This window comes from Saccharopolyspora sp. NPDC000359, from assembly GCF_040300525.1.
Taxonomy (GTDB): Bacteria; Actinomycetota; Actinomycetes; order Mycobacteriales; family Pseudonocardiaceae; genus Saccharopolyspora.
On sequence record NZ_JBEPDU010000008.1, the window covers coordinates 1 to 115,343 of the forward strand.

The window sequence follows — 115,343 nt, forward strand, 5'->3', positions numbered from 1 at the left end:
GTGGTGGGGGGGGGGGGGGGGCCCCCCCCCCCCCCCCGCCACGGTGCTCACTTGGCCTGCTCGAGCTGCTGGTTGACGGTGTCCAGCAGTTCGGTCCAGGACTTCTCGAACTTCTCCACGCCTTCGCGCTCCAGCACGGCGAAGACGTCGTCGAGGTCGATGCCCGCCTTGGCGAGGTCGTCGAAGACCTGCTGGGAGGCGGCCGCGGTACCGCTGACGGTGTCACCGCGCACGTCGGCGTGGTCGGCGGTGGCCTTCAGCGTCGCCTCGGGCATGGTGTTGACCGTGTTCGGGGCGACCAGCTCGTCGACGTAGCGGGTGTCGGAGTAGGCCGGGTCCTTCACGCCGGTGGAGGCCCACAGCGGGCGCTGGGCCTTCGCACCAGCGGCCTCCAGGGCCTTCCACCGCTCGGTGGCGAAGACCTCCTGGTAGGCGGCGTAGGCCAGCCGGGCGTTGGCGATGGCGGCCTTGCCGCGCAGCGCCTCACCACCGGCGACCTTCTCCAGCCGCTTGTCGATCTCGGTGTCCACGCGGGACACGAAGAACGACGCGACCGAGGAGATCCCAGCCAGGTCGTGGCCGTTGGCCTTGGCCTGCTCCAGACCGGACAGGAAGGCCTCCATCACCTCGCGGTAGCGCTGCACCGAGAAGATCAGCGTGACGTTGACGCTGATGCCCTCGGCCAGCACGCGGGTGATCGCGGGCAGGCCCTCCACGGTGGCCGGGATCTTGACCATCAGGTTCGGCCGGTCCACGGCCTTCCACAGGTCCACGGCCTCGGCCACGGTGCGGTCGGTGTCGTGGGCCAGCCGCGGGTCGACCTCCAGCGAGACCCGGCCGTCCACGCCGCCGGTCTGCTCGAAGACGTTGCGGAAGACGTCCGCCGCGTCGCGCACGTCGGCGGTGGTCAGCTCGCGGACGGTGTCGTCCACGCCGGCACCGCGGGCGGCCAGCTCGCGCACCTTCTCGTTGTAGTCCGCGGCGTTGGACAGCGCGTTGGCGAAGATCGTCGGGTTGCTGGTCACCCCGACGACCGCCTGCTCGCTGATCAGCTCGGCCAGGTTGCCCGAGGAGATCCGCTGGCGGGACAGGTCGTCCAGCCAGATCGAGACCCCGGCCTCACTGAGCGCCTTGAGGTTGGCGTTCGTGGTCATGGAATTCCTCCGCTCACGCCTGGTTGTTCAGGCTGCGCCGGGCCGCCGACACAACGGCGTCGACGGTGATGCCGAACTCGTCGTACAGGGTCTTGTAGTCCGCCGAGGCGCCGAAGTGCTCGATGGACACCGACTCACCGGCGTCCTTGACGAACCGGTACCACGGCATCGCGATGCCGGCCTCGACCGAGACGCGGGCCTTGACCGAGCTGGGCAGCACCTGCTCCCGGTAGGCCTCGTCCTGGGCGTCGAACCACTCCACGCACGGCATCGAGACCACCCGGGTGGCAACGCCGTCGGCCTCCAGGACCTTCCTGGCCTCGACGGCCAGCTGCACCTCGGAGCCGGTGGCGATGAGCACCACCTGGGGCTCGCCGCTGCCCGCCTCGGCCAGCACGTAGCCGCCCTTGGCGACGCCCTCGGAGCTCACGCCCTCCAGCGTCGGCACGCCCTGGCGGGTCAGCGCCAGGCCGGCCGGGCCGCTCGGGTCCTCGAGGATCCGCTTCCACGCCGCCGCGGTCTCGTTGGCGTCGGCCGGGCGGACGAGCGAGAAGCCCGGGATCGCGCGCAGCGCGGCCACGTGCTCGATCGGCTGGTGGGTCGGGCCGTCCTCGCCGAGGCCGATGGAGTCGTGCGTCCACACGAAGATGGATGGGACCTTCATCAGCGCGGCCAGCCGGACCGCCGGGCGCATGTAGTCGCTGAACACCAGGAAGGTGCCGCCGTAGGGCCGGGTGCCGCCGTGCAGCGCGATGCCGTTGAGGATCGCGCCCATCGCGTGCTCGCGGATGCCGAAGTGCAGCGTGCGGCCGTAGGGGTTGGCCTTCCAGGAGCTGGTGGAGATCGACTCCGGGCCGAACGAGTCGACGCCCTTCATCGTGGTGTTGTTGCTCTCCGCCAGGTCGGCCGAACCGCCCCACAGCTCGGGCAGCACGTCGGCCAGCGCGTTGAGCACCTCACCGGAGGCCTTGCGGGTGGCGATGGACTTGCCGTCGGCCTCCCAGGTCGGCAGCTTCTCCTGCCAGCCAGCCGGCAGCTCGCGGGCGCTGAGCCGGTCCAGCAGCGCCTTGCGCTCCGGGTTGGCCGCCGCCCACTTGTCGAAGGCGACCTGCCACTCGGCGTGCGCGGCCTTGCCGCGGGCCGCGACCTCGCGGGCGTGCGCCAGCACCTCGTCGTCGACCTGGAAGGACTGCTCCGGGTCCAGGCCCAGCGCCTGCTTGACCCCGGCGACCTCGTCGGCACCGAGCGCGGCGCCGTGCGCCTTGCCGGTGTTCATCTTGGTCGGGGCCGGGTAGCCGATCACCGTGCGCAGCACGACCAGGGTCGGGCGGGAGGTCTCGGCCTTGGCGGTCTCGATGGCCTCCAGCAGGCCCTTGACATCCTCGCCGCCGTGCACGGTGAGGACCTGCCAGCCGTAGGACTCGTAGCGCTTCGCGGTGTCCTCGGACAGCGCGATGCGGGTGTCGTCCTCGATGGAGATCTCGTTCGCGTCGTAGATCACCGTGAGGTTGCCCAGCTGCTGGGTGCCGGCCAGCGACGACGCCTCGGAGGTGACGCCCTCCTCGATGTCGCCGTCGGAGGCGATCACGTAGATGTGGTGGTCGAACGGGCTCTCCCCGGCGGCGGACTCCGGGTCGAACAGGCCGCGCTCGCGGCGGGCGGCCATCGCCATGCCGACCGCGGTGGACAGCCCCTGGCCCAGCGGGCCGGTGGTGGTCTCGACCCCGGCGGTGTGCCCGTACTCCGGGTGACCCGGGGTCTTCGAACCCCACTTGCGCAGCTGCTTGAGGTCCTCCAGCTCCAGGCCGTAGCCGGACAGGAACAGCTGCACGTACAGCGTCAGGCTCGAGTGGCCGGCGGAGAGCACGAACCGGTCGCGACCGATCCACTCCGGGTCACTCGGGTCGTGCCGCATGACGCGCTGGAACAGCGCGTAGGCCGCCGGGGCCAGGCTCATCGCGGTGCCGGGGTGGCCGCTGCCGCAGTTCTCCACCGCATCGGCGGCCAGCACGCGGGCGGTGTCCACCGCGCGCTGGTCCAGCTCGCTCCAGTCTTCGGGCAGTCGCTTGGTGGTCAAGCGGGCAAGGTCGTCGGTGACGGACACGGACGCAGCTCCAAGTTTTTCCTTCGGCGGTTTCCCGGTGACGGGTGAATGCGGTCGCTGGACCGATTCGAACCGCGGTTATCCCTCGTCCGACGGGCAGCCTAGTCGTGTCCGATCGGGCACGCGCCGACCCGTCTGAATTGCTGCACCACCTCCTGCGGGGGCGGTGGTGCGGCGGCGCCCGACACTGCGCCTGGGGGCGGATTTCGCGCGGAAGAGCGACCGGGTACCCAGCTGATCGGGACCAGTTCCCAGAGTACCTGTAACGCTGCGTGACCAGGGTCACTTGAGATGTCGTGACCACCCGCGCGAGGCGCGGTTCAGTAGCGCGCCTACTATTCGGTCGTGAGCACCGCAGTCGACGTCTCCCGCACGCGGCACGCTCGTCGGCCCGGTGAGCTGCTGAAGGCCTACCTCGGGCTGATCAAGCCGCGGGTCATCGAGCTGTTGCTGGTGACCACCATCCCGGCGATGCTGCTGGCCGAGCGGGGCATCCCGTCGCCGTGGCTGGTGATCGCCACGCTGATCGGCGGCACCATGGCCGCGGGCAGCGCGAACGCGCTGAACTGCGTGGCGGACGCCGACATCGACCAGGTGATGAAGCGCACCAGGGCGCGCCCGCTGGTGCGGCACACGGTGTCCAACCGGCACGCGCTGGTCTTCGGCATCCTGCTGGGCGTCGGCTCCTTCGCCACGCTCTGGGCGACGGCCAACCTGCTGGCCGCGGTGCTGGCGGTCAGCACGATCCTCTTCTACGTCTTCGTCTACACGCTGCTGCTCAAGCGCCGCACGGCGCAGAACATCGTCTGGGGCGGCGCGGCGGGCTGCATGCCGGTGGTGATCGGCTGGGCCGGGGTGACCGGGCGGGTCGACTGGCCCGCGCTGGTGATGTTCGGCGTGATCTTCTTCTGGACGCCGCCGCACACGTGGACGCTGGCGATGAAGTACAAGGACGACTACGAGCGCGCCGGGGTGCCGATGCTGCCGGTCGTCGCCGAGCCGACCTACGTCTCGCGCCAGATCGTGGCCTACACCTGGCTGATGGTGATCTGGACGCTGCTGCTGGTCCCGGCCACCGGCTGGCTTTACGCGGCCTTCGCGGCGCTGGCGGGGGCGTGGTTCCTGCTGCTGGCGCACCGGCTGCACGCGGCGACCAAGCGCGGCGAGAAGACCAAGCCGATGAAGCTGTTCCACCTGTCCAACACGTACCTGATGATCGTGTTCGTGGCGCTGGCGGTGGACTCGGCGCTGGGCCTGCCGGTGCTCGGCTGGCCCTGGTAGACCTGCCCCGGTCGCACGGACCGGGGCAGGCGCGCGGTCACGGCAGCAGCAGGAGCTTGCCGGTGGTGCGGCGACCCTCCAGGTCCTCGTGGGCGCGGCGGGCCTCCGCCAGCGGGTAGGTGCCGCCGACGCGGATGTCGAGCACCCCGGTGGCGATCCAGTCGAACAGCTCACCGGCCCGCCACTCCAGCTCGTCGCGGGTCAGGATGTGGTGCGCCAGGCTGGGGCGGGTCAGGAACACCGAACCGGCCGAGTTCAGCCGCTGCGGGTCCACCGGGGGCACCGGGCCGCTGGCCGCGCCGAACAGCGCGAGCATGCCGCGCGGGCGCAGGCTGGCCAGGCTGGCGTCGAAGGTGGTCTTGCCGACTCCGTCGTAGACCACGTCCACGCCGCGGTTGTCGGTGAGGTCGGCGACCGTCGAGGCCACGTCCTCCTCGGTGTAGCGGATGACCTCGTCGGCCCCGGCCGCGCGGGCCAGCTCCTCCTTCTCCGCGGTGGACACGGTGCCGATGACGTTGCCGCCGCAGTGCTTGATCAGCTGCGTCAGCAGCAGGCCCATGCCACCAGCCGCGGCGTGCACCAGCGCGGTCTCGCCGGTCTGCACCGGGTGGGTGGAGGTGACCAGGTAGTGCGCGGTCAGGCCCTGCAGCATCGCCGCGGCCGCGGTGCGGGCGTCCACCCCCGCCGGGACCCGGACCGCCTTGTCGGCGGGCACCAGCGCCCGCTCAGCGTAGCTGCCCGGGGTCATCGCCCAGGCGACCCGGTCGCCCACCGCGAACCCGGTCACGTCCTCGCCCACCGCGACCACCTCGCCCGCGCCCTCGGAACCGGGGGTGAACGGCACCTGCACCGAGTAGGCGCCGCTGCGCTGGTAGGTGTCGATGAAGTTCACGCCGATCGCCGCGACCTCGACCAGCAGGTGGCCGGGCTGCGGTTCCGGAGCCTCGACCTCGGTGGGCTGCAGGACCTCGGGTCCGCCGTGCTCCGCTACCCGGATGGCTCGCATGCTGACTCCTTCGCTGTCGTCCTCATCTGCTGCAACTGGTCCGCTCCGCTGGATCTTCCCCTGATCTAAGATTCCGGACATGACGGCTACCGAAGAGACCACCGCACCCGCGCCCAAGGCGATCGCGACGGCCGAGGCCTTCGTCGCCGCGCACGGCAAGTCCGCCCGGGCGGTCGTGGAGAACCTCGGCCAGGTCGGCGCCCGCGTCGTCCTGATCGGGGCGGACGGCCGCTTCGGCGACGTCGTGGTGCCCGATGTCGCCACCGGCAACGCGCTGGTCGAGGCCGTCGAGGGGCTGTCCGCCCACGAGTGGGACGGGGAGACCGTCGCCGCGGTGAAGATCGGCGCCGAGCACCGCCGGAAGATGGCTGGTCCGCGCGCCCGCTGAGCCCCTCGCGCCGCGACACGCCGGTAGGAGGTTGGTCGCAGGCTTCGCTGTGGTTTACCTTTTCAGCGAGGACTGAACTCGATCACCTGGAGTCGTCGTGCCCGAATACGTGCAGCGCACCGATCGACCGGCCATGTCGGAGTGGATCGAGCAGATGGCGGCGCACTTCGAGGCCAGCGAGGGCATGCCGCTGATCGCCGGGCGGATCCTGGCGTTCCTGCTCGTCTGCGACCCGCCGGAGCGCACCGCCGCGGAGCTGTCCCTCGCGTTGGCCGCCAGCACCGGCTCGATCAGCACCAACGTGCGGCTGCTGATGCGGCTCGGCGTGGTCTCCAAGACGACCCGGCAGGGCCGCGAAGCGGCGCTGTACCGGGTGGAGGAGGACCGCTGGCCGGAGCTGGTGCGCCACCGGATGCAGCGGGTCACCGGCCTGGAGGAGCTGACCGCGGCCGGGCTGCGCATGTTCAGCGGCCAGGGCGAGCGCGCCCGGCGGCTGCGCACGGTGCACGAGTTCTACCAGTGGCTGGCTGGCGAGATGCCCGAGCTCTGGCGCCGCTGGGAGCGCGAGGGCAAGCCGAAGCTCCGCTTCTGACCCGGTCAGACCGCGGCGGGCTCGGCGGCCTTGACCTCGCTCGGCTCGGGCAGCGCGCCGCGGTGGCGGGACTCGCCCCACAGCAGGGCGGTGACGATGATCACCAGCGTCGCCGCGGCCATGTGCAGCACGACCATCGCCTCCGGGACGCCGAGGTAGTACTGGACCGACCCGATCGCGCCCTGGACCAGCACCATCGCGCAGGCCGAGCCGTAGGCCCGCAGCAGCGCCTTGGTGGGGCGGGCGCTGCGCAGCCACACGCCGAAGATCGCGAGCAGCAGCACGTAGGCCATCACCAGCGTGCCGTGCACCTGGACCAGGGTGTGCACCGGCAGGTTGAGCCGCGGCGTGTCCGGGTCGCCGGCGTGCGGGCCCGCCGCGGTCACCAGGGTGCCCGCGACCAGCACGGCGGCGGTCACCACGACCAGCGCGACCAGCAGCCTGCGCATCGGGGTCGGCACCACGCCGACCGGCTCGCGGTCGCCCTCCTTGGTGGCCTTGTAGAGGACCGTGGCCAGCCAGATCAGCACCGCCGAGGCCATGAAGTGCACGGAGACGCTCCACCAGGCCAGGTTCACGCGCACCGTCACGCCGCCGATGATCGCCTGCGCGAGCACGCCCACCGGCATGATCAGCGCCAACCGGACCAGCCGCTTGCGCCGCGGGCGGCAGCGCAGCGCGGCCACGAAGCAGGCCAGCGCGACGAAGCCGATCACCCCGGTCAGCAGCCGGTTGCCGAACTCGATCACCTGGTGCAGGGTGGCGACCTCGGGGTGCTCGACCGGCACCATGCTGCCGGGAAAGCACTCCGGCCAGGTCGGGCAGCCGAGCCCGGACCCGGTCACGCGAACGGTCACGCCGGTCACGGAGATCAGCGCCTGCATCACCAGCACCGCCAGGGCCAGCACGCGCACGACGCGCGGGGTCGGGCGGGAGATCCACGTTGGAAGCGGCACGAATCGATGGTAGCCGCGGCCTGGAACCCGCCCGTCCGCAGGCCTGGGTCAGCTGCGCCCGAACAGATCCCGTGGCACCGCACCGGCCTTCAGCAGCGCGCGGGTCAGCCCGCGGCCCGTGTCGATGAGCGCTTCCACCTTGGCGTCGCCCAGGGCGCGCCACGGGGCCATCGACATCATGTCGGTCTCGGCCTCGATCTCCTCGCGCAGCGCGAGGCCGGCCTGGCTGACTCCGCCGTCATCGCCGACGAGGCCGCGCTCGCGCAGCTCCTGCTCGGTCGCGGCCCACTGGTCCTCGCTCCACTCGCGCAGCTCCCGTGCCGCGGTCGGGGTGAAACCGTCGCCGGTCGAACTGTGCAGCACCAGCGCCTGCAAGCCGTCGAGCTCGGCGCGCTGCAGCGCCGCGATGTGCGCGTCACCGCGGAACTCGCGCAGCAGGGTGATGGCGTGCCAGAGCTGGAGGTGCGGTTCGGCCGGCCAGTCCAGGTCGGCGTGCGCGGCGTAGAGCGGCTTGCCCTCCGGGTGGCACGCCTGGCTGGCTTCGCGGGCCAGCTCGGCCGCTTCGGCGATCGCCGGGGAGTCGACCTCGCCGAGCATCCGGCGCAGCGCCGCGTCGGCGGCGCGGAGGCGGGCGTCGAGCACCGCGCTGGGGGAGGCGATCGACCAGGCTCGCGGGATGTGCTTGGCGATCGACTCGGGGTTGAAGTTGTAGAAGGTCGCCGCCACCACACCGGCCCCGACCGGTCCCATCGCCGCTGCTCGGCCCGCGTAGTAGGACATCCGGCCCCGCTCCAGGCCGAGCTCGGCGAAGCCGTCGTCGGCCTCCGGGGCGAAGTAGATCATCGAGTGGATGACTTCCAGGGCGTTCTTGGCCCGGCGGGCGATCTTCGTCATGGTCCACACCCTAGAGCCGAGCCGCGCCCGCCGTCACCGGTCAGGTCAGGCGCGTGGTGCGCACCGCCACCGCCCCGCACACCGCGCCCCAGGCGAGCAGCACGACGACCGGCTGCAGGCCCGGCAGCGCGCCGTTGACCAGCACGGCGTCCAGAGCTGCGGAAAGCGCGCCGGACGGCAGGAACCCGGCCACCGCACCCAACGGCCCGGGCAGGTCGGCCGCGGGCAGCGCCAGACCACCGGCCAGCAGCAGCACGAACCAGATCGCGTTGGCCAGCGCCAGCACGATCTCGGCCCGCAGCGCGCCGCCGACCAGCACCCCGGCCGCGCCGAAGGCCAGCGTGCCCAGGACCAGGATCGGGATGGCGGGCAGCAGCCCGAAGGTCACCGGTGACCACCCCAGCAGCACTGCGGCCACCCCCAGCACGACCGCCTGCAACGCCACCACCAGCAGCGTCGCCAGCACCCGCCCGGAGATGAGGGTCCAGCGCGGCAGTGCCGTCGCGGACAGGCGCTTGAGCACCCCGTAGCGGCGGTCGAAGCCCAGCGCGATGGCCTGCCCGGTGAACGCCGTGGACATCACCGCCAGCGCCATGATGCGCGGCATCACCGAATTCACCCGCGGCTCCGGCAGGTCGCCGATGTGCAGCGTGCTCAGGCCGATCAGCAGCGCCAGCGGGATGATCAGCGTGAGCAGCGCCTGCTCGCCGTGCCGGACGATCAGCAGCGCCTCGATCCGGGTCTGCGCCAGCAGCATCCGCAGCGGACGGCCCCGGCCCGGGGCGGGGCTGAAGGTCCCGGCCGGGAACTGGTTGCCGAGCTCGGGGGCGGCGTTGGCCTCGGTGTTCACGATCGCAGCTCCCGTCCGGTCAACTCCAGGAAGACGTCCTCCAGGCTGCGGCGGCTCACCCGCAGCTCCTGCGCCAGCACCCCGTGCTGCGCGCACCACGCGGTCACCGTGGACACCACCTGCGGGTCGACCACCCCGCGCACCACGTAGTCACCGGGCCGCAGCTCGCTGGCCTGGCAGTCCTCCGGCAGCGCGGCCAGCAGCAGGTTCAGGTCCAGCCCGGTCTGGGAGCGGAACCGCAGCTCCTGCTTGCCGTCCTCGGGCTCGGTCAGCTCCGCGGCGGTGCCGTCGGCGACCGCGCGACCGTGGTCCACGATCACCACCCGGTCGGCCAGCGCCTCGGCCTCGTCCATCAGGTGCGTGGTGAGCAGCACGCTCACCCCGTCGCGGCGCAGCGCGCCCACCAGGTCCCACACCAGCCGCCGCGCCTGCGGGTCCATGCCCGCGGTGGGCTCGTCGAGGAACACCAGCTCCGGGCGCCCGACCAGCGCGCACGCCAGCGACAGCCGCTGCTGTTGACCACCGGAGAGCCGCTTGTAGGGGGTGCGGCGGGCGTTGGCGAGCCCGAGCACCTCCAGCAGCCAGGCCGGGTCCAGCGGATCGGCCGCGCAGGCAGCCACCAGGTCCAGCATCTCGTCGGCCCGCACCCCGGGATAAGCGCCGCCGCCCTGCGGCATCACGCCGATCCGCGGCCGAAGCGCCTCGGACTGGGTCTGCGGGTCCAGGCCGAGCACGCGGACTTCACCGGAGTCGGGGCGCTGGAAACCCTCGCAGATCTCCACCGTCGTCGTCTTGCCCGCGCCGTTCGGCCCGAGCAGCGCCAGGACGCTGCCGCGCGGCAGGGACAGGTCGAGGCCAGCCACGGCGACGGTGTCGCCGAAGCGCTTCTTCAGCCCGCGCAGCTGGACGGCCGGACCATCGGCGTTGCTCACGAAATCCAAGCCTATTGCGTGACCGGCCGAACACCGCCGCGGGTCGGCAGCAGCCTAGGCACCTTGCCACGCACCAGCCACAGCGTGATCGCGAAGGCGATCACCGCGGCGACCACGGCCAGCGGGATCTGGTAGGCGCGCAGCGGGAAGCCCGCCCCGGTCGGCGGCACGAACAGCGAGACCGCGGCGCAGATCACCGCCGCGGTGACCCGGAACCGGTTGTTGTTGGTCGCCAGCGCCAGCGGCACCACCGACCACAGCAGGTACCAGGGCCACAGCACCGGGACGGCCAGCGCCAGCGTCAGGTAGGTGATGCCCAGCCCGGCCAGCGGCTCGACGCGGCCGCGGAAGGACAACCACAGCATCCGCAGGCACACCACCGCGACCAGCAGGTAGCCGATGATCTTGGTGATCACCAGCATCGCGTCGGTCTGGTTACCCAGCCCCAGCAGGGTGCTCAGGCCGCCACCGGTCATGCCGAACGCGGTCAGCGGCGCCATGAACGTCTTGACCCGGTTGGGCACGTCGAAGGTGTCGACCCAGCCCAGCCCCCAACCGCTGACGAGCGTGATCACCGTCATGGTGGCCAGGAACACCGCGGTCAGCAGCGCCGCCACCTGGCACAGGTCCCGGAACCGGCCGCCCCGGCGCAGCGCCAGGTAGATGCCGAAGAAGCCCAGCGCGATCCAGCCCGGCGGTTTGATCGCCCCGGCCACGCTCAGCAGCACGCCGGCGGCGATCATGCCCGGCACCGTCTGGTACCGCAGGCCCAGCTCGATCGCGGCCAGCATGATGCCGACCATCAGGGCCTCGTTGTGCATGCCGCTGACCACGTGGAACAGCACGATCGGGTTGGCCGCGCCGAGCCACAGCGCGGCGGACGGGTGCACGCCGCAGCGTCGCGCCAGCCGCGGGATCGCCCAGATCGCCAGCGCCAGGCCGCACAGCATCACCGCGCGCCACACCAGCACCCCGAACACCACGTCATCGCCGACGATCCGGGAGATCAGCTGCCCGAACATCAGGAACAGCGGGCCGTAGGGGGACGGGGTGTCGCGCCAGATGTTGGGCACGTTCGCGGTGAACGGGTGGTCCACGCCCAGCGCGGCGGCCGAGCCCAGCACGTACGGGTTGAAGCCGCGCGCGGCCACCTCGCTCTGCGCCAGGTAGCTGTACATGTCGGTGCTGAACAGCGGCGGTGCCAGCGCCAGCGGCAGCGCCCACATGGCCAGCGTGCGGGCCAGCTGGGTGACCGACAGCATCCGGCCGCGGCCCGGCCAGCACAACCGGCCCAGCCACAGCCAGGCGATCACGATCATCAGGATGCCCAGCCAGCAGCAGGCCATCGCCACCGTCGGCACCCGGACCGGCAGCCCGATCAGCCGCGCGCCGGACAGCGGGTTGTCCACCGGGGCCGCCCCGGCGCCGATCGAGCCGACCGCGAGCACCAGCGAGCCGGTGGTGCCGAACCGGCGGACCACGTCCAGCTGTCGCCGCTCCGCGCGGTCGAGGGGCTCCGCCGCCTCTTCGGTCACTGGTCGCTTGCTCGTCGCTTCGCCTGCCGCCACGACGACGAAGCGTAATCGCGTGAGTCAGCTCACGGGTCGGCCCCGCGTCCTGGTGTCCTGTGCCGAAATAGGTAACATTCGTGTTGTGAAAAACGTCGGGACGTCAACCGCTGCGGCGGCCGAGCCGGGCCAGGCCGCCCAGCCCGGCACGCACGGCGATGGGCGCACCCGGCACACGGTTGCGCGGTTGCTGCTGGAACAGGGACCAATCACCGCAGCGGCGGTGGCCGAGGAACTCGGGCTGAGCCCCACCGCGGTGCGCCGGCACCTCGACGTGCTGGTCGCCGAAGGCGAGGCCTACACCCGGGAGTCCTCCCCGCGGAGCCGTCGTGGTCGTGGCCGACCCGCCAAGCTCTTCCTGCTCACCGAGGTGGGACGGGCCCGGTTCGGACACGCCTACGACGACCTGGCGGTGGCGGCGCTGCGGTTCATCGCCGAGCACGATGGCGAGCAGGCGGTGCGCGAGTTCGCCGAGCGACGGATGGCCGCCCTGGTGGCCAACCACCGCGAGGCGCTGGCCGCCGCGGACAGCCCGTCCAAGCGCGCGGAGGCTCTTGCCGACGCGCTCACCAGGGAGGGCTACGCTGCCTCGACGCGCAGCGTCGGAAGTGGCGAGCAGCTCTGTCAGCACCACTGCCCGGTGGCGCACGTCGCTGCGGACTTCCCGCAGCTGTGCGAGGCCGAGACGGCGGCTTTCGCCGAAGTCCTCGGCATCCACGTGCAGCGGTTGGCCACCATCGCGAACGGCGATTCGGTCTGCACCACGCACGTGCCGACCACGCGGTTCGCGGATCCCGACCCGAACACCGCCCCGATTCCTGATGGAGGGGAGCCCGTATGACTGCCGCTGCGGAGCAGCGCACACCCACCACGGCTGACCAGCAGTTGAGCCAGGACGAGATCCTGGCCAGCGTCGGTAGCTACGAGTACGGCTGGGCCGACCCGGACGTCGCGGGTGCCAGCGCCCGCCGTGGCCTGGACGAGGGCGTCGTCCGCGACATCTCGGCCAAGAAGGACGAGCCGGAGTGGATGCTCGAGGCCCGGCTGAAGGCGCTGCGGTTGTTCGACCGCAAGCCGATGCCCAACTGGGGTGCCGACCTGTCCGGCATCGACTTCGACAACATCAAGTACTTCGTCCGCTCCACCGAGCAGCAGGCCCAGACCTGGGAGGACCTGCCGGAGGACATCAAGAACACCTACGACAAGCTGGGCATCCCGGAAGCGGAGAAGCAGCGGCTCGTCGCGGGTGTGGCCGCCCAGTACGAGTCCGAGGTCGTCTACCACAAGATCCGCGAGGACCTCGAGGCCCAGGGCGTCATCTTCCTGGACACCGACACCGGCCTCAAGGAACACCCGGAGCTGTTCAAGGAGTACTTCGGCTCGGTCATCCCGGCCGGTGACAACAAGTTCTCCGCGTTGAACACCGCGGTGTGGTCGGGCGGCTCCTTCATCTACGTGCCGCCGGGCGTGCACGTGGACATCCCGCTGCAGGCCTACTTCCGGATCAACACCGAGAACATGGGCCAGTTCGAGCGGACCCTGATCGTCGTCGACGAGGGCGCCTACGTGCACTACGTCGAGGGCTGCACCGCGCCGATCTACTCCAGTGACTCGCTGCACTCGGCCGTCGTGGAGATCGTCGTGAAGAAGGGCGGCCGCTGCCGCTACACGACGATCCAGAACTGGTCGACCAACGTGTACAACCTGGTCACCAAGCGCGCCAAGGCCGAAGAGGGCGCAACCATGGAGTGGGTCGACGGCAACCTCGGCTCCAAGGTGACCATGAAGTACCCGTCGGTGTTCCTGATGGGCGAGCACGCCAAGGGCGAGGTGCTCTCGGTGGCGTTCGCCGGTGAGGGCCAGCACCAGGACGCGGGCGCGAAGATGGAGCACCTGGCGCCGCACACCTCCTCGACGATCGTCTCCAAGTCGATCGCCCGCGGTGGTGGTCGCACCTCCTACCGGGGTCTGGTGAAGGTCGCCAAGCGCGCCCACCACTCCTCGTCGAACGTCAAGTGTGACGCGCTGCTGGTCGACACCATCAGCCGCTCCGACACCTACCCGTACGTGGACGTCCGAGTCGACGACGTGTCGATGGGCCACGAGGCGACGGTGTCCAAGGTCAGCGACGACCAGCTGTTCTACCTGATGCAGCGCGGTCTGACCGAGGACGAGGCGATGGCGATGATCGTGCGCGGCTTCGTCGAGCCGATCGCCCGCGAGCTGCCGATGGAATACGCACTGGAACTGAACCGACTGATCGAGCTGCAGATGGAAGGGGCCGTCGGCTGAGATGACGAGCACCACCAAGACCGACGCCCAGCACGGCCTCGGCGAGCACTCGCACGGCGGGGGCGTCGTCGTCCCCCAGTCGTCGCGGGGCTCGCGCTTCACCTCCTACGACGTCGAGGCCTTCGAGGTCCCCGGCGGCCGCGAGGAGGACTGGCGGTTCACCCCGTTGAAGCGGCTCAAGGGCCTGCACGACGGCACCGCGACCGCCACCGGCAACATCACCGTCGAGGTCACCGGTGACGGGGCGACCGTGGAGACCGTGGGCCGCGACGACGCGCGGATCGGCAACGGCGGCGTCCCGGCCGACCGGGTCGCCGCGCAGGCGTGGAGCTCGTTCACCGAGGCCACCGTCATCACCGTCCCCAAGGACACCAAGCCGGAGGGCCCGATCACCGTCACGGTGCACGGGCCCGGCGAGGGCCAGGTGGCCTTCGGGCACCTGCAGGTGCGCGCCGAGCAGTTCGCCGAAGCCGTGGTCGTCGTCGACTACCGCGGCTCCGGCACGCTGGGCGAGAACATCGAGTTCGTCGTCGGCGACGGTGCGCAGCTGCGCGTCGTGTCGGTGCACGACTGGGCCGATGACGCCACCCAGGTCAGCTCGGAGCACGCCGCGCTGGGTCGCGACTCGGTGTTCCGGCACCTGGCCGTGACCCTCGGCGGTGACCTGGTCCGGGTCAACACCACCGTCAACTACGGCGACAAGGGCGGGGACGCCGAGCTGCTCGGCCTGTACTTCGCCGACTCCGGCCAGCACCTGGAGCACCGGATGCTGGTCGACCACGCGGTGCCCAACTGCCGCAGCAACGTGCTCTACAAGGGCGCGCTGCAGGGCGACTCGGCCCACTCGGTGTGGATCGGCGACGTGCTGATCCGGGCCGCGGCCGAGGGCACCGACACCTACGAGCTCAACCGCAACCTGGTGCTGACCGAGGGTGCGCGGGCCGACTCGGTGCCGAACCTGGAGATCGAGACCGGCGAGATCGAGGGTGCTGGGCACGCCAGCGCCACCGGCCGCTTCGACGACGAGCAGCTGTTCTACCTGCAGGCCCGGGGCATCCCGCAGGACCAGGCCCGCCGCCTGGTGGTGCGCGGGTTCTTCGGCGAGCTGCTGCAGAAGATCACCGTGCCCGAGGTCCGGGAGCGGCTGGAAGCCGCCATCGAGGCCGAACTCGCCGTCGTCGGCGCCTGACCCGCAAGCCCGAAACAGGAGAACGAAGAAGAATGGCCACCCTGGAGATCAAGGACCTGCACGGCTCGGTCCTCACCGAGGAAGGCGCGAAGCCGATCCTCAACGGCGTCAACCTGACCATCCGCTCGGGCGAGATCCACGCGATCATGGGCCCGAACGGCTCGGGCAAGTCGACGCTGGCCTACGCCATCGCCGGTCACCCGAAGTACCAGATCGACTCCGGCACGGTGCTGCTGGACGGCGAGGACGTGCTGGAGATGAGCGTCGACGAGCGGGCCCGCGCGGGCCTGTTCCTCGCCATGCAGTACCCGGTCGAGGTGCCGGGCGTGTCGATGTCGAACTTCCTGCGCACCGCCGCGACCTCGGTCCGCGGCGAGGCGCCGCAGATCCGCAAGTGGGTCAAGGAAGTCAAGCAGGCCATGTCGGACCTGGACATCGACCCGTCGTTCGCCGAACGCAGCGTCAACGAGGGCTTCTCCGGCGGTGAGAAGAAGCGGCACGAGATCCTGCAGCTGGACCTGCTGGACCCGAAGTTCGCGATCCTGGACGAGACCGACTCCGGCCTGGACGTCGACGCCCTGCGGGTGGTTTCCGAGGGCGTCAACCGCTACCACGGTAAGGGCGGCAAGGGCGTCCTGCTGATCACGCACTACACCCGGATCCTGAAGCACATCACCCCGGACTACGTGCACGTCTTCGCCGACGGCAAGGTCGTGGAGTCCGGTGGTGCCGAGCTGGCCGACGAGCTGGAGGCCAGCGGTTACGTGCGCTTCACCGGCAAGAAGGAGGCGGCAGCCCAGTCATGACCGTTCAGCCTCCTCGCACCGAGGGTGCGAGCACGCCGTTGGACGTGGCGGCGATCCGCGCGGACTTCCCGATCCTGGGACGTACCATCCGCGACGGGCGACGCCTGGTTTACCTCGACTCCGGGGCGACCTCGCAACGGCCGCGCCAGGTGCTCGACGCGGAGCGCTCCTTCCTGGAGCACTCCAATGCGGCGGTGCACCGCGGTGCGCACCAGCTCGCCGAGGAGGCCACGGACGCGTACGAGAGCGCCCGAGAACGGATCGCCCACTTCGTGGGTGTGGACGTCGACGAGGTGGTGTTCGCCAAGAACGCCACCGAGGGCGTCAACCTGGTCGCTTACGCGATGAGCAACGCCGCGACGGCCGGGGCGGAGGCCGAACGCTTCCGCCTCGGCCCGGGCGACGAGGTCGTGGTGACCGAGATGGAGCACCACGCCAATTTGGTGCCGTGGCAGCAGGTGTGCGAGCGGACCGGTGCCACGCTGCGCTGGTTCGGGGTGACCGACGAGGGGCGCCTGGACCTGTCCGACGTGGACGGGGTGATCACCGAGCGGACCAAGGTGGTGGCCTTCACCCACCAGTCCAACGTGCTGGGCACGGTGAACCCGACGGAGCGGATCGTCGAGCGGGCCCACCAGGTCGGCGCGCTGGTGGTGCTGGACGCCTGCCAGTCGGTGCCGCACAAGCCGGTGGACTTCAAGGCCCTCGGCGTGGACTTCGCGGTGTTCTCCGGGCACAAGATGCTCGGCCCGTCCGGCATCGGGGTGCTCTACGGCCGCCGCGAGCTGCTGGCGGCGATGCCGCCGTTCATCACCGGCGGTTCGATGATCGAGCTGGTGCACATGGAGCGCTCCACGTTCGCGGCGCCACCGCAGCGGTTCGAGGCGGGTGTGCCGATGACCTCCCAGGCGATCGGCCTGGGCGCGGCGGTGGACTACCTGACCGCGATCGGCATGGACCGCGTCGAGGAGCACGAGCGGCAGCTCACCGAGCTGGTGCTGCGCGAGCTGTCGGCTGTCGACGGCGTGCGCATCATCGGACCCACCAGCACCGAGGACCGCGGCGGCACGGTGTCGTTCACGATCGACGGCGTGCACCCGCACGATGCTGGCCAGGTGCTGGACGACCGCGGGGTGGAGGTCCGGGTCGGGCACCACTGCGCTTGGCCGCTGCACCGCAGGATGGGAATTCCGGCGACCGTCCGGGCGTCCTTCTACTTGTACAACGAACTGGACGAGGTCAAGGCGTTGGTGGATGCGGTGCGCGAGGCGCAGCGCTTCTTCGGGGTGGCTTGACCGGACCTGCCGGGGAACTCTTCATGCAGCTGGAGCAGATGTACCAGGAGATCATCCTGGACCACTACCGCAACCCGCACCGCCACGGGCTGCGGGAACCCTTCGACGCCGAGTCGTTCCAGGTGAACCCCACCTGCGGCGACGAGGTGACCCTCCGGGTGCGGTTGACCGGTGCCGGTGAGGACGCGATCGTGGACGACGTGTCCTACGCGGGGCAGGGCTGTTCGATCAGCCAGGCCTCCGTGTCGGTGCTGACCGACCTGGTGGTCGGCAAGCCGCTGAAGGAGGCGATGACCACCGAGGCGGCGTTCAGCGAGCTGATGCACGGGCGCGGCAAGGTGGAGCCGGACGAGGACGTGCTGGAGGACGGCATCGCCTTCGCGGGCGTGGCGAAGTACCCGATGCGCGTGAAGTGCGCGCTGCTGGGTTGGATGGCTTTCAAGGACGCGGTGTCCCGCGTAGTTGTCGAGGAGGCTTCATGAGCGAGCAAGCCCCGGTGCAGCAGGAAACCGACGTGGAGCGGACCGCTGAGGCGCTGCCCGAGCAGGCCGCGCCGTCCGCCGAGGTTGCCGCGCTGGAGGACGTCGAGGAGGCGATGCGCGACGTCGTCGACCCCGAGCTGGGCATCAACGTCGTCGACCTCGGCTTGGTCTACGACATCCGGGTTGAGCAGGACAACACCGCCACCGTCGACATGACGTTGACGTCGGCGGCGTGCCCGCTGACCGATGTCATCGAGGACCAGGCGCGGGCTGCGCTGACCGGTGGGCCCGGTGGTGGCCTGGTGAAGGACTTCCGCATCAACTGGGTGTGGATGCCGCCGTGGGGGCCGGAGAAGATCACCGAGGAAGGCCGTGAGCAGCTGCGTGCTCTCGGGTTCACCGTGTGACCTCCTGACGGTCTTGCGGTTTCTCGGATCAGGGGTGCTGGGCTTCGTTGCCCAGCACCCCTGATCCTTCTGCTCGGCTTGGATTTCGTTTTCCGCTGTGCAGTTGTCAAGGTGCTCTTGGTGCTTCGCCGTGGTTGGGGCTTGTAGCGGTTCCGCCGCCGGTGGGCCATCAGTCCCGTTCTGGCTTCATGTCACGGGGATGGCCCGGTGTGGGATCGGAGCACTTTTCGGCTTTCGGGTCGCGTTCGTGCGTGGTTGCGGCTGATCTCGGGTTGGTTGTGGGTGGGTCGGCGCATCGGTCACTCCTGCTGTTAGGTGTTGTGGTGGTCTGTTGTTGCGGTGACGCGCTCGGGGTTGAGCCGGGTTGTTGGCCTGGGTGTTGGTCGCCTGGCGGCGTGTTGTGGGTGTGAGATTTTTTTGGGCGTGCGGGGGTGGCGCCCGGCTGGTGGGAGTGGGCGTCATCGGGTGCCCTCCGAGGTTCTTGGAGTGGGGATGAGTTTCCGGAGGGTGTCCCGGTAGGCGGCGGGTAGGGCTTTGCCGCCGGGCTTCGGCCTCCTTGTCATGTCCACACTGGATGGTGGGGTGAACATCGGTCGGCCGCCTCGCATGGTGATCGACCAGTGCCGGTCGTGGATCCTGCGGTGGTGGTGCGGGCAGAGCATCACCATGTTGTTGATCTCGGTGGGGCCGCCGTCGATCCAGTGCTTGATGTGGTGAGCTTGCGGAGTACCCGGCGGGCGGTCGCAGTCCGGGAACGCGCAGGCCCCGTCGCGCTGCAGCAGGGCGGCGCGGATGTGGGTTGGTGCGGTTCGCTGAGTGGTTCCCACGTCGAGGGGGAGGCTGTCGCCACCGAGGACCATGGGCAGGACCTCGCAGTCGCAGGCGATGCGGCGGACGTTCTCGGCGGTGATGGACTGCTCGGTCGCCGTCAGGGTGCCGGGCGTGGTGCTTGCTCGTTGCTTGAGGTCGTCGAAGTCGATGGTGACGGTCAGGTGGGGGCGCTGGCCGCCGGTGCGCGGCATCTGGTCGGAGTCGAGGACCAGGTCGACCATCGCCGCGAAGCCGTCGGCGTTGCGCTGCCCGACTGTGCGCGCGTCCTTCTCGCCGTCGCTCTCGGGGTGCGGCGCGGCCAGGGGGCGAAGGGCTGCCACGAACTTCGCCCCGGTTTCGCGGTCCAGGCGTGCCTTGATGACCAGCATGCCGTCGCGGGCAGTCGCGTAGTGCAGTTCCCGCGCCTCGTGCTGGGCGTGCTCGTCGCGCAACGCCCCCTCCCGGTCGAGGGTGTACTTGATCCGTTCGGCCAGCTTCGCCAAGTCACGCGGGCACATTCGGCGTGCGTTCTCGGCGAGGAGCGCCTCGACCTCGGTTGCGCGGTGTCGCGCCGACTCGGGCAGGGTGCGGACGCAACGCGCGATGATCGTCGCGTGCTCGATCCCCACGCGTCCCTCGGACAAGGTCTGGGCGGCGAAGGGGAGGGCTGTCGACGGCTCGCCCCGCTCATCCGGGCTGGGCGTCACGTCGGAAGCGACCTGCACGCGCGCCTTGGCTTCGCGGGAGTCAATGCGCAGCAGGTCCTGCAGCCAGGTCTGGGTGGACCGCGCGCTCTGCGCGGCGAACACCCGGCGGCGGTCAGCTTCGGCGATGAGCTTCAGCTGCGCCATCCTCGCCTGCCGGATGGCTCGTTCGATCTCCGCGATCCGGTACGTCAGCTCGGCATCGGTGTAGGAGGCCGGGGACGGTTCGGCCCACGACGAGCCGACCGCAGCACCAGGCACGGGCACGTCCGTGGGCGCGGTCGTGGTCGCGACTGTGCCGGCGCTCTGGCCGGGAGTCGCAACGGGGTTCGCATTCAGCGGGCTCATGACTCGAGTATCCCAAGCATCGAACAGGATTTCGAGCACGTTGCTGTCGCTGAATCTGGTGATCATCGAGATGTGCTCCGCAGCAACACGAATCACGAGGTGGAAGCCCAAAAACGCTGTTCCGCAACGAAAGCTGTCCGACGAGCGATGAACCCGGAGGCGACGGTGAGGCGGGGAAGAACAACAGTCAGCGCAACCCAAGCCAGCCTCAGCCGCACCGAAGAGCCCCGCGTCCGCATCAAGCCGAAACCATCCCACGCCAGGCCATCCCCGTGGCATGGGGTCAAAACGGAGCGCATCCCGTAGGGCTCCCCAAGTCGCGGGGATGGCCCCGCCAACGGCGGAACCGCTACGAGCCCCAGCCTCGGGAACAACGGCCTTGCAGTCCAAGACAGCCAACTGCTAGCCTCCAACCGCGCCCCGGATGGGCCTAGCGCATGGAGGTAAGGGCTTCTCAAGCCACCATCGAGTTGCGACACGATCGAACGTGCCTCGCACCTGGTTTCGTCTGATTGAATCTGCCGCCTGATGGCGCCTGCGATCAAACGTGCCTGCCTCCGCGCACCCGGCCAGCGTGGCCTTTCCGCGTGTCCGCACCTCGGTGTTGAACCCCTCCGATCGAAGCGAAGATCTGGAAGGACTGCATGACCGAGCACAAGACGGACGCATCACAGGATTTCGACGTGCACGCCTTCAACAGGGAGGTGGTAGCGGAGTTCCGCGAGCACGGAGGAAAGCTCTCCGGCTGGATGGCGGGCTGGTCGGTGTGCGTGCTGACGACGACGGGTGCCCGCACGGGCGAACGCCGGGAAACCCCGCTGGGCTACTTCGAGATCGACGGCCAACCACTGGTGGTCGCCTCGGTGATGGGCGGCCCGAAGAACCCGTCCTGGTACTACAACATCCAGAAGAACCCCCACGTCACGGTGGAAACCGGCACGGAGTCGTACGAAGCCACGGCAGTCGTCGAAACCGGCGAACGACGGGACGAGCTGTTCGCCGCGGTAGCGGCGCAGAACGAGGGAATGCGCGACTATCAGGAGAAGACGACGAGGGTGATCCCCGTGGTGACCCTCCACCGCATCACCGAGGAGTCCACTCAGGACGAGGACCGGGTCCGCGGCCTGGGTGACTTCCTGGTGGAGGCCCACAACTGGCTGCGCGAGGAGCTAGCCGACCTCCACCGCCAACTGGACGAGATCATCGCCGACACCGGCAGTTCCGCTGAACTCCAACGCGCGAAGCCGAACCTGGCCCAGCAGCTGCGCGAGCACTGCGCGGAGTTCTGCGCCGCGATCAAGCAACACCACACCGGCGAGGACCGGGGCGCCTTCCCGATGCTTGCCCAGCAGCACCCAGAACTAGCCCCAACGCTCGAGGAGCTCGGCAGGGAACACGAGGTCGTGGCCCACCTACAGGAGGAGATCCGCCGCCTCGTGGACGCATACGAACCGGGTGCAACGGACCCCGAGCTCCTGAAGAACCGCCTCGAAACCCTGACCCGAGAGCTAGAAGTCCACTTCACCCACGAAGAGGAAACGATCGTAGAAGCCCTCAACGCCCTGGGCCCAGCCCCGAACATCCCGTGACCGAGGACGGAGGCGGTGCCGAGGTCAGCACCGCCTCCGCTGCCGTCACCCCGCTGCGCAGGGGGAGGGTGGGGTTGCTCCTGGGGTTGTTGCCCAGTCGGTGGGGGTGGTGGAGAGGGTGTGGTGGATGGTGCCGCTCGTTCGGAGGTCCTCCAGGGAAAGCCACACCTGGTTCTTCGGGGTGTGGGCGACTCGGACTTCGTCCACGTACTGGAGTTCCGCGCCGTTGGCGGCCGGGGCCTTGATGGTCAGCGGGGTTGCTCCGGGGAGGTGCACCACTGCTTCGGGGAACCGCGGGGCGTTCAGGATGAACTGGCCGGTTCCCGGCACCGCGGGGTACAGGCCCAGGGCGCTGAAGACGTACCAGGCCGACATCGTGCCCAGGTCGTCGTTGCCGGTCACGCCGTCGGGGGCGTTGGTGAACAGGGTTTGCTGGGCGCGGACCACCGCTGATGTCTTCGCCGGTTGGCCGATCAGCGAGTACATCCACGGGGCGTGCAGGTCTGGTTCGTTGTTCGGGTTGTAGCGGAACTGGCCGTAGTAGTCGTACGGGTCGATCACCCAGTCCTCGCGGGCCGTGCGGGCTGGGTCCTGGATGAGCTCGTCGTGGGCGAAGAACGTGTCCAGGCGCTCCTCGGCCTGCTCCGCTCCGCCGACCGCGTCCAGCAGGCCGGGGACGTCCTGCTGGGTCAGCCACTGGTACTGCCAGGCTGTTCCCTCGTGGAAGCCCTTGTCCGAGATCGGTTCGTAGGGGTCGAACCAGGTTCCGTCGGCGTTCCTGGGGCGGGGGAAACCGGTGAAGCCGCGTTCCGCGTCGTGCACCGCCGGGTCCCAGACGGTGCGCCAGTTCCGGCCGCGCTCGGCCAGACGCGCCGCGTCCTCGGTGCGGCCCAGGGCTCGGGCCAGCATGGACAGCGAGCAGTCGGCCAGCGCGTACTCCATGGTGGCCGAGCCGCCGTGCGCCGGGTCGACGTCCTGGCCCTTCTTCGGGAAGTCCGGGTCGTACTGCACGAATCCTTGCGAGAGGTAGGAGTGGTTGCCCGCGCGGCCCCCGAACTGCGAGTCAGCCGGTGGGACCTCGGTGGCGTTGCGCCGCAGCGCCTCGTAGGCCTGCTGCTCGCGGCCCTCCAGCGCGCCGAAGCGCCACAGGTCCACCAGGAACGGGGTGACCGGGTCGCCGGCCATGGTGTTGGTCTCGAAGTTCGCGTACGCCCAGCGCGGTAGCCAGCCGCCCTGCTCGTCGATCGCCAGGACGCTGCGCGCGATGTCCCGCGCGCGGTCCGGGACCAGCAGGGCCAGCAGCTGGTTCTGCGTCCGGTAGGTGTCCCACAGCGAGAAGAACTGGTAGTACGTCCAGTCGTCGGCGCGGTGGACCGCGTCGTCGAAGCCGCGGTACCGGCCGTCGGCGTCGGTGGCGGTCGACGGTTGCAGCAGGACGTGGTACAGCGAGGTGTAGAAGACCGCTGCGTCGTCGGGTGTTGCGCCGCGCACCCGGATCCGGTCGAGTTCGCGGCGCCAGTGGTCCTGGGTCTGGTCGCGGACCTGCTCGAAGTCGCGGGAACCTCCGGCCGCCAGGTTCGCGTCCGCGCCCGCGGCGTCCACGTAGGAGATCGAGGTGGTCGCGGTGACCTGGTCGTCGGCGAAGGTCAGCCACGCGCCGCGCAGGCCTTCGCCGCCGGAGACCGAGCGGCGGTCGAACTGGCCGCCGTCGGGCTGCCAGGTGCCGAAGGACTCGACCGGCTTGTCGAAGCGGGTGGTGAACCAGAGCGTGTAATCCCGGCCGCCGCAGAAGCCCTTGCTGCGCACCCACCCCCGGACCGTCTGCTCGTCCACCACCTCGAGCCCGCTGGCCTTGACCGGGTTGCGCTCGTTGGCCTGGCCGACGTTGAGGAAGACGTGCGCCGGGCCGGTGTCGAAGGTGTAGCGCTCGACGCCGACCCGCGTGTCGGCGGTGGCCTCCACGTCGATGCCGCCGTAGTCGGTCAGGCGGGTCCGGTAGTAGCCCGCTTCGCCGACCTCCCCGTCGTGGGTGTAGGTGGCTGCGTACTGGTCCTGGTCGAACGTGGCTGGCGCGGTGATGTCGAAGTCGTGGCCCGGTCCAGCGCCGATGCTGCCGGTGGTGGGCAGGGTTGAGACCAGCCCGCCCTGCTCCCAGCAGCCCGCGCCGGAGAGGAAGAAGTGGCCGAAGCCCTTGATCCGGGTGTCGTCGTAGCGCCATCCCGCGTAGTGCGTGCCGATCGGGCTGACCTGGGTCATGCCGAACGGCGCGGAGGCGCCGGGGAACGTGTTGCCCTCGTCCTTGGTGCCGATGAAGGTGTTCACCGCCCGCACCGGGTCGGTGGGTTGCGCGGTGGCGGGTAGCTGGGTGGCGATCAGCGCGGTCAACAGCAGTACTGCGGTGGTGGTGAGCTGACGGCGATGTGCTGGCACAAGCCCTCCCACGGCCTTGACAACGTTGTCAGAACGACCTGTTGATTCCCGGCTCGTTCGGCGTAGCGGTGCAGGTAGCGGAACCTCGGGGCCCCTGAACTGCGGGTGCTCCTCCGGCGGTGCGAGTTGCGGGGGTGGGTCGAGCGCTACGCGCTTGCGGCAGCTCCATGCCGTGGCTGCGAACTGCGGCTGCGGGGATCGGCCACCAGCCTAGGGTGGTCGCGGTGGGCCGCGGCAATCGTCCGCGCGAGTGATCCTCCCAGTGGGAGGCTCATGACCTGGGCGGATGTTCCTGGTGGCGCTGCTTGCCGCGCAGCACCTCGATGCGGTCCGAACCAGGGCGCGACATCACCCAGCTCGACCCGGCCAGCGACTTGGCGTGCTTCTTCAGCGGCGCCAGCCGGCTGGAGACCTCGTCGTAGCCCTCCACCGTGCTCGGGGTGCACACCAGGGTCGCCAGCGACAGGCTCACCGCCACGCCGCCCGCCGAGCGCTCCGGGTCGAGCACCAACTCGGCCAGCGCCACCAGGTCGTCCAGGTCGGCCACCAGCAGGAAGTCGTCCCCGCCGACGTGCCCGACCTGCACCGAGCTCAGCGCGGTGGCCGCATCGGTCAGGCTCCGGCCGATCGCGCGGATCAGGTCGTCGCCGGCGGAGAAGCCCGCCGTGTCGTTGACCGTCTTGAAGCCGTCGATGTCCAGCCAGCTCACCGCGAAGACCTCGTCGGCGGCGATGCGTCGGGTGACGTCGCGGGCGATCGCGTCGCTGCCCGGCAGCCGGGTCAACGGGTTCAAGGCCGCGGCCTCCTCCACCTTCAGCTCCGCCATGCCGCGGATCAGGTCACCGGCGCGCACCGCGCCCAGGCACCGGCCCGACTCGTCGACCACGATCGCGTCGTCGTACATCCGGTACTGGTCGGAGCGGGTCACCAGGCTCAGCGCTTCCATCGCGGTGGTCGCGGTGGTCACCACCCGCGGCTCGTCGGCCAGCCGCGACGCGGGCCGCTTGGCGTGCAGGGCGTGCCCGTACGGGCCGGTCACCGCGAGCAGGAACCGGTTGCGGTCGATGGTCCACTGCGGGCGGTTCTCCTCGTCGACCAGCACCACGCCGCTGATCTCCGGGCGGTCGGCCAGCACCCCGCGCACCTTGTCCGCGGTGACGTCGGTGGGCAGGATCGTCGCCGGGGACAGGAACTCGGTGACCCGGGGGTCGCTGGCCAGCGAGGTGATCGGCGGACCGTGCGGATCGGTCACCTCCGCCGCCACGCCGGGCACGCTGCTGGCCGTCGGGGGTCGCCGCGCCGCGGGGGCCAGCAGGTTGCCCTGCACCAGGCGGACCCCGTTCCGGCGCAGCGTGGTCAGCTGGCGCTCGTTCTCCACGCCCTCGGCGACCAGCTGGCTGTCAGTGGCCTCGCACAGGTGCCGCACCGACTCGATCAACGCCACCCGCGCCGGGCTCTCGGGCAGCTGCTGGACGACCGCGCGGTCCAGCTTGACCGCGGCCGGGCCGATGTCGGCGATCAGCGCCAGCGGCACGTCGCCCTCGCCGACGCCGTCCAGCGCGATCTGGAACCCGTCGGCGCGCAGCTTGTCCACCCCGGCCAGCAGGTCGTCGGTGTTCAGCCGGGCGAACGGCGGCCCGATCTCCAACGTCACCTCCTGCTCGCGGCGGCCGATCTGGCGCAGCCGCTCGCGCACCAGGTCGAGCCGCTGCAGGTCGTGGGTGACGGTGCCGCCGAAGATGTTGATGTGCAGCGGCAGCAGGGACTCGTGCTCGGCGGCAGCGCTCAGCGCCGCGGTGGCCAGCGCCACGTCCAGCTCGGTCAGCCGCCGCTGCCGAGCGGCTTCGCGGAACAGCTCCTGGACGTGCGTCCCGGTCGGACGGGCCAGCGCCTCGACGGCGACGATGGCCCCGGTCTTGATGTTGATCAACGGCTGGAACGCGAAGCGCACCTCGTCAACCAGCGCCAGCACGGAGTCGATGTGGCCCGCGCTCATGCTGCTCCATCGACGGTGTTCACGACCTGTTCACCGACATCTCAGTTCCTCCTCCTCGGTGGAGGACCGCCTCTCCCCGCCGACCAACTTAGCGTGCTTGACCAGCGCCTAACACAGGTTGGCGGTGGCGGGTGGCGGTTGACACAACTATTCGCAGCGCGCCAGCCACGGTGCGTGCCCGGTCAGCGGGCGATGCCCGGTTTCAGCTGCCGCCGAGCCCGTGCCGGGCCAGCGGGCGGCCGAGGGACAAACCGCCCAGCACCATCCGGCGGCGCAGGCGCCACGGCGCGATCGCGAACAGCGCGGACATCGCCGCCGCGGTGCCGGTCGGATCGCACTCGGCGGACAGGAACGCCGTGCGGTGGTCCGGGTCGAGCTGGAAGAACAGCTCGAAGAACTCCGGCACCTCCTCGGGCGGCATGGACAGCAGCCCCCGCAGCGCCCGGTGCCGCAGCACGTGCGCGGACACCGCGCGCGGCGGCCACAGGATCGACCACCCGGCGCGCGCTGCGACCGTTGGTCCGGACGGCAGCGCTGCGCTGAGCGCTGCCGCGAGCCACGGCGCGCGTTGCAGCGACGCGGCGACGCTGAACCCGCTCGCCGGGTGCACGAAGCCAGCCGCCGCGCCGAACGGGATCACCCGGCCCGGCCGGGGGAGCGGGTCGTCCACCGGGAACCGCACCCGCTCCTCGAACAGCCGCTCCGACTCGGGGACCCCGGCCGCGGCCAGCCGCCCCGCGAGCCGCCTGCGCAGCAGGGCCAGGGGGAGCGCCGGGCGCCGGGCCAGCGAGGTCTCCTCCAGCAGCACCCGGTCGGGGCCGACGTGCACCGCGTAGAGGAAGGTGGGCCAGCCGCCGCGCGTCTGCGGGGCCGGGCGCCAGTCCATGAACACCCCCGAGCCGGGACCGCAGAACGGTTCGGCCGCGGCGGCGCTGACCACCCAGCCGACCGCGCTCTGGTGGGCGGAGGTGTGCGCGGGGCGGCCACCGGAGAGCGTCCGCGCCGCGCCGGTCGCGTCGACCACGACCGCTGCGGCGATCCGCCTGCCGTCCTTGAGCAGCACCGTCGACCCGGTGGGCCCGTGCTCGGCGGCCTGGGCGCGTCCGGTGACCTCCACGACGTCGTGCCGCCAGAGGTGCTTCCACAGCGCGGCGTTGTTCAGCACGGCGTACGGCCGGGTCCACTCGTGCGGGTGAGTGCCGTGCAGGGTCATCCGGTCCACGACCGAGGCCAGCGCGGTGCCGGGGACGGCCGCGGGCAGCTCGTCGCGCCAGGCCCCGTAGGTGTGCGGCCAGACCCGGCGCGGTGCCGGGTCGACCAGCACGACCTCCAGCCCGGTGTCGCTGCAGGCCGCTGCCACGGCCCGTCCCGCCGGGCCGCCGCCGACCACCACGACATCTGCCACGGACAAATCAGATCACGTCCCGGGGTGGTCGCGCCGCCAGGGCCGCTGCTCGGGATCATCGACTAACGTGTGGCCATGCAGGACACGCAGCTTCGGACCGATCGGCGGAGTGGTCGTCGCGGCCCCCGCCGGGCCCCCGGTGACCTGGCCGCCAGCCCGTTCCGGGCGGATCGGGACCGGGTGTCCAGCTCGGCGTTCTTCGCCCGGCTGGGCGGGGTCACCCAGGTCGTCAGCCCCAGCGGTTCCGGGCTGCTGCTGCACAACCGGTTGACGCACAGCCTGAAGGTCGCCCAGGTCGCGCGGGCCATCGCCGAGCGGCTGGTGGCCGATCCCGGTGACCTGGCCAAGCTGGACCGGCTGGGCGGCTGCGACCTGGATGTGGTGGAGGCCGCCGGGCTCGGCCACGACCTCGGCCACCCGCCGTTCGGGCACCTCGGCGAGGGCGTGCTGGACCGGCTCGCCCGGCAGCGGTTCGCGCTGCCCGACGGCTTCGAGGGCAACGCCCAGAGCTACCGCGTGGTGACCCGCATCGACGTGCGCGGCGCTGGCTGCGAGGGGCTGGACCTGACCGCGGCGGTGCGCGCGGCGCTGCTGAAGTACCCGTGGACGCGGCTGGCCCAGCCGCAGCCGCACCCGCGCCACCTGCCGGTGCCGCCGCGTGGCGCTTCGGAACCGGAGGACGCGCCGGGCACCGGGTCGGCCAAGTTCTCCTGCTACAGCACCGAGCTGGACGACATGGTCGACGCCCGCGCCCCGTTCGCGGGGCGGCTGGCGGACTGGCAGCAGACCGTCGAGGCGTCGATCATGGACACCGCCGACGACATCGCCTACGCGATCCACGACCTGGAGGACTTCCACCGGGTCGGGATCCTGCAGCACACCAGCGTCTCGCACGAGCTGACCGAGTGGTTGGGGCACGCGGTGGAGTTCGCCGGGCGCTCCGATGTCGAGCTGGCCGGTGACGGCATGCGGCCGGGCTGCTCGCTGGAGCGGCTGCGCCGCCGCCTGCACGCCAAGGACGCCTGGATCGCTGACGACGAGGCGTTCGTCAGCGCCGTCAAGAAGGTGGTCGCGAACCTGGTCACCAAGCTGCTGGAGGTGCCCTTCGACCGCTCGCAGCAGGCCGAGCAGGCGGTCGCGGCGTTCTCCGGGGAGTGGACGCAGCGGCTGGTGGAGGGGATCCAGGTCGTCGAGCAGCCGCCGACCCGCTCCGGGCACGTGGCGCTGGCGGTGGAGCAGTGGCACGAGGTGCAGGTGCTGAAGTTCGTGCACCGCCGGTTCGTGCTGCAGCGCCCCGACCTCGCGCTGCACCAGCGCGGCCAGGACCGGTTGCTGAGCAAGCTGGTGGAGGCGCTGGACAACTGGCTGATCGACCGCAGCGAGGCGGCCCGGCTGCCGCACCGGCTGCGTGACCTGTTCGACCGCGCCCGCGCCGAGTTCGCGCTGCTGCACCGCGACGCCCCGGAGTTGCTGGTGCAGCCGGGGGAGCCCGCCGAGATCGACGCCGCGCACCTGGAGCGGATGGCGCGCGGCCGGGCGGTGATCGACTTCGTCGCCTCGCTCACCGACGACCAGGCCGCCGCGCTGCTGGAGGCCCTCTCCGGTCGCACGACGCAGTTGTGGAACGACACGTTCGTGCTGTGATCCGGTCGCCGGGTGCCACGACGGGTGTGACCGACGGAATGTGATCCGCGATCAATTCGGTGGACATCGCCCGTTACACTGGTTCCGTGGTCACCAAGCGCCTCGTGGTCCGCGTTCCCCGCGCCACTCCATCGCTGATCCGCCCGGTCGTCGCTTAGCCGCCTGGGCCGTCCAGCCTCCGCGCCCACCCCAGGTCGGTGGGCGTGCTCGTGGATTCGCTCGACCACTACTTCCCGGAGTTCCCCTTGATTTCTGCCACCGGCCTGGAGCTGCGCGCCGGTTCCCGCATCCTGCTCTCCGAAGCCACGCTGCGCGTCCAGCCCGGCGACCGGATCGGCCTGGTCGGCCGCAACGGCGCCGGCAAGACGACCACCCTGCGGGTGCTGGCCGGGGAGGGCCAGCCCTACGCAGGTGACGTGGTCCGCCGCGGCGAGCTCGGTTACCTGCCGCAGGACCCGCGCGAAGGCGACCTCACCGTGTCGGCCAAGGACCGGGTGCTGTCCGCGCGCGGCCTCGACCAGCTGGTCCACGACATGGAGAAGACCCAGACGGCGATGGCCGAGCTGGCCGACGAGCGAGAGCGGGACAAGGCGATCGCCCGCTACGGCCGGTTGGAGGAGCGCTTCGCCGCGCGCGGCGGGTACGCCGCCGAGAGCGAGGCCGGGCGCATCTGCAGCAACCTCGGCCTGCCCGACCGGGTGCTGGAGCAGCCGTTGAGCACCCTCTCCGGTGGTCAGCGGCGCCGCGTCGAGCTGGCGCGAATCCTGTTCGCCGCCTCCGAGGCCGGTCCAGGTGGTCGCTCGGCCAGCACGCTGCTGCTCGACGAGCCGACCAACCACCTCGACGCCGACTCGATCAACTGGCTGCGCGACTTCCTCAAGAACCACGACGGTGGGCTCGTGGTGATCAGCCACGACGTCGACCTGCTGGCCGCGGTGGTCAACAAGGTGTGGTTCCTGGACGCGATCCGCGGCGAGGCCGACGTGTACAACATGGACTGGGCCCGCTACCAGGACGCCCGCGCGGCGGATGAGAAGCGCCGCCGCCGCGAGCGCGCCAACGCGGAGAAGAAGGCCACCGCGCTGATGGCGCAGGCGGACAAGATGCGGGCCAAGGCCACCAAGGCGGTCGCCGCGCAGAACATGGCCCGCCGCGCGGAGAAGCTGCTGGCCGAAGCCGAGACCGAGCAGGCGCAGGAGAAGGTCGCCCGGATCCGCTTCCCGGAGCCCGCCGCGTGCGGGCGGACTCCGCTGACCGCCGACGGGCTGTCCAAGTCCTACGGGTCGCTGGAGATCTTCAGCGGCGTCGACCTCGCCGTGGACCGCGGCTCGCGGGTCGTCGTGCTGGGCCTCAACGGTGCTGGCAAGACGACGCTGCTGCGCCTGCTGGGCGGCATCGAGCAGGCCGACTCGGGCAAGATCGTCCCAGGTCACGGGCTGCGCATCGGCTACTTCGCGCAGGAGCACGAGACGTTGGACCACGACGCCTCGGTCTGGGAGAACATCCGCAGCGCCGCCCCGGACGCCCCGGAGCAGCAGCTGCGCACCCTGCTGGGCGCGTTCCTGTTCCAGGGCGAGCAGCTGCAGCAGCCGGCCGGCACCCTCTCCGGCGGTGAGAAGACGCGGTTGGCGCTGGCCGGGCTGGTCTCCAGCGCCGCCAACGTGCTGCTGCTGGACGAGCCCACCAACAACCTCGACCCGGCCAGCCGCGAGCAGGTGCTCGACGCGCTGCGCAGCTTCACCGGCGCGGTCGTGCTGGTCACGCACGACCCGGGCGCGGTGCAGGCGCTGGAACCGGAACGGGTCATCCTGCTGCCCGACGGCACCGAGGACCACTGGTCGGAGGACTACCTGGATCTCGTCCAGCTGGCTTAGCAACCGCCGTGCGGCCAGGCTGCACTACTACGGATGGATTAGTGCATTCCGGTGATCGCCGGGCGCTCATCACGGCCGTTGGCCGATCTTTTTTCCATGATCGCCTGGCGTTCCTGCCTTTCCTGTTCGATCATTGCGCTGACAGGGGTCGCGAGGCCCGACCTGCTCAGAGGGAAGGCGGGGACACCGTGGCTGAGCTGAAGAAAGGTGCGCGCATCACAGGGAGTGCGCGGGACAAGCTTGCCAGTGACCTACGGAAGAAGTACGAGAAGGGGGCTAGCATCCGCGCGCTCGCGGAGGCGACCGGCCGGTCGTACGGCTTCGTGCACCGGGTGCTGAGCGAATCAGGTGTGCAGCTGCGCGGTCGTGGGGGCGCGACGCGTTCCAAGAAGAAGTGAGCTCGGCGGCCATCGGCCGCAGAGCCTGTTGAGGGGCGCCCGGAGCCGCGGGTGACCTTCGCCGACAGGCTCGCAGCGAGGAGGTCCGCTTGGCGGAGTCGATGGTGGACGCCGACCTGCTGGATCGTGGCGGTGTGGGGCTCACGATCCGCGGTCGGCGGGCCACGATCACGCTGGACCGCCCGGACAAGCTCAACGCGCAGACGCCGCACACCTGGCAGGCGCTCCGGGAGATCGGTCGATGCCTGGGCGCGGAGGTCCAGGTCGTGGTGCTGCGCGGCGCCGGCCGGGCGTTCTCGGCCGGGCTGGACCGGCGGCTGTTCACCGCCGCCGAAGTGGAGGGGGCACCGGGCCTGGTGTCGCTGGCCCAGCGCCCCACGGAACAGGCCGACGCCGAGATCGCCGGCTTCCAACAGGGGTTCAGCTGGTTGCGCGAACCCGACAGGGTCACCATCGCGTCAGTGCGGGGGCACGCGGTAGGTGCCGGATTCCAGCTGGCGTTGGCGTGCGACCTCAGAGTGGTCGCCGCCGACGCCAGCTTCCGCATGGCCGAGGTCGGGCTGGGTCTGGTGCCCGACCTCGGGGGCACGTTGCCGCTGGTCAAGGCCGTGGGCTATGCCCGGGCGGTGGAGATCTGCCTGACCGGTCGCGAGGTCCGCGCGGACGAGGCGCTGCGGCTCGGGCTGGTCAACTCGGTCGTCGAACTGGATCGGCTCGACGCCGCCACCGACGAACTGGCCGAAGCCGTCGCGCAACCACCGCCCGGTGCGGCCCGCGAAGCGCTGGCCCTGCTGGCGCAGGCCGACGAAGCGGTCGACCCGGAGCAGCAGCTGGCCGCTGAACGCGCCGCGCAGTTGCGCTGCATCGCCGAACTGGTCGCGCGGCCAGACCAGGAGTGACGGCGGTTCCACGCGGAAGGCCCTGGGGCGCGGGATGCGCCCACTTCCGCGCGGAACCGCCACTGCACCCGCGCCTAGAGCAGGCCGGGGACCCGTTCGCCGTAGTGGGCGAGGTTCGCCGCGTTCGCCTCGTCCCCGCCGACGGTGTTGGAGCTGCGCCAGACCGGCAGGTCGATGCCCTCGGCGGCGGCCAGGTCGAACAGCTCGACCAGCAGCATGTTCCACAGGAACGCGTTGGCCAGGGAGGACAGCGGGGCGGTCACCGGCGCGGCGGCCGGGTAGCTGGCGTCGCCGCCGGGCACCAGCGTGTCCAGCACGACCTCGGCCTCCTCGGCCAGCGTGGTCCCGGCGCGCTTGGGGGCTTCGGCGCTGGCCAGCGGCGAGGTGATCGCGATGACCGAGGAGCCCGCCGCGCGGGCGGTGCGGGCCAGCTCCACCGGGTAGGGGTTCACCCCGGAGTTGGAGAACACCACCAGGGCGTCCACCCCGCCGCGGAAGCCCGCGCCGGTGAGGATCTCCTCGGCCAGGCCGGTGCGGCGCTCGGTGCGGGTGCTGGGCACCGCGCCGTGCAGCGGTAGCAGGTCGCGGTGGTAGAGCGGCCGGACCGCGGCCAACCCGCCCGCCCGGTAGAAGGTCTCCATCACCCCGGCCAGCGAGTGCCCCGCGCCCGCGGTGCACACCAGTCCGTCCGCGCGGATCGCGGTGAGCAACCGCTCGGCGGCGGTGCGCAGGTGCTCGGCGTTGTGCGCGCCGATCTTGCGCAGGTGTTCCAGCGTGTGCTCGGCGTGGCCGGGCGCGGTTTCCGACATTCGACGGCTCCTGAGGGGCGAGCGGCAAGGGACCTAAGGTCTATACCAATCTGGTGACGCGCCGGTCAAGGACCGCTTCCACCACTGGTGTGGTGCCCGGGTAGGCTGTTGATCAGCGACCAAGATCGAGGGGATGCATGCCGCAGCGAGGGAACCGCAGGGAACTGCTCGCCGATGCCGCCATCGAGGTGCTGGCGCGCGAGGGAGGTCGTGGGCTCACCCACCGCGCGATCGATCGCGAGGCCGGGGTTCCCGAGGGCACCACGAAGAACTACTTCCCGACGCGCAGCGCGTTGTTTCTGGCCGTCGCGCGGTACCTGGCCGCCCGGCACACCGAGGCGCTGGACGCGCTGTGCGCCGAAATTCCCGCCGACGTCAGCTCCGAGGACATCACCGCGCTGTACGCGGCGATGCTGCGCCGGATGGCCACCAGCGCGCGGTCGCAGTTCCTGGCGCTGTTCGAACTGCACCTGGAAGCCGTGCGCAACCCCGACGTCCGCGACGCGCTCAGCGCGATCACCGAGGCCAACGTCGACACCGCGGTGCAGCTGCACAGCGCGGTCGGGCGGCGGATCAGCCGCCGCGGAGCCGGGTTGCTGGACGCCGGGATGCTCGGCGTGGCGCTGTCGATGCTGAGCCTGCCCGAGGACCTGGTCTCCGAGCTCGGGCTGGACGACGCCGACGGGTTGGCGCGGGCGTTATTGGCCCTCGGCTCGCCGCACGGCGGGCCCGCGATCGGGGTGCTGCGGGACGCGGCCGGTTGACCCGGTGGCGCTTCGGGGCCGTGCACTGACGCACGGTAGCCTGCTGGGGAACGAGATCTGGGCAGGGGCGTCCTGGGGGTCGCCCACGATCGAAGTGGATGCAGGGAACGCATGTCGAATCCAGCACAAGTCGAGCCCGGCCCGCTCGAACCACCCGCGGTGGTGTTCGCCCGCCTCGCCGACGTCCCGGTCGACGCCCTGGACAAGCTGATCGAGGCCACCCACGAGGTCTACGACGACCTGAACAAGGTGCTCGGCCACCCCTACTGGGGCGACCTGGTCTACCACCAGGGCGCGGCGATGAAGGCGTTGAAGGAAGCGCGGATCTGCTTGGAGGGGCTGCGCGCGGAAGCCGTCGGCGCGCGCAACACCGAGCTGGGGGTCACCGTCACCACCGCCGTCGTCCGCGGCGAGCGCTTCTACGCGCAGACCGAGGACGACAAGGCCGAACTGGTGGACAAGGTGCTGCGCCCGCCGCAGCCGGGGGCCTGCCACCTCTACGTCTGGGACCGGCCGCACCGGGACCCCGAGGCGCCCGGGCCCTACCTGCAGGTCCGGATCGTCACCGACCCCGAGGCGGAGGTCGGCGTCCTGAACTTCACCGAGGAGTCCGAGGACGGCGAGATGACGTCCTGGCACACCCTCAACCCGGAGCCCTCGCCGGAGGCCCCGGCGCTGCCCTTCGACGCGGGCAGCACGCTGAAGTTCCCGCGCAACGCCGTGCTGCCGTTTCGGGAACTCCGCGCAGCGCTCGACGAATTCACCCGAACTGGGCAGCGGCCGGAGGCCGTGCAGTGGCAGGCGGCGCGCTGGGGCGACCTCTGAGTCAGCCGTAGATGCCCTGGACGGCCCGCCCGGCGATGGTCGTGACGATCTTGAACGCCTTCATCGCCTCGGTCATGTCCGGCGCGTCGAAGCCGACCCGGCGCACGTCCACCTGCTCCACGGTCGGGATCACCGCTGCCGCGGCGGCCAGGTGCGCGGCGTCGAACTCCACCTCGATGCGGTGCGGGCGTGCCTCGCCGCCGGTGCGCCCGGCCAGGCGCAGGCCCTCGGTCGCCGCGCTGCGGATGTCGGCCGCGGTGCGGGCCGGTGGGCGGCAGATGGCCGCGTAGCGGCTGACGCACTCCTTGACCACGACGGTGCGCGCCGACGGCGCGTAGTCGGCGGCTTCCGCGCAGGCCTGGTCGTCCCCGGTGACCAGCAGGACGGGCACCCCGTGCTCGGCGGCCAGCGCCGCGTTCAGCCCGCCCTCCCCGGCCGGGCGGCCGTCCAGCCACACGCCGGTGATGGAGTTCTCCAGGTAGGTGTGCGACAGCACGCCCTCAGCGCCCGCGCGCGCGTGGTAGCCGAGGAACACCACGCCGTCCACATCGGACTCGATGCCCTGCATCATGGACAGCGGCTTGTGCCGCCCGGTCAGCAGCACCGCCCGCTCGTCGAGGTCCTCCAGCAGCAGGTTGCGCTGCGCGGAGTGCGCCTCGTTGACCAGCACGCCGGTCGCCCCGGCGGCGCACAGGCCCTCGACGCAGGCGTTGACATCACCGGTGAACAACTTCCGGAAGCGCTGCCACTGCTCGGTCCCGGGCACCACGTCGTCGGTCCAGGTGACGCCGGTGACGCCTTCCATGTCAGCTGAGATCAAGATCCGCACGCAGGCCAATCTAGGCGCGTTGTCCAGGCTTTCGGGGTTCGCCGCGCCGATCGGGTAACGGTTCGGTTCCACTGCGTGATGCTCGGCGGCGACAACTCGTGGTGAACCATTGACGAACAGGCTTCAGAGGTGGTTCCTTTCTCTCACTCGCTGCGAAGGAGGGGGTTGCAAGTGGGCAGACGTCTCGTCGCGCTCTGGGCCGCGCTGCTGGTCGGGCTGCTGGCGCCGGTGCCCGCGTCGGCGCAGGAGGACGGCAACCGCGAGCGGCCGCAGGGTGCCACGCTGCGCATCGGGCTGCAGCAGCAGATCGACTCGCTGAACCCGTTCCTGGGCTACACGCTGGCCGCCACCGACATCTTCCGGTCCATCTACCCGACGCTGACCACCTACCGCGCCGAGGACTTCGCGGTGGAACCGGAGCTGGCCGAGCGGTGGGAGACCTCGCCGGACAAGCTCACCTGGACCTTCCACATCCGGCCCGGCGTCACCTGGTCCGACGGGCAGCCGGTGACCGCCCGGGACGCGGCCTACACCTTCAACCGGATGATGACCGACCCGGCGGCCAGCACCGCCAACGGCAACTTCGTGGAGAACTTCGACAGCGTCACCGCACCGGATGACAGCACGCTGGTCATTCGCACCAAGTCACCGCAGGCGACGATGCTGGCCATCGACGCGCCGATCGTGCCCGAGCACGTGTGGTCGAAGGTCCCCGACGTCGCCAGCGCCACCAACGACGAGATGCCGGTGGTGGGCAGCGGGCCGTTCGTGCTCACCGACTACCGCCCGGAGCAGGACGTCACGCTGACCGCCAACCCGGACTTCTGGCGCGGCCCGCCGAAGATCGCGCAGCTGCAGTTCGTCCAGTTCAAGAACAGCGACGCCGCGGTGCAGGCGCTGCGCAAGGGCGACGTCGACGTGGTGCAGAAGCTCACCCCCGCGCAGTTCGACGCGCTGGCCGGGGAGCCCGACATCCAGCAGGTCGAGGGCCAGGGCCGGCGCTTCTTCGAGATGATCCTCAACCCGGGCGCGACCAACAGCGAGGACGAGCCGATCGGCACCGGGCACCCGGCGCTGAAGGACGTGCGGGTGCGGCAGGCCATCGACCACGCGATCGACCGGCAGGCGCTGGTGGACCGCGTGATGGGCGGCTACGCGCAGGTCGGCGGCGGCTACCTGCCGCCCATCTTCAGCGACTACCACTGGAACCCGCCGCAGCCCCGCGCCTTCGACCTGGCCGCGGCCAACCGGCTGCTCGACGAGGCCGGGTACCCGCGCGGCGCGGACGGCACCCGGCACACCCCGCAGGGCGAACCGCTCACCTTCGACTTCGTGCTGCACGGCAACCGCTCGGAGGACATCCAGGTCGGTGAGTTCGTCAAGCGGTGGCTGGCCGACGTGGGCATCACCGTGGAGCTGCAGCCGGTGTCGGACAACCAGCTCAACGACCGCACCACCGCCGGTGACTTCGACATGGTGATCAGCGGCTGGTCGGCCAACCCCGACCCGGACTACGTGCTGCGGCTGCAAACCTGCGGCGCGCGCCCGGACCCCAGCGGGGGCGGCAACAACGACACGTTCCTGTGCGACCAGCAGTACGACGACCTCTACGCCCGGCAGCTCGGCGAGTTCGACAAGGCCAAGCGGGTCGAGCTGGTCAACCAGGCGCAGGCGCGGTTCTACGAGCAGGCCACCGGGCTGATCCTCTTCTACCAGGAGTCCCTGGAGGCCTACCGCACCGACCGCTACGCGGGGTTCACCCTGCAGCCCGCGGACAACGGGGTCATCGTGGCGCAGCAGGGCTACTGGGGCTACTACGGCGCCGAGCCCACCGATGCGGCGGTCAGCGGGTCCTCCGGCACCGACTACAGCACCGTGGCGTGGGTGCTCGGCGGGGCCGTGGTGCTGATCGGCGTCGTGGTGGCGCTGGTGGTCGTCCGCCGGCGGGCGACCGCTGACACGAGGGAGTGAACCGTGTCCGATCTGCTCGCCACCGTCCCGGACCAGGCGCCGTCCCGCGGCAGCCGCCGCCGGTTCGCCCGCTTCCTCGGCGGCAAGGTCGGCGGTGGGCTGGTCAGCCTGTTCCTGGTGGCGGTGCTGGGGTTCTTCCTGTTCCGGGTGATCCCGGGCGACCCGGTGCGCACCATGACCCGCGGGGCGCCGGTCAGCGAGCAGCAGATCCAGGTGCTGCGCGAGCGGTTCGGCCTGGACCAGCCGCTGTGGAAGCAGTTCCTGGACTTCCTCGGCAACCTGCTGCGCGGTGACCTCGGTACCTCCTACACCTACAGCCGCCCGGTCGGGGACCTGATCCTCGAGCGGATCGGGCCGACCGTGCTGCTGGTGGGCACCGCGACCGCGCTGGCCGTGGTGCTGGGGCTGTGGATGGGCTCCCGCGCGGCGTGGCGGCACGGCAGCGCGTTCGACAAGACCTCCACCTCGGTGGCGCTGACGCTGTGGTCGGTGCCGACGTTCTGGCTCGGGCTGATCGTGCTGATGGCCTTCGGCGTCGGGGTCGGTCCGATCCCGGGGCTGTTCCCGGTCGGCGGGATCTCCTCCCCGGACACCCCGCCGGAGTTCCTGCCGCAGCTGCTCGACGTGGCCCACCACCTGGTGCTGCCCGCGCTGACCATGGTCGCGGTGATCTACGCCGAGTACCTGATGGTGATGCGGTCCTCGCTGCTGGAGGAGATGGGCGAGGACTACCTGACCACCGCCCGGGCCAAGGGGCTGCGCGAGGACCTGGTGCGCCGCCGCCACGCGGTGCCCAACGCGATGCTGCCGACCGTCACGCTGATCTTCCTGCGGTTGGGCCTGGTGGTCGGCGGGGCGATCACGGTGGAGACGGTGTTCTCCTGGCCCGGGCTGGGGCTGCTGACCTTCGAGGCGCTGCGGGTGCCGGACCTGCCGCTGCTGCAGGGGATCTTCATCGTGCTGGCGGGGAGTGTGGTGGTGATGAACGTGCTGGCCGAGCTGCTCTACCGGGTGCTGGACCCCCGGGTGCGGGAATCATGACGGCCACCGCGGGACAGATCGTCCGGGCCCGCCGCCGGGCGCGGCTGGGTGAGGCGTGGCGCGTGTTCCGGGCCGACCGGACCGGGCTGGTCGGCCTGGTGGCGCTGGGCGTCGTCGTGGTGCTGGCCGTGCTGGCGCCGCTGCTGACCGACGCCAGCGGGCTGGACGTCACGCGGGCGACCGGTGAGCCGCTGCAGGCGCCCAGCGGTGATTACTGGCTCGGCACCGACGAATCCGGCCGTTCCGTGCTGTTGCTGACCTGGTGGGGCGCGCGGGTGTCGCTGGTCGTCGGGTTGGCCGCGGCGCTGCTGTCGGTGCTCATCGGTGCCCTGGTCGGGGTGCTCGCGGCGCACTTCGGCGGCTGGACCTCGCGGGTCCTGCTGCGGTTCACCGACTTCTTCCTGGTGCTGCCCGCCATGGTGCTGGCCATCGCGCTGTCCACGGTGCTCGAGCGCGGGCTGTGGACCATCGTGCTGGCGATCGGGGTGACCTCCTGGCCGCCCACCGCGCGCATGGTGCGGGCGCAGACGCTGACCATCGAGACCCGGCCCTACATCGAGCGGGCGCGGGCGTTGGGCGCCGGACACGGGCACATCATCGGCAAGCACGTGCTGCCCGCCGTGGTGCCGCTGGTGTTCGCCAACACCACGCTGGCGGTGGCCAGCTCGATCATCACCGAGTCCACGCTGTCGTTCCTGGGGCTCGGCGACCCGAGCCTGGTGTCGTGGGGCTCGATGCTGAAGTCGGCGATGGACACCGGCGCGGTCACCGGCGGCGCCTGGTGGTACCTGCTGCCGCCGGGCCTGGGGATCGTGGTGGTGGTGCTCGCCTTCACACTGTGCGGGCGGGCGTTGGAGACGGTGTTCAACCCGAGGCTTCGGGGGCAGCGGTGAGTCCGATCCTGGAACTGCGCGACGTGTCGGTGACCTACCGGGGCGGTGGGGGAGCCGCGGTGCGGGGCGTGAGCCTGAGCCTCGACGAAGGCGAAACCCTCGGGCTGGCCGGGGAATCCGGCTGCGGGAAGACGACCCTGGCGATGTCGGTGCTGCGGCTGCTGCCGAAGTCGGCGCGCATCGAGGGGCAGGTCCTGCTCGACGGCGAGGACGTCCGCGAGATGACCTTCGGGCAGCTGCGCGCAGTGCGCTGGGCGAGCGCGTCGGTGGTGTTCCAGGGCGCGATGCACGCGCTGAACCCGGTGCGCACGATCGGCGAGCAGATCGCCGAGCCGATGCGGCTGCACGGCCGCGGCGGCGAGGACCTGTCCGCGCGGGTCGCGGAACTGCTGGCGCAGGTGGAACTCCCCGCCGACCGAGCCAACGCCTACCCGCACGAGCTCTCCGGCGGGCAGAAGCAGCGCGTCATGATCGCGATGGCGCTGGCGTGCGAACCGCGGCTGGTGATCGCCGACGAGCCCACCACCGCGCTGGACGTCGTGGTGCAGGCGCAGGTCCTGGAGCTGATGCGCCGGTTGGTCGCGGAGCGCGGCATCGCGCTGGTGATGATCAGCCACGACCTGTCCGTGCTGTCGGCCAGCTGCGCGCAGCTGGCGGTGATGTACCAGGGGCGCGTGGTGGAGCAGGGCCCGTCCCGGCAGGTGATGACCCGGCCGCAGCACGAGCACAGCAGGGCGCTGGCCGATGCGTTCCCCACCGTCGGAGACCCGGAGTTCCGGCTCACCGAGAGCGCCTCGCGGGGACCCGCGCTGCTGGCCGCGGAAGACGTCGCGGTCGACTTCTCCGGGCGTTCCGGGCAGGTCGTGCACGCGGTGCGCGGGGTGGACCTGGCGGTGGAGGAGCAGGAGATCGTCGCGCTGGTCGGGCAGTCCGGCTCCGGCAAGACGACGCTGGCGCGCACCCTGCTGGGCCTGCAGCAGCCGACCAGAGGAGCGGTCCGCTACGACGGGGTGCCGCTGCCGACCAGCGCCGCCGGGTTGCGCGAGTACCGGCGGCAGGTGCAGCTGGTCCTGCAGGACCCGACCGGGGCGCTCAACCCGCGGCACACCGTGTACGAGGCGGTGGCCGAAGGCCTGCGCATCCACGGCATCACCGACGACGAACGCGGTCGGGTGGCGGCGGCGCTGGAAGCCGCGGAGCTGCGGCCCGCGGAGGAGTTCTTCGGCCGCCTGCCGCAGGAGCTCTCGGGCGGTCAGCGGCAGCGCGTGGTGATCGCGGGCGCGTTGGTGCTGGAGCCGAAGGTGCTGGTCGCCGACGAGCCGGTGGCGTCGCTGGACGCGACCGTGCGCGGCGAGATCCTGTCGCTGCTGCTGCGCCTGCGGGTGGAGCGGGGCCTGTCGACGCTGGTGATCACCCACGACCTGGGCCTGGCGTGGAACATCGCGGACCGGGTGGCGGTGATGTACCGCGGCGAGCTGGTGGAGGTGGGGCCGGTGGAGCAGGTCCTGCTGGACCCCCAGCACGACTACACCAGGACCCTGCTGGCCGCGGTCCCCTCCGTCGAGCGCCGGGTGGCGTAGGGGGTCACTCCAGGCTGTCGACGACGGCGGGGCGGCCCGGGCGGTCCGCGCGGACTACGCAGTCGGCGAGGTGGTGCGGGCAGACCTCTTCGGCGTAGCGGTGGAAGGCCGGGAGCGTCCAGCGGTCCGGTTCCGGGGTGCGGCGGTGCAGGGCCGCTCCGGGGAGCCAGAGGTGGACGGTGAAGTCGAACGGCAAGCCCGCGCCGAGCAGCAGCGGACCGTCCACGATGGCCACCGCGCGCTCCGGCAGCTGCACGCGCGGCAGCCGGGGTGAGCGGTCGGCCTCGGCGTCCCAGAGCGCGGGGAGGACCTGGCCGCCGCCGCTGTCGGCCAGCGGGTCGAGGACTTCGCGGGTCAGACCGCGCAGGTCGTACCAGCTCTCGTAGTACGAATCAGGGTCGTGGTGGCCGTGTTCCAGGCGCAGCGACGCCGGGCGCAGGTAGTCGGCCATGCGGACCCGGACGACCTCGCGGCCGCGGGCGCGCAGCGGTTCCACCAGGGTGTCGGCGAAGTCGCCGGTGTCGGCGGCCGGGGCGCCGTCCACCGCGATCCGCGCCCAGCGGCCGGGGAGCGCCTCGATGCGGTCGACCAGCTCCACCGCCAGCAGCTCGGGTGTGACGGGTCGGACTCGCATGTGCCCCCTCCCGGATCGCCTACGACGCTACCAACTACGTCGTGGGGGCCAGGAATTCCCGCAGGTGCGCCAGGACCTGCTCCGGGCGCTCCTCGGGCAGGAAGTGCCCGCAGTCGGCGATCTCTGCGCAGGAGACGTCCTCGGCGTACTCGCGCCAGATGTCGCGCATCGGCAGCTTCGCGGGCAGGCCCGCGGAACCCCACAGCGCGAGCACCGGCATGGTCAGCTTGCGGCCCGCCGCGGCGTCGGCGTCGTCGTGCTCGCTGTCGAGCGGGAACGATGCGCGGTAGTCGTCGAAACCGGCGCGCAGCGCCCCCGGTGCGGAGAACGCGCGGACGTACTCGTCAATCGCCGCGGGCTCCAGGCCGTGCCGGTTGACCGTCCAGCGCTCGAAGAAGTACCCGAGGTAGCCCGCGACATCCCTGCCCGCCAGGAGTTCCGGCAGGTCCGGCTGCAGGTGGAACAGCCAGTGCCAGTAGGCCGTGCCCGCCTCGGCGTCCATCCGCCGCCACATCTCGCGGGTCGGCACGATGTCCAGCACCGCCAGCCGCTCGACCTGGTCCGGGCGGTCCAGGCCCCAGCGGTGCGCCACCCGCGCGCCGCGGTCGTGGCCGACCACGCTGACCGACTCGAAGCCCAGCGAGGCCACCAGCTCGGCGACGTCGGAGGCCATCGTGCGCTTGTCGTAGCCCTCGCGTGGCTTGTCGGTCCGGCCGTAGCCGCGCAGGTCCGGGGCGAGCACGGTGTGCGTGCGGGCCAGCTCCGGGATGAGCTCGCGCCAGCAGTGGCTGGTCTGCGGCCAGCCGTGCAGCAGCACCAACCCGGGCCCGCTGCCCGCTCTCGTGTAGTGCATGCGCAGGCCGTTGACCTGGGCGACTTCCTGGGTCGGCATCGACCTCTCCGTTCTAACTGCCTAAGGGGGTTAGGCACTATGATGCTAGGGCGGGAGCAGCGGGAAGGGCAAGGATGGGCGACTGGGTGCGCGACGGCGGTCGGCTCTGCCTCGACCTCGTCAACACGCTGCGCGACCGCTACCGCGGCGGCCGCGAGCTGCTGGTGTCCCCGGACCTGCTGGCCGACTGGCTGCGCGAGGTCGGGCTCCTCGCCAGCAGCCAGCCCGCGGAAGCGCACGTGGCGAGCGCGGTGCAGCTGCGGGAGGCGGTCGACCGGGCGGTGCGGGCCCGCGCGGAGGGGTCGGTCATCACCGAGCACGATGTGGAGCTGATCAACGAAGTGGCCCGTGGGGAGAACCGCGAGGCGGTGCAGCTGCGCGTGGGCCGGGGCGGGTCCGTCGCGGCGGTGCGCCCGGAACCGCGCGACCTGGTGCGGGCGGCGCTGGCGGCGGTGGCCGTCGACGCGATCGAGCTGCTGGCCACCGAGCCGTTCCCGCGCGTGGCGATCTGCGCGTTCGACCGCTGCGGGCTCCGCTTCCTGGACACCTCACCGGCCCGCAACCGGCAGTGGTGCTCCATGACCCGCTGCGGCAACCGGGCCAAGGCCCGCCAGCACTACGCCCGGCGCAAAGCTGGGGCTTGAGGGCCGGTCCCACGTGATTTCCATGGGAATCAGTCCGAGTTCCCTTGGAACCGCGGGTCAGAGCAGGGCCGGTTGCAGGATGGACAGGCGTTGGGCGTCGGTGTCCAGCTCAGCGGCGACGCCGAGCGGGATGGTGCGCTGCGCGGTGCAGTGGCCGAAGCCGAGCTCCCACAGGACCGGCACGCCCAGTCCACCCAGCAGGTCCGACATCACCGCCCGGACCTCCTCCAGTGGGCCGCACTCGGTCCACGAGCCCAGCGCGATGCCCACGGCGTGGTCGAACCAGCCCGCGCGCAGCAGCTGCGTGACGAACCGGTCCAGCTGGTAGGGGGATTCGGTGATGTCCTCCAGCAGCGCGATGCCGCGCTCCGGCGGGGTGGGCGCGTCGGGAGCGCCCAGCGACGCCGCGACGAGGCTGAGGTTGCCGCCGTAGGTGGTGCCGCGGGCCCGCCCGCGCACGAGGGCGTCCGCGGTGGAGCGGGTCAGGATGGTGACCGACTCGGGTTGGAACAGGGTGCGGCGCAGGTGCTCCCGCGCCGCCGGGTCCGCTGCGAACGCCTCCGTGGCGACCATCGGCCCGAACACCGTGACCAGGCCGAGCTGGGTGGCGAACGCGTCGTGCAGGGCGGTGATGTCGCTGGAACCGGTGAACACCTTCGGCCTGGCTCCGGCCATCTCCGTCCAGTCCAGGTGGTCCAGGACGCGCATGCTGCCGTACCCGCCGCGGGCGCAGAGCACCGCGGTCACCTCCGGGTCGCACCACGCCTCCTGCAGGTCGGCGGCCCGGTCGGCGTCGGTGCCCGCCAGGTAGTCCAGCCGCGGGTGGCGGTCGCGCACGTGCTTGCCGACGCGCACCTGCAGGCCCCAGGCGCGCAGGTGGGCCAGCCCGGCGTCGAGCAGGTCCTCGGGCACCGGCCCGGCCGGGGCGACCACGGCCACCGTGTCACCGCTGCGCAGCCTCGGCGGGCGGCGTAGTTCGCGCATGCTCATGGCGTGCTCCATCCCGCGATCTTGACCACTGCCGCGAGAGTATCGGGACCGGGCCCGCACCGCCGCAGTTCGCCAACGGCGAACATCGGTGAAACTGGTGGTCGGCGCGCAGGTCCGGCGGGTAGACCGGCACGTGGGGCGGCGTTGATGAACAAAACCGGGGCCAGCCGCGCACCGCGTGCGCGCGGTGGCCTAATGTCGGAGGGGTCATGGCTCGTGTCATCCACGTCTTCCGTCAACCTGACCGATTCGTCGCCGGAACGGTCGGGGAACCCGGTGAGCGCACTTTCTACCTGCAGGCGTCCGAGGACGTCCGCACGGTAAGCGTGCAGCTCGAGAAGCAGCAGGTGTCGGTGCTGGCCGAACGCATCGGCGCGCTGCTGGAGGAGGTGCAGCGGCGCTTCCACGCCGACCTGCCCAACCAGGTCCCGGACGAGCTCGTCGACACCGAACCGCTGCAGGTGCCCGTCGACGAGGAGTTCCGAGTCGGGACCATGGGGCTGGGCTGGGACGCCGAGACCGAGGCGGTGGTGGTCGAGCTGCTCGCCGTCACCGACGAGGAGCTCGACGAGTCGGTGGTGCTCGACGACACCGAGGAGGGCCCCGACGCGCTGCGGGTCTTCCTCAGCCCCGCGCACGCGCGGGCGTTCGCCGAGCGCGCCGAGCGCGTCATCAACGCCGGTCGCAAGCCGTGCCCGCTGTGCGCCGAACCGCTCGACCCCAGTGGCCACATCTGCCCGCGCCAGAACGGCTACCGCCGTTCGGAAGAGGACTGACGAGCGGTGCGCGCCGGTGGTCCGGCGGTCCACGAACTGCTCCAGCACGGTCAGCTGGACGTGCAGGGGCGGCTGGTGGAGGCGTCGAACGCGACGCTGTTCTGCGGGATCGAGATCGACGGCGTGGCCGCCGAGTGCGTCTACAAGCCGGTGCGCGGGGAACGGCCGCTGTGGGACTTCCCGGATGGGACGCTGGCCGGTCGCGAGGTCGGTTCCTACCTGGTCGCCGAGGCCACCGGCTGGGATCTGGTCCCGCCCACGGTGCTGCGCGACGGTCCGTTCGGGCCGGGCATGGTGCAGCTGTGGGTGGACGTCGAGGAGGACTCCGAGCTGGTCGACATCGTCGCCCCGGGCGAGGTGCCGGACGGCTGGTTGCCGGTGCTGCGCGCCCAGGACCACCGCGGTGATCCTGTCGTGCTGGCGCACGCCGACCACGAGCAACTGCGGCGGTTGGCCGTGCTCGACGTCGTGATCAACAACGCCGACCGGAAGGGTGGACACATCCTGCACGCCCCGGATGGCCGGGTGCTGGGGGTGGACCACGGCGTCAGCCTGAACACCGACGACAAGCTGCGCACCGTGCTGTGGGGCTGGATCGGCCAGCCGCTGCCGGAGGACGCCGTCGACCGGCTCTCCGAGCTGCGCGCCCTGCTGGAGGGTGACCTGGCGGTGCGGTTGGCCGAGCACATCACGGCGAAGGAGGTCCAGGCGATCAGCGCCCGGATCGAGCGCCTGCTGGGGTCCGGGGTGTTCCCGGCCCCCTCCGGCGAGTGGCCCGCGATCCCCTGGCCCGCCTTCTGACCCCTCGCACCGTCGTCGGCCCCGACCCGCGGCGCCGTGCTCCGGTGGATCACAGTTTCAATTGAAACTGTGGTCGAACGGCGTGTCGGGACCCCGACACGCCGACGTGCGTCGGGCTCTGGTCCGATTTCCATGGAAAGCAGACCTCCGAATTCCCATGGAAATCGCGCGTCCACCAGCGGTCGGGTGTGCCGGGCGCCTCTCGCGGTTCCCAGCGGAGCTGTGATCTCCGGAAGCTGCGGGTGCGGTGCTCGGGGCGCGCAGGGCAATCTGGGGTGGTGCGAAACCAGTACCAGCCGGTGACCATCCAGTCCTCCTACGCCGATCGCCTGCACGCCCCACTGCCCAACTTCCGGGACGTGATGCGGTTGATGTGGACCGGCGGGTTCCGGGGGCGGGTCGAGGACGCCGACCGGATCCCGGTGCTGCGCAGCGGCTTGACCCCGGTGACCGCGCAGGACACCGCGCTGAGCTGGGTCGGGCACGCGACGTACGTGCTCCGGATGGGCGGTGCCACGGTGCTCACCGACCCGGTGTGGTCGGCGCGGATCCCCGGCGTGCCGCGGCGGTTGACCCCGCCCGGCGTGGCGTTCAGCGAGCTGCCACCGATCGACGCCGTGGTGATCAGCCACAACCACTACGACCACCTGGACGCCCCGACGGTCCAGCGGCTGCCGCGCTCGACGCCGGTGCTGGTGCCCGCCGGCCTGGGCGGCTGGTTTCGGCGCCGCGGCTTCACCGAGGTCGTCGAGCTTGACTGGTGGCAGTCCGCGGAGGTGGCCGGGTTGACCTTCGACTTCGCCCCGGCCCGGCACTGGAGCCGCCGCGGGCCCCGCGACACCTGCCGGAGCCTGTGGGGCAGCTGGGTGATCACCGGGCCGCGGCACCGCGTCTACCACGCCGGGGACACCGGTTACGGCCCGCACTTCGCCGAGATCGCGCAGCGGTACCCGGGCATCGACGTGGCGATGGTGCCGATCGGCGCGTACGACCCGCGCTGGTTCATGAAGCCGGTGCACATGAACCCGGAGGAGGCCGTCCAGGCGGTCGAGGACCTGGGTGCGGCGCACGCCGCGACGATGCACTGGGGCACCTTCGTGCTGACCCGCGAGCCGGTGGTGGAGCCGCTGACCCGGGTCCGCAAGGCCTGGCGCGAAGCGGGCCGCGACCCGGAGCAGCTCTGGGACCTCGCGGTCGGCGAATCCCGCACCCTGACCACCTGAAGCCCACGAGACACCGACACGCCGTCAACCCGCAGTTTCAATTGAAACTGCGATTCCCCGTGGCTGAGAACCGCAGTTTCAATTGAAACTGCGAACTGGTGGTGCCGCAGCCGCGAGGCCACACCCAAACGTCGATGGGGTGTCGCATGCGCCGCAGGCGCATATCCCACCCTGGCAACCGGAACCGCCGCTGAGGTTCCGCTACCGGCACCGCTACGCAGGATGAGGATGGAACCACCAACACGGAAACGTCAGTCCACGAGGGCTTGGTAGACGAGCTGGTGGAGCTGGGAGCGGATCGGGTGGGTGCTGGAGGGCATCAGCTGGGTCAGGAACAGGACCGTCAGGTCCTCGGCCGGGTCGACCCAGAACACCGTGCTGGCCAGGCCGCCCCAGGCGAACTCGCCCGTCGAGCCGGGCACCTTGCCCGCCACGGGATCCTCCAGCACCGAGAAGCCCAGGCCGAAGCCCTTGCCCGCGTTGGCCACCTCGGAGAACGCGCCGAGCGCGAAGTTCTCCAGGTCGGTCCCGCCAGGCAGGTGGTTGCGGGTCATGTAGTCGACCGTCCTGCTGCCCAGCAGCCGGACGCCGTCCAGCTCGCCGCGGCGCAGCAGCATCTGGGTGAACCGGTGGTAGTCGTGCGCCGAGGAGAACAGCCCCCCGCCGCCGGAGAGCGCCTTGGGCAGCTCGAACGCCGCTGCGAAGGCCTCGTCGTGGCGGGGGTGGCGCCGGGCCCGGCCCTGCGGGTCGGCCACGTACAGGGTGGCCAGCCGGTCGGCGTCGGCGCGGTCCACCGCGAACCCGGTGTCGGTCATGCCCAGCGGTTCGAAGATGCGGCTGCGGAAGAACTCGTCGAGGGTCTGCCCGGAGGCCACCTCGACGATCCGGCCGAGCACGTCGGTGGCCACCGAGTAGTTCCAGGCGGTGCCGGGGTCGAACAGCAGCGGCAGCGACGCCCACTCGTCGCAGCAGGCGGCCAGGTCCAGGTCCGCGGCCATGCCGTGCTCGAAACCGGCGCGCCGGTAGAGCTCGTCCACCGGGTGCAGGTAGTGGAACGCGTAGGTGAGTCCCGAGGTGTGGGTCAGCAGGTGCCAGATCCGCATCTCCTCGCCCGCCGGGCGGGTCTGCGGGGCGCGGGCGGTGCCGCCGGTGTAGACCCGCAGGTCGGCGAAGGACGGGATGAAGTCGCTGACCGGGTCGGTGAGCTCGAAGGCGCCTTCCTCGTGCAGCATCATGATCGCCGTCGAGGTGATCGGCTTGGTCATCGAGTAGATCCGGAACAGCGTGTCCGGCCGCACCGGGGCGCTGCTCTCGACGTCGCGCATGCCGTGGGTGGCCAGGTGCGCGATCTTGCCGCCGCGGGCGACCAGGGCCAGCCAACCGGGCAGCTTGCCCGCCTCGACGTACTGGGCGAAGTGCCGGTCGATGCGCCGCAGCCGGGCCGCGTCGAAGCCGACTTCGCCGGGGTCCACCTTGATCTCCACCGGGATCCCTCCTCGCGCTCATCGGGTACGTCGTGTTTCTACACGTGGCGGGTACCAGCCAGCTGCGTGGGATGCGAAAACCTTTCTGCTATTCCGGCGTGCGTCGGTCCAGCCGGGTAGCGTCAGGAGGGTGACGAACCCGACCCCACCTCCTGGCCTGCCCCGCACCGCAGGGGAGCTGCGGGCCAGCGGCCACGCCCCGCGCAGCGTGAAGGCAGAGCTGCGCGCGAACCTGCTGACCGCGCTGCGCTCCGGCCGCGTGCTGTGGCCCGGCATCGTCGGCTTCGACCAGACCGTGCTGCCGCAGCTGGAGCGCGCCCTGATCGCCGGGCACGACCTGGTGCTGCTCGGCGAGCGCGGCCAGGGCAAGACCCGGCTGCTGCGCGGTCTGGTCGAACTCCTGGACGAGTGGACCCCGGTCATCGACGGCTCGGAGCTCGGCGAGCACCCGCTGCAACCGATCACCCCGGCCTCCCGGCGGCGGGCCGCCGAGCTCGGCGACGAGCTGCCGGTGGCCTGGCGGCACCGCAGCGAGCGCTACGCGGAGAAGCTGGCCACCCCGGACACCTCGGTCGGCGATCTGGTCGGCGACGTCGACCCGGTCAAGGTCGCCGAGGGCCGGTCGCTGGGCGACCCGGAGACCATCCACTTCGGACTCGTGCCCCGCGCGCACCGCGGCATCGTGACCATCAACGAGCTGCCGGACCTGGCCGAGCGGATCCAGGTCGCGCTGCTGAACGTGATGGAGGAACGCGACATCCAGATCCGCGGCTACAGCCTGCGGCTGCCGCTGGACGTGCTGGTGGTCGCCACCGCCAACCCCGAGGACTACACCAACCGTGGCCGGATCATCACCCCGCTGAAGGACCGCTTCGGCGCCGAGATCCGCACCCACTACCCGCTGGACGTCGACGACGAGGTGGCCCTGGTGCGCCAGGAGGCGGACCTGCCCGCCGAGGTCGGCGACCACCTGCTGGAGGTGCTGGCCCGGTTCGTCGGCCACCTGCGCGAATCCCCCGCGGTGGACCAGCGCTCCGGGGTGTCGGCGCGGTTCGCCATCGCCGCCGCCGAGACCGTCTCGGCCGCCGCACTGCACCGCGCCGCGGTGACCGGCGAGCACCCGGCGGTGGCGCGGCCGGTAGACCTGGCCGCGGTGCCCCCGGTGCTGCGCGGCAAGATCGAGTTCGAGGCCGGTGAGGAGGGGCGCGAGGACGAGCTGCTCGGCTACCTGCTGCGCCGCTCGGTGGCCGACACCGCGCGCACCCTGTTCGCCGGGCTGGACCTGCAGTCGCTGGCCCAGGCCGTGGCCGACGGCCACCCGGTGGCCACCGGGGAGCGGGTGTCCGGGCAGGACGTGCTGACCGCGCTGCCGGAGCTGCCGGTGCTGCACCAGGTCGCCGAGCGGCTCGAGGTGCGGGCCGGTGATCCGCCCGGGCGCATCGCCAGCGCGGTGGAGCTGGCGCTGGAGTCGCTGTTCCTGGCCAAGAAGCTGGGCAAGGACGCCGAGGACGACAGGTCGGTGTACAGCTGATGTCCCGGCGGTTCCGGTACGACGCGTGGCACGGCGGGACCGACCCGCTGGAGCCACCGGTGGACCTGCGCGCCGCATTGGACCAGCTCGGTCGCGACGTCATGGAGGGCGCTTCGCCGCGCTCGGCGCTGGAGGAGCTGCTGCGCACCGGAACCCGCGATGTCGCGGGCCTGGACGAGCTCAGCCGCCGGTTGTGGCAGCGGCGCAGCGAGCTGCAGCGGCGCCACCGCCTGGACGGCACGATCAGCGAGGTGCGGCGGCTGCTGGAGCGGGCGCTGGAGCAGGAGCGGCTCGCGCTCGCCGCCGACACCAGCGAGGACGCGCGGTTCCGCGAGCTGCAGCTGGGCGCGCTGCCACCGGACGTGGCCGGGCAGGTCAACGAGCTGGCCACCTACGACTGGCGCTCCCCGGAGGCGCGGGAGGCCTTCGAGGAGATCCAGCAGGTGCTGGGTTCGGAGGTCCTCGAGCAGCGCTTCCAGGGCATGAAGCAGGCGATGCAGCAGGTCGGGCCCGAGGACGTCGAGCGGGTGCGGGAGATGCTCGACGACCTGTCGGCGCTGCTGGCCGCGCACGCCCGCGGCGATGCCGACGTGCCGGAGAAGTTCGATCAGTTCATGGCGCGGCACGGCGAGTTCTTCCCGGAGGACCCGCGCACCGTCGACGAGCTGATCGACGCGCTCGCGGCGCGGTCTGCTGCTGCGCAGCGCCTGCTGAACTCGATGAGCGCGCAGCAGCGCGACGAGCTGCTGGCGCTGTCCCAGCAGGCCTTCGGCGACCCGCGCATCGCGCAGGCGTTGCAGCGCCTGGACCAGCAGTTGGAGCAGTTGCGGCCAGGCGAGGACTGGGCCGGGCGGGCGCGGTTCCGCGGCGACCAGCCGATGGGGCTGGCGGAGGCGACCGCGGCGATGGCCGAGCTCGGCGAGATGGACCGGTTGGCCGAGCAGCTGGGGCAGTCCTACCCCGGGGCGAGCCTGGCCGACATCGACCTGGAGGCACTGGAGCGGCAGCTGGGCCCGCAGGCCGTCGTCGACGCGCAGCGGTTGTCGGAGATCGAACGGCAGCTGCGCCGCCAGGGCATGCTGCAACGCGCGCCCGATGGGAGCCTGCGGCTGAGCCCGCGCGCGATGCGGCGACTCGGCGAGACCGCGCTGCGCTCGGTGATCTCGCAGTTGCGCTCGCGGCGTGGGGAGCGCGACACCGACCGCGCCGGGGCGGCGGGGGAGCTCACCGGCACCACGCGGCCGTGGAGCTACGGCGACTCCGAGCCGTGGGACGCCTCCCGGACGGTGCGCAACGCGATGCTGCGCCGCGCGGCTGGCGGTGCCGACTCGCCGCTGCTGGACATCTCGGACCTGGAGGTCGCCGAGACCGAGCAGCGCTCGCGGGCGGCCGTGGTGCTGTGCGTGGACACGTCGTGGTCGATGGTGCAGGACGGGCGCTGGGTGCCGATGAAGCGCACCGCCCTGGCGTTGCACCACCTGGTGGCCACCCGGTTCCGCTCCGATGCGCTGCAGCTGGTCACCTTCGGCCGCTACGCCTCCACTGTGGACATCGGTGGGCTCGCCGCGCTGGAGGGGGTGTGGGAGCAGGGCACCAACCTGCACCACGCGCTGCTGCTGGCCGGTCGTCACCTGCGCCGCCACCCGGACGCCAAGCCGGTGGTGCTGGTGGTCACCGACGGTGAGCCGACCGCCCACCTGGAACCCGACGGCGAAGCCGTCTTCCAGTACCCGCCTGATCCGCGAACACCCGCCGTCACGCTGTCCGAAGTGGACGCCCTGGCCCGGCTGGGCACCACGCTGAGCGTCTTCATGCTGGGCGAGGACCCGAGGCTGGAGGCGTTCGTCGACCTGCTGGCCCGCCGCGGTGGCGGCCGAGTACTGGCCCCCTCCGCCGACGGTCTGGGCGCCGCAGTCGTCGGCGACTACCTCCGCACCAAGCGTCGCCGCTGAACCGGGTCACCCGGTCGCGGCGGTTTCCTCCTCCGTGGGGGCCCGCCGAGCGCGCTTGTGCGGCAGGGCCTTGTTGTGGACCCCGGAGAGCAGCTCGTGGACGCCGTAGTGCTTGGGGTGGCGGTAGAGGGCCGCCCAGAAGATCACCATCAGCGCGACGACCGCCGCGACCACCAGGAAGCCGAGTAGCAGGACCTTCGGCAGCGAGATGACTGCCTTGACCAGCCGCTCCGGTTCGTTGAGCAGCGCCTCGACACCGCTGGACAGGGCCGCTCCCGGCAGGCTCACGGCCGCCAGCGCGCCCATCATCATCAGCAGCATGACGGGCATCAGCGCGAGCCCGAGCGCCACCGCCCGGACCAGCAGTCGCCACGGGGCGGGCCGCCCCTCGTCCGGGCCAACCAGGTTCAGCAGCAGCAGCTTCTTGCCGGGTGTGCCACCGAAGGCAGAGGGCAGCAGGACGAAGTACACCACCAGCGTCAGCAGCAGCGCGAGGAACAGGCTGTTGCCGACGAACAGCGCGGACACCAGCCCGCAGACCAGCGTCGCGAACGGCAGGACGCACAGGTCCACCAGCAGCGCCACCAGCCGCCGCCCCAGCGGCACCGGTCGCTTCGCCAACGCCTCGTCGTCGATGGAGTCCAACGTGGGCAGCACGCGGGTCACCGGCCCGGCGAGCCACCAGCCCAGCATCGCACCGCAGGTGTTGGTGATCAGGTCGTCCACATCGGCCAGTCGGTACGGGCACTCGTACAGGCCCCAGACGCCGGTGTACTGGGTGAGTTCGAAGAACAGCGAGACGCCCAGGCCGATCGCGGCGGTGGTGGGGAAGTTGCGGTTGAAGTGGTAGCGCAGGTACATGCCCAGCGGCACGAGCAGCGCCACGTTCAGCGCCATCTGCCACACCGCGGGGTTGTGCAGGACGAGGGTGCCGAAGCTGACCTCGCCGCCCGCTTCCTTCCAGATGTCGCCGAAGGTGTTGCCGGGTGTCAGCGCCGGGTGCGCCATCTGCGGGTACTTCGCGCACACGTCGACCGCTCGCGAGGGCAGCGGGATCAGCGTCATGAAGAACGCGGTCAACGAGTAGAACAGGAAGCTGTAGAACGACAACGTTCGCCAGCTCGACATGACGCCGTGCCTGCGGTAGGTGACCACGGCGGCGGGGAGGAACAGCACCAGCGCGAGCAACGGGAAGATGAGCGCTGCTGTCTTGATGGGCAGCAGGTGAACGCTTGACACGGCGCCCCACTATACGTATGCCCTTTCGAGCACCCACTGCGTCCCATCGGCCCCGCTCACGCTGCTGCGGTCCCCTGTCGTGCGGTTTTACAGTTTCAACTGAAACTGTAAATACCCGGCGTGTCGTGGCGCCGACACGCCGACGACATGCCTTGGTCGGGTGACCCCCGACGCGATTTCATTGGGAACAAGGCGTCTGATCCCCCTTGGAATCGCGTCACCCCGAGGTCGGATGTCACCACGGAGGTCGACGTGCCGCGGCGGTGCGTCGGGGTGGGGTCCGGTCGGTCTAGTGGGGTGTTCGGCGGGGTGTTGTCAGGGGGTCCAGGTTGGTTGGGTAGTGGGTTCTTCCTTCGGTGAAAGCCCTTTCGAAGGCGTTGCGGGACAGGTGTTCTCGGGCTCTGGTGGTGGTTCGGTCGACGTCGTCGCGTTCCGCTTCGGGGAGTGGGGTGCCTGCCGAGGCTCGTGCCGCTGCGGCCGCGCCGAGCAGGCGGGCCGCTCGTCCCGGGTCCGAGGCGACCTCTGCGCTGGCCAGGCCTTCGAGGGTGAGGGCTGTTGCTCGTGGGTCGTTGATGCGGCGCGCGATCCGGTGCGCTGCCAGGTGGTGTTCACGGGCCCCCGCGAGGTCACCGCGCCGTTCGGCGAGGTAGCCGAGTTCCACCAGGATCAGCGTGTTGCCCGGCTCGAACTCCACCATGCGGTGCCACTCCAGGACGCGGTGCAGGTGGCGTTCCGCGTCGGCGAAGCGGCCTTCGCGGCGGGCGCCGAGCGCCAGGCCGGTCTCGGCGTACATCTCGGCGGGGGTGAAGCCGCGTTCGGCGGCCAGCCGCCTCGCGCGTTCGTGCAGTTCTCGCGCTCGTGGGTAGTCGTGCTCGAGCAGCGCCACCCGGCCGAGCCAAGCCGTCTGGTACGCCACTTCGGCCCACAGGCCGATGCCCTCGGCGCCGAGCAGGGCTTCGGTGTGGTGGCGCTTGGCGTCGGCGTAGTCGCCGGTGATCCCGGCGATGGTGCCCAGCGCGTAGGACGCCTGGGCCAGCCCCCAGCGGTCACCGGTGGTGCGGAAGAGCTCCGCGCTCCGCTGCGCGGCGTTCAATGCCGCGGCGAGGTCGCCGCGGGTCATCAGGTGCATCGACCGGTCGCTCAGCGCGGCCGCCAGTCCCCACTGGTCGTCCAGTTCGGCGAACTCCGCGACCACCTCGTCGATCGAGGGTTCGGACGCGGTCAGGTTCGCGATCGTGTACTGCGCGTGGGCGAGGAACCAGCGGGCTCGGGCACGCCGCCCGCGGTCGGGGACGTCCCGCCACGCCTCGACGCGGTCCACCTGCTCGCCGGTCAGCAGCGCGATCGCCGCGTACCACGCGGCGGCCTCCGCGCGGGCTGGGCCGGATCCGGTCAGCGCCGCCGCGAGCGACTGCCGGGCTTCGCTGAGCCTGCCTCGCAGGAACCAGTACCAGCACAGCGCGGTCACCAGCCGCAACGCCACGTCGGGGGCCGCGTCGTCGAGCACAGCGCGCAGGTTGGCCGCTTCGGCGTCCAGAAGTTCGAGCCAGCGCCGCTGGTCAGGGCCGCGCAGCCGGGTTTCGGCGTGCTCGGCGAAGGCGGTGTAGTAGTCGTTGCGCCGCTGGCGCAGGGCGTCGTGCTCCTCGGCTTCGCGCAGCCGTTGCAGGCAGTAGGCGGCGACGCTGTCCAGCAGCCGGTAGCGGCGTTCGCCGGTCCTGGTCTCCGCCGCGACCACCAGGGACCGGTCCACCAGCCGCGCCAGCAGGTCCAGCACCTCGGTCGGGCGGACCCCGTCACCGGAGCACACCGCTTCAGCTGCGGCGAGGGTGCAGCCGTCGCGGTGGATCGCCAAGCGGCGCAACACGATGCGCTCCGCGGTCGGCAGCAGCTGCCAGCTCCAGTCGATGACCGCCTGCAGGGTCCGCTGCCGTTCCGGCGCGTCGCGGTGGCCGGAGGTCAGCAGCGCGAACCGGTCGTCCAACCTGGACTCCAGCGTCGCCGCGCCGAGGACGCGGATGCGGGTGGCGGCCAGCTCCAGCGCCAGCGGGATGCCGTCGAGCCGACGGCAGATCGCCGCCACCGAGGCCGAGTTGCCAGCGGTGACCTCGAAACGCGGGGAAGTGGCGGCGGCGCGCGCGGTGAACAACCGCACCGCAGCTGAGGCGCGCACGGCGTCGAGCTCGGCGCCCTCGTCGGGCACAGCCAGGGGTGGCACCGGCAGCAGCACCTCACCAGCGATGCCCAGCGCCTCTCGGCTGGTGGCGAGGACCCGCAGCCCCGGCACCGCCCGCAGCAGCCGCGCGACCATCGTCGCAGCGGAGGTGACCACGTGCTCGCAGTTGTCGAGCACCAGCAGGACCTCCTTGGTGCGCAACGAGTCCACGAGCGGGTCGGTGGCCGAGGGGCCCGCCTCCTGCACGCCCAGCGCGGCGAGCACGGCGTGCTCCAGCGAGCAGGTGGAATCCTCCCCTGCCTGGATACCGGCCAGCTCGACCAGTCGCACGCCGTCCCGGAACACCGCGCCGCGCGCGGATTCGATCGCCAGCCGCGTCTTGCCCACACCGCCCGGTCCGGTCAACGTGACCAGTCGCGACGAACCCAGCAGCGCCAGCACCTCGGCGCTCTCCCCGTCCCGACCAACCAGGTCGGTCACCGGCACCGGCAGGTTGTGCGGGGCGGGGGCCGGGGGAGCCAGCGAGGTGTCCTGGTTCAGGACCGCCTGCTGGAGCTCGACCACCTCCGGGCTCGGGTCGATGCCCAGCTCGTCGGCCAGCCGCTCGCGCAGGTCCGCCAGACCGGCCAACGCCTCGCCCTGCCGCCCGGCGCGGTACAACGCCCGCACGTGCAATGCCCGCAGCCGCTCGCGCAGCGGGTTGGCCGCCACCAGCTCGCCGAGCTCGCCGACCAGCGCAGCGTGTTCGCCCAGCTCAAGCCGGGTCTCGGCGAACTCCTCCAGCGCGGCGAGGTGTTCCTCCGCCAACCGCTGCCGGGCGGCCTGGACGAACGGCTCGTCGGCGAAGTCGGCGAACGCGGGCCCCCGCCACAGCGCCAGGGCATCGGCGAGCAGTGCCCGCCGCGCACCGGGTCTCGCGGTCGCGCGGGCCTGCGCGACGAGACGGCGGAAGCGGTGCGCGTCGACGGCCTCCGGGGCGATGGCCAGCGCGTACCCGGCCGGGCCGTAGGTCACCAGCTCCCGGCCGATGGCCCGGCGCAGCTGGGAGACCTTGGTCTGGAGTGTGTTGGTCGGGTTGCCCGGTGGTTCGGCGCCCCACAGGGAGTCGACCAGGCGGTCGGCCGACACGGGGCCGTCGTGCGCCAGCAGCGCCGCGAGCAGTGCGCGGACCTTCGCCTCGGGGACCGCGACCGGTTCGCCCTCGGCGGTCCACACCCCCAGCGGGCCGAGAACTCCGAAACGCACGGTTCCACCCTAGTCCGCGTGCCCGACACCCCCAGCCGATCGTGCGTGGACCGTGCGCGGGCCCCAGCAGGGTGGCTACCAGCGGAAAGGAGAAGCGATGAACGAGAAGGCCGTGAGCGTCCTGGGGCTCGGTGACATGGGAACCGCGCTGGCGGACGCCTTGCTCGCGGCGGGCCACCGGGTGACGGTCTGGAACCGCACCGCGGCCAAGGCCGAGCCGCTGGTGGTCAAGGGGGCGACCCGCGCGGACACCGCCGCCGACGCGGTCCTGGCCAGCCAGCTGGTGGTGGTCTGCCTGCTCGACTACGACTCGGTCAGCCAGGTGCTCGCCCCGCGCACCGATGTGCTGGCGGGGCGCACGTTGGTCAACCTGACCAACGGCACGCCCGGCCAGGCCCGCGAGATGGCCACCTGGGCCGCCGACCACGGGGCCGACTACCTCGACGGCGGCATCATGGCGGTCCCGCCGACGATCGCCACCCCGGCGGCGTTCGTGCTCTACAGCGGCCCGAGCGGCGCCTTCGACACCGCGCGGCCAGTGCTGGACGCCTTCGGCGGGAGCCACTACCTCGGAGAGGACCCGGGGCTCGCGCCGCTGCACGACATCGCCCTGCTCTGCGGCATGTACGGGATGTTCGGCGGTGCGCTGCACGCCTTCGCGCTGGTGCGCTCGGCGGGCAGGTCCGCGGCCGAGTTCGCCCCGATGGTCCGCCGGTACGTCGAGACGATGGGCGTCCACGCGGAGGCGATGGCCGCGCGCATCGACGCCGGTGACTACGCCAACGACGTGACCTCGAACCTCGCCATGCAGGCCGCCGCGTACGGCAACTTCCTCGTCGCAGCCGAGGAAGCGGGGGTCAGCACCGAGCTGATCACGCCGGTCCACTCGCTGTTGCAGCGCCGGGTCGCCGACGGACACGGCCACGAGGACACCGCGAGCCTCGTCGAACTGCTCCGGAACTGACTTTGCAGTCCTATGTGGACCGACGAGGGAACTGAGGGGAACAACGTGGAACAACCAGTCACCCTGATCGGCCTGGGGCCGATGGGGCAGGCCATGGTCAACTCGCTGCTCGAGGCCGGGCACCCGGTCACGGTGTGGAACCGGACCGCCAGCCGCGCCGACGGCGTCGTCGCGCGCGGTGCTGTTCGCGCGGCCAGCCCGGCCGAGGCGGTGCGGGCGAGCGAGCTGGTCCTGCTCAGCCTGACCGACTACCAGGCGATGTACGACGTCCTCGGACCTGTCGAGGACCTGCGCGGCAAGGTGCTCGTCAACCTCAGCTCGGACAGCCCGGCGAGGACCAGGGAGGCGGCGGAGTGGGCCGAGCGGCGCGGTGCCCGATTCCTCACCGGCGGGATCATGGTGCCCGCGCCGGTGGTCGGCACCGAGGCGTCCTACGCCTACTACAGCGGTCCGCGGGACGTCTTCGACGCGCACGAGAAGACGCTGGGGGTGATCGGCGCACCGCACCACATGGGTGCCGATCCCGGCTTGGCGCAGCTGTTCTACCAGGCCAACCTGGATGTCTTCCTGACCGCGCTGTCGGCCTTCCTGCACGGGGCGGCGCTGCTCGGCTCGGCCGGGGTGCCCGCGCCGGACTTCGCGCCGTGGGCAGCGCAGGTGCTCCAGCTCGCGATCCAGTTGCTGCCGGAATCCGCTGCGCGGGTCGACACCGATGATCACCCCGGGGACCTGAGCACGGCGAGGATGATGGGTGCGACCGCCGACCACGTCCTGGCCGCCAGCGAAGAGGCGGGCATCGACCTGGACCTGCCGCGCGCGGTCAAGGCGAACTACGACCGGGCCATCGCCACGGGCTGCGGCGGCGACAACTGGACCCGGCTGATCGACGGCATCCGCAACCCCCGGTAGTGCCCCGCGGCCGGACCTCGCGGCGGGCTGCCGAGTCCGGCGTGCCCCGGACGGGTGCGGGGTCGTCCTCCGCGATGTCAACGGAGGTCGGACATCTGATCTCCGTTGACATCGCGTTGACCGGGGTGGCCTCCCACCTGGGTGGGGACGCACCGGCCCGTCGCTGCTTGGCGGAGGTCACGGCCCGCAGCAGGGCACACCGCCCCGAGGAAGTGACGTCACTGCCCGGCGAAGGAGTTGACCACCGCCGGGTTGGCGTCGATCCACTTCTTGGCCGCCTGCTGCTCCTGGCCCTTCTGGGCGCTGTTGATCTCGTTCTCCAGCGAGGCCAGCTGCTCGTCGGTCAGCCGGAACTTCTTGACCATCTCGGTGACCTCGGGAAAGTCCTGGCTGAACCCGGCGCGGCCGATGGCGTGCAGCTGCTCAGCCTGGCCCATCGCGCCCCTCGGGTCCTGCAGGTCCTTCATCGGGTAGCGGGCGTACGCCCAGTGCGGGTGCCACAGCGTCACCACGATCGGCTTCTGGTCGTCGGTCGCCTTCTGCAGCGCGGCCAGCATCGCTGTGGTCGAGGAGGTCTGCAGGGTGTACTCGCCCTCCAGACCGTACGCCGGCAGCATCTCCTTGGTGGTGCGGCTCAGCCCGGCGCCCGGGTCGATGCCGGTGATCACCCCGCCGAACATGCCCGCCCGGCCCCGGAGGTCCTCGATCGAGTTGATGTCGGTGAGGTACTCCGGCACCGCGATGTTCAGCGTGCCCTGGTCGTACCAGACACCGAGGTCCTCCAGCTGCGGCCCGTACTGCGCCCAGTAGTCGGCGTGGGTCGCCGGCAGCCAGCCGTCCAGGAACAGGTCCGGGTTGCCCTGGGCGAGCCCGGCGTAGATCGGCCCGACCTCCAGCTCCGTGGCGTTGACCTGGTATCCCCGGCGCTCCAGCAACTCCTTGAAGAGGTAGGTGACGGCGATGTCCTCGTCCCAGGCGATGTAGCCGATGTTGATCGCCTTCGCCTCCTGGCCGGTCTGGGCTTCCCGGCCCCCGCACCCGGCGGCGACCAGGACCAGCGCGGCCAGCGCGGCGAGCAGCGCGACGAGTCTGCGTGGTCTCCTGCTGGTCAACATTCCTGCCTGCCTTCCCGCGGCGAGGTGCTGAACCGGGGTTCAGCCGGTCCTGGCCGCTTTGCGCTCCGCCCGCGCCACCGGCGAGCGGTCCGAGAGCACCCCGGTGATCCGGTCCAGGTAGACCGCGAGGATCACCACGGACAGCCCGGCTTCGAAGCCCTGGCCGAGCTGCACCCGGGTGACCGCCTCGTAGATGGCGGTGCCCAGCCCGGCCGCGCCGACCATGCCCGCGATGACCACCATCGACAGCGCCAGCATGATCACCTGGTTGATGCCGGCCATGATCGACGGCATGGCCAGCGGGAGCTGGATGCCGGTGAGGATCTTGCGGGTCGGCGCGCCGAACGCCTCGCCCGCCTCGACGACCTCGGCGTCCACCTGCCGGATGCCCAGCTCGGTGAGCCGGACCCCCGGCGGCAGCGCGAAGATCACGGTGGCCACCACGCCCGGCACCGTGCCGATGTTGAAGAACACGATGACCGGCACCAGGTAGACGAACGCCGGCATGGTCTGCATCAGGTCCAGCACCGGCCGCACCACCCCGCTGACCTTGCGGTTGCGGGCCGCCAGGATGCCCACCGGGATGCCGATCGCCACCGCGAGCACGCTGGCCACCAGCACCAGGGCCAGCGTCTCCATCGCGGCGTCGAATTCGCGCATGCTGGCGACCAGGCCGAAGCCGACCAGGCTGAACAGCGCGAACCGCCAGCTGCGCAACCACAGCGCCAGCGCGCTGAACAGCAGCACCATGACCAGGTCGGGCAGCCAGTTCAGCGCGTAGGTCAGCCCGGCCACCGCCGAGCGCAGCACCATGTCGATGAAGTCGAACACCGGGCCAATGTTGTTGTTCAGCCAGGTGACGACCGCCGAGAACCAGTCGCCGACCGGGATGCGCGGCAGGTCGGCTTGGGCGGCGAGCAGCAGGGCATCAGGCATCGGAGGCCTCCTCGACCGCGGTGGGCACCTGCGCCTCGCGGCTCAACGCGGCGAAGACGGCGGCCGGGGCGACCGCGCCGAGCAGCCGCTGCTGCTCGTCGAGCACCGGCACCGGGTGGTCTCCCAGCTGGGCGAACAGCTCGCGCAGCGGTGTGCCGCCGGGCACCGGGGCCACCCCGGGCGGTGCCTCGACCCGCGGGTCGGCCAGCGCCGACGCGGTGAGCACCCGGGTGCGGTCGACGTCCTGGACGAACTCGGCCACGTAGTCGTCGGCTGGCTCGCGCAGGATCTGCTCGGCGGTGCCGATCTGCACGATCCGCCCGGCCCGCATCATCGCGATCCGGTCGCCCAGGCGCATCGCCTCGTTGAGGTCGTGGGTGATGAAGATGATCGTCTTGGCCAGCTTGGCCTGCAGGTTGAGCAGCTGGTCCTGCATCTCGCGCTTGATCAGCGGGTCCAGCGCGCTGAACGCCTCGTCCATCAGCAGGACGTCGGTCTGCGCGGCCAGCGCGCGCGCCAGGCCGACCCGCTGCCGCATCCCGCCGGAGAGCTGCTGCGGGTAGCGGTCGCCCCAGCCGGTCAGCCCGACCAGCTCCAGCGCCTCGGTGGCCTTCTCGGTGATCTCGGCGGCGGGGCGGCCCTGGACCTGCAGCCCGTAGCCGGCGTTGTCCAGCACGGTCCGGTGCGGGAACAGCGCGAAGTGCTGGAACACCATGCTCATCTTCTGCTGGCGCATCGCGCGCAGCGCCTTGCCGGACATGGTGGTGATGTCCTCGCCGTCGACGAGCACCCGGCCCGAGGTGGGGGTGAGCAGGCCGTTGATCATCCGAATCAGGGTCGACTTGCCGGAGCCGGACAGGCCCATCACGACGAAGGTCTCGCCCTCGGCCACCTCGAACGAGGCGTCGACCACCGCGGCGGTGCCGCCCGCGGCCCGGATCTCCCCCGGGTCGGCCCCGGCCTCCAAGCGGCGGACCAGCTCCGCTGGCCGCGGCCCGAACACCTTGTGGAGCCGTTCCACCCGTATCGATGTCACGATCGCCTCCGCCCGCTCCGCGACCCGGGCGTGCGGTGCCCGGGTTCGCGCCCCACCCTCTCGGCGCGGTTCGCTGGTCCGGCGCCCGGGCAATGGCGCGCGTCCGGTCCTGGGTCGATCTCCACTTCGAACGCGTTGGCCTTTCCATGGGGCCGCTGACCAGCTGAGACATCACATTGTTCAGCGAGTTCCGCAATTTTCCAGGGTTCAATGATCCCACTTCGGGTGCGGAGTTGAGAAGTGCCGGGAAATGGCTCAGAAACCGATCTCCGGCGCGGGAATCCGAAGGGGCGGCGGCCGGGCGCGCGGCCGGTGCTCCCACGATGTGACACGGGCTATCACCCGGACGGCGGCGTCCACCCGCGGCGGACGTTTAAGGTCGGGTGCATGCAACCCTGGTCATCGGTTCCCGTGCCTCACGTGCCGGGCACGCCACGTCCGCTGCACCTGTTCGACACCGCGGCCGGTGCGGTCAAGCCCACCGAACCCGGTCCCACCGCGCGGATGTACGTGTGCGGCATCACGCCGTACGACGCCACCCACCTCGGTCACGCCGCCACCTACCTGGCGTTCGACCTGGTCCACCGGGTGTGGCTGGACAACGGTCACCAGGTGCACTACGTGCAGAACGTCACCGACATCGACGACCCGCTGCTGGAGCGCGCCGAGCGCGACAGCGAGGACTGGGTGGTGCTCGCGATGCGCGAGACCGCGTTGTTCCGTGAGGACATGGAGGCCCTGCGGGTGGTGCCGCCGCAGGACTTCATCGGCGCGGTCGAGTCCATCCCGGAGATCGTCGAGGCGGTCGGCAAGCTGCTGGCCTCCGGCGCGGCCTACCGGGTCGACGACGAGCACCCGGACATCTACTTCCGCCACCGGGCCAGCGGGCACTTCGGCTACGAGTCCAACTACGACGACGAGACCATGCGCGCGTTCTTCGCCGAGCGCGGCGGCGACCCGGACCGGAAGGGCAAGGAGCACCCGCTGGACGCGCTGCTGTGGCGGGCCGCGCGCGACGGCGAGCCGTCCTGGGAGTCCGAGCTGGGGTCGGGGCGGCCGGGCTGGCACCTGGAGTGCTCGGTCATCGCGCTGAACCGGCTGGGCCTGGGCTTCGACGTGCAGGGTGGCGGCTCGGACCTGATCTTCCCGCACCACGAGTTCAGCGCCGCGCACGCCGAGTCGCTGACCGGCGAGTTCCCGTTCGCCCAGCACTACGTGCACGCCGGGATGATCGGGCTGGACGGCGAGAAGATGTCCAAGTCCAAGGGCAACCTGGTGTTCGTCTCCCGGTTGCGCGGCGACCGGGTGGACCCGATGGCCATCCGGTTGGCGCTGCTGGACGGCCACTACCGCACCGACCGGTCCTGGACGGCTGACGCGCTGACCGCGGGCACCGCCCGGTTGGCGCGCTGGCGCCAGGCCGTCGCGCTGGAGTCCGCCCCGGCGGCGGAGTCGGCGGTCGCCCAGCTGCGCGAGCGGTTGTCCGACGACCTCGACACCCAGCAGGCGCTGCGGGCCGTCGACGCCTGGGTGGAGGAGGCGCTGACCACCGGCGGTTCCGACCGCGAGGCGCCGCAGCTGGTCCGGACCGCCGTCGACGCCCTGCTCGGCGTCGAGCTCTGAAACGCGGTGGAGGGGCGCCGGTCCGGCTGGGGACCGGCGCCCCTCTGGCATGCTCCGGGAGCGCGGTCGCGACAGCCGACCGCGGGGAGGGGTTGAGATGCGGGAGGTCCTGGTCGTCGGGGCGGGGCAGGCCGGGTTGCAGCTGGCCCTGGGCCTGCAGGCCCGCCAGTACGAGGTGACCCTGGTGTCCGGGCGGACGCCGGAGCAGATCCGCGGCGGGCGGGTGATGTCCACGCAGGCCATGTTCGGCACCGCGCTGGCCAACGAGCGCGCGCACGGCCTGAACTTCTGGGACGACGAGGCGCCGCCCATCACCGGCCTGCGCAAGACCGTCGAGAAGCCGGGCGAGGGGCGGCTGCTGGACTGGCGGGGCGAGTTCGCCCGGCCCGCGCAGTCGGTGGACCAGCGGGTGAAGATGGCGCGCTGGCTGGAGCTGTTCGCCGAGCGCGGCGGCGCGGTCGAGCCCCGGACCACCACCGCCACCGAGCTGGACGCGATGGCCCCGGGCTACGACCTGGTGGTGGTCGCGACGGGGGCCGGTGAGCTGGGCCGAATCTTCGAGCGCGATCGGCAGCGCTCGCCGTTCACCGAGCCGCAGCGCGCGCTGGCCGTCGCCTACGTGCGCGGTGCCGCGCCGGATCCGGACGTGCCCGACACTGGTCTGCTCCGGGCGAACTCGGTGCCCGGCGTCGGCGACATCTACGTCATCCCCGGTTGGACCTCCGGTGGTGCGTGCGACGTCCTGCTGTTCGAGGGCATCCCGGGCGGTCCGCTGGACTGCTGGTCGGACCGCCCCGGCGCGGACCAGCAGTGGTCGCGGATGCTGGAGCTGATGCGCGAGCACCTGCCTTCGGAGCACGCCCGGTTCACCAGCGCGGAGCTGACCGACGAGCGCGCCACGCTGTCCGGTGGCGTGACCCCGGTGGTGCGCAAGCCGGTCGCCGCGCTCCCCTCCGGCGCGGTGGTGCTGGGCATGGGGGACGCGGTGGTGGCCAACGACCCGATCACCGGTCAGGGCGCCAACGTCGCCAACCGCTGCGCGGAGTCCTACCTGGACAGCATCGTGGCGCGTGGCGAGCAGCCGTTCGACCGGGCCTGGATGCAGCAGGCCTTCGACCGGTTCTGGCAGCACGCGCAGCACGTGGTGACGTGGACCAACACGTCCCTGCGCCCGGCGCAGCCGCACGTGCAGCGGATCATGGCCGCAGCGGCGGAGCACGCGGAGATCCGCGACCGCTTCGCCAACGGCTTCGACGACCCGGCCGACTTCCAGACCTGGTTCCTGGACCCGGACGGCGCCGAGGAGTACCTGCGCAGCTTCGCGTGAGCGGACGGTTGGGCCGAGCGGATTGTACTATTTCACCCAAATGGGTTAAGAAGGGATGCGTTGATCACCCAGAAGTAGGAGGCTCACGTGTCCCGGTCCCGTCGATTCAGCGCGGCGGCGCTGGCGGCGGCGGTCATGGTGCTCACCGCGCCAGCCGCTGCGGCCACCCCCGCCGCGCCACCGCCGACCCGCCCGATGCCGGACAAGAGCATCGGCTTCTACGTCGGCAAGAACCGCACGGAGAACGGTGCCACGCTGCTCGGCGGGTTCGGGCACGAGCCGTCCAGCCACTGGTTGGAGATCGTGCCGCGCCAGCAGCACGAGCCGGGCTCGACGATCACCGTCGGCGCCACCGAGGAGGCCGACCTGCCCGGTCGGCTCACCCAGATCCCGCAGGTGCCGGAGACCGCGAAGTACATCACCTCCAACTACTCGGAGTTCGCCGGGTTCCCGGCGCCGCTGACCAACGGCGGGCTCAACGAGTTCCAGGTGGCGGCGCGCGACGTGTGGTCGGACTCGCGGCCCGAGCTGGTCGAGATGACCCCGCCCGGCCAGACCGGCCCCAACTACAGCGACCTCTCGCGCATCGCGATGGAGCGGGCGCACAGCGCGCGCGAGGCGGTGGAGATCCTCGGCGCGCTCATCGACGAGCACGGCTACACGACCTACGGCGGCAACTCCCACCTGTTCGCCGACGCCGACGAGGGCTGGGTGTTCATCGAGTTCGCCGGCGGCAAGGGGCTCTGGGCCGCCGAGCGGCTCGGCCCGGACGACGTGCGGGTGTCCTACCCCGGCTACATCGGCGACTTCCCGCCGGACTACCAGGACAACCCGGACTACGCGGGTTCGCCGAACCTGGTGGACTTCGCCGTCGAGCAGGGCTGGTGGGACCCGGCCAGCGGCAAGCCGTTCAATCTCCAGCAGGTCTACGGCACGCCGTTCCCCGGCCACCCCGGCCGGTCCACGCCGGACGACGAAGCGCCGTGGCGGCACCCGCCGACGCTGGAGGAGGAGCTGCGGCAGCTGGGGAAGGTGTCGCTGGTGGACATGCAGCGCATGGTCCGCGACCCCCGCTGGTCCGACGACCGCTCCGGCTACGGGCAGGTCGCCGAGCTGAAGTCCGACCTGCCGCACCCGGAGCTGGCGACGCTGTGGGTGGCGAACACGGCCGCGGTCACCGCGCCCTACATCCCGTTCCACATCGGCGCCGAGACCGTGCCGCCGGAGTACAGCCAGCACCGCTACCTGACCTCCGGCGCGGCGGCGAACTACCTGAGCCCGGAGTACGCGGCGCAGGAGGCGACGCGCTCGGCGACGTACCTGTCGAAGCGGCTGATGTACTACACCTGCGACCGGCCCGAGGTGTTCCTCACCGACGTCACCAAGGCGCTGGAGGGCTTCGAAGCCCGCATCATGGGCGAGATCGACGACACCGAGGCGCAGGCGGCCGAGGCCTACGCGGCCGGTGACGTCCAGCAGGCCCGAGCACTGCTGACCGACTGGAGCAACGGCTGGGCGATGGAGGGCGTCGACCTCACCGAGTACCTGGTGGAGGACGTCGAAGCGCGCACCAAGGAGCAGTTCGGCATCCGCCGCCCCGCGGTCGAACCCGAGCCCGGCGTGACGGCGAAGGCGGAGAGCCTGGACATGTCGCTGCCGGAGGGCGCGATCTCGGCCCGCGACCGGGTGCACTGCGACCTCGGCAACGGCTGGGCCGACGGGACCACGGTGGACCGCAAGGGCCAGTTGGGCGATCCGAGCGCGGTCCCGGACTACCACGCAGCGGCCCGCACCGACGCGACCTCCCCCTGGCTGCCGGTGACCCTCGCGGCCCTCGGCGGTCTGGTGATCGGCGCCGGAGCGGTCTTCCTGGTCCGCCGCCGCACCAGCTGATCCTGGAGCTGGAGGGCGCCTTCCGCCGTCGGAAGGCGCCCTTCGTGCTTTCAGGAGGTGTAGGCGTCGTGGGACTTGGCGAACTCGTTGTCGTGGTAGACGTCCCAGTTGATGGACCAGGCCATCAGGCCGCGCAGGTTCGGGTAGGTGCCGTGCGGCTGGTAGGGGCCGCAGTTCGTGCCGGCGCGCAGGCAGTCGAGGGCCTTGTGGACCTCCGGGACCGGGGTGAAGCCGTTGCCCGCCGGGTTGGCCGCGGGCAGGCCGATCGCGACCTGCTCCGGGGCCAGCGGGGCGAAGGCGTTGTCCGGGTTGCCCGCCAGCGGGAAACCGGTCAGCAGCATGTCGATCATCGCGACGTGGAAGTCCGCGGTGCCCATCGTGTGGTACTGGTCGTCCAGGCCCATCACCGGCCCGGAGTTGTAGTTCTGCACGTGCAGCAGGTCCAGGTCCGCGCGCAGCGCGTCGATCACCGGCAGGTACGCGCCCGCGCGCGGGTCGGCGCCGGTGCCACCGCCGTAGTGCTGGTAGCCGACCTGCACGAAGAAAGTCTCCGGCGCCATGGTCAGCACGAAGTCCGCGCCGTAGCGGTCGTTGAGGGCGCGCAGGGCGTCGATCAGGTTGACCACCACGGGGGTCTTCGGGTTCTTCAAGTCGGTGTCACCGGGGGCGAGCTCCAACGAGTGGCCCTCGAAGTCGACGTCGAGGCCGTCCAGGCCCCAGCGGTCGATGATCTCCGAGGCCGACGCCACGAACGCGTCGCGCGCCGCGGCCGTCTCCAGCCGGACCTGGCCGTTGGCGCCGCCGACCGACAGCAACACCTTCTTGCCCTCGGCCTGCTTGGCGCGGATCCCGGCGAGGAACTCCTCGTCGCTCTCCACGTCCGGGCACTCGGCGGCCTGGCAGCGGGTGAACTCCAGCTGGCCGGAGGTGGGTGAGGTCGGTTCGGCGAAGGCCAGGTCGATGACGTCCCACTCGGCGGGCACGTCGGCCATCCGCACGTACCCGGAACCGTTGGCGAAGCTGCTGTGCAGGTACCCGACCAGGGCGTGCTCGGGGATGGCGGAAGCCCCGGGTGCTGCGGCGCTCCCGGAGGTGGCGGGGTTGGGGCTGGCGGGGGTCCCTGCGGTGGCCTGCGCCGTGGCGGCGGGCGCGGCGACGAGGACGAACCCGGCCAAGGCGGCGAGGGCGGTGCGGATCCGTGTCATGGGTGCTCCGTTCCGGAGAGGAGTGAGCCGGAGCACAAAAAATGGACTAGACCACTGACCCGGGTCAAGGTCCAGACCATTTATCGCCACCGCGCCCCCACCCTCCGCCCGTGCATCACCGCGCCCCCGCCCGCCGCTGCCCCGTGCGTCACCGTGCCCCCACCGGCCGCCGCTCCGTGCGTCACCGCCTGTCGCCGCACGCGACCCCACCCGTCGGAGCCCACGCGTCGAGCACGCGATCTCGGTGGGGTTCAGACGTCTGAGATCCCCACCGAGATCGCACCACCCCAGGGTCGGGCGGACCCCGGTCCCGAGGCGGCGTCGGCTCGCAGTTTCAATTGAAACTGCGATTCGGGCCCCTGGCGGACCGCAGTTTCAATTGAAACTGCGCTTCACCAGGGGCCCGAGGACTTAGTCGTGGGTGAGGTCCGGGGGTCAGCCCGGGCCGGGGCCGAGGGGGCCCTTGCCGCCGGGGCCTCGGCGGCGCAGGTAGCGCTCGAACTCCGCGGCGATGGCGTCGCCGCTGGTCTCGGTCAGCTTGACCTCGGCGTCCCCGCGCTCCTCCAGCGCTCGGACGTAGTTGCGGACGTCCTCGTCCTCCTCGGCCATCTCGCTGACCGTCTGCTCCCACTCCTCGGCCTGCTCGGGCAGGTTGCCCAGCGGCACCTCCACGTCCAGGGCCTCCTCCACCCGGTGCAGCAGCGCCAGCGTCGCCTTCGGCGACGGCGGCTGCGACACGTAGTGCGGCACCGCCGCCCAGAACGAGATCGCCGGGATCCCGGCCTGCACGCAGGCGTCCTGGAACACCCCGACGATGCCCGTCGGCCCCTCGTAGCGGGAGCGCTCCAGGCCGTACCGGGCCGCCGACTCCGCGTCGTAGGCGGCGCCGCTGACCGGGACCGGCCGGGTGTGCGGTGCGTCGGCCAGCAGCGCGCCGAGGGTGACCACGGTGCGCGCGCCGATCTGCTCGATCTGCTCGACGAGCTCGGTGGAGAACGCCCGCCACCGCATGTTCGGTTCGATGCCGTGCACCAGCACCACGTCGTGCGCGCAGCCCGGCGGGCGGCAGACCGACAACCGCGTGGTCGGCCACGAGACCTGCCGGGTGATGCCGTCGACCAGCTTGACCGTGGGGCGGGTGACCTGGAAGTCGTAGTACGGGTCCGGGTCGATCTCGCTCAGCGGTTCGGCGTCCCAGATGAGCTGCAGGTGCTCGATCGCGGAACTGGCTGCGTCCCCGGCGTCGTTCCACCCCTCGAAACCGGCGATGACGATCGGATCGGTCAACTCGGGCGGTTCGGCGCGCGATTGTTGGTTGGTGTGTGCGTCGCGATCGGTCACTGACCCAGCCTACGACGCCACGCCGACGCGAGCGCCGGACATACCGGGGCCGGTGATCAACGCCCCTGGATCGTGATCAGCGGTCGGTTTGACGCCCGCCGCGCCGGGCCAGACCCTTGACCGCAGAGCCCGCCCGGTGAGCCCGTCCGCGCGCGGCCGAACCCGGCGCAGCGGGCGCCGGGAGGGTCGAGCGGCGACGGGCGGGCGTTGGAGCGCCTGCGGAGCGGATGCCCAGTGGACAAGACCCGGCCGTCGCCGAACGGGGAGCGGGGGATCTCCCCGCGGTCCCGACTGCGGTTGTCCATCGGACGGCGGCCCCGCGACTTCGCGCAGCTCGGCTTGGTCGGCGGCCTGCTGGCGCTCAGTGTGCTGCTCGTGCTGGTGCCGGTGAACCCGGTGGAGCTGGCCCTCCACGACCAGCTGGGCCGGATCCCGGCGGTGTCCAACCCGGTGTGGGTGGTGCTGCGCTGGTGCGGCACGTGGGCGGGCATCGTCGCGGCGACCGCGGTGGCGGCCTACGCGGGCTGGATCCGGGTGGCGCTGCTGTGCGCGGCGTCCGGCGCGGTGACCTGGGCATTGGCGCTGTTCATGCACCAGGCGCTCGGGTTGCGCCAGGTGGCGCCGACCGGCGCGTTCCCGTTCCCGGCCGAGGAAGTGGCCGTCGTGACGGTGCTGGCCGTGATCATCGCGCCTTACCTGGGCGGGTACGCCCGCTACGCCGGATGGGCGCTGGCGGTGCTCGTCGGCGTCGCCGTTGTGCACCTGGGTGGGCACCTGCCGCTGGGAGCGGTGGGCGGGGCGCTGCTGGGGTGGGGTGTCGGGACGCTGTTCCACGTGGTGTGGGGCGCGCCGGGGCGGCGGGTCTCCGACCTGGTCGTCTGGGACGAGCTGGAGCAGGCCGGGCTGGCGCCGCGGTCGATCCTCGCGCTGCGGCACCGGTTCATGGAGCCGCGCGAGTTCGCGGTCCGGACGGCGGACGGGGCGACGCTGCGGGTCAAGGTGGTGCGGCGGATGAGCCGTCGGGCCGGTGCCTGGTACAAGGTCAAGCGGCTGCTCGCGCTGCTGGACGTCCAGGACGAGCCGCGGCTGTCGACACCGCACCACGAGGTCGAGCACGAGGCGTACGTGACGTTGCTGGCCGAGCGCGCGGGGGTGCGCACCCCGCCGGTCGTCCTGGCCTGCGACGTCGAGCACGCGCCCGCGCTGCTGGTGGTGCGCCAGGTGGCCGGGCGCAGGCTCTCGCAGCTGCGCGCGGTGGAGGTCGACGACGAGCTGCTGGACGAGATCTGGGCGCAGCTGTCCGCGCTGGCCCGGGCCCGCATCGCCCACCACGACCTGCGGGCGAAGAACTTCCTGGTCGACGCGCAGAACCAGCCCTGGCTGCTGAGCTTCACCTTCAGCCACCCAGGCGCCAGTCCGGCGCGCTGCGCGCGGGACCTGGCCGAGGCGCTGGTGTCGATCGCGTCGGTGGTGGGCGCGGAGCGGGCGGTGAGCTCGGCGATCCGCGCCTTGCCCACCGATCAGCTGGAGGGGGCGCTGCGCAATCTGCTGCCGATGGCGCTGCCCAGGCGCATCCACGCGCAGGCGCCGCGCGGGCGCTTCCTGATCGCAGAGGTGCGGGAGGCCCTGGCCGACGGGCTCGGCCAGCCGATCCCGGGGTTCCGGTCGCCGGTCCGCCCGATCACCGTGATCGGGCTGCTGCTCATCGGTGCCGCCGTCTACCTGCTGCTGCCGGAGCTGTCCAGCATGGACGAGGTGCTGCTGGCCGCGCGCCACGCGAACTGGGGCTGGCTGGCGGTGGCGGTGCTGACCGGGTTCCTGGCGGTGGTGCTGTCGTCGATCTCGGTGCAGGGCTCCAGCTCCATCCCGCTGCCGTTCTGGCGCACCCTGGCGGTGCAGGTGGCCGCCGCGTTCACCGGCCGCACCACGCCCGGTGGGGCGGGCTTCTTCGGGATCAACATCGTCTACCTGGAGCGGTTGGGCCTGCGCCGACCGCTCGCGGTCGGGGTGACGCTGCTGAACCAGGCCGGGACCGGGGCGGTGGCGTTCGTGGTGGCCGTGGTCGGGGTCTTCGCGGTCGGCCTGTCCGGCACGTTCACCCACCTGTCGATCCCGACCGGGTGGCCGGTGCTGGTGGGCGTGGTCGCGGTGCTGGTGGTGGCCGCCGCGGTGCTGGCCTCGCCGTTCGGGCGACGGCGGGTCCTGGCGCCCGCGCTGGAGGTCGGCCGCGAGCTGCTGGACGCGCTGCGCCACCCGGTCCGGGCGGTGCAGCTGTTCGGCGGGGCGCTGGGCTACCTGGTGGTGTCGGGCCTGGGGCTGGCCGCCTCGCTGGCCGCGCTGTACCCGGACTTCTCCTGGACAGCCGTGACGGTCGTGTTCATCATCGGCAACACCCTCGGTCACCTGGTGCCCTCGCCCGGTGGGCTGGGCGCGGTGGAGACCGTCCTGCTGGCAGGCCTGGGGGCGATGGGAGTCCCCGCGACGGCAGCGGTCACCGCGGTCCTGCTCTCCCGCCTGCTCACCTACTGGCTACCGGTGCTACCCGGCATCGCGATGTTCCGCTACCTCCAGCACAAGGGCGTCATCTGAGTGAGGAGGTGCGCCGGGACGGGACCATCCAGGCGAACCCATCCGGAAGTCCGCACCACGCTGGGCATCGCGAACGTCTCCTTCGGACTGAACGCGGCCGCCCGGCAGGCGCTCAACTCGAGTGCCGTGAGGCCGGGCTGGCCACCGCGATCGTGCACGCCTCGAAGGTCCTGCCGCTGCACCGCATCCCGGACCAGCCGCGGCAGGTGGCGCTGGACCTGGTGCACGACCGCCGGAGCGCCGACTGCGACCCGTTGCAGTGGTTGACGGGGTTGTTCGAGGGGGAGACCGCGAAGTCCAGCCGGGCCTCGCGCGCCGAGGATGCTTGCCAAGCTGCAGCGGTTGGAGCGGCGCATCGTCGACGGCAGCGCAACGGCGTGGACCGAAGTGCTCCAACACCTGACGAGACCTGCGCGGCGGTGCGGGTTCCGGAGTGGGCTCGTCGGCGCCCCGCGGCCTGTCGCGCCCGGTGGGACGAGGGATCGGACACTTTTCATGGGGTCGGTGGGGGTGGTGGTGCTGTACTGGGTGGTGACCACGCCCCGCACCTGCCTGGAGGAGATCTCCGCGTGACCCGCGACGCCGGTCCGAACTCGCCCGCCGCCGTCCTGTTCGACATGGACGGGACGCTCGTCGACTCCGAGAAGCTGTGGACGATCGCGCTGGACGACTACGCGGCGCATCGCGGGGGCGCGCTGACCGACGCCACCCGGGAAGCCATGGTCGGTTCGAACATGACCCGCAGCATGCGGATGCTGCTGACCGACGTCGGGATCCCGGCCACCGAGGTCGAGGTCGGCGCGGCCGCCAGCTGGGTCGCCGAGCGGATGGCGGAGCTGTTCGCCGACGGCCTGCCGTGGCGCCCGGGCGCGCCGGAGGCGCTGCGCCAGGCCCGCGCGCTCGGCGTGCCGGTCGCGCTGGTGACCTCCACGATCCGCTCGCTCACCGAGATGGCGCTGGGCACGCTGGGCCGCGACACCTTCGACCTCACCGTGTGCGGCGATGAGGTCGACGGGCGCAACAAGCCCGACCCCGAGCCGTACCTGAAGGCCGCGCGGTTGCTGGGCGTGGACCCGGCCGCCTGCGTCGCCATCGAGGACTCGCCGACCGGCGTGGCCAGCGCGGAAGCCGCCGGGTGCCTGGTGATCGCCATCCCGTGCGAGGTGCCGCTGCCGCCCGGCCCGCACCGGGTGCTGCACGACTCGCTGACCGACGTCGACTTCGACGCGCTCGGCGAGTTGTTCACCCGAGCCGCGTGATGATCGACGTCCCGATCGTGCTGGTCGGGTTCGGCCCGGTCGGCCAGGAGTACGCCGCGCTCGTCCACCAGCACCGCGCGCAGTGGCGCGACCAACACGGCGTCGACCTGCGCGTCGTCGCGGTCCGCGGTCGCAGCACGCAGGTGGAGGTCGACGGTGCGGTGCCGCCGCGCGACCGGTGGTCGGCGGCCGAACCGCTCGCGGACCTGCTCGCCCGCACCGGCGCGCGCGTGCTCGCGCAGGCCGTTCCCTCCGACGACAGCGACCAGCCCGGCCTGGACGCGCTGCAGGCGCTCGAGCACGGTGCCCACGTCGTCACCGCCACCAAGTCGCACCTGCTCACGCACTGGAGCCGACTCGACGAGGCGGCTCGCCGCGCCGGGCGTTCGGTGCGGATCTCCGGGGCGACCGGCGCGGCGATGCCCGCCGGGGACATGGCGCGCTCGGTGCTGCGCGGCTTCGACGTGGAGGCCCTGCACGGCTGCCTCAACGGCACCGCGACCTTCGTGCTCGACCAGCTCGCCGAGGGCCATCCGCTTGAGGTCGCGGTCGCCGAGGCGCAGCGGCGCGGCATCGCCGAAGCCGACCCGACCGCCGACCTCTCCGGTGCCGACGCGGCCACCAAGATGCGCCTGCTCACCGGCCTGCTGTGGGGCTGGGACGTGGCGGAGGTGCGGGTCGAGCTGGAGCCGGTCCGCCAGGCGCGGGCCGACGCCGGGCACCGGCTGCGGCAGGTCGCCAGCGCCACGCGCGACGAACCCGGGCTGGTGCGCGTGACCGTGCGCCCCGAACCCGTCGGCAGCCCGCTCGGCTCGCTGGTCGGCCCGGAGAAGGCGGTCACCTACGAGTGCGGCGACACCGGCTCGGTCACCGTTTCCGGTGGTCGGTCCAGCCCGCGGGGTGCCGCCCGGGCGATGATCAAGGACACCACCGGCGCCGCGCTGGAAGCCACCGCGGGCTTGCGGTGAGGCGCCGTACCAGAGTCTGGACACCAGCGGTCCGCCGTTCGGCCCGCTGACCTGAGATGCAAGGATCGTGCACTGTGAAGACCTTCGACGAGTTGTTCGCCGAACTGCAGGAACGCGCCCGCACCCGCCCCGAGGGCTCGTCGACGGTGGCGGCACTGGACGCCGGGGTGCACGCGCAGGGCAAGAAGGTGCTCGAGGAGGCCGGCGAGGTGTGGCTGGCCGCCGAGCACGAGTCCGACGAGCAGCTGGCCGAGGAGATCTCGCAGCTGCTGTACCGCCTCCAGGTCATCATGCTGGAGCGCGGGCTGACCCCGCAGGACGTCTACCGCTACCTCTGAGCCGATCAGCCGGAGCGGGCGCTCGACCCGCTCGTCAACTCGCCCACCGTGGAAAAGGGAGATTGCTGTCATGCTGCGTGTGGCTGTGCCCAACAAGGGCACGCTGGCCGGGCCCGCATCCGAGATGCTCGCGGAAGCCGGGTACCGGCAGCGCCATGAGCAGCGGGATCTCACGGTGCTCGACGCCACCAACGACGTCGAGTTCTTCTTCCTGCGCCCGAAGGACATCGCGATCTACGTCGGATCCGGCGAGCTGGACCTGGGGCTGACCGGCCGCGACCTGGCGCTGGACTCCGGCGCGCCCGTCGAGGAGCGGTTGGCGCTGGGCTTCGGCGGCTCCACCTTCCGCTACGCCGGGCCCGCCGGCCCGCACGAGTGGACCGTGGCGGACCTGCAGGGCAAGCGGATCGCCACCTCCTACCCGAAGCTGGTCGCCGACGACCTGGCCCGGCACGGGGTCACCGCCGACGTCATCCGGCTCGACGGCGCGGTGGAGATCTCCATCCAGCTGGGCGTCGCCGACGCGATCGCCGACGTGGTCGGCTCCGGCCGCACCCTGCGCCAGCACGGGCTGGTCGCCTTCGGCGACCCGATCTGCAAGTCCGAGGCGGTGGTGATCGAGCGCCGCGGGTCCGACGCCGACCAGGTCAAGGACCAGCTGGTCGCGCGGCTGCAGGGCGTGGTGTTCGCCCAGCAGTACGTGATGCTGGACTACAACTGCCCGCGCGAGCTGCTCGACGCGGCCACCACGATGACCCCCGGCCTGGGGTCGCCGACCATGGCCCCGCTGGCCGACGAGAGCTGGGTGGCGGTGCGCGCCATGGTCTCCCGCAAGGAGGCACCGGCGATCATGGACCGGCTCGTCGCGGTCGGTGCCAAGGCGATCCTGTCCTCCGACATCCGCGCCTGCCGCCTCTGACAGCGCCCGAGGGGGTCGTGAGTGCGTAACAGTGTTCTAGCCCTGTTTCGCACTCACGACCCCTGACCTGCGCAAACGAGACCCGCTGACGACCTGCGTCCGGTGGGGGAGGCCAAGCCGAGCCAGCTGTGGCGGTTGCCCCACCAGCACCAGCCCCACGAGAACCGCCCCACGTGGGCGGTTTTCTCCTTGCCCGGAATGTCCGCGGTTGCCGCCGGATCGTGATCCGCCGCGCGGTCGGTGCTGGTCCGGCGCCACTGGTGGATGGCGATAATGAACCCGCCAAACGATCTTGGACACGAGGCGACGGGGGTGAGCGCATGGCCGTCGTGGTACCGGGGAAGACCCCGCCGCGGTGGGAGCTGTACGAGGGGATGCCCTGCTGGATAGAGCTGATCACCACGGACCTGGAGCGGGCCCGCGAGTTCTACGCGGGCCTGTTCGGCTGGGAGTACCGGACGCACCGCGACCCGGTCTCGGGTGAGCACGTGATCGCGCTGCGCGAGGGCTTCCCGGTGGCGAGCCTGCGCGCCGCCTCCGGCGACCACTCCACCTGGCGGCTGTACCTGGCCAGCGCGGACTGCGCGGCGACCGCCGCCCAGGCGGAGGAGCTGGGCGCGGCGCTGACCGTGCCGCACAACCACGTCCCGGACGTGGGCACCAAGGCGGTGCTGGTCGGCCCCTCCGACGCCGAGTTCGGGCTGCTGCAGCCCGCCGAGTCCTGGCAGTTCGACGTCGGGCTGCCGGGCACCCTGATGTGGGCCGAGCTGGTCACCATCAAGGCGCAGACCGCGGACAACTTCTTCCAGGAGCTGTTCGGCTACACCGCCGAGAAGTTCGGCACCGAGAACCGCTCGGACTACTCGGTCTGGTACCTGGGCGAGGAGTCGGTGCTGGCCCGGGTGAGCATGATCCGGGAGCACATCACCGAGAGCACGCACCCGCACTGGCTGCTCTACCTCGGCGTGGACGAGGCCGTCGGCACCGACGAGCTGGTCCGCGGCGCGATCGCGCTCGGCGGGCGGGTCCGGGTGGACCCCTACGACTCCAGCATCGGCCGCGTCGCCGTCCTGCGGGACCCCACCGGGGCCCGCTTCGCGGTGGTCGACCAAACCCAGGCCGGCGAGTACGGCACGGCCGCCAACTACGACCCCTACGAGGACTGACCGGGGTTGACCCGACCCGCGGCGTGGAGTCCGCAGTTTCAATTGAAACTGCGGTTCCCACCCACGGCAGATCGCAGTTTCAATTGAAACTGCGGTGGGGGCTCAGTCGGTGCGGTCGAGGACGGACTCCTCGCCGGGGTCGGGTTCCGGCCAGCCCGGGTAGGGCGGCGGGGTGCCGCCGAAGGCCGGGCACAGCGGCTTGTGGTCGCAGTAGTCGCACAGCCGGCTCGGGTTCGGGCGGAAGTCGCCGGTCTTGCCGGCGCGCAGGATCGCCTGCCAGATGGCCTCCAGCGTCCGCTCGAAGCGCCGCAGCTCGGTCTCGTCCGGGGCGTAGGCCAACCGCTGCTTGCTGGCCAGGTACATCAGCAGCAGCTGGCGCGGGATCTCGCCGCGGGTGCGCCACAGCACCAGGGCGTAGAACTTCATCTGGAACATCGCCTTGGCCTCGCCGACCTCCCGCGGCGCGGCCCCGGTCTTGTAGTCGACCAGCCGGATCTCCCCGGTCGGCGCGACGTCCACCCGGTCGATGAACCCGCGCAGCAGCACCCCGGAGTCCAGTTCGGTCTCCACTCGCAGCTCGCAGGCCTCGGGCTCCAGCCGCCGCGGGTCCTCCAGTTCGAAGTAGGCCTCCAGCAGCTTGGTCGCCGACTTGAGCCAGCCCGCCAGCTCGGGGTCGTCGGGCCCGTCGAACAGCTCGGCGAGCTCGGGCTGCTGCTCCTGCAGCTCCGCCCAGGCCGGGGCCAGCAGCGCACGTGCCTGCTCTGGGTCGCGCTGGTCGGTGGGCAGTTCGAACAGCCGCTCCAGCACCGAGTGCACCACCGTGCCGCGCACCTGCGCCCGACTCGGGGTCTCCGGCAGCCGGTCCACCGCGCGGAACCGGTAGAGCAGGGGGCACTGCTTGAAGTCGCTGGCGCGCGACGGGGACAGCGCCGGACGTCTGGTCCCGCGGTCCTGGATCGCGCCGCCTGCTGCTGCTCCCACCGGTTCGGCCATGGGCAGCAACCCTAAACGAGCCGTCCGACACGCGATCAGGCCCGTGCGGATCACGACCGGCTCACAACGGGGGGACTACCCTGCGCGCATGCCACCGACCGCGTCGCCGCCTGCCCGGCCCAAGCTCAACGACGGTGGGCTGCTGCTGGGTCGGGTCGCTGGGGTGCCCGTGCTGCTGTCCCCGTCCTGGTGGGTGGGCGCGGCGCTGATCGTGCTGCTCTACACGCCGCTGGTGGGTCGGATCCTGCCCGGTGCGGGCGTGTGGGAGAGCGCACTGCTCGCCGCGGTGTTCACAGTGTTCCTCGCCGTCTCGGTGCTACTGCACGAGCTGGGGCACTGCATCGTCGCGCTGCGGCTCGGCCTGCCAGTACGCCGGGTCCGGTTGTTCCTGCTCGGCGGCCTGACCGAGATATCCCGCACCCCGCCCAAGCCGGTCCAGGAGGGGCTGATCGCGGCCGCCGGACCAGCGGTGTCGCTGGTGCTCGCGGTGGCGGCCGGGATCGGGTGGTTCGCCATGGTGCCGGGTGGGGCGGTCTGGCTGCTGGTGGTGCAGACCTGCGTGGCGAACCTCGCAGTCGCGGTGTTCAACCTGCTGCCCGGGCTGCCGCTGGACGGTGGCCGGATGCTGCGGGCGCTGACCTGGCGGATCACCGGCAGGCGCGGCACCGGCACCACGGCCGGTGTGATCGGCGCCGCCGTGGTGGCGGCCGCGCTGATCTTCTGGGCGTTGCTGGGGCTGATGGGGAACACGCAGGACCAGTGGCTGCGGCTGGGTGTGTGCGTGCTGATGGCGTGGTTCGTGGTGGCCGGTGCCAACGCCGAGCGCACCGCTGACCAGCGGCGCAGCTGGCCGCCCGGCCTGACGCTGCGGGAGCTCGTGCGGCCGGTCCTGCAGCTCCCGGCGGAGAGCCCGGTGGGCGATGCGCTGGTGGCCGCGGCCGGTCGCGGGGTCGTGCTGGTGCGCGCCGACGGCATCGCGGTGGGCCTGCTGGACCAGACCGCGGCCGAGCGGCTGGCCACCCACGCCCCGAACGAGCCCGCCGAGCGCGCCGCCGAACCGGTCGATCCCGACACGATCCTGCTCGACAGCGAGTCGCACGAAGCGATCCTCGAACGCGTCCAGACCGTGCTGGCCTGGCAGTTCCTGGTCATCGACGGGGATGGCCGCCCGAGCGGCGTGCTCCGCCGCGAGGACCTCCGCGCCGCCCTGCGCGCCCGCCGCCGCTCGTGAGTGCTTTTGGTGGTTCTTACCACCGAAAACACTCACGAGTACGCCGACACCCGAAGCGCGCGGGCGCTCTGCGACGATGGTGGGCCGAGTTTGGCGTCGAGAAGGTAGGCAGCAGTTGAGCAGCACCGTCAGCGGTGAGTTCCAGCCCGGTGACCGGGTCCAGTTGACCGACCCGAAGGGGCGGAAGTACACGGTCGTCCTGGAGCCGGGAGGGGAGTACCACACGCATCGGGGCGCGCTCGCGCACGACGACCTGATCGGCCAGCCCGAGGGATCGGTGGTGACCTCGGTCGGCGGCACGTCGTTCCTGGCCCTGCGCCCGCTGCTGGCCGACTACGTGCTGTCCATGCCGCGCGGTGCCCAGGTCATCTACCCCAAGGACGCAGCCCAGATCCTCATGTGGGGCGACATCCGACCGGGTGCGCGGGTGCTGGAGGCCGGGGCGGGCTCCGGCGCGCTGAGCTGCTCGCTGCTGCGCGCGGTCGGCGACGAGGGCAGCGTGACCTCCTACGAGGTCCGCGAGGACCACGCCGAGCACGCCGAGCGCAACGTGAAGCGCTTCTTCGGCGAGAAGCCGGACAACTGGTCGTTGCACCTGGGCGACGTCCAGGACTACGACGGCGAGCCGGTCGACCGCGTGGTGCTGGACATGCTGGCCCCGTGGGACGTCCTGGACAAGGTCCACGAGAAGCTGATCCCCGGCGGCGTGCTGGTGGTCTACGTGGCGACCACGACCCAGCTCTCCCGGGTGACCGAAGCGATCCGCGAGCAGCAGAACTGGACCGAGCCCCAGGCCTGGGAAACCCTCATCCGCCCTTGGCACGTGGTCGGCATGGCGGTCCGCCCCGAGCACCGCATGGTCGCCCACACGGCCTTCCTCCTGGTCACCCGCCGCCTCGCCGACGGAGTGACCCCACCCCGAGTCCAACGCCGCCCCAGCAAGGGCTGAAACGAAGAACGGCCCGCCCCGAACCGGGGCGGGCCGTTCGATCGTTAGTTCATCAAACGGCGCCTAGTTTGCGTCAGCGTCCCCAGGCAGCACGATCGCAGGCCTGGCCCGCATCCACGTCACTAACGCCCTCATTCACCAGCAGCACCCAGCAAGCGGCCTGAGAGAGGGGAGCATTCGTCGTGGTGGCGCAGACGTTGACGACCTTTGGTCCAATGATGTAGCCACGCCCCTGCAAGTACGACTGACAATCCCACGCTGTTGCCTGCGCCGGTGCGGAGAATGCAATCGCGAAGCCTGCTACTGCTGCAGTCGTGGCAGCAGCTCCGGCAATTTTCTTCCCCAGTTTTCGCATCGTTTCCCTCGTGGTTTTGAAGATGACCGAGTGGTCGTGAGTATCTTCTCGGCTCAACGGCCAATACGGTGAGAGGATTTTCACGAGTCAAGTTGGTCAAGCGCGTGCGAGAACGTGTGTTTTGTGCTTAAGGGGGATGACTGAAAGCGCCGTCAGAGCGAGAACAGAAGTGGCCCGCTCCGGACGGGTCCAGAGCGGGCCACTCAGTTCAGCGTTGACTCGTTATGCCGGGTTGAGTTCGCAAACCTTCCAGTCGCCACTCTCGACGATCAGCTTCATTTCGAACGTCTGGTCGCCGCTCGGCATGAGGGACTTGTACTTCTCCGGAACGTTGTTCAGCTTGGCGGAGATCTGCGCCGTGGCTTCGTCGCCGTTCTCCTTGACCTCGCCGGCCAGACTCCAATCGATGGTGACCTGCTTGAGCTCGTCCGGCACTTCTGGGTTCTGCGCAGGGTCGATCGACTTGAGCTCTTCTTCGTTCTGCAACTTCTGAGCGTCGCACGTCACGGAGTTAAGCGCGTTGAGGTCCTTGCTGTTCAGCGCTGAGACGGCCTTCTCGGCGACCGCCTGCGGCGAGCCGCCGCCGGTGAGGACAACGACGAGGGTGATGACCAGGGCGATCACCACCACGCCGCCCACGCCGCCCAGGATCCAGGGGAGGGGGGACTTCTTCTTCGGGGGTTCGAAGCCCGGCTGGCCGTACGGGGAGGTCGGCGGCGGGCCGCCGAAGCCCGGCTGCTGCTGCGGGCCGCTGGGCGGGTAGGCGCCGCCCGGCTGCTGGCCGAAGCCCTGCTGGGGGCCGCTCTGCGGGTACTGGCCACCCGGCTGCTGCGGGTACTGCTGGCCGAAGCCCGGCTGCGGGCCGCTCTGCGGGTACTGGCCACCGGGCTGCTGACCCCAGCCGCCCTGGCCGGGCTGCTGTGGTGGGTACGTCACTTTCTCTCCCCCTCGTCGGAAATGTCCGGTTGTGGGTTCACTGGTCGAGCTGGCAGACCTTCCAGGTCCCGTCCTCCACCTCGAGCACCATCGTCTGGTCCACCGGGTGGGACTTGCCGTCGGCCACGTAGGTTCCCGTCAATTTCGCCGTGGCCGAGTCATCACGCTCGGTCACCTGGCCGAGCTCGACGTTGAACTTCCACGGCTCGAGCTGGTCGATCGCCTCGTTCAGCTCGGCCTTGTTGGACTCGCACAGCAGACCGCGGACGCTGGTGAAGTCGTGGGCGTTGACCTTGTCGACCAGCTGCTGAGCGACCGGCTTGGCCTCGCCGGGACCGCTGTTCAGCCAGAAGTACACGCCGACGCCCGCGCCGGCGAGGACGACGAACGCCCCGACCAGGCCGAGGATCAGCGGCAGCTTCGACTTCTTCTGCTGGGGTGGTTCGACGTCGGCGAAGCCGTTGGGCTCCTGGAGCCAGGAACCGGGGCCGAACTCGCTGCCCCACTGTGGGGGCATGGGCGCCTGCTGCGGCTGCTCCGGACCCTGCTGGCCCCAGCCGGTGTGCTGGTTGCCGTAGAAGGCGGGCTGCTGCTGCGGGGTTTCCGAAGGTCCCGGTGGCGGGAATCCGTTGCCCGTGGGTTGCTGCTGGCCCCACCCGCCCGGTCCAGGCTGCTGCGGCGGATAGGTCATGAACTCCTCCCCGGAGGTGTGCGTCGTGCTCGTCACCGTCTTCGCGGCGGCCGTAAGTAGATCAGAGCGCGCGGCGCGACGTGCACGGAGTGGAGCATTCGGCACCGAATCGTCACGGGGGGTTCGGCTGCGCGTGGTGGACCTCGGAGGCAGTTGTTCCAGATGATGGGAGAAGTTCCGCGTGTTCCGGCTGGTGCCCGGGGGCAACGCCACCCGGTTGCCGGAGTCGTTAACCCAGATGCCGGTGCGCCGCGGCGATCCGTGTGGCGCAACGGAAAACCCGCGCTCGTCGGCGCGCGCCAGCACCGCGCGGCCCGCAGCGCAACGTATCGATCGGACCATGATCGTCGACGCACCGTGTCCGCCCAGCCCCGGTCCGACGCGACCCGCTGGCACCAACCTGCCCCCGGATCGTGGGTATTCGCGGATTTTTGTGGCACGCTGGGCGATCCGGCGGACATTCACGACGCCGCCGTCGTCGGTGATCGCCGGTACCGTGGTGGTACGAGCACGGGAGGAGGGTGCCGACATGCAGCACGACCGTCCCGGCAGCCGGCCAGAGGAGGGCGGCGAGCAGTACAGCGGTGGCAACGCAGAGCTCCGCAGCCAAATCCGTCTCCTGGAGGACGAGGTTGCACTGCTGCGCCGCAGGCTCAACGAGTCGCCCCAACAGGCCCGGTTGCTGGAAAAGCGGCTGGCCGAGGCATCCGAGAGAGTGAGTCAGCTCACCGAACGGAACGCCAAGCTCACCGAGACCCTGAAGGAAGCGCGTGGCCAGCTGATGGCCCTGCGCGAAGAAGTCGACCGACTCGCCCAGCCCCCCAGCGGCTACGGGGTGTTCCTGCACCGCTACGAGGACGGCACGGTCGACGTGTTCACGTCTGGTCGCAAGATGCGGGTGGCGGTGTCGCCCAACGTCGAGACGGAGGAACTGGGACTGGGCCAGTCAGTGCGCCTCAACGAGGCCCTGACGGTGGTGGAAGCTGGTGCGTTCGAGCGAACCGGTGAGGTCTGCACCTTCCGGGAGCTCCTGTCCAGCGGCGCCGGGGAGACGCCCCGCGCGCTCGTGCTGGGCCACACCGACGAGGAACGCGTGGTGTGGGTGACCGAACCACTGGTCACCGCCGGGCTGAAGGCCGGCGACTCGGTGCTGGTCGACAGCAAGGCCGGGTACGCCTACGACGTGGTGCCCAAGGCTGAGGTCGAGGACCTCGTGCTCGAGGAGGTGCCCGACGTCGGCTACGAGGACATCGGTGGCCTGTCCGGGCAGATCGAGCAGATCCGCGACGCCGTGGAGCTGCCGTTCCTGCACTCCGACCTGTACGTCGAGTACCAGCTCCGGCCGCCGAAGGGCGTCCTGCTGTACGGCCCGCCGGGCTGCGGCAAGACGCTGATCGCCAAGGCCGTGGCCAACTCGCTGGCCAAGAAGGTCGCCTCCGCGCGCGGGGACGACGACGGCCAGGCCAAGTCCTACTTCCTCAACATCAAGGGCCCCGAGCTGCTCAACAAGTTCGTCGGCGAGACCGAGCGGCACATCCGGTTGATCTTCCAGCGGGCGCGGGAGAAGGCCTCCGAGGGCACCCCGGTGATCGTGTTCTTCGACGAGATGGACTCGATCTTCCGGACCCGCGGCAGCGGAGTGTCCTCCGACGTGGAGACCACCATCGTCCCGCAGCTGCTCAGCGAGATCGACGGTGTCGAGGGCCTGGAGAACGTCATCGTCATCGGCGCCTCCAACCGCGAGGACATGATCGACCCGGCGATCCTGCGGCCGGGCCGGTTGGACGTGAAGATCAAGATCGAGCGGCCGGACGCCGAGTCGGCCAAGGACATCTTCTCCAAGTACCTGACCGGGTCGCTGCCGATCCACGAGGAGGACCTCAAGGAGTTCGGCGGGGACAAGGCCGCGTGCGTGGAGGCGATGATCCAGACCACGGTCGAGCGGATGTACGCCGAGACCGAGGAGAACCGGTTCCTGGAGGTCACCTACGCCAACGGGGACAAGGAGGTCCTGTACTTCAAGGACTTCAACTCGGGCGCGATGATCCAGAACATCGTGGACCGGGCCAAGAAGGCGGCGATCAAGGCGGTGCTGGACACCGGCCAGCCGGGCCTGCGGGTGCAGCACCTGCAGGACGCCATCATCGACGAGTTCGCCGAGAACGAGGACCTGCCCAACACCACCAACCCGGACGACTGGGCCCGCATCTCCGGCAAGAAGGGCGAGCGGATCGTCTACATCCGCACCCTGGTCAGCGGGAAGAACCAGGAGTCGGGTCGAGCGATCGACACGGCCACCAACACGGGCCAGTACCTGTGACCGAGCGGGCACGGGGCTGGTCTGCGTGGCGGTGCGGGTAGCGGAACCTCCGCGCCCGCCCGCGCGTGCCGAGGCTTCGGGGCCGCCGTCCCTCCGGGGTGGCGGCCCCGAGCTGTGCCCGACGCGGGATGCGGTTACGTTTCCAGTCATGATCCCCGCGCAGACACCCGTGGAGCGGCTCGGGCTCGGGTTGGCCGCGCTCGGCCGCCCGGCCTACATCAACGTCGGGCGCCCCGACGTGCTGCCCGTGCAACGCACCGCGCAGGCCATGCGGGAGCGCACCCGCACGGTGCTCGACGCCGCCTACGCCCACGGCATCCGCTGGGTGGACACCGCTCGGTCCTACGGCAGCGCGGAGCAGTTCCTGGCCGACTGGCTGCGCGAGCGCGGTCACGGCGATGTGGCCGTCTCCAGCAAGTGGGGGTACGCCTACGTCGCGCAGTGGCGGATCGAGACCGAGGTGCACGAGGTCAAGGAGCACTCGCTGGAGCGCCTGCGCGCCCAGTGGGCGGAGACCCGCACCCTGCTGGGTGACCGGGTCGACCTCTACCAGGTGCACTCGCTGACCGCGAGCAGCCCGCTGTTCGAGGACATGGCCCTGCAGCACGAACTCGCCCGCATCCGCGACTCCGGGGTGCAGCTGGGCTTCTCCACCAGCGGCGCGGCGCAGGCAGAGACCATCGAGCGCGCCTGGGAGATCGAGGTGGGCGGGCGGCAGCTGTTCGCCGCGGTGCAGTCCACCTGGAACTCGATGGAGCCGTCCGCGACGCGGGCGTTGACCGAGGTGCACACCGGCGGCTGGCGGGTGCTGGTGAAGGAGACGCTGGCCAACGGGCGCCTGGCGGTCGACCCGCCGCGCGAGCTCGCCGAGGTCGCCGACCGGCACGGGGTGTCTCCGGACGCGGTGGCCATCGCGCACGTGCTGCACCAGCCGTGGGCGGACGTGGTGCTGCTCGGCCCGGCCAGCGTCGAGCAGCTGGAGTCGAACCTGGCGGCCTGCCGGGTGGAGTTGACCGAACGCGACCTGCACGCCTTGGGGACGCTGGTCCGGGACGCGGCGACCTACTGGGGCGAGCGCGCCGAACTCCCCTGGCGCTGAGCCCCTGACCAGCGGCGATGCGATTTCCACAAGGGGAATCGGACGTCTGGTCCCGGGGGAGGCAGGGTTCCTGGTCTCCATGGCGAACCGCCGGGTGATTCCACAGTTTCAATTGAAACTGTACCTTCGGGTGAAGGGGCCCTCCGTCTCGGGTGAGGAGCGGTGGCCCGTCGTCGGATGCGGAGGCGCAGTTTCAATTGAAACTGCGGGGTTCCGGTGTGTCGGGTGCCCGACATGCCGGCGGTGCGTCGGGGTGATTCCACTGAGATCACCTGAATGGGATTTGGACTCCTGATCCCCCGTGGGGTTGCGCCCGGTCGAGCCGTCGGTGGACGTGGCGGTGTGGCCCGGTGGCGGGGTGGGGTCACGTCCGGGCGAACCACTCGAGGGCGAACTTCCGGCCGTCCGGGACGAAGGGCCAGGTCGGGTCGTCCAGGCGCCGCCGGAGCTCCGGCAGAGGCATCCACCAGCCCTCGGCGACCTCCTCCGGCTGGTGGGTGATCGGGCCGTCCCAGCGGACCTCGTAGAGGAAGCCGTGGTAGCGGACGGTGCCCTCGTCGAAGGTCGAGCGGAACAGGAAGCGCACCGGCGCGCCGCGCACGCCCAGCTCCTCGGCCAGCTCCCGCTCCGCCGTGGTGGCCGGGTCCTCGCCCGCAGCGACGACGCCACCCGCCGCGCAGTCGTGCATGCCCGGGAAGACGTCCTTGGTGTCGGTGCGGCGGTGCACGTAGATGCTGCCCCCGTCGGGGGAGCGGACCAGGACCGCCGACGAGGCGTGCCACAAGCCCTCCGCGCGCATCCGCTGCCGCGTCGCGCTGCCCACGACACGCCCGGCCGCGTCGTACACGGCCACCAGTTCCTCTCCAGCCATCATGTCCCGATCGTCGCAGCCGCCCAGCGGGCCACTCCCGGCGCACCGGCACCACCACCGCTTCCCACGATTCGACATCCTGTGGCGCGCAGCACTCCGCACGGACGGTGATACCCCGTACGCTGCGAGGTATGCGGCGGATCATGGGAACCGAGGTGGAGTACGGCATCGTCGTGCCGGGCGATTCCAGCGCCAACCCGGTGCTGACCTCCACGCACATCGTGCTCGCCTACGCGGCGGCGGCCGACATCCCGCGGGCCAGGCGCGCGCGCTGGGACTACGAGGTGGAGTCGCCCCTGCGCGACGCCCGCGGCTTCGACCTGAGCGCCGCGGCGCAACCGTCCAACGGCTCGGACGGCGACGACCTCGGGGCGGCCAACGTCATCCTCACCAACGGCGCGCGGCTCTACGTCGACCACGCGCACCCCGAGTACTCCGCCCCCGAGGTGACCAATCCGCGCGACGCGGTCATCTGGGACAAGGCGGGCGAGCGGGTCATGGAGGAGGCGGCGATCCGGGCGGCCAGCGTGCCCGGCACCGCGCCCATCCAGCTGTACAAAAACAACGTCGACGGCAAGGGCGCCAGCTACGGCACCCACGAGAACTACCTGATGTCGCGCGGCACCCCGTTCACCGCGGTGATCGGCGGCCTGACGCCGTTCTTCGCCTCCCGGCAGGTGATCTGCGGGTCGGGCCGGGTCGGTCTCGGACAGGCGGGGGAGAAGGCCGGGTTCCAGCTCTCGCAGCGCTCCGACTACATCGAGGTCGAGGTCGGGCTGGAGACCACCCTCAAGCGCGGCATCATCAACACCCGCGACGAACCGCACGCCGACGCCGACAAGTACCGCCGGCTGCACGTCATCATCGGCGACGCCAACCTGGCGGAGACCTCCACCTACCTCAAGCTCGGCAGCACCGCGCTGGTGCTGGACATGATCGAGAACGGGCAGCGCTTCGACGACCTGAAGCTGGCCGACCCGGTGCAGGCCGTGCACCTGATCAGCCACGACCCGTCGCTGCGGCAGACCGTGGAGCTGGCCGACGGGCGCCGGTTCACCGGGCTTGACCTGCAGCGCGCCTACCACGAGCGGGCCGCCCGGTTCCTCGACGAGCACGGCGGTGAGCGGGCCGCGCGGGACGTGCTGGACACCTGGGGCGAGGTGCTCGACATGCTCAGCACCGACCCGATGAGCTGCTCCGACCGGCTGGACTGGCCCGCCAAGCTGCGGCTGCTGGAGAGCTACCGCAGCCGCGACAGCCTGGGCTGGGCCTCGCCGCGGCTGCACATGATCGATCTGCAGTACTCCGACGTGCGGCTGGACAAGGGTCTGTACAACCGGCTGGTCGCGCGCGGCTCGATGAAGCGCCTGGTCAGCGAGGACGAGGTGCGGGCCGCGGTGCTCACGCCGCCGGAGGACACCCGCGCCTACTTCCGCGGCCGCTGCCTGGAGCGCTACCCGGCGGAGGTGGCGGCGGCGTCCTGGGACTCGGTGATCTTCGACCTCGGCCGGGAGTCGCTGGTGCGGATCCCGACGTTGGAACCGCTGCGCGGCACCAAGGCCCACGTCGGCGCCCTGCTGGAGGCGGCCGCCAGCGCCGAGGAGCTGGTGGACTCGTTGACCAGGGGTTGACCGGCCCGGCGACCACGCCACGTGCACGTCAGCCGGGTGCGAAGATCGCAAAGACCCCCGGCTGGCCGTGGGCCAACGGGTGTTCGGGTGGGTAGTGTTCACAGCAGGACGTCCCCAGTGCGGGGGAGGTCCGAGAGGGCGATCACCGGGAGGCGAGATGTCCCAGGAAAAGGTTCAGCGGCACGGTGGCGGCGACGGCGACGAAGAGCAGGGCCCGGAGGCCGCCGGTCAGGAACGCCGCGAAAAGCTCGGCGAGGACGTGGACGCCATCCTGGACGAGATCGACGACGTCCTGGAGGAGAACGCCGAGGACTTCGTCCGCGCCTACGTCCAGAAGGGCGGGCAGTGATCGGACCCGGTTCCGGGCCGCGGGAAACGCGGCCCGGCGCTGTCCGCTGCGCGCCGGATCTTGACTAGAGTGCGTACCAGTCGCAGGCCCTTCGATCGGGAGACGATGTCGCTGATGGAAACGAGTTCGACCCAGTTTCCGGGTCAGGCACTGCCCGCCGCCTACCTCACCCCGGGGTCGTCGTCGTTCACCGACTTCCTCCGGTCCACCGCGCCGGAGCTGCTGCCCGGCGGCCGGAAGCTGGCCGACGGCGTGGTGGAGGCGCCGCACGGCACCACCATCGTCGCGGTGACCTTCCGCGGCGGCGTGCTGCTGGCCGGTGACCGCCGCGCCACCATGGGCAACCTGATCGCCCAGCGCGACATGGAGAAGCTGTTCGTCACCGACGCGTACTCGGCGGTCGGCATCGCCGGTACCGCGGGTGTGGCGCAGGAGCTCGTCAAGCTGTACGCGGTCGAGCTGGAGCACTACGAGAAGCTGGAAGGCATCTCGCTGTCGTTGGACGGCAAGGCGAACCGGCTGGCCAACATGCTGCGCGGCAACCTCCAGGCCGCCATGCAGGGGCTGGCCGTGGTGCCGCTGTTCGCCGGTTACGACACCGAGGCCGACGACCCCGACCGCGCGGGCCGGATCGTGTCCTACGACGTGGTCGGCGGCCGGTACGACGAGGTCGCCGGTTTCCACGCGGTGGGGTCGGGCTCGCTGTTCGCGAAGTCCGCGCTGAAGAAGCGCTTCGACCCGGACGCCGACCTGGACACCGCGGTGCACACCGCGGTCGAGGCGCTCTACGACGCCGCCGACGACGACTCGGCCACCGGTGGGCCGGACCTGTCGCGGCGCATCTTCCCGTCGGTCATCACCATCACCGCCGCCGACGGTGCGGTGCGGCTGCCCGAGGAGCGCACTTCCGAGGTCGCCACCGAGGTCGTCAACGGCCGGTTGGAGAACCCCGGCGGCTGACACCCGCCCCGATCCGACTCGCGAGCAGATTCGAACCAGGAGTGCACAGCCGTGACGATGCCGTTCTACACCTCCCCCGAGCAGTTGATGCGGGAGCGTTCCGAGCTGGCCCGCAAGGGCATTGCGCGGGGGCGCAGCGTGGTGGTGCTCAAGTACGCCGGTGGCGTGCTGTTCGTCGCCGAGAACCCGTCTCCGACGCTGCACAAGGTCGCCGAGATCTACGACCGGATCGGCTTCGCCGCGGTGGGCCGCTACAGCGAGTTCGAGGCGCTGCGGGTGGCCGGGGTGCGCATCGCCGACGTGCGCGGGTACTCCTACGACCGGCGTGACGTCACCGGCCGGTCGCTGGCCAACACCTACGCGCAGCACCTGGGTGCCATCTTCACCGAGCAGATCAAGCCGTTCGAGGTGGAGATCTGCGTCGCCGAGGTGGGTTTCACCGCCGAGACCGACCAGCTGTACCGGCTGACCTACGACGGGTCCATCGTGGACGAACCGCAGTTCGTGGTGATGGGTGGGCAGGCCGACGCGATCACCAGCAAGCTCAAGGACTCCTTCACCGACGGGCTGGAGCTGGCGGACGCGGCGAAGGTGGCGATCGAGGCGCTGTCCTCGGGCGGGGACGGCAACCGGGAGCTGGGCGAGTCGCAGCTGGAGGTCGCGGTCCTGGACCGCGCCCGGCCGAACCGCACCTTCCGCCGGATCCAGGGCGCGGCGCTGCGGGCGCTGCTGCCGGAGCGGGAGTCGACTTCGGACGAGTCCGGGTCCGAGGACGGCGAGTCGTCCAGCAAGTAGTGGCCGCAGCACGCTGACACACCGGGTGCGGGGCACCGGATCGGGACTGCCCCGCTCCCGTCCGCCTGGGTTCCCCGAACGGCTGCCCGCCAAGCGTTGCCAGGTCGCAGCTTCCCCAGCTGTCACAACATGCTGTGGTCCGGGACGAAGCCAGGCACTTCCCCTGCCGTGCTCGGCTGGCTGCGACGGGTGCCGTGCGCGCTGGTCAGCGGCCTGCCCGGCGCGGACGATGACGCGGTGCAACCGATTTCGCGGGAAGAAGGTGGCACCGGTGCCCGAACGGCGGACCGCCGCGGAGCGGGGTTTGCGCCTAGTGTGGAGACATGCAGCGGCGGATCTTCGGCATCGAAACCGAGTTCGGGGTCACCTGCACCTTCCACGGGCAGCGGCGACTGTCCCCGGACGAGGTGGCCAGATACCTGTTCCGACGGGTCGTGTCGTGGGGGCGGTCGTCCAACGTCTTCCTCCGCAACGGGGCCAGGCTCTACCTGGACGTGGGCTCCCACCCGGAGTACGCCACGGCCGAGTGCGATGACCTCGTCCAGCTCGTCACGCACGACAAGGCGGGTGAGCGGATCCTCGAGGACCTGCTCATCGACGCCGAGCGGCGGCTGGCCGACGAGGGCATCGGCGGCGACATCTTCCTGTTCAAGAACAACACCGACTCGGCGGGCAACTCCTACGGCTGCCACGAGAACTACCTGGTCGGCCGGTCCGGGGAGTTCTCCCGGATCGCCGACGTGCTGCTGCCGTTCCTGGTGACCCGCCAGCTCATCTGCGGCGCGGGGAAGGTGCTGCAGACCCCGCGCGGCGCGGTGTACTGCCTGTCGCAGCGCGCCGAGCACATCTGGGAGGGCGTGTCCAGCGCGACGACCCGCTCGCGGCCGATCATCAACACCCGCGACGAGCCGCACGCCGACGCCGAGCGCTACCGCCGGCTGCACGTCATCGTCGGCGACTCCAACATGTCCGAGGTGACCACGCTGCTCAAGGTCGGCTCGGCGAACCTGGTGCTGGAAATGGTCGAGCAGGGCGTGCAGTTCCGGGACTTCAGCCTGGACAACCCGATCCGGGCGATCCGCGAGATCAGCCACGACCTGACCGGGCGGCGCACCGTGCGGCTGGCCGGGGGCCGGGAGGCCTCCGCGCTGGACATCCAGCGGGAGTACTACGGCCGGGCGGTGGACCACGTGGCGCGGCGCGGTTCGGACCCGATGACCGACCGGATCCTGGAGCTGTGGGGCCGGGCGCTGGAGGCGATCGAGCAGCAGGACTTCTCGCTGATCGACCGGGAGGTCGACTGGGCGATCAAGCACCGGCTGCTGGAGCGCTACCGCGGCAAGCACGGCCTCGAGCTGTCCAGCCCGCGGATCGCCCAGCTGGACCTGGCCTACCACGACATCCGCCGCGGTCGCGGGCTGTTCGACATGCTGCAGCGCAAGGACCTGGTGGACCGGGCCACCGAGGACGGCGAGATCGAGGCGGCCAAGGACACCCCGCCGCAGAGCACCCGGGCCAAGCTGCGGGGCGACTTCATCGCCGCCGCGCAGGCGGCGGGCCGGGACTTCACGGTCGACTGGGTGCACCTGAAGCTCAACGACCAGGCCCAGCGCACCGTCCTGTGCAAGGACCCGTTCCGTGCCGTGGACGACCGCGTGGAGCGGCTCATCAGCTCCCTCTAGTTCACTCGAACGGGTGAAGTTGTGGGATGCCCCGACCTGGTCCGCCGAGCCTGCCGAAGGGCGACGTGCGCATCGCGTTGAGCTTGGCGGACGCCGTGGATGACGAGGTGTTCGCACCGCTGCGCGAGTGCTGCCCGGCCAACTCCTGACCAGGCCTGCCCCCGCAGCGGCAGGGTCAGCATGCTCCGAGGATGTGGACCGCCTCGCCGGTCTTCTCAGCGTTCCTGGCCGGTGGGGCGGATGATGAGTTCGTTGACGTCGACCGTCGGGGGCTGTTGGAGGGCGTAGAGGGCGGCGTTGGCGATGTCCTCGGCGCGCAGCTTGGGCACGCCCTGGGTGTCGGCGGTCATCTCGGTCTCGACCATGCCCGGTTGGATTAGGGTGACTCGGACGCCGGTGCCGACGCACTCCGCGCGGATGTTCTGGGCCATGCCGGTGACCGCCCACTTCGTCGCCGAGTAGAGGTTGCCGGGGCGGACGTTGCGGCCCGCGTTGGAGCCGGTCAGCAGCAGGTGGCCCTCGGTGCGGGTGAGCGCGGGCAGCGCCGCGCGGGCGGTGATCGCGGCGCCGTAGACGTTGGTCAGGACCATCTCGCGCCACTGCTCGGGGTCGGCGCCGCCGTTGCCCAGGAACGAGGTCTGCACGCTCATGCCCGCGTTGGCGAACACCGCGTCGAGGCGGCCGAAGTGCTCCTCCGCGCGCTGGACGGCGGCGGTGAGGCTCGTGTGGTCGGTGACGTCGCAGGGCAGGGCGAGGGCGGTCCCTGGGCCGAGCTCGTCGACCAGCGCGGACAGGGCTTCGGCGGAGCGGGCGGTCAGGACCAGGCGGAAACCGGCTGCTGCTGCGGCGCGCGCGGTCGCGGCGCCGATGCCGCGGGAGGCACCGGTGATCATCAGGACGCGATCGGACATGGTCCCAGGGTAAGGGCGTTGATCAGGACAAGCCGGTGATCACGCTGTGTTGCGAAGTATTTTCACGTTCACCGTGGCTTCAGTGCCGACCGAAATCAATGCCCCATCTGCCACATGCGCCCCACTGGGCGCAACGCGCCCCGACCCAAACACATGATCGAATCCTGGCGGGCTAGAGTTCTCCGGTGGCCACTGTGCGTGCTGAACGCTTGGTGAACCTGGTGCTGTGTCTGCTGTCGACCCGCCAGTACCTCACCGCGGATCGGATCCGGGCGATCGTGCCGGGCTATGCCGGCGCGCCCACCGACGAGGCCTTCTTCCGAACCTTCGAACGGGACAAGGCGGAGCTGCGCGACCTCGGCATCCCGCTGGAGACCGGGCGCAACTCCGCCTTCGACGCCACCGACGGCTACCGCATCGCGCGCCGCGACTACGAGCTCGGCGACATCGACCTGGAACCGGACGAGGCGGCCGCGGTGGCGCTGGCGGTGCGGCTGTGGGACGCCCCGGAGCTCACCGCGGCGGCCCGCGGCGCGCTGCTGAAGCTGCGCGCGGCCGGGGTGGACGTCGACGAGCACGCGTCGTCGGCGGTCGAGCCCAAGGTGCGCACCACCGAACCCGCGTTCGCGCCGCTGCTGGCGGCGGTGCAGAGCGGCCGGGTGGTGGAGTTCGACTACCGGCGCCCGAGCAGCCCGGACGCGCACCGACGGACCGTCGAGCCGTGGGGCGTGGTGTCCTGGCGCGGCCGCTGGTACGTCGTCGGGCACGACCGCGACCGGCAGGCGCCGCGCTGCTTCCGGCTGTCCCGGATCCAGGGGGAGGTCAAGGCGGTCGGGCGGGCCGGGCAGGTCCAGCGCCCGCCGGACATCGACCTGCTGAGCTTCGTCGCTGGCGCGGCGCGCGAAGCGCCGCCCCGCACGCTCGCCCGCGTGTGGGTCGCGGACGGGCGCGCGCAGGGCGCGCGGCGCCAGGCGAAGGTGGTCGACCGGATGGAGCTCGGCGGCGACTGGGGCGACGTCGTCGAGCTCGACCTGCGCTACCCGGAGACCGCCGCTGGCTGGCTGGCCGGGTACGGGGCCGACGTGGTGGTGCTGGAACCCGACACGCTGCGCAAGACGATCCACGAGATCCACCTCGACGTGGTGGACCAGGGCAAGCAACCGGGAGCGGCGTCGTGAGCGGCGCGCGGACCGGTGGGAGGCTGCGGTGACGAGTGCGACCGAGCGGCTGCCGCGCCTGCTGGCGCTGGTGCCGTACCTGCTGAGCCGACCGGGCATCCCCGTCGAGGACGCCGCGGCCGACTTCGGCGTCACCGAGCAGCAGCTGCGCAAGGACCTCGAACTGCTGTGGATGTGCGGGTTGCCGGGGTACGGCCCCGGTGACCTGATCGACCTGTCCTTCGAGTACGACACCATCACCGTCACCTACGACGCGGGCATGCGGCGGCCGCTGCGGCTGACGGCATCCGAGGCGACCGCGCTGCTGGTGGCCCTGCGGGCGCTGGCCGAGACGCCGGGCATCACCGATGCCGACGCGGTCCAGCGGACCCTGGCGAAGGTGGAGAACGCGGTGGGTCAGGCCCGCCCGGCCGGGGTGGTCGTCGGGTTGGAGGGTCGCGAGGGCGCGGTGCAGCCGGGCGTGCGCGCGGCCGTGCAGGAGGCCACGACGCGGCGGCGGGCGCTGCGCATCCGCTACTACACGCCCTCCCGCGACGAGATCAGCGAGCGGACCGTGGACCCGATGCGGCTGCTGCTCATCGACGGGCGCAGCTACCTGGAGGCCTGGTGCCGCAGCGCGCAGGGCGTGCGAATGTTTCGGCTGGACCGGATCGACGAGGTCGAGGTGCTGGCGGAAGCCGCGCAGCCGCCCTCGGAGGCCGAGCCCACCGACGTCTCCGAGGGGCTGTTCCGGCCCGCACCCGACCAGGCGGTGGCGGAGCTGGAGCTGGAACCCGACGCGCGCTGGGTGGTCGAGTACTACCAGGTGGACGAGGTCGTCGAGCTGCCGCAGGGGCGCGTCCGGGTGCGGATGCGCTACGCCGACCGGAGCTGGATGAGCCGGCTGCTGCTCGGGCTGGGCGGGCAGGTCCGGGTGCTCAGCCCCGACGACCTGGCCTGTGACGTGCGTCAACGCGCGCAAGATGCGTTGACGCGGGCACGTCACCTGCCGTCCACCTGAGACCGCTACGGTGACCGGGTGCCGTACGTGTGGAGTCTTGTGCTGCTGGGAGCAGGTCTGGTCCTGCTCGTGCTGCTGCTGGTCCGGGTGCTCCGGGAGGTCGGCCGGTTCAAGGCCGTGCAGCGGCAGGTCGCCCACGACCTCGCGGATCGCAGTGGCCTGGTGAAGGCGCGCGTCGCCGGGCTGAAGGTGGCGTTCGCCGAACGCCGCCGCAGGTGACGCGCATCGGCCCTATTTGTCCCGCCCTGCCGCGCGTACGATGACGCCCAGCAGGGACATCACGAAAGGTTGTGTTCGGATGGGTTTGCCAGGTGGCTGGGAGCTGATCCTCATCGTCTTGGTTCTGGTGCTGCTCTTCGGCGCCACCAAGCTCCCGCAGATGGCCCGCTCGCTCGGCCAGTCCGCGCGCGTGTTCAAGGCTGAGGCCCGCGGCATGAAGGCCGACGAGGAAGCCGCCAAGAAGGCCGAGGAGGACAAGGCGAAGCCGGAGCTGACCGCCGGTGACACCAGCACCCCACCGGTCACGTCGCCGTCGCCGGCCGACGAGAAGCAGCGCAACGACTCCAAGAACTGACTGAGGACGGGACAACACGGTGGGCACTCCACTGCGTCGCCTGAACCCGTTCCGCAAGGACCGCCGCCGGTGGGGCCGCAGGCACAACCCGGACGGCACCATGACGCTCGTCGACCACCTCTACGAGCTGCGGTACCGGTTGGGCGTGGCCTTGGCGGCCGTGGTCGTGGGCGCGATCTTCGGCATCTGGTGGTTCTCCCACTCGGCCTTCGGGTTGCCCACGCTCAGCGACTTCCTGCTCGGGCCGTACTGCGAGCTGCCGGAGACCCAGCGGCTGTCGCCGAACGGGCACTGCCAGCTGCTGCAGACCGAGCCGTTCGAGATCTTCATGCTGACCCTGAAGGTCGGCGTCGCGGTCGGGGCGGTGCTGTTCAGCCCGGTGTGGCTGTACCAGCTGTGGGCCTTCATCACGCCCGGGCTCTACGCCAAGGAGCGCAAGTTCGCGCAGCTGTTCGTGGTCTGCGCGACCGTGCTGTTCCTCACCGGCGCGGTGCTGGCGTACTTCATCCTGCCGGTGGCGCTGGAGTTCATGGCCGGGTTCGGCGGGGACGCGTTCTTCACCGCGCTGACCGGTGGCAAGTACATCAGCTTCATGCTGCTCCTGCTGGTGATCTTCGGCGTCAGCTTCGAGCTGCCGCTGATCCTGGTGATGCTCAACTTCGCCGGCATCGTCAGCTACGCCAAGCTCAAGAGCTGGTGGCGGGGCATCGTGTTCGCGCTGTTCGTGTTCGCCGCGATCGCCACCCCGGGGCAGGACCCGTTCTCGATGCTCGCGCTGGCCGCGGCGTTGTGCGTGCTGTTCACCGTCGCGATGGCGATCTGCCGGGCCAACGACAAGCGCAAGGCCAAGAAGCTCGCGGCTCAGGGGCTCGACGCGGTCGGGTTGGACGAGGCCTCCGAGATCGACTTCCGGGGTTCCGACATCGACGCGCGGCCCTCGCAGGTGCCCACGCAGAACCACGACGACGTCACCTGAGGCCGGGTGCGCGGGCACTAGCCAAGGCGGCCCCGCGTGGGACAGGATCTTGCCTCGTGCGTTGCGTCCTGTTGATCAACCCCGCGGCTGGTGGTCGGCTCTCGGCGAAGGTGGTCGGTGAGATCGGCCGGCGCCTCCGCGCCGTGTGCGACGTCCGGACGGTGATCGCCACCGATGCCGGTGCCGCCGCCGACGCCGCCAAGCGCGCGGTCTCCGACGGTGCCGACGTGCTCGCCGTGGTCGGCGGTGACGGCATCGCGCACCTCGCGGTGCAGGCGTGCGCCGAGTCCGGCACCGCGCTCGCGCTGATCCCGGCCGGTACCGGCAACGACCTGGCACGCGGCCTCGGGGTGCCGCTCGACGCCGCCGCCGCGACGCGGGCCATCACCCGGGCGGTCAAGGCGGGCGCGCAGCGGCGCATCGACCTCGGCAAGGTGGCCGGGGCGGGCTGGTTCGCGACCGTGCTGTGCGCGGGGTTCGACTCGCGGGTCAACGCGCGGGCGAACCGGATGCGCTGGCCGCGCGGGCAGCGCCGCTACGACGTGGCGGTGGTCCGGGAGCTGCTGGGGCTGCACGCGATGCCGCTGCGGGTGGAGACCGAGTCCGGGGTATTAGAGCGGAACGCGACGCTCGTGGCGGTGGGCAACTCGGCCTGCTACGGCGGAGGCATCCCGGTCTGCCCGGCCGCCGACCCGGCGGACGGGCTGCTCGACGTGACGGTGGTCGGCGAGGTGTCCCGGCGCGACTTCGTCCAGATCCTGCCGACGCTGCGCTCGGGTCGGCATGTGGAGCACCCGGCGGTGCGCACGCTGCGGGCCCGGCGGATCCGGTTGGGCGGGGACAACGGCTGGCTGGCCTTCGCCGACGGCGAACCGCAGGCCCGGCTGCCGCTGACCGTCCGCTGCGTCCCGGACGCGCTGCGCGTCCTGGTATGACCCCTCCCACCTGCGGGAACGGGCGGACTGTGACGAGCTGCGCACGGCTTGTGCGGGCTCGGTCGCGACGGTCGTCGGTGGGATGTGAAAACCTTGGGAGGTGGCTGTTAGCCGTTCCAACCCCACCGAGCTGTCCCCGGCCGAGGCCTTCGCCAAGCACTCCCGCCGCGGTGCGCACCCGAAGTTGACCGACTTCGCCGGGCAGCTGTCCTTCGAGCTCGACCCCTTCCAGCGCACGGCCTGCCAGGCGCTGGACGCCGGGCGCGGCGTGCTGGTGTGCGCGCCAACCGGCGCGGGCAAGACCGTGGTCGGCGAGTTCGCCGTGCACCTGGCGCTGCAGGAGGGCCGCAAGTGCTTCTACACCACGCCGATCAAGGCGCTGTCGAACCAGAAGTACGCCGACCTGTGCGAGCGGCACGGTAGCGACGCGGTCGGGTTGCTCACCGGCGACACCTCGATCAACGGCGAGGCCCAGGTGGTGGTGATGACCACCGAGGTGCTGCGCAACATGCTCTACGCCGGGTCCAGCAGCCTGGACAAGCTCGGCTACGTGGTGATGGACGAGGTGCACTATCTCGCCGACCGGTTCCGGGGCGCGGTGTGGGAGGAGGTGATCCTGCACCTGCCGGACCACGTGCAGGTCGCCAGCCTGTCCGCGACGGTGAGCAACGCCGAGGAGTTCGGCGAGTGGCTGCAGGAGGTGCGCGGCGACACCACCGTGGTGGTCGACGAGCACCGGCCGGTGCCGCTGTGGCAGCACATGCTGGTCGGGCCGCGGATGTTCGACCTGTTCGGCGGGGAGACCGCCGACCGCGAGCTGAAGATCAACCCGAACCTGCTGCGGCACACCCAGCAGCTGGCCCGGGTGCACCTGCCCTACGGCGGCCGCCGCGGCGGGCCGGGCAACGGCAAGCGCAAGGGCCCGCGCCCGCCCCGGTTCGCCCCGCCGTCGCGGCTGGAGGTGCTGGCCGGGCTGGACGCCGCCGGGCTGCTGCCGGCGATCGTGTTCATCTTCAGCCGCAACGGCTGCGACCAGGCCGTCTCCCAGTGCGTGCGCGCCGGGCTGCGGCTGACCAGCGAGGACGAGGTCGCCGAGATCCGCGAGGTGATCGACGAGCACACCGCGAACCTGCCGGAGAGCGACCTGTCGGTCCTGGGCTTCTGGGAGTGGCGGGAGGCGCTGGAGCGCGGGCTGGCCGCGCACCACGCCGGGCTGCTCCCGGCGTTCAAGGAGACTGTCGAGGAGCTGTTCGTGCGCGGCCTGGTCAAGGCCGTGTTCGCCACCGAGACGCTGGCGCTGGGCATCAACATGCCCGCGCGCACGGTGGTGCTGGAGCGGCTGGTGAAGTTCAACGGCGAGTCGCACGTGGACCTCAGCCCCGGCGAGTACACGCAGCTCACCGGCCGGGCGGGGCGGCGCGGCATCGACGTCGAGGGGCACGCGGTGGTCCTCTGGCAGCCAGGCGTGGACCCCAAGCAGGTCGCCGGGCTGGCCTCCACCCGCACCTACCCGCTGCGCTCGTCGTTCCGGCCCGGCTACAACATGGCCGTCAACCTGGTGCAGCGCGTCGGTCAGGACGCGGCGCGGGACCTGCTGGAGCAGTCCTTCGCGCAGTTCCAGGCCGACCGGTCGGTGGTGGGGTTGTCGCGGCGGGTGGAGCGCAACACCGAGGCGCTGTCCGGCTACGCCGAGGCGATGCACTGTCACCTCGGTGACTTCGACGAGTACTTCCAGCTGCGCCGCCGGATCTCGGAGCGGGAGAAGCAGCTGGCCCGGCAGAACCGGCAGTCGCGGCGCGCCGAGGCGGCCAAGTCGCTGGAGAAGCTGCGCAAGGGCGACGTGATCTCGGTTCCCGCAGGGCGCCGGTCGGGCCTGGCGGTGGTCATCGACCCGGGGCTGGAGCCGATGGGCGAGCCGCGGCCGCTGGTGGTCACCGAGGACCGGTGGTCGGGGCGGCTGTCGGTGGCCGACTTCACCTCGCCGGTGGAGCCGCTGGGCAAGCTCAAGCTGCCCAAGCACGTCGACACCCGGTCCCCGAAGTCCCGCCGCGACCTGGCCGCGACGCTGCGCAACACCGGGCTGGAGCCGTCCACCGGGCGCGGCAGGCGCCGTTCGGACGCCACCGACGACGCGGAGCTGGCGACGCTGCGCCGTGCGCTGAAGGCGCACCCGTGCCACGGCTGCGACGAGCGGGAGAGCCACGCGCGCTGGGCGGAGCGCCACGAGCGGCTGCGCGGGGAGAACGAGAACCTGCGCCGCAAGGTCAACGCCACCACGCACTCGCTGGCCCGCGCCTTCGACCGGATCGTCGCGCTGCTGACCGAACGCGGCTACCTGCCCGCGGAGGCGGGGGAGGACGGCCAGGTCACCCGGCACGGACGGCGGCTGTCCCGGCTCTACAGCGAGTCCGACCTGCTGGCGGCGGAGTGCCTGCGGGTCGGGACCTGGCGCGGGCTCGGGGCGCCGGAGCTGGCCGCGGTGGTGTCCTCGCTGGTCTACGAGTCGCGGCGGGAGGGGCTGACCCCGCAGGTGCCGTCCGGGCCGGTCAGCGACGCGCTGGAGGCAACCTGGCGGCTCTGGGCGGAGCTGGAGGACGACGAGCGGCGGCACAAGCTCGACCGCACCCGCGAGCCCGACCCAGGATTCGCCTGGCCGGTGTTCCGCTGGGCGCGCGGCGAGTCGCTGGAGAAGGTGCTCACCGCGGCGGAGACCAGCGGGCACGAGCTGTCCGCGGGCGACTTCGTGCGGTGGTGCCGCCAGGTCATCGACCTGCTGGACCAGGTCCGCGAAGTGGTCGGGGTGTCCGACCCGGTGGGCGCGGCCGCGGCGAAGGCGGTCACCGCGATCCGGCGCGGCGTGGTCGCGGCCGGGGCGGTCTGACTGGTCCGCCTCTCCGCGTTTTTCAGTGATGGTTGCTAGTGGGGGTGATCTTGCGTTTTCGGGGTTTCTTGTGGCTGGGTTGCGTCACGGTCCCCTGGGGTGCGGTTGCCTAGGACTCCGGTTGCCTGAAACTGCGGTTTCCTGAAACTACGGTTGCCCAGGACTACGGTTGCCCAGGACTGCGGTTGCCCTGGGGCGCGGTTGCTTAGGACTGCGGTTGTCCGGGGCTTCGGTTGTGCGGGGGTTCGGTTGGTGGAGGGGGTTGCTGCATCCGTCGCGTCTGGTGCGGCTTCGGGTTCGGGCAGTGCGATGACCGCACGGCCGATTCGGAGGGGTGGGCGGTTGTGGTTGGATCTCCTCGCGATGCCGTGAAGGCCGTGTGCAAGATCGTCCGGAGGTGCTGATGTCGTCCCCCTACGGCCCGCCGCCAGGGGGCTATCCCCACTGGGGGCAGCTGCCCCCGAACACCGGGATGCCGCAGGGCGGACCGGGCTACCCGCCGCAGCCCGGGTACCCGCCGCCGCAACCGCCTCCACCGCCGCAGCAGTACGGCTACGGCCAGCAGTACCAGCAGCCCGGTGGGCAGTACCAGCAGTACCAGCCGCCGGGTGGGCAGTTCCCGCCGCCGGGTGGCTTCGGTGCGCCGCCGCGCAAGAAGCGCTCCGCGCTGCCGTGGGTGCTCAGCGGGTCCGGCGTGGTCGTGGTCGCCGTGGTGCTGGTGCTCGGGTTCGTCGCGCCGGGCTGGTTCGTGCGGTCGGTGTTCGACGCCACCAGCGTCGAGAAGGGCGTTGAGCAGACGCTGAAGGGCTCCTACGGGCTGGCCGGGGTCGGGTCGGTGTCCTGTCCGGGCGGGCAGCCGGTGCGGACCGGGAACCGGTTCGACTGCCAGGTGGAGATCGGTTCGGAGACGAAGTCGGTGACCGTGACGGTCAAGACCGACAAGGGCGTGTACGAGGTCGGCCACCCCCGGTGAGGAAAACCAGTCGCCCCGCGGCGGGGGTGACCGGGAGAATCGCGCTGTGATCGATGTGCGCGCCCTCGCCGAGTCCGAGCTCCGAACCTCTCACGACCTGTTCCTCCGGGCCCTGCTGCGCAGGCCGGTGAGCGACGAGAACTGGGCGCGCACCAGCGGACGCCTCGTGGCGGGGCGGGTGCTGGGCGCGTTCGACGGCGGTGAGCTGGTCGGGACGGCCCGCGCCACGGCCAACGAGCTGGCGGTGCCCGGCGGCCGGGTGGCGGCGGGCGCGGTGACCGGCGTCGGGGTTCGCGCGGACCGTACCCGGCGCGGCGTGCTGCGCGGCCTGATGCGGGCCCAGCTCGACGAGGTGCGGCAGCGCGGTGAGCCGGTGGCGATGCTGCACGCCTCGGAAGCGGGGATCTACGAGCGGTTCGGCTACGGCGTGGCCAGCAGGCACCGGAAGGTCGAGCTCGAGCGCGCGCGGGTGGTCTTCCGCGACGACGCGCCGCGGGGCGGGCAGGTGCGGGTGCTGGACCGGGGCGCGGCCGAGCCGCTGCTGCCGGGGATCTACCAGCGGTGCGCGGTCGACCGGGCGGGGTGGATCGGTCGGGACGAGCCGTGGTGGTCCGGGTTCTGGCAGTACCTCGGCGACGGCGTCGTGGTCGCGGTGCACACCGGCGAGGACGGGGTGGACGACGGGTTCGCGGTGTACGAGCCGAAGCACGGCGAGCGCGGGACCTCGGTGGACGTCCACGACCTCAAGGGTGCTGACGCCACCGCGGTGGCCGAGTTGTGGCGGTTCCTGCTCGGCGTGGACCTGGCCGACCGCGTGGTGGGGCACGTGCGCCCGCTGGACGAGCCGCTGGAGTGGTGGCTGACCGACCGCCGCCAGTGCCGGGTGACCGAGGTCGAGGACGACCTGTGGGTGCGGCTGGTGGACGTGCTCGGGGCGCTGCGGGCACGGACCTACGGCGCGGCGGAGCCGGTGGTGGTCGAGGTGCGCGACGCGTTCCTGCCGGACAACGCGGGCGGCTACCGCATCGGCCCGGACGGGGTCGAGCGCTCGACGGCCGCGCCCCAGCTGGGCTTGGACGTGTCGGCGCTGGCCGCGCTGTACCTGGGCGACCAGCTGGCGTCGACGCTGGTGGCCGCGGGGCGCGTCGAGGTGCGCGACCCGGCGGCGGTGACCGCGGCGGACCGGTTGTTCGCCACCCTCGAAACCCCCTGGTGCGGCACCGGGTTCTGACCTCGGTCGTGAGTGCATAACAGTGTTCGAACACTGTTACGCGCTCACGACCCCCGCCCAGCAGGGTGATCAGGCCTTGAAAATATGTAGACCGACTGTCATATTCTTCGTTGTGAAGAAGGGCGCGCGCACGCGGCAGCAGGTGCTGGAGACCGCGATGGAGCTGTTCAACCAGCAGGGTTACCACGGCACCGGGGTCAACCAGGTGCTCGCGGAGGCCTCGGCCCCGCGGGGGTCGCTGTACTTCCACTTCCCCGGCGGCAAGCAGCAGCTCGCCGCCGAGGCGGTCACCGCGTCCGGGCGGCAGGTGGGGGAGTTGCTGGCGCTGCTGGCGGACCGGGTCGAGCCGCGCGAGGCGATCGCGGCGATCGTGGGGTACTTCGAGCAGGCGCTGGTCGAGTCGGACTTCCGCCGCGGTTGCCCGGTGGCCACGGTCGCGCTGGAGGCCAGCGCGGAGAGCCCGGAGGTGCGGTCCGCGTGCGGAGCGGCCTACGGGCTGTGGCAGGAGCAGCTGGCCGAAGGCCTCCGGGGCTGGGGGATCCCGGCGGCCCGGGCCGATGAGCTCGCAGTCGTCGCCTTGTCGCTCATCGAAGGCGCGCTGCTGCTGTGCAAGGTGCAGCACGACGTCACGCCGCTGCGCACGGCCGGAGGACAACTGACCGCGCTGGTGGAAGCCGCGCGGACGGAGGCGAGCTGATGCGGATCCACCACCTCAACTGCGGGACGCTGCGGCCGTTCGGCAGTCGGCTGATCAACGAGGCGGGCAGCCGGTTCGGCGCCGCGCGCATGGTCTGCCACTGCCTGCTCGTGGAGACCGAGCAGGGGCTGGTGCTCATCGACACCGGCATGGGCGTCCCGGACGTCACCACGCACGCGGAGCTCATGAAGCGGCGGCTGCGGCTGGGGCGCCCGGTGCTCGACATCGCCGAAACCGCGGTGTCCCAGGTGGAGCGCCTCGGGTACCGGGCGCAGGACGTGCGGCACATCGTGCCGACCCACCTGGACCTCGACCACGCGGGCGGGCTGCCGGACTTCCCGCACGCCGAGGTGCACGTCCACGACGTCGAGTACCAGGCGATGCGCCGCGACGTGGCGCAGGACCGGTACCTGCACCACCAGTTCCGGCACGGTCCGAAGTGGAGGGTGCACGGCAGCGCCGACGGGGAGCGGTGGTTCGGCTTCGAAGCGGTGCGCGACCTGCCCGGCCTGCCGCCGGACATCCTGCTGGTGCCGCTGCCCGGCCACACCCGCGGCCACACCGGGGTCGCGGTGCGGCAGCCCAGCGGGAAGTGGCTGCTCAACGCCAGGGACTCGTACTTCTACCACGGCGAGGTGGCCCCGGACCGGCACTGCACACCGGGGTTGCGCTTCTTCCAGAACCTAGTGCAGGTCGACGGCGCGCTGCGGCGGCGCACCCAGGAGCGCCTGCACGACCTGCTCACCGCCCACCGCGACCAGATCGAGGTCTTCTGCGCGCACGACGCGGCGGAACTGGACCGCTACGCGGGCAGCATCGAGCCCTCCTCGACGTAGCGCTGGTGCCAGGACAACGCCTCGCCCAGCAGGTGCGGGGTGTGCAGGCCGAACGACGACTGGAGTGCTCGGTCGTAGTAGTCCTGCAGCGCGGGCCGGAAGTCGGGGTGGGCGCAGTGCGCGATGATCCGCTCGGCCCGCTTCCTGGGTGACAGGCCGCGCAGGTCTGCCAGGCCCTGCTCGGTGGCGATGACGTCCACGTCGTGCTCGGTGTGGTCGACGTGCGAGACCATCGGCACGATCGCCGAGATCGCGCCGCCCTTGGCGACCGAGGGTGTGACGAAGATCGACACGTGCGCGTTGCGCGCGAAGTCGCCCGAGCCGCCGATGCCGTTCTGGATCCGGCTGCCCATCAGGTGCGTCGAGTTGATGTTGCCGTAGATGTCGGCTTCCACGACGCCGTTCATCGCCAGGCAGCCGAGCCGCCGCACCACCTCGGGGTGGTTGCTGATCTCCTGCGGGCGCAGCAGGATCCGGTCCCGGTACGCGGCGGCATCGCGGTTGAACCGGTCGACCGCGGCGGGGCTGAGCGAGAACGCCGTCGCGGAGGCCGTCCGCAGCTTCCCCGACTCGATCAGCTGCAGCATGCCGTCCTGGATCACCTCGGTGTAGGCGGTCATCCCGTCGAACGGCCCGGCGTCGAGACCGGCCAGGACGGCGTTGGCGACGTTGCCCACCCCGGACTGCAGCGGCAGCAGCTCGCGCGGCAACCGCCCGGCGCGCACCTCGACGGCCAGGAAGTCCAGCACGTGCCCGGCGATCCGTTCGGATGTCCCGTCCGGGGGAGTGAAAACCGTGTTGCGGTCGGGGGATTCGGTCTCCACGACCGCGATCACCTTCTCCGGCGGGCATTCCAGGAACGGCGTGCCGATCCGGTCGGCCGGGCCGGTGATCGGGATGGGCACGCGCCGGGGTGGCAGCGCGGTGCCGTAGTAGATGTCGTGCATGCCCGCCAGGTGCTCGCTCTGCCACGAGTTGACCTCGAGGATCACCCGGTCGGCCCGCTCCAGCCAGGTCTTGTTGTTGCCCACCGAGGAGGACGGGACCAGGCGGCCGTCCTCGGTGATGCCGCTGACCTCCACGACGGCGACGTCGAGCTCGCCGAAGGCGCCCTGCCACACGCGCTGCGCCACGTGCGAGAGGTGGATGTCGGTGTAGTCCATCAGACCGCTGTTGATCTTCTCCCGGGTGACCGGGTCGGACTGGTAGGGCAGCCGCAGGTCGATGCCCTCCACGTCGGACAACGCCCCGTCCAGCTCCGGCGCGGTGGAGGCGCCGGTCCACAGGCCGAACTTCATCGGCAGGCCCCGCGCGTGCGCCTCGGCGACCCGCTTGGCCAGCGCGCCCGGCACCTCCTTGGGGTACCCGGCGCCGGTGAACCCGCTCATGCCGATGTTGGCGCCCGGTTCGATCAGCTCGACGGCTTCCGCGGCCTCGACGACCTTCGCCGCGAACCGCCGATCCCGAATCCTGCCGGTCATCTCCACCCGCCTTCCGCTGGAACCGCGGCCCCGCCTCGATCTCGCAGATCAGGGGGCCATGTGTGACGGGGATCGTAGGTGCGCACCCGCGCGGGAATGGGTGTGATGCACGGCACGGCGTGGTCCGGGAGCGCCCGGCGGGCCGGTTCCGCGAGCGTCACGAATGTGTGTTGACGAGGTGGAACGTGGGTAGTGCGGGTGGGTCCGGTCGGCGGCGGCGACGAGCTGCGGTGGATCGTGGCCCGTTCGCTCGGCGACACCCGCGGTCGCTGGGCGAACTGCTCCGAGCTGGTTCAGCCCTGGTGGCCACCGGGTTTCAGCCGCAGGTCGGCCTCGATCCGGGACGCGGTCGCCAGCAGCAGCGGGACGACCTCCCGCCGCGCTCTGACCTCGGGGTCGTGCGCGTCCAGCGAGACGTTGACCGCGGCGGCGACCTTGCCGTCCGCGTCGCGGACCGGCGCGGCAACACCGCGCAAACCTTCCTCCAGCTCGCTGTCGGAGATCGCGAAGCCCTGCCGGCGGATCTCGGCGAGGTCGGCGAGCAGGGCCTCGCGGGTGGTGGCGGTGCGCGGGGTGAGCGGCTTCAGCTCCATCGCCCGCAGCCGTACGTCCAGCAGCTCCGGAGGCATGGCGGCCAGCAGCACCTTGCCCATCGAGGTGGCGTGCGCCGGGAACCGGGTGCCGACCGGGATCGTGACCGACAGCAGCTTCGGGCTGGGCACCTGCGCCACGTAGCAGATCTCGGCGCCGTCCAGCACGGCCAGCGCGGTCATCTCGCGTAGCTCCCGGGTGAGCCGCCGCAGGTGCGGTTCGGCGATCTGCGGCAGCGACCGGCTCGACAGGTACGCGTGCCCGAACTCCAGTACCTGGGGGGTCAGCGCGAAGTGCCGCCCGTCCTGCCACACGTAGCCGAGGTGGACCAGGGAGAGCAGGATCCGCCGGGCCCCGGCCCGGTCCAACCCGCTGGCCTGGGCGACCTCGGTCAGCGTCAACTCCGGCTGCCCCGGGGCGAACGCCCGCAGCACGGCCAGCGTCCGCTCCACCGAGCGCAGGACCTCCGCCATCTCGCCTCCGTGGAGCGGCTCAGCGTTCGAGCGCGGTGAGGAGGCGGTCGATGCTGGCGCCCAGGCCCCAGGTCCGCTGCAGCTCGCGCAGCCGGTCGACGTCCACATCGGACTTCGGCACCGGGTCCGGGCGGTCGACGACCACCGGCGCGTCCCGCACCACGCGCACCACCGACGGTGCCGCGGCGAGGTAGTCCGCGGCCTCGGCTAGCTTGCCGCGCACCCGCGGGGTCAGGCCGGTGGCGCCGCTCTCGGCCGCCGCCAGCAACGCTTCCAGCGACCCGAACTGGGTGATCAGCTTCGCGGCCGTCTTCTCCCCGATGCCCGACACGCCCGGCAGGCCGTCCGACGGGTCGCCGCGCAGCACCGCCATGTCGGCGTAGTCGTCCCCGGCCCGGTCCGGGGAGAGCGCGTACTTCTCGGCCAGCTCGGTGGGACCGAAGTCCTGCGCCTTGGCCAACCCCGCGCCGATGTAGATCACCCGAACCGGGGTGGGCTCGGCGCGCACCAGCTGGAACAGGTCGCGGTCACCGGTGACGACCTCCACCGGACCCCGGTCCTCCCGCGCGGCCAGCGCACCGATGACGTCGTCGGCCTCGAAGCCCTCGGCCTCCGCCGTGGCCACCCCCGCCGCGTCGAGCACCTCGAGGATGACCGGCACCTGCGGGGACAGCGCATCCGGAACCTCCTCGGCGTCCGGGTCCTCCTCGGCCACCCGGTGCGCCTTGTAGGACGGCAGCGCATCGACCCGGAACTGCGGACGCCAGTCGTTGTCCAGGCAAGCAACCAGGCGAGCCGGGCGCCGGTCGGTGATCAGCTTGGCGAGCATGTCGCAGAAACCCCGCACGGAGTTCACCGGCGTCCCATCCGGCGCGGTCAGCGAATCAGGCAGGGCGTAGAACGAGCGGAACCACAACCCAGCCGAGTCGACGAGCATCAGAGGACCAGTCACCACCCCAGCTTGTCACGCCCCGCCGACACCCAACGCCGGGCCTCGCCGGCACGCCGGAGGGGAAAACGCCGGACGCGGGGTGTCGGCCGTGGGAGGGGCGGTGGGGTTCCGCCTTCGGTCGGTCGCCGTGGACGTGCCGCCGTTGGGGGTTAGAGGTGGTCTGCTGCTTGGCGGGCTTCGGTGGGGGTTCTTGCTTCCAGTGCTGCTTGGGCTGCTTCCTGCCAGGTTTGGAGGGGGTGTTTGGCCAGGGTTGCTCCTACCGTTGGGAGTGCCTTTGGGTTCATTGAGAGGCTTGTGGCTCCTAGGCCTGTGAGGACTCCTGCCAGGTGGGGGTCTGCTGCTGCTTCTCCGCAGATTCCCACCGGTTTGGCCTTTTCCAGGCCTGCTCGTGCTAGGTGGGCGATCAGGCGTAGGAGGGCTGGTTGCCACGGGTTGTTAAGGGTGGCCAGGGCGCCGGTCATGCGGTCTGCTGCGAAGGTGTACTGGGCTAGGTCGTTGGTGCCGATGCTGACGAAGTCGACCTCGTCGAGGAGGGCTTCCGCCGTCAGTGCCGCTGCTGGGGTTTCCACCATCACCCCGACTCGTTCGAGGCCTGCGGCGCGGGCTCGTTCGGCGAACCAGGTTGCTTCCTGCGCGGTTGCGACCATCGGGGCCATGACCGAGACCTCCGCGCCGGTCTGCGCTGCGGCAGCGGCGATCGCGGTGAGCTGGCGGTCGAGCAGGTCTGGGCGGTCGAAGGCCACGCGGAGGCCGCGCACTCCCAGCGCCGGGTTCGGTTCTTCGCCGATCGCCAGGAACGGCAGCGGCTTGTCCGCTCCGGCGTCGAGCGTGCGCACCACCACCGGTTTGCCGGCGAAGGGTTCCAGCACCGCCGCGTAGGCGTTTCGCTGGGTCTCGATGTCAGGTTCTGCTGCCGCGTCCAGGAAGCAGAACTCCGTGCGGAACAGGCCCGATCCTTCCGCGTGCGCGGCGATCCCGGCTTGGGCGTCGGCGGCTGAGCCGATGTTGGCCAGCAGCTTGACCCGGTGCCCGTCCGCGGTGGTGCCGACGCCGTTCCACTCCGCCCGGTCGTGGGTCGCCGCCACCGGCTCCACGGTGCGGTCGAGCAGTTCCACGGTTCCTGCCGCGCCGTCGACCCGCGCTCCGGCAGCGTTGGTCGCGAGCACGCCGCGCGCGGCCACCACCGCCGGAATTCCCAGCGAGCGCGCCAAGATCGCGGTGTGGCTGGTCGGGCCGCCCTCCTCGGTCACCAGGGCCAGCACCAGCCGCGGGTCCAGCTCCGCCGTGTCCGCCGGGGCCAGGTCGCGGGCCACCAGCACGCTCGGGCCGGTCAGCTCCGGGACTCCGGGTGGTTCGGTCGCGGTCAGTTCGGCGACCAAGCGGTCCCGCACGTCGAGCACGTCGCGCGCCCGCTCGGCCAGGTAGCCGCCGGTGGCGGCCAGCAGCTCGGCGAACTCCCCGGCCGCTTCGAAGACCGCACGCGGCGCGGGCAGCCCCTGCTCGGTGACGGCTTGCTCGGCCTTGCCGAGCAGTGACGGGTCGGTGGCCATCGTCGCGGTCATCGTCAGCACCTCGCGCGCCGCGCCGTCGGCGGTTCCGGCGCGCGCGAGCAGGCGCTGCGACACGGCCTCGGCGGCGGGGCGGATGCGGGCGGCTTCGGCCGCCGGGTCGGTCGGTGCCGGACCGGGCAGCGGATCGGGCAACCGGTCATGAACCCACACCACCGGGCCAGCCGCCCGGCCAGGGCTGACGCCGACGCCGTGGTGCGTGTTCGGGGGCAAGGTGCTGGTGGTCATGCGCGCTCCTCGTCGTGGGCCGAAGTTCTCCCGGCGTTCCCAGAGGCTTGACAATATGGCAACACAGGGCACAATCAGGCAACACCAAACAGCAACCGGAGGACAACGGGCATGTACGGGGCGGAGCGCCAACAGCTGCTGGCGCAGCGGGCACGACGCGACGGGCGCATCGACGTCACCGCCGCGGCGGCCGAGTTCGAGGTCGCACCCGAGACGATCCGCCGCGACCTGGCCGCGCTCGAACGCCAAGGCCTGGTGCGGCGCGTCTACGGCGGTGCGATCCCGGTCGAGCGGCTGGACTTCGAACCCGGCGTCTCGCTGCGCGACCAGACCAACGCCGCGCAGAAGGAGCGCATCGCGCGCGCCGCGCTGGAGCTGGTGCCCAGCCGGGGCACGGTGCTGCTCGACGCGGGCACCACCACCTCGCGGCTGGCCGGTCTGCTGCCCGCCGACCGCGAGCTGACCGTGGTGAGCAACTCGCTGACGGTGGCCACCCAGCTGGCCACCCGCAACAACTACAACGTGCACATCCTCGGTGGCCGGATCCGCGGCACCACGCTGGCGACGGTGGAATCCTGGGCGCTGGACGTGCTGCGCGGGCTCACCGTCGACATCGGTTTCTTCGGCACCAACGGGTTCTCCGCGGTGCGCGGCTGCACCACCCCGGACCCGGCCGAGTCGGCGGTCAAGGCGGCGATGGTGGCGGCCAGCCGCAAGCGCGTCCTGCTGGCCGATCACAGCAAGTACGGCGACGACCAGTTCAGCCGGTTCGCCGAGCTCGCCGAGATCGACGTGGTGGTCACCGACGACGGTCTCGACGAGGCGGCGCTCGACGAGCTCGAGCAGGTCGACGCGGAAGTGGTGCTGGCGTGATCGTGACCGTGACCCCCAACCCCAGCCTGGACCGCACCGTGCAGGTCGAGCGGCTGCAGCCGGGTGCCGTGCACCGCACCGTGCGCACCCGGCTGGACCCCGGCGGCAAGGGCGTCAACGTCGCCCGGGCGCTGGCCGCGGCGGACGTGCCGACCCTGGCCGTGCTGCCCTCCGGTGGCGCCGACGGTGCGCGCCTGGCCGAGCTGCTCGCCCCGGAGGCGGTGCCGGTGGTGGAGGTGCCGGTGCAGGCACCGACCCGCAGCAACATCGCGGTGGTCGAAGCTGACGGCACCACCAGCAAGTTCAACGAGCCCGGGCCGGAGCTCACCGCCGCCGAGATCGCCGCGCTGGAGCGGGCGGTCGGCGAGCTGGCTGGCCGCGCCGAGTGGCTGGTGACCTGCGGCAGCCTGCCCGCCGGGTGCCCGGACGACCTGCACGCCCGCATCGCCACCGCGGCCCGCCGCGCCGGGGCGAAGGTGGCCGTCGACAGCTCCGGCGAACCCCTGGAACTGGCCTGCGCGGCAGCGCCGGACCTGGTCAAACCGAACCTCGCCGAACTCGCGGAGCTGGCCGGGACCCCGCTGCGCGACCTCGGTGACGTGCTGGAGGTCGCGGACCGGCTGCGCGCCGGTGGCGTCGGTGCCGTGCTGGTCAGCCTCGGGCAGCTGGGCGCGGTGCTGGTCGCGGAGTCCGGCACCTGGCACGCCACCAGCGAGGTGCCCGCGGTGCTGAGCACCGTCGGCGCAGGTGATGCAATGCTCGCCGGCTTCCTGCGGGCGGGCGGTAGCGGCCCCGACGCGTTGCGCGTCGCGGTCGCCTACGGCGGGGCGGCGGTCGGCTTGGCCGGCAGCCGGATGCCCGCACCGGACAAGGTCCACCCGCAGCGGGTGCGGGTGGGCGCAGTGGACAACTCAGCAAGCCTCAGCGGAGTGGCGGCATGACTACCGAACTGATCACCCCCGAACTCGTCGACCTGGACTTGGCGGGCACCGACCGCGCGACCGTGGTGCGCGGCCTGGCCGAGCGGCTGGCCGCCGCCGGGCGGGTCACCGACGTCGAGCAGTTCCTGGCCGACATCGAAGCCCGCGAGCAGCAGATGCCCACCGGCCTGGAGGGCGGCATCGGCATCCCGCACTGCCGCTCCACCGCGGTGACCGCGCCGACGCTGGCCTTCGGCCGCAGCGCGACCGGCATCGACTTCGGTGCCGAGGACGGCCCGGCCGACCTCATCTTCCTGATCGCCGCCCCGGAAGGCGGCGGCTCCGACCACATGAAGGTGCTCGCCGCGCTGGCCCGCCGCCTGGTGCGCGCGGAGTTCAAGCAGGACCTCCGCGACGCCACCGACCCGGCGCAGCTGGCCGAGTACGTGCGCGGGGAGGTCGCGCCATGAGGTACGTGGCCGTCACCGCCTGCCCGACGGGCATCGCGCACACCTACATGGCGGCCGAGGCCCTGGAGCAGGCCGCCAAGGACGCCGGGCACGAGGTGCTGGTGGAGACCCAGGGGTCGGCCGGGTCCACCCCGCTGTCCACTGCGGACATCCAGGCCGCCGACGCGGTGATCCTGGCCGCCGACGTGGGCGTGCGCGACCGGGACCGCTTCGCGGGCAAGCCGGTGGTGGAGGCCTCCGTCAAGCAGGCGATCAACGACGCCGCTGGGCTCCTGCAGCGCGCCGCCGACGCCGCCGAGCAGCAGCCCGCGCCCGAACCCGCTGCGGCGGAACCGGAGCTCGGCAGCAAGGTCGCGGCCGGGGCGGGGTTCGGCACCCGGCTGCGGCAGTGGTTGATGACCGGGGTCAGCTACATGATCCCGTTCGTGGCCGCGGGCGGTCTGCTGATCGCGCTGAGCTTCGCGCTCGGCGGCTACCAGATCACCGAGGCACCGCCGGTCACCGAGCACTTCAACGCGGCGAGCCTGGTCAGCTGGGCGGCGCTGTGCAACCAGGTCGGTTCCGCCGCCTTCGAGTTCCTGGTGCCGGTGCTGGCCGGGTTCATCGCCTTCGCCATCGCCGACCGGCCCGCGATCGCGCCCGGTTTCGTCGGCGGCGCGATCGCGGTGACCGTCGGCGCGGGCTTCCTCGGCGGGCTGATCGCCGGTCTGCTGGCCGGTGGGGTGCTGTTCGCGCTGAAGAAGGTCGAGGTGCCGCGCGGCATCGCCGGGATCATGCCGGTGGTGGTGCTGCCGCTGCTGGGCACGCTCCTCGTCGGGGTGCTGATGTTCCTGGTCATCGGCAAGCCGATCGCGCTGGTCATGGCCGCGCTGACCGGGTGGCTGACCGGGTTGTCGGGGGCCAACGCGGCGCTGCTGGGCGGGCTGCTCGGCGCGATGATCGCCTTCGACATGGGCGGGCCGATCAACAAGGTCGCCTACACCTTCGCCGTCGGTGGGCTGAGCATCGCCACCACGGCCTCGCTGGAGATCATGGCCGCGGTGATGGCCGCCGGGATGGTGCCGCCGCTGGCCCTTGCGCTGGCGTCGGCGGTGCGCGGCAAGCTGTTCACCCCGGCGGAGCGGGCCAGCGGTCGCACCGCCTGGCTGCTCGGCGCCTCGTTCATCACCGAGGGCGCGATCCCGTTCGCCGCGAGCGATCCGCTGCGGGTGATCCCGTCCATCGTGCTCGGCTCGGCCACCACCGGGGCGCTGTCGGTGACCTTCGGCGCGACGCTGCGCGCACCGCACGGCGGCGCCTTCGTCCTGCCGCTGGTGGGCAACGCGCTGCCGTACCTGGGCGCGATCGCCGCCGGGGTCGTGGTCGCCGCGATCGCGGTGCTGTTCGCCAAGCAGATCGGCCGCCGCCCCGAACCCGACACCGCACCCGAGAAGACCGCCGTCCCGGCCTGACCCCGCTCGAAAGGAACGACGAGATGCAACGACGAGTCCGCATCGCCGCTTCGGTCGGCCTCCACGCCCGCCCGGCCGCCCTGCTCGCCCAAGCCGCCGCCGCGCAAGAGCACCCGGTCACCATCGCCAAGGTCGTGGACGGCGAAGCCGGTGCCCCGGTCGAGGCGGCCAGCGTCCTGGGCCTGATGTCCCTGGGCGCCCAGCACGGCGAGGAGGTCGAGCTCTGCGGCCCCGACGAGGCGGCCCTGGCCGAACTCGCCGCCCTCCTGGAGCAGGACCTGGACAAGACCCCCGCCTGACGGCCACCAGCCGCCCCGCCTCGCCGCGGGGCGGCTGCCCACGACGGTCCATGCAACGGAGCAGGAGGAGCGCCAGTGAGCACACCAGATGACCGTCACCACTCGTTACCGCGCCGCCGTTTCCTCGCCGCCTCCGGCGCGGTGCTCGGCCTCGGCGCACTGCACGCCCTCACCGGTACCGCCGCCTCGGCGGCCGAGACGCCGCAGTGGCGTCCGGGGGTGCGATTCGCACCCGCCCGCAACTGGATCAACGACCCCAACGGGCTGGTGCACTTCCAGGGTGAATACCACCTGTTCTTCCAGCACAACCCGGATGGCGATCAGTGGGGCAACATGTCCTGGGGCCACGCGGTGAGCCCCGACCTGGTGCGCTGGCAGGAGCTGCCGGTGGCCCTGGAACCCGACGAGCTCGGCGAGATCTACTCCGGCAGCGCGGTGGTGGACCACCACGACACTAGCGGGTTCTTCGGTGGGCAGCCGGGATTGGTGGCGATCTACACCAGCGCGGGAGACACCCAGCAGCAGTGCCTCGCGCACAGCAGCGACCGTGGGCGCACCTGGACCAAGTACGAGGGCAACCCGGTGATCCCGAACCCCGGGGTCCAGGACTTCCGCGACCCCAAGGTGTTCTGGCACGCACCGACCGGCCGCTGGGTGCTGCTGCTGGCCGTTGGGGACCGCATCCACGTCCACGGTTCGCCGAACCTGCGCGACTGGGAGCTGCTCAGCGAGTTCGGCGCCGGGCACGGTTCGCACGGCGGGGTGTGGGAGTGCCCGGACCTCTTCGAGCTCCCGGTCGACGGCGATCCCGGGCGCACGAAGTGGGTGTTGATCGTGAGCATCAACCCGGGCGGACCGGCCGGGGGCTCGGCGACGCAGTACTTCCTCGGTGACTTCGACGGCACCACCTTCATCAGCGACGGCGCGCCGGACGAGATCCGCTGGGTGGACCGCGGTGCGGACTTCTACGCGCCCCAGTCGTTCTCGGACGTCCCGGACGGGCGCCGCCTGTGGCTGGGCTGGATGAGCAACTGGGATTACGCGGAGGAGATCCCCACCGATCCGTGGCGGGGTTCGATGACCACACCGAGGCAGCTCGGCCTCACCGACACCGGCGACGGGGTGCGGCTGGTGCAGCAACCGGTCGACGAACTCGCCGCGGTGCGGTCGAACCGGCGTGCCTGGCGCGGGGTGATCGGCACTGGGCGGAGCCCGGAGTTCTCCGGGACCTCGCTCGAGGTCCTCGCGACCTTTCAGCCGGGTGCGGCCCGGTCGTTCGGCGTGGACGTCTTCGCTGGTGGCGGTCACCGCACCCGGATCGGCTACGACGTCGCGGCGCAGGAGCTGTTCGTCGACCGCACCGGGTCCGGCACCGCGCTCATCAGCCCGGCGTTCCCGGCCCGCCACGCCACGCCGCTGGCGCCCACCGGCGACCGCCTGCCGCTGCGCATCATCGCGGACCGTTCCGGGGTGGAGGTGTTCGCCGCGGGCGGCCGGGCGGTGCTGACCGACCTGGTGTTCCCGGACCGGGGCAGCGACCGGGTGCACCTGTTCGCCGACGGCGGCAACGCCGCGGTCGAGGTGGAGGTCTTCGACCTGACCCCGTGAGGTCGCTCCGCCTAGAACCCTTTGCGAAGAGTACTTGGCGGTCGTACTGTGTCCGCCTGGACCGGGAGTTGGACGCCAAGAGCCTGCGCGGGTTGGCGCACCCGCTGCGGGTGCAGTTGCTGGGCCTGCTGCGCAGTGACGGGCCCGCGACGGCGACGCAGCTGGCCGCGCGGGTGGGAGAGAGCAGCGGGACGACGAGCTGGCACCTGCGGCAGCTCGCCGAGCACGGGTTCGTCGAGGAGGACGCCAAGCGCGGCAACCGCCGCGAACGCTGGTGGCGCGCCGTGCACGAGCACACCGTGGTCTCCTTCGGAGACTTCGGCCCGGAGGAGCAGGGGCCGCTCGCGTCGTACCTGTACGAGGTTGCCAGCGCGCACTATCGGCAGAGCACGGCGTTCCTGGCCGAGCGGCATCAGTGGTCCGCGGAGTGGACCGGGGCGGCGTCCCTGTCGGACACCTCGCTCTCGCTCCGCTCCGACGAGCTCGGCGAACTGACCCGGCGGCTGCACGAACTGCTCGCCGAGTACCGTCGTCCGGCCGAGGACGGCGACGAGCAGGTCGTCGTGCAGTTCCAGGCCTTTCCGCGCTCGAAGCCGTGAGGGCGGTCGTCCTGCTGTGGCTGTCGACCGGGGTGTCGGCATTCGCGACGGCGATCGCGCTGCTGGCCGTGCCGTGGTTCGTGCTAGCGCTGACCGGCAGCGCGACGCTGGTGGGAGCCGTCGCCGCCGTCGAGATGGCCGGGCTGGTGGCGGTGGCCGCGGTGGGCGGCCCGCTGGTGGACCGGCTCGGCGCGCGCCGCACCGCCACCGGATCGGACCTCGCCGCCGCTGCGGTGCTCGGCGTGATCCCCTTGCTGCACAACACCTCCGGCCTGGCGATGTGGCAGCTGTTCGTGCTCGCCGCGCTGCTCGGCGCCAGCCGGGCGCCGGGGCGGACCGCGCGGCGGGTGGTGGCCCTCGACCTGTTCGAGCGGGCGGGGATGCCCGTGGAGCGCGGCTCCGGTGGGCTCGACGCCGCCAACCGCTCCGCGCAGGTGCTGGGCGCTCCGCTGGGCGCGCTCGTCGGTGGTGCGCTGGTCGACGGCTTCGGCCTGGCGGCCGCGCTCTGGTCGGCAGGTGCCGGCTACGCACTGATTACGTTGACGATGGTGCTCCTGCCGGTGTGGCGCGGCCTCGACCGGGCCGCTGCGGTGGGCTGA

General features: G+C 71.5%; 102 protein-coding genes and 1 pseudogene. 68 read left to right on the forward strand and 35 right to left on the reverse strand.

All coding sequences use genetic code 11. The features are described 5' to 3' along the window. Positions 1–47: 47 nt before the first annotated feature. Entirely contained in the window at positions 48–1,154 is a 1,107-nt protein-coding gene (gene tal / locus ABT324_RS07650; protein ID WP_351173327.1) for a transaldolase, read from the reverse strand. A 13-nt stretch (positions 1,155–1,167) separates the two neighbouring features. Further along, the gene (tkt, locus tag ABT324_RS07655) at positions 1,168–3,258 is read right to left on the reverse strand and encodes a transketolase (RefSeq protein WP_351173329.1); all 2,091 of its coding nucleotides are present in this window, start codon (positions 3,256–3,258) and stop codon (positions 1,168–1,170) included. Positions 3,259–3,657: 399 nt separating this feature from the next. Here tkt and ABT324_RS07660 point away from each other — a divergent pair, with 399 nt between their 5' ends. Beyond that, the gene (locus tag ABT324_RS07660; protein WP_502949712.1) at positions 3,658–4,539 is read left to right on the forward strand and encodes a heme o synthase; all 882 of its coding nucleotides are present in this window, start codon (positions 3,658–3,660) and stop codon (positions 4,537–4,539) included. 37 nt (positions 4,540–4,576) lie between these two features. Here the strand turns inward: ABT324_RS07660 and ABT324_RS07665 are convergent, their stop codons facing one another. Further along, positions 4,577–5,545: a quinone oxidoreductase family protein gene (locus tag ABT324_RS07665; protein WP_351173335.1), complete on the reverse strand. Its 969-nt coding sequence runs from the start codon at positions 5,543–5,545 to the stop codon at positions 4,577–4,579. A gap of 79 nt (positions 5,546–5,624) precedes the next feature. On the opposite strand from ABT324_RS07665, the gene ABT324_RS07670 reads away from it, so the two are divergent. Together ABT324_RS07670 and ABT324_RS07675 are read left to right on the forward strand one after the other, a co-directional pair. After that, positions 5,625–5,933, forward strand: a complete 309-nt coding sequence (locus tag ABT324_RS07670) for a hypothetical protein (RefSeq protein ID WP_351173338.1) — start codon at positions 5,625–5,627, stop codon at positions 5,931–5,933. A gap of 97 nt (positions 5,934–6,030) precedes the next feature. Further along, entirely contained in the window at positions 6,031–6,525 is a 495-nt protein-coding gene (locus ABT324_RS07675) for a GbsR/MarR family transcriptional regulator (RefSeq protein WP_351173340.1), read from the forward strand. A gap of 5 nt (positions 6,526–6,530) precedes the next feature. Here ABT324_RS07675 and ABT324_RS07680 read toward each other — a convergent pair whose 3' ends face one another. From ABT324_RS07680 to mptB, 5 genes are read right to left on the reverse strand one after another with little or no spacing between them, the layout of a single operon-like run. Further along, complete coding sequence (locus ABT324_RS07680; RefSeq protein WP_351173343.1) at positions 6,531–7,481, reverse strand: COX15/CtaA family protein; 951 nt, start codon at positions 7,479–7,481, stop codon at positions 6,531–6,533. A 48-nt stretch (positions 7,482–7,529) separates the two neighbouring features. After that, positions 7,530–8,375, reverse strand: a complete 846-nt coding sequence (locus ABT324_RS07685) for an SCO6745 family protein (protein WP_351173345.1) — start codon at positions 8,373–8,375, stop codon at positions 7,530–7,532. A 40-nt stretch (positions 8,376–8,415) separates the two neighbouring features. Next, on the reverse strand, positions 8,416–9,225 hold the full coding sequence (locus ABT324_RS07690; RefSeq protein ID WP_351173348.1) for an ABC transporter permease: 810 nt from the start codon (positions 9,223–9,225) through the stop codon (positions 8,416–8,418). Continuing rightward, positions 9,222–10,157, reverse strand: coding sequence for an ABC transporter ATP-binding protein (locus ABT324_RS07695; RefSeq protein WP_351173351.1), 936 nt, complete (start codon positions 10,155–10,157; stop codon positions 9,222–9,224). The genes ABT324_RS07690 and ABT324_RS07695 overlap by 4 nt, the downstream gene beginning before the upstream one ends. Before the next feature lie 11 nt (positions 10,158–10,168). Further along, entirely contained in the window at positions 10,169–11,725 is a 1,557-nt protein-coding gene (mptB, locus tag ABT324_RS07700) for a polyprenol phosphomannose-dependent alpha 1,6 mannosyltransferase MptB (protein WP_351173354.1), read from the reverse strand. An 85-nt stretch (positions 11,726–11,810) separates the two neighbouring features. On the opposite strand from mptB, the gene ABT324_RS07705 reads away from it, so the two are divergent. From ABT324_RS07705 to ABT324_RS07735, 7 genes are read left to right on the forward strand one after another with little or no spacing between them, the layout of a single operon-like run. After that, positions 11,811–12,566: a helix-turn-helix transcriptional regulator gene (locus ABT324_RS07705; protein WP_351173357.1), complete on the forward strand. Its 756-nt coding sequence runs from the start codon at positions 11,811–11,813 to the stop codon at positions 12,564–12,566. Beyond that, the gene (gene sufB, locus ABT324_RS07710; protein ID WP_351173360.1) at positions 12,563–14,017 is read left to right on the forward strand and encodes a Fe-S cluster assembly protein SufB; all 1,455 of its coding nucleotides are present in this window, start codon (positions 12,563–12,565) and stop codon (positions 14,015–14,017) included. The genes ABT324_RS07705 and sufB overlap by 4 nt, the downstream gene beginning before the upstream one ends. Position 14,018: 1 nt before the next feature. After that, positions 14,019–15,206 (forward strand): Fe-S cluster assembly protein SufD, encoded by a 1,188-nt coding sequence (sufD, locus tag ABT324_RS07715; RefSeq protein WP_351173363.1) that lies wholly within the window; start codon positions 14,019–14,021, stop codon positions 15,204–15,206. Positions 15,207–15,238: 32 nt separating this feature from the next. Continuing rightward, the gene (gene sufC, locus ABT324_RS07720; protein ID WP_351173366.1) at positions 15,239–16,012 is read left to right on the forward strand and encodes a Fe-S cluster assembly ATPase SufC; all 774 of its coding nucleotides are present in this window, start codon (positions 15,239–15,241) and stop codon (positions 16,010–16,012) included. Next, entirely contained in the window at positions 16,009–17,307 is a 1,299-nt protein-coding gene (locus ABT324_RS07725) for a cysteine desulfurase (RefSeq protein ID WP_351173369.1), read from the forward strand. The genes sufC and ABT324_RS07725 overlap by 4 nt, the downstream gene beginning before the upstream one ends. A 23-nt stretch (positions 17,308–17,330) precedes the next feature. Then, positions 17,331–17,789, forward strand: coding sequence for a Fe-S cluster assembly sulfur transfer protein SufU (gene sufU / locus ABT324_RS07730; RefSeq protein ID WP_150068121.1), 459 nt, complete (start codon positions 17,331–17,333; stop codon positions 17,787–17,789). Continuing rightward, on the forward strand, positions 17,786–18,196 hold the full coding sequence (locus ABT324_RS07735) for a metal-sulfur cluster assembly factor (protein WP_351173372.1): 411 nt from the start codon (positions 17,786–17,788) through the stop codon (positions 18,194–18,196). The genes sufU and ABT324_RS07735 overlap by 4 nt, the downstream gene beginning before the upstream one ends. Before the next feature lie 458 nt (positions 18,197–18,654). Here ABT324_RS07735 and ABT324_RS07740 read toward each other — a convergent pair whose 3' ends face one another. Then, positions 18,655–19,971 (reverse strand): HNH endonuclease signature motif containing protein, encoded by a 1,317-nt coding sequence (locus ABT324_RS07740; protein ID WP_351173375.1) that lies wholly within the window; start codon positions 19,969–19,971, stop codon positions 18,655–18,657. A 731-nt stretch (positions 19,972–20,702) separates the two neighbouring features. Here ABT324_RS07740 and ABT324_RS07745 point away from each other — a divergent pair. Beyond that, entirely contained in the window at positions 20,703–21,647 is a 945-nt protein-coding gene (locus ABT324_RS07745; protein ID WP_351173378.1) for a nitroreductase/quinone reductase family protein, read from the forward strand. A gap of 45 nt (positions 21,648–21,692) precedes the next feature. On the opposite strand, the gene ABT324_RS07750 is transcribed toward ABT324_RS07745, so the two are convergent. From ABT324_RS07750 to ABT324_RS07760, 3 genes are all read right to left on the reverse strand, one after another. Next, entirely contained in the window at positions 21,693–24,077 is a 2,385-nt protein-coding gene (locus ABT324_RS07750) for a GH92 family glycosyl hydrolase (RefSeq protein WP_351173381.1), read from the reverse strand. A 271-nt stretch (positions 24,078–24,348) separates the two neighbouring features. After that, positions 24,349–26,073, reverse strand: coding sequence for a GGDEF domain-containing protein (locus tag ABT324_RS07755; protein ID WP_351173384.1), 1,725 nt, complete (start codon positions 26,071–26,073; stop codon positions 24,349–24,351). Between the two features lie 202 nt (positions 26,074–26,275). Continuing rightward, positions 26,276–27,478, reverse strand: a complete 1,203-nt coding sequence (locus ABT324_RS07760; RefSeq protein WP_351173387.1) for a lycopene cyclase family protein — start codon at positions 27,476–27,478, stop codon at positions 26,276–26,278. Between the two features lie 75 nt (positions 27,479–27,553). Here ABT324_RS07760 and ABT324_RS07765 point away from each other — a divergent pair, with 75 nt between their 5' ends. The 4 genes from ABT324_RS07765 to ABT324_RS07780 all read left to right on the forward strand — a co-directional run bounded on the left by ABT324_RS07765 (position 27,554) and on the right by ABT324_RS07780 (position 32,293). After that, positions 27,554–29,122 carry a deoxyguanosinetriphosphate triphosphohydrolase family protein gene (locus ABT324_RS07765; protein WP_351173390.1) on the forward strand — a complete coding sequence of 523 codons (1,569 nt, stop codon included), beginning with the start codon at positions 27,554–27,556 and terminating at the stop codon, positions 29,120–29,122. Positions 29,123–29,367: 245 nt separating this feature from the next. Next, a complete protein-coding gene (locus ABT324_RS07770) occupies positions 29,368–30,996 on the forward strand; it encodes an ABC-F family ATP-binding cassette domain-containing protein (protein WP_351173692.1) in 1,629 nt (542 codons plus the stop codon). A 188-nt stretch (positions 30,997–31,184) separates the two neighbouring features. After that, positions 31,185–31,394 carry a helix-turn-helix domain-containing protein gene (locus ABT324_RS07775; protein WP_010310662.1) on the forward strand — a complete coding sequence of 70 codons (210 nt, stop codon included), beginning with the start codon at positions 31,185–31,187 and terminating at the stop codon, positions 31,392–31,394. An 89-nt stretch (positions 31,395–31,483) separates the two neighbouring features. Next, complete coding sequence (locus ABT324_RS07780) at positions 31,484–32,293, forward strand: enoyl-CoA hydratase/isomerase family protein (protein ID WP_351173393.1); 810 nt, start codon at positions 31,484–31,486, stop codon at positions 32,291–32,293. Positions 32,294–32,367: 74 nt separating this feature from the next. On the opposite strand, the gene ABT324_RS07785 is transcribed toward ABT324_RS07780, so the two are convergent. Further along, positions 32,368–33,102: an SIS domain-containing protein gene (locus ABT324_RS07785; RefSeq protein WP_351173396.1), complete on the reverse strand. Its 735-nt coding sequence runs from the start codon at positions 33,100–33,102 to the stop codon at positions 32,368–32,370. A 137-nt stretch (positions 33,103–33,239) separates the two neighbouring features. On the opposite strand from ABT324_RS07785, the gene ABT324_RS07790 reads away from it, so the two are divergent. Together ABT324_RS07790 and ABT324_RS07795 are read left to right on the forward strand one after the other, a co-directional pair. Beyond that, on the forward strand, positions 33,240–33,866 hold the full coding sequence (locus ABT324_RS07790; RefSeq protein ID WP_351173399.1) for a TetR/AcrR family transcriptional regulator: 627 nt from the start codon (positions 33,240–33,242) through the stop codon (positions 33,864–33,866). A 111-nt stretch (positions 33,867–33,977) separates the two neighbouring features. Next, positions 33,978–34,691 carry an Imm1 family immunity protein gene (locus ABT324_RS07795; protein WP_351173401.1) on the forward strand — a complete coding sequence of 238 codons (714 nt, stop codon included), beginning with the start codon at positions 33,978–33,980 and terminating at the stop codon, positions 34,689–34,691. Between the two features lies 1 nt (position 34,692). Here ABT324_RS07795 and ABT324_RS07800 read toward each other — a convergent pair whose 3' ends face one another. After that, on the reverse strand, positions 34,693–35,520 hold the full coding sequence (locus tag ABT324_RS07800) for a M55 family metallopeptidase (RefSeq protein WP_351173695.1): 828 nt from the start codon (positions 35,518–35,520) through the stop codon (positions 34,693–34,695). 171 nt (positions 35,521–35,691) lie between these two features. Here ABT324_RS07800 and ABT324_RS07805 point away from each other — a divergent pair, with 171 nt between their 5' ends. From ABT324_RS07805 to ABT324_RS07820, 4 genes are read left to right on the forward strand one after another with little or no spacing between them, the layout of a single operon-like run. Continuing rightward, entirely contained in the window at positions 35,692–37,491 is a 1,800-nt protein-coding gene (locus ABT324_RS07805) for an ABC transporter substrate-binding protein (RefSeq protein ID WP_351173404.1), read from the forward strand. 3 nt (positions 37,492–37,494) lie between these two features. Beyond that, positions 37,495–38,532: an ABC transporter permease gene (locus ABT324_RS07810; RefSeq protein ID WP_502949711.1), complete on the forward strand. Its 1,038-nt coding sequence runs from the start codon at positions 37,495–37,497 to the stop codon at positions 38,530–38,532. Continuing rightward, complete coding sequence (locus ABT324_RS07815) at positions 38,529–39,425, forward strand: ABC transporter permease (RefSeq protein ID WP_351173407.1); 897 nt, start codon at positions 38,529–38,531, stop codon at positions 39,423–39,425. The genes ABT324_RS07810 and ABT324_RS07815 overlap by 4 nt, the downstream gene beginning before the upstream one ends. Next, entirely contained in the window at positions 39,422–41,005 is a 1,584-nt protein-coding gene (locus ABT324_RS07820) for an ABC transporter ATP-binding protein (protein ID WP_351173410.1), read from the forward strand. Before ABT324_RS07815 ends, ABT324_RS07820 begins: the two co-directional genes overlap by 4 nt. A 4-nt stretch (positions 41,006–41,009) precedes the next feature. Here the strand turns inward: ABT324_RS07820 and ABT324_RS07825 are convergent, their stop codons facing one another. Beyond that, a complete protein-coding gene (locus ABT324_RS07825; protein WP_351173413.1) occupies positions 41,010–41,639 on the reverse strand; it encodes a nucleoside/nucleotide kinase family protein in 630 nt (209 codons plus the stop codon). A gap of 34 nt (positions 41,640–41,673) precedes the next feature. Then, on the reverse strand, positions 41,674–42,531 hold the full coding sequence (locus ABT324_RS07830) for an alpha/beta fold hydrolase (RefSeq protein WP_351173416.1): 858 nt from the start codon (positions 42,529–42,531) through the stop codon (positions 41,674–41,676). 74 nt (positions 42,532–42,605) lie between these two features. Here ABT324_RS07830 and ABT324_RS07835 point away from each other — a divergent pair, with 74 nt between their 5' ends. Further along, entirely contained in the window at positions 42,606–43,175 is a 570-nt protein-coding gene (locus ABT324_RS07835; RefSeq protein ID WP_351173419.1) for a CGNR zinc finger domain-containing protein, read from the forward strand. Between the two features lie 57 nt (positions 43,176–43,232). Here the strand turns inward: ABT324_RS07835 and ABT324_RS07840 are convergent, their stop codons facing one another. Continuing rightward, positions 43,233–44,165: a S66 peptidase family protein gene (locus ABT324_RS07840; RefSeq protein WP_351173422.1), complete on the reverse strand. Its 933-nt coding sequence runs from the start codon at positions 44,163–44,165 to the stop codon at positions 43,233–43,235. 209 nt (positions 44,166–44,374) lie between these two features. Here ABT324_RS07840 and ABT324_RS07845 point away from each other — a divergent pair, with 209 nt between their 5' ends. The 3 genes from ABT324_RS07845 to ABT324_RS07855 all read left to right on the forward strand — a co-directional run bounded on the left by ABT324_RS07845 (position 44,375) and on the right by ABT324_RS07855 (position 46,965). Then, positions 44,375–44,941, forward strand: a complete 567-nt coding sequence (locus ABT324_RS07845) for a DUF3090 domain-containing protein (RefSeq protein WP_351173425.1) — start codon at positions 44,375–44,377, stop codon at positions 44,939–44,941. Between the two features lie 6 nt (positions 44,942–44,947). After that, positions 44,948–45,742, forward strand: a complete 795-nt coding sequence (locus ABT324_RS07850; RefSeq protein WP_351173428.1) for an SCO1664 family protein — start codon at positions 44,948–44,950, stop codon at positions 45,740–45,742. Between the two features lie 278 nt (positions 45,743–46,020). Beyond that, positions 46,021–46,965 carry an MBL fold metallo-hydrolase gene (locus tag ABT324_RS07855; RefSeq protein ID WP_351173431.1) on the forward strand — a complete coding sequence of 315 codons (945 nt, stop codon included), beginning with the start codon at positions 46,021–46,023 and terminating at the stop codon, positions 46,963–46,965. 251 nt (positions 46,966–47,216) lie between these two features. Here the strand turns inward: ABT324_RS07855 and ABT324_RS07860 are convergent, their stop codons facing one another. After that, positions 47,217–48,455: a serine hydrolase domain-containing protein gene (locus ABT324_RS07860; RefSeq protein WP_351173700.1), complete on the reverse strand. Its 1,239-nt coding sequence runs from the start codon at positions 48,453–48,455 to the stop codon at positions 47,217–47,219. A 124-nt stretch (positions 48,456–48,579) separates the two neighbouring features. On the opposite strand from ABT324_RS07860, the gene ABT324_RS07865 reads away from it, so the two are divergent. Together ABT324_RS07865 and ABT324_RS07870 are read left to right on the forward strand one after the other, a co-directional pair. Next, on the forward strand, positions 48,580–49,980 hold the full coding sequence (locus ABT324_RS07865) for an ATP-binding protein (RefSeq protein ID WP_351173434.1): 1,401 nt from the start codon (positions 48,580–48,582) through the stop codon (positions 49,978–49,980). Continuing rightward, positions 49,980–51,932 carry a vWA domain-containing protein gene (locus ABT324_RS07870; protein ID WP_351173437.1) on the forward strand — a complete coding sequence of 651 codons (1,953 nt, stop codon included), beginning with the start codon at positions 49,980–49,982 and terminating at the stop codon, positions 51,930–51,932. Before ABT324_RS07865 ends, ABT324_RS07870 begins: the two co-directional genes overlap by 1 nt. Before the next feature lie 6 nt (positions 51,933–51,938). Here ABT324_RS07870 and ABT324_RS07875 read toward each other — a convergent pair whose 3' ends face one another. Continuing rightward, positions 51,939–53,171: a VanZ family protein gene (locus ABT324_RS07875; RefSeq protein WP_351173440.1), complete on the reverse strand. Its 1,233-nt coding sequence runs from the start codon at positions 53,169–53,171 to the stop codon at positions 51,939–51,941. 289 nt (positions 53,172–53,460) lie between these two features. Beyond that, a complete protein-coding gene (locus ABT324_RS07880; RefSeq protein ID WP_351173443.1) occupies positions 53,461–56,589 on the reverse strand; it encodes an ATP-binding protein in 3,129 nt (1,042 codons plus the stop codon). Between the two features lie 52 nt (positions 56,590–56,641). Here ABT324_RS07880 and ABT324_RS07885 point away from each other — a divergent pair, with 52 nt between their 5' ends. Beyond that, on the forward strand, positions 56,642–57,553 hold the full coding sequence (locus ABT324_RS07885; RefSeq protein WP_351173446.1) for an NAD(P)-dependent oxidoreductase: 912 nt from the start codon (positions 56,642–56,644) through the stop codon (positions 57,551–57,553). A 12-nt stretch (positions 57,554–57,565) separates the two neighbouring features. Beyond that, on the forward strand, positions 57,566–58,462 hold the full coding sequence (locus tag ABT324_RS07890; RefSeq protein ID WP_351173449.1) for an NAD(P)-dependent oxidoreductase: 897 nt from the start codon (positions 57,566–57,568) through the stop codon (positions 58,460–58,462). 218 nt (positions 58,463–58,680) lie between these two features. Here ABT324_RS07890 and ABT324_RS07895 read toward each other — a convergent pair whose 3' ends face one another. The 3 genes from ABT324_RS07895 to ABT324_RS07905 are packed head-to-tail and all read right to left on the reverse strand — an operon-like array spanning position 58,681 to position 61,549. Next, positions 58,681–59,577 (reverse strand): glycine betaine ABC transporter substrate-binding protein, encoded by an 897-nt coding sequence (locus tag ABT324_RS07895; RefSeq protein ID WP_351173453.1) that lies wholly within the window; start codon positions 59,575–59,577, stop codon positions 58,681–58,683. 39 nt (positions 59,578–59,616) lie between these two features. After that, on the reverse strand, positions 59,617–60,513 hold the full coding sequence (locus tag ABT324_RS07900) for an ABC transporter permease (RefSeq protein WP_351173456.1): 897 nt from the start codon (positions 60,511–60,513) through the stop codon (positions 59,617–59,619). Continuing rightward, entirely contained in the window at positions 60,506–61,549 is a 1,044-nt protein-coding gene (locus ABT324_RS07905; protein ID WP_351173459.1) for a quaternary amine ABC transporter ATP-binding protein, read from the reverse strand. The genes ABT324_RS07900 and ABT324_RS07905 overlap by 8 nt, the downstream gene beginning before the upstream one ends. 387 nt (positions 61,550–61,936) lie before the next feature. Here ABT324_RS07905 and mshC point away from each other — a divergent pair, with 387 nt between their 5' ends. The 3 genes from mshC to ABT324_RS07920 all read left to right on the forward strand — a co-directional run bounded on the left by mshC (position 61,937) and on the right by ABT324_RS07920 (position 66,392). Then, positions 61,937–63,172 (forward strand): cysteine--1-D-myo-inosityl 2-amino-2-deoxy-alpha-D-glucopyranoside ligase, encoded by a 1,236-nt coding sequence (gene mshC, locus ABT324_RS07910; RefSeq protein WP_351173462.1) that lies wholly within the window; start codon positions 61,937–61,939, stop codon positions 63,170–63,172. Positions 63,173–63,269: 97 nt separating this feature from the next. Further along, a complete protein-coding gene (locus ABT324_RS07915; protein ID WP_351173465.1) occupies positions 63,270–64,499 on the forward strand; it encodes a styrene monooxygenase/indole monooxygenase family protein in 1,230 nt (409 codons plus the stop codon). Between the two features lie 87 nt (positions 64,500–64,586). Beyond that, positions 64,587–66,392 carry a C69 family dipeptidase gene (locus tag ABT324_RS07920; RefSeq protein WP_351173468.1) on the forward strand — a complete coding sequence of 602 codons (1,806 nt, stop codon included), beginning with the start codon at positions 64,587–64,589 and terminating at the stop codon, positions 66,390–66,392. Between the two features lie 50 nt (positions 66,393–66,442). Here ABT324_RS07920 and ABT324_RS07925 read toward each other — a convergent pair whose 3' ends face one another. Further along, positions 66,443–67,597, reverse strand: a complete 1,155-nt coding sequence (locus ABT324_RS07925; protein ID WP_351173470.1) for a chitinase — start codon at positions 67,595–67,597, stop codon at positions 66,443–66,445. A 435-nt stretch (positions 67,598–68,032) separates the two neighbouring features. Next, the gene (locus ABT324_RS07930; RefSeq protein ID WP_351173473.1) at positions 68,033–68,938 is read right to left on the reverse strand and encodes a PAC2 family protein; all 906 of its coding nucleotides are present in this window, start codon (positions 68,936–68,938) and stop codon (positions 68,033–68,035) included. 234 nt (positions 68,939–69,172) lie between these two features. Here ABT324_RS07930 and ABT324_RS07935 point away from each other — a divergent pair, with 234 nt between their 5' ends. The 7 genes and pseudogenes from ABT324_RS07935 to ABT324_RS07965 all read left to right on the forward strand — a co-directional run bounded on the left by ABT324_RS07935 (position 69,173) and on the right by ABT324_RS07965 (position 76,177). After that, entirely contained in the window at positions 69,173–71,527 is a 2,355-nt protein-coding gene (locus tag ABT324_RS07935) for a lysylphosphatidylglycerol synthase domain-containing protein (protein ID WP_351173476.1), read from the forward strand. 30 nt (positions 71,528–71,557) lie between these two features. After that, positions 71,558–71,902: pseudogene (locus tag ABT324_RS07940) on the forward strand (hypothetical protein); the annotation flags it as partial. 194 nt (positions 71,903–72,096) lie between these two features. Next, positions 72,097–72,786, forward strand: coding sequence for an HAD family hydrolase (locus tag ABT324_RS07945; protein WP_351173479.1), 690 nt, complete (start codon positions 72,097–72,099; stop codon positions 72,784–72,786). After that, positions 72,786–73,754: a homoserine dehydrogenase gene (locus ABT324_RS07950; protein ID WP_351173482.1), complete on the forward strand. Its 969-nt coding sequence runs from the start codon at positions 72,786–72,788 to the stop codon at positions 73,752–73,754. Before ABT324_RS07945 ends, ABT324_RS07950 begins: the two co-directional genes overlap by 1 nt. Positions 73,755–73,828: 74 nt before the next feature. Continuing rightward, positions 73,829–74,092, forward strand: coding sequence for a phosphoribosyl-ATP diphosphatase (locus tag ABT324_RS07955; protein WP_351173485.1), 264 nt, complete (start codon positions 73,829–73,831; stop codon positions 74,090–74,092). A gap of 70 nt (positions 74,093–74,162) precedes the next feature. Further along, positions 74,163–75,011, forward strand: coding sequence for an ATP phosphoribosyltransferase (hisG, locus tag ABT324_RS07960; RefSeq protein WP_351173488.1), 849 nt, complete (start codon positions 74,163–74,165; stop codon positions 75,009–75,011). Positions 75,012–75,331: 320 nt separating this feature from the next. Then, positions 75,332–76,177, forward strand: a complete 846-nt coding sequence (locus tag ABT324_RS07965; RefSeq protein ID WP_351173492.1) for a VOC family protein — start codon at positions 75,332–75,334, stop codon at positions 76,175–76,177. 102 nt (positions 76,178–76,279) lie between these two features. On the opposite strand, the gene ABT324_RS07970 is transcribed toward ABT324_RS07965, so the two are convergent. Beyond that, positions 76,280–77,170, reverse strand: a complete 891-nt coding sequence (locus ABT324_RS07970; protein ID WP_351173495.1) for a RecB family exonuclease — start codon at positions 77,168–77,170, stop codon at positions 76,280–76,282. A gap of 88 nt (positions 77,171–77,258) precedes the next feature. Between ABT324_RS07970 and ABT324_RS07975 the strand changes: the two genes are divergently transcribed. Together ABT324_RS07975 and ABT324_RS07980 are read left to right on the forward strand one after the other, a co-directional pair. Then, entirely contained in the window at positions 77,259–78,401 is a 1,143-nt protein-coding gene (locus ABT324_RS07975; protein WP_351173497.1) for a site-2 protease family protein, read from the forward strand. Positions 78,402–78,477: 76 nt separating this feature from the next. Beyond that, positions 78,478–79,350: a tRNA (adenine-N1)-methyltransferase gene (locus ABT324_RS07980; RefSeq protein WP_351173500.1), complete on the forward strand. Its 873-nt coding sequence runs from the start codon at positions 78,478–78,480 to the stop codon at positions 79,348–79,350. A gap of 73 nt (positions 79,351–79,423) precedes the next feature. On the opposite strand, the gene ABT324_RS07985 is transcribed toward ABT324_RS07980, so the two are convergent. From ABT324_RS07985 to ABT324_RS07995, 3 genes are all read right to left on the reverse strand, one after another. Continuing rightward, complete coding sequence (locus ABT324_RS07985; protein ID WP_351173503.1) at positions 79,424–79,762, reverse strand: hypothetical protein; 339 nt, start codon at positions 79,760–79,762, stop codon at positions 79,424–79,426. 165 nt (positions 79,763–79,927) lie between these two features. After that, positions 79,928–80,641: an Rv0361 family membrane protein gene (locus tag ABT324_RS07990; RefSeq protein ID WP_351173506.1), complete on the reverse strand. Its 714-nt coding sequence runs from the start codon at positions 80,639–80,641 to the stop codon at positions 79,928–79,930. A 37-nt stretch (positions 80,642–80,678) separates the two neighbouring features. Beyond that, a complete protein-coding gene (locus ABT324_RS07995; protein WP_351173509.1) occupies positions 80,679–81,332 on the reverse strand; it encodes an Rv0361 family membrane protein in 654 nt (217 codons plus the stop codon). Between the two features lie 529 nt (positions 81,333–81,861). Between ABT324_RS07995 and arc the strand changes: the two genes are divergently transcribed. Beyond that, complete coding sequence (gene arc / locus ABT324_RS08000) at positions 81,862–83,652, forward strand: proteasome ATPase (protein WP_351173512.1); 1,791 nt, start codon at positions 81,862–81,864, stop codon at positions 83,650–83,652. A gap of 148 nt (positions 83,653–83,800) precedes the next feature. Continuing rightward, entirely contained in the window at positions 83,801–84,751 is a 951-nt protein-coding gene (locus tag ABT324_RS08005; RefSeq protein WP_351173515.1) for an aldo/keto reductase, read from the forward strand. 364 nt (positions 84,752–85,115) lie between these two features. On the opposite strand, the gene ABT324_RS08010 is transcribed toward ABT324_RS08005, so the two are convergent. Beyond that, positions 85,116–85,625, reverse strand: coding sequence for an NUDIX hydrolase (locus tag ABT324_RS08010; RefSeq protein WP_351173518.1), 510 nt, complete (start codon positions 85,623–85,625; stop codon positions 85,116–85,118). Positions 85,626–85,753: 128 nt separating this feature from the next. Between ABT324_RS08010 and dop the strand changes: the two genes are divergently transcribed. The 6 genes from dop to ABT324_RS08040 all read left to right on the forward strand — a co-directional run bounded on the left by dop (position 85,754) and on the right by ABT324_RS08040 (position 91,188). Further along, positions 85,754–87,253 (forward strand): depupylase/deamidase Dop, encoded by a 1,500-nt coding sequence (gene dop / locus ABT324_RS08015; protein ID WP_351173521.1) that lies wholly within the window; start codon positions 85,754–85,756, stop codon positions 87,251–87,253. A gap of 157 nt (positions 87,254–87,410) precedes the next feature. Continuing rightward, a complete protein-coding gene (locus ABT324_RS08020) occupies positions 87,411–87,602 on the forward strand; it encodes a ubiquitin-like protein Pup (RefSeq protein WP_150068176.1) in 192 nt (63 codons plus the stop codon). 114 nt (positions 87,603–87,716) lie between these two features. After that, positions 87,717–88,562 (forward strand): proteasome subunit beta, encoded by an 846-nt coding sequence (gene prcB, locus ABT324_RS08025; RefSeq protein ID WP_351173524.1) that lies wholly within the window; start codon positions 87,717–87,719, stop codon positions 88,560–88,562. 51 nt (positions 88,563–88,613) lie between these two features. Further along, complete coding sequence (gene prcA / locus ABT324_RS08030) at positions 88,614–89,357, forward strand: proteasome subunit alpha (RefSeq protein ID WP_351173527.1); 744 nt, start codon at positions 88,614–88,616, stop codon at positions 89,355–89,357. Positions 89,358–89,680: 323 nt separating this feature from the next. Continuing rightward, positions 89,681–91,039, forward strand: a complete 1,359-nt coding sequence (pafA, locus tag ABT324_RS08035; RefSeq protein WP_351173530.1) for a Pup--protein ligase — start codon at positions 89,681–89,683, stop codon at positions 91,037–91,039. 26 nt (positions 91,040–91,065) lie between these two features. Beyond that, entirely contained in the window at positions 91,066–91,188 is a 123-nt protein-coding gene (locus ABT324_RS08040) for a hypothetical protein (protein ID WP_351173533.1), read from the forward strand. 66 nt (positions 91,189–91,254) lie between these two features. Here the strand turns inward: ABT324_RS08040 and ABT324_RS08045 are convergent, their stop codons facing one another. After that, entirely contained in the window at positions 91,255–91,950 is a 696-nt protein-coding gene (locus ABT324_RS08045) for an SDR family oxidoreductase (RefSeq protein WP_351173536.1), read from the reverse strand. A gap of 185 nt (positions 91,951–92,135) precedes the next feature. On the opposite strand from ABT324_RS08045, the gene ABT324_RS08050 reads away from it, so the two are divergent. The 11 genes from ABT324_RS08050 to ABT324_RS08100 all read left to right on the forward strand — a co-directional run bounded on the left by ABT324_RS08050 (position 92,136) and on the right by ABT324_RS08100 (position 103,231). Continuing rightward, positions 92,136–93,128, forward strand: coding sequence for a helix-turn-helix transcriptional regulator (locus ABT324_RS08050; protein ID WP_351173539.1), 993 nt, complete (start codon positions 92,136–92,138; stop codon positions 93,126–93,128). Between the two features lie 28 nt (positions 93,129–93,156). Further along, a complete protein-coding gene (locus ABT324_RS08055; protein ID WP_351173542.1) occupies positions 93,157–94,128 on the forward strand; it encodes a helix-turn-helix transcriptional regulator in 972 nt (323 codons plus the stop codon). 18 nt (positions 94,129–94,146) lie between these two features. After that, entirely contained in the window at positions 94,147–94,347 is a 201-nt protein-coding gene (locus ABT324_RS08060) for a bacteriophage holin (protein WP_351173545.1), read from the forward strand. A gap of 79 nt (positions 94,348–94,426) precedes the next feature. Beyond that, the gene (tatA, locus tag ABT324_RS08065) at positions 94,427–94,702 is read left to right on the forward strand and encodes a Sec-independent protein translocase subunit TatA (protein WP_351173548.1); all 276 of its coding nucleotides are present in this window, start codon (positions 94,427–94,429) and stop codon (positions 94,700–94,702) included. 19 nt (positions 94,703–94,721) lie between these two features. Then, complete coding sequence (tatC, locus tag ABT324_RS08070; RefSeq protein ID WP_351173550.1) at positions 94,722–95,678, forward strand: twin-arginine translocase subunit TatC; 957 nt, start codon at positions 94,722–94,724, stop codon at positions 95,676–95,678. A gap of 56 nt (positions 95,679–95,734) precedes the next feature. Continuing rightward, positions 95,735–96,613, forward strand: a complete 879-nt coding sequence (locus ABT324_RS08075; protein ID WP_351173553.1) for a diacylglycerol/lipid kinase family protein — start codon at positions 95,735–95,737, stop codon at positions 96,611–96,613. Positions 96,614–96,713: 100 nt separating this feature from the next. Next, positions 96,714–99,494: a DEAD/DEAH box helicase gene (locus tag ABT324_RS08080; protein WP_351173556.1), complete on the forward strand. Its 2,781-nt coding sequence runs from the start codon at positions 96,714–96,716 to the stop codon at positions 99,492–99,494. Between the two features lie 403 nt (positions 99,495–99,897). Then, positions 99,898–100,467: a DUF4333 domain-containing protein gene (locus ABT324_RS08085; RefSeq protein WP_351173559.1), complete on the forward strand. Its 570-nt coding sequence runs from the start codon at positions 99,898–99,900 to the stop codon at positions 100,465–100,467. 46 nt (positions 100,468–100,513) lie between these two features. Next, positions 100,514–101,698 carry a GNAT family N-acetyltransferase gene (locus ABT324_RS08090; RefSeq protein WP_351173562.1) on the forward strand — a complete coding sequence of 395 codons (1,185 nt, stop codon included), beginning with the start codon at positions 100,514–100,516 and terminating at the stop codon, positions 101,696–101,698. A gap of 112 nt (positions 101,699–101,810) precedes the next feature. Continuing rightward, positions 101,811–102,395, forward strand: coding sequence for a TetR/AcrR family transcriptional regulator (locus ABT324_RS08095; protein WP_351173565.1), 585 nt, complete (start codon positions 101,811–101,813; stop codon positions 102,393–102,395). Beyond that, positions 102,395–103,231 (forward strand): MBL fold metallo-hydrolase, encoded by an 837-nt coding sequence (locus ABT324_RS08100; RefSeq protein ID WP_351173568.1) that lies wholly within the window; start codon positions 102,395–102,397, stop codon positions 103,229–103,231. The genes ABT324_RS08095 and ABT324_RS08100 overlap by 1 nt, the downstream gene beginning before the upstream one ends. Here the strand turns inward: ABT324_RS08100 and scpC are convergent. From scpC to ABT324_RS08120, 4 genes are all read right to left on the reverse strand, one after another. Then, positions 103,198–104,712 (reverse strand): succinyl-CoA:acetate CoA-transferase ScpC, encoded by a 1,515-nt coding sequence (gene scpC / locus ABT324_RS08105; protein ID WP_351173572.1) that lies wholly within the window; start codon positions 104,710–104,712, stop codon positions 103,198–103,200. The two genes, ABT324_RS08100 and scpC, sit on opposite strands and share 34 nt — an antisense overlap. Positions 104,713–105,005: 293 nt before the next feature. Beyond that, the gene (locus ABT324_RS08110) at positions 105,006–105,776 is read right to left on the reverse strand and encodes an IclR family transcriptional regulator domain-containing protein (protein ID WP_351173575.1); all 771 of its coding nucleotides are present in this window, start codon (positions 105,774–105,776) and stop codon (positions 105,006–105,008) included. Positions 105,777–105,795: 19 nt separating this feature from the next. Next, positions 105,796–106,713 carry a 5'-3' exonuclease gene (locus tag ABT324_RS08115; protein ID WP_351173703.1) on the reverse strand — a complete coding sequence of 306 codons (918 nt, stop codon included), beginning with the start codon at positions 106,711–106,713 and terminating at the stop codon, positions 105,796–105,798. Positions 106,714–106,877: 164 nt separating this feature from the next. Then, positions 106,878–108,524, reverse strand: coding sequence for a phosphoenolpyruvate--protein phosphotransferase (locus ABT324_RS08120; protein ID WP_351173578.1), 1,647 nt, complete (start codon positions 108,522–108,524; stop codon positions 106,878–106,880). 111 nt (positions 108,525–108,635) lie between these two features. On the opposite strand from ABT324_RS08120, the gene ABT324_RS08125 reads away from it, so the two are divergent. The 8 genes from ABT324_RS08125 to ABT324_RS08160 all read left to right on the forward strand — a co-directional run bounded on the left by ABT324_RS08125 (position 108,636) and on the right by ABT324_RS08160 (position 115,343). Further along, positions 108,636–109,397, forward strand: a complete 762-nt coding sequence (locus tag ABT324_RS08125; RefSeq protein ID WP_351173581.1) for a DeoR/GlpR family DNA-binding transcription regulator — start codon at positions 108,636–108,638, stop codon at positions 109,395–109,397. Next, positions 109,394–110,338, forward strand: a complete 945-nt coding sequence (pfkB, locus tag ABT324_RS08130; protein ID WP_351173583.1) for a 1-phosphofructokinase — start codon at positions 109,394–109,396, stop codon at positions 110,336–110,338. Before ABT324_RS08125 ends, pfkB begins: the two co-directional genes overlap by 4 nt. Then, positions 110,335–110,787: a PTS sugar transporter subunit IIA gene (locus tag ABT324_RS08135; RefSeq protein ID WP_351173586.1), complete on the forward strand. Its 453-nt coding sequence runs from the start codon at positions 110,335–110,337 to the stop codon at positions 110,785–110,787. The genes pfkB and ABT324_RS08135 overlap by 4 nt, the downstream gene beginning before the upstream one ends. Continuing rightward, positions 110,784–112,238, forward strand: a complete 1,455-nt coding sequence (locus ABT324_RS08140; protein ID WP_351173589.1) for a PTS fructose transporter subunit IIC — start codon at positions 110,784–110,786, stop codon at positions 112,236–112,238. The genes ABT324_RS08135 and ABT324_RS08140 overlap by 4 nt, the downstream gene beginning before the upstream one ends. Before the next feature lie 23 nt (positions 112,239–112,261). After that, on the forward strand, positions 112,262–112,537 hold the full coding sequence (locus ABT324_RS08145; RefSeq protein WP_351173591.1) for an HPr family phosphocarrier protein: 276 nt from the start codon (positions 112,262–112,264) through the stop codon (positions 112,535–112,537). Positions 112,538–112,612: 75 nt separating this feature from the next. Further along, positions 112,613–114,145 carry a glycoside hydrolase family 32 protein gene (locus ABT324_RS08150; protein ID WP_351173594.1) on the forward strand — a complete coding sequence of 511 codons (1,533 nt, stop codon included), beginning with the start codon at positions 112,613–112,615 and terminating at the stop codon, positions 114,143–114,145. A gap of 68 nt (positions 114,146–114,213) precedes the next feature. Further along, a complete protein-coding gene (locus ABT324_RS08155; protein ID WP_351173597.1) occupies positions 114,214–114,744 on the forward strand; it encodes an ArsR/SmtB family transcription factor in 531 nt (176 codons plus the stop codon). After that, the gene (locus ABT324_RS08160) at positions 114,741–115,343 is read left to right on the forward strand and encodes an MFS transporter (protein WP_351173600.1); all 603 of its coding nucleotides are present in this window, start codon (positions 114,741–114,743) and stop codon (positions 115,341–115,343) included. Before ABT324_RS08155 ends, ABT324_RS08160 begins: the two co-directional genes overlap by 4 nt.

Excerpts from the sequence above, each read along its gene's own strand:
- tal (WP_351173327.1), bottom strand. The coding sequence starts at position 1,154 with ATGACCACGAACGCCAACCTCAAGGCGCTCAGTGAGGCCGGGGTCTCG.
- ABT324_RS07665 (WP_351173335.1), bottom strand. The coding sequence starts at position 5,545 with ATGCGAGCCATCCGGGTAGCGGAGCACGGCGGACCCGAGGTCCTGCAG.
- ABT324_RS07670 (WP_351173338.1), top strand. The coding sequence starts at position 5,625 with ATGACGGCTACCGAAGAGACCACCGCACCCGCGCCCAAGGCGATCGCG.
- ABT324_RS07685 (WP_351173345.1), bottom strand. The coding sequence starts at position 8,375 with ATGACGAAGATCGCCCGCCGGGCCAAGAACGCCCTGGAAGTCATCCAC.
- sufB (WP_351173360.1), top strand. The coding sequence starts at position 12,563 with ATGACTGCCGCTGCGGAGCAGCGCACACCCACCACGGCTGACCAGCAG.
- sufD (WP_351173363.1), top strand. The coding sequence starts at position 14,019 with ATGACGAGCACCACCAAGACCGACGCCCAGCACGGCCTCGGCGAGCAC.
- sufC (WP_351173366.1), top strand. The coding sequence starts at position 15,239 with ATGGCCACCCTGGAGATCAAGGACCTGCACGGCTCGGTCCTCACCGAG.
- ABT324_RS07725 (WP_351173369.1), top strand. The coding sequence starts at position 16,009 with ATGACCGTTCAGCCTCCTCGCACCGAGGGTGCGAGCACGCCGTTGGAC.
- sufU (WP_150068121.1), top strand. The coding sequence starts at position 17,331 with ATGCAGCTGGAGCAGATGTACCAGGAGATCATCCTGGACCACTACCGC.
- ABT324_RS07735 (WP_351173372.1), top strand. The coding sequence starts at position 17,786 with ATGAGCGAGCAAGCCCCGGTGCAGCAGGAAACCGACGTGGAGCGGACC.
- ABT324_RS07745 (WP_351173378.1), top strand. The coding sequence starts at position 20,703 with ATGACCGAGCACAAGACGGACGCATCACAGGATTTCGACGTGCACGCC.
- ABT324_RS07755 (WP_351173384.1), bottom strand. The coding sequence starts at position 26,073 with ATGAGCGCGGGCCACATCGACTCCGTGCTGGCGCTGGTTGACGAGGTG.
- ABT324_RS07765 (WP_351173390.1), top strand. The coding sequence starts at position 27,554 with ATGCAGGACACGCAGCTTCGGACCGATCGGCGGAGTGGTCGTCGCGGC.
- ABT324_RS07785 (WP_351173396.1), bottom strand. The coding sequence starts at position 33,102 with ATGTCGGAAACCGCGCCCGGCCACGCCGAGCACACGCTGGAACACCTG.
- ABT324_RS07790 (WP_351173399.1), top strand. The coding sequence starts at position 33,240 with ATGCCGCAGCGAGGGAACCGCAGGGAACTGCTCGCCGATGCCGCCATC.
- ABT324_RS07795 (WP_351173401.1), top strand. The coding sequence starts at position 33,978 with ATGTCGAATCCAGCACAAGTCGAGCCCGGCCCGCTCGAACCACCCGCG.
- ABT324_RS07815 (WP_351173407.1), top strand. The coding sequence starts at position 38,529 with ATGACGGCCACCGCGGGACAGATCGTCCGGGCCCGCCGCCGGGCGCGG.
- ABT324_RS07825 (WP_351173413.1), bottom strand. The coding sequence starts at position 41,639 with ATGCGAGTCCGACCCGTCACACCCGAGCTGCTGGCGGTGGAGCTGGTC.
- ABT324_RS07830 (WP_351173416.1), bottom strand. The coding sequence starts at position 42,531 with ATGCCGACCCAGGAAGTCGCCCAGGTCAACGGCCTGCGCATGCACTAC.
- ABT324_RS07835 (WP_351173419.1), top strand. The coding sequence starts at position 42,606 with ATGGGCGACTGGGTGCGCGACGGCGGTCGGCTCTGCCTCGACCTCGTC.
- ABT324_RS07840 (WP_351173422.1), bottom strand. The coding sequence starts at position 44,165 with ATGAGCATGCGCGAACTACGCCGCCCGCCGAGGCTGCGCAGCGGTGAC.
- ABT324_RS07845 (WP_351173425.1), top strand. The coding sequence starts at position 44,375 with ATGGCTCGTGTCATCCACGTCTTCCGTCAACCTGACCGATTCGTCGCC.
- ABT324_RS07870 (WP_351173437.1), top strand. The coding sequence starts at position 49,980 with ATGTCCCGGCGGTTCCGGTACGACGCGTGGCACGGCGGGACCGACCCG.
- ABT324_RS07890 (WP_351173449.1), top strand. The coding sequence starts at position 57,566 with ATGTGGACCGACGAGGGAACTGAGGGGAACAACGTGGAACAACCAGTC.
- ABT324_RS07895 (WP_351173453.1), bottom strand. The coding sequence starts at position 59,577 with ATGTTGACCAGCAGGAGACCACGCAGACTCGTCGCGCTGCTCGCCGCG.
- ABT324_RS07900 (WP_351173456.1), bottom strand. The coding sequence starts at position 60,513 with ATGCCTGATGCCCTGCTGCTCGCCGCCCAAGCCGACCTGCCGCGCATC.
- mshC (WP_351173462.1), top strand. The coding sequence starts at position 61,937 with ATGCAACCCTGGTCATCGGTTCCCGTGCCTCACGTGCCGGGCACGCCA.
- ABT324_RS07915 (WP_351173465.1), top strand. The coding sequence starts at position 63,270 with ATGCGGGAGGTCCTGGTCGTCGGGGCGGGGCAGGCCGGGTTGCAGCTG.
- ABT324_RS07925 (WP_351173470.1), bottom strand. The coding sequence starts at position 67,597 with ATGACACGGATCCGCACCGCCCTCGCCGCCTTGGCCGGGTTCGTCCTC.
- ABT324_RS07950 (WP_351173482.1), top strand. The coding sequence starts at position 72,786 with ATGATCGACGTCCCGATCGTGCTGGTCGGGTTCGGCCCGGTCGGCCAG.
- hisG (WP_351173488.1), top strand. The coding sequence starts at position 74,163 with ATGCTGCGTGTGGCTGTGCCCAACAAGGGCACGCTGGCCGGGCCCGCA.
- ABT324_RS07965 (WP_351173492.1), top strand. The coding sequence starts at position 75,332 with ATGGCCGTCGTGGTACCGGGGAAGACCCCGCCGCGGTGGGAGCTGTAC.
- ABT324_RS07970 (WP_351173495.1), bottom strand. The coding sequence starts at position 77,170 with ATGGCCGAACCGGTGGGAGCAGCAGCAGGCGGCGCGATCCAGGACCGC.
- ABT324_RS07975 (WP_351173497.1), top strand. The coding sequence starts at position 77,259 with ATGCCACCGACCGCGTCGCCGCCTGCCCGGCCCAAGCTCAACGACGGT.
- ABT324_RS07980 (WP_351173500.1), top strand. The coding sequence starts at position 78,478 with ATGGTGGGCCGAGTTTGGCGTCGAGAAGGTAGGCAGCAGTTGAGCAGC.
- ABT324_RS07995 (WP_351173509.1), bottom strand. The coding sequence starts at position 81,332 with ATGACCTATCCGCCGCAGCAGCCTGGACCGGGCGGGTGGGGCCAGCAG.
- arc (WP_351173512.1), top strand. The coding sequence starts at position 81,862 with ATGCAGCACGACCGTCCCGGCAGCCGGCCAGAGGAGGGCGGCGAGCAG.
- ABT324_RS08005 (WP_351173515.1), top strand. The coding sequence starts at position 83,801 with ATGATCCCCGCGCAGACACCCGTGGAGCGGCTCGGGCTCGGGTTGGCC.
- ABT324_RS08010 (WP_351173518.1), bottom strand. The coding sequence starts at position 85,625 with ATGATGGCTGGAGAGGAACTGGTGGCCGTGTACGACGCGGCCGGGCGT.
- dop (WP_351173521.1), top strand. The coding sequence starts at position 85,754 with ATGCGGCGGATCATGGGAACCGAGGTGGAGTACGGCATCGTCGTGCCG.
- ABT324_RS08020 (WP_150068176.1), top strand. The coding sequence starts at position 87,411 with ATGTCCCAGGAAAAGGTTCAGCGGCACGGTGGCGGCGACGGCGACGAA.
- prcB (WP_351173524.1), top strand. The coding sequence starts at position 87,717 with ATGGAAACGAGTTCGACCCAGTTTCCGGGTCAGGCACTGCCCGCCGCC.
- pafA (WP_351173530.1), top strand. The coding sequence starts at position 89,681 with ATGCAGCGGCGGATCTTCGGCATCGAAACCGAGTTCGGGGTCACCTGC.
- ABT324_RS08040 (WP_351173533.1), top strand. The coding sequence starts at position 91,066 with ATGCCCCGACCTGGTCCGCCGAGCCTGCCGAAGGGCGACGTGCGCATC.
- ABT324_RS08045 (WP_351173536.1), bottom strand. The coding sequence starts at position 91,950 with ATGTCCGATCGCGTCCTGATGATCACCGGTGCCTCCCGCGGCATCGGC.
- tatA (WP_351173548.1), top strand. The coding sequence starts at position 94,427 with ATGGGTTTGCCAGGTGGCTGGGAGCTGATCCTCATCGTCTTGGTTCTG.
- ABT324_RS08085 (WP_351173559.1), top strand. The coding sequence starts at position 99,898 with ATGTCGTCCCCCTACGGCCCGCCGCCAGGGGGCTATCCCCACTGGGGG.
- ABT324_RS08100 (WP_351173568.1), top strand. The coding sequence starts at position 102,395 with ATGCGGATCCACCACCTCAACTGCGGGACGCTGCGGCCGTTCGGCAGT.
- scpC (WP_351173572.1), bottom strand. The coding sequence starts at position 104,712 with ATGACCGGCAGGATTCGGGATCGGCGGTTCGCGGCGAAGGTCGTCGAG.
- ABT324_RS08110 (WP_351173575.1), bottom strand. The coding sequence starts at position 105,776 with ATGGCGGAGGTCCTGCGCTCGGTGGAGCGGACGCTGGCCGTGCTGCGG.
- ABT324_RS08115 (WP_351173703.1), bottom strand. The coding sequence starts at position 106,713 with ATGCTCGTCGACTCGGCTGGGTTGTGGTTCCGCTCGTTCTACGCCCTG.
- ABT324_RS08120 (WP_351173578.1), bottom strand. The coding sequence starts at position 108,524 with ATGACCACCAGCACCTTGCCCCCGAACACGCACCACGGCGTCGGCGTC.
- ABT324_RS08125 (WP_351173581.1), top strand. The coding sequence starts at position 108,636 with ATGTACGGGGCGGAGCGCCAACAGCTGCTGGCGCAGCGGGCACGACGC.
- ABT324_RS08135 (WP_351173586.1), top strand. The coding sequence starts at position 110,335 with ATGACTACCGAACTGATCACCCCCGAACTCGTCGACCTGGACTTGGCG.
- ABT324_RS08140 (WP_351173589.1), top strand. The coding sequence starts at position 110,784 with ATGAGGTACGTGGCCGTCACCGCCTGCCCGACGGGCATCGCGCACACC.
- ABT324_RS08145 (WP_351173591.1), top strand. The coding sequence starts at position 112,262 with ATGCAACGACGAGTCCGCATCGCCGCTTCGGTCGGCCTCCACGCCCGC.